The organism is Lysinibacillus fusiformis (assembly GCF_016925635.1).
GTDB classification, from domain to species: Bacteria; Bacillota; Bacilli; order Bacillales_A; family Planococcaceae; genus Lysinibacillus; species Lysinibacillus fusiformis_F.
The window spans coordinates 1845486-1960828 of the sequence record NZ_CP070490.1; the positions used below are offsets into that span (position 1 = coordinate 1845486).

Annotated in this window: 100 protein-coding genes, 15 tRNA genes, 9 rRNA genes and 1 other RNA gene (2 of these 125 cut by a window edge); 103 read left to right on the forward strand and 22 right to left on the reverse strand. The window is 39.7% G+C overall.

The window, feature by feature from the left end; genetic code table 11:
• The 5 genes from JTI58_RS09120 to JTI58_RS09140 all read left to right on the forward strand — a co-directional run.
• On the forward strand, nucleotides 1-332 hold the 3' portion of the coding sequence (locus JTI58_RS09120) for a deoxynucleoside kinase (RefSeq protein ID WP_279381321.1). Its footprint begins 304 nt before the window's first position; the window shows 332 of its 636 coding nt (coding positions 305-636); the start codon falls outside the window, past its left edge; its stop codon occupies nucleotides 330-332.
• The gene (locus tag JTI58_RS09125) at nucleotides 332-1000 is read left to right on the forward strand and encodes a deoxynucleoside kinase (protein ID WP_048391003.1); all 669 of its coding nucleotides are present in this window, start codon (nucleotides 332-334) and stop codon (nucleotides 998-1000) included. Before JTI58_RS09120 ends, JTI58_RS09125 begins: the two co-directional genes overlap by 1 nt.
• 89 nt (nucleotides 1001-1089) lie before the next feature.
• Nucleotides 1090-1617 (forward strand): LOG family protein, encoded by a 528-nt coding sequence (locus JTI58_RS09130; protein WP_243456369.1) that lies wholly within the window; start codon nucleotides 1090-1092, stop codon nucleotides 1615-1617.
• Between the two features lie 138 nt (nucleotides 1618-1755).
• Nucleotides 1756-2664, forward strand: coding sequence for a methyl-accepting chemotaxis protein (locus tag JTI58_RS09135; RefSeq protein ID WP_205446332.1), 909 nt, complete (start codon nucleotides 1756-1758; stop codon nucleotides 2662-2664).
• A 114-nt stretch (nucleotides 2665-2778) separates the two neighbouring features.
• Entirely contained in the window at nucleotides 2779-3399 is a 621-nt protein-coding gene (locus JTI58_RS09140; protein WP_205446333.1) for an RraA family protein, read from the forward strand.
• A gap of 45 nt (nucleotides 3400-3444) precedes the next feature.
• Here the strand turns inward: JTI58_RS09140 and JTI58_RS09145 are convergent, their stop codons facing one another.
• The 4 genes from JTI58_RS09145 to JTI58_RS09160 all read right to left on the reverse strand — a co-directional run bounded on the left by JTI58_RS09145 (nucleotide 3445) and on the right by JTI58_RS09160 (nucleotide 7169).
• Nucleotides 3445-4719, reverse strand: a complete 1275-nt coding sequence (locus tag JTI58_RS09145; protein ID WP_205446334.1) for a cation:dicarboxylate symporter family transporter — start codon at nucleotides 4717-4719, stop codon at nucleotides 3445-3447.
• A 92-nt stretch (nucleotides 4720-4811) separates the two neighbouring features.
• A complete protein-coding gene (locus JTI58_RS09150; protein WP_205446335.1) occupies nucleotides 4812-5690 on the reverse strand; it encodes a response regulator in 879 nt (292 codons plus the stop codon).
• Nucleotides 5691-6950: a sensor histidine kinase gene (locus JTI58_RS09155; RefSeq protein ID WP_205446336.1), complete on the reverse strand. Its 1260-nt coding sequence runs from the start codon at nucleotides 6948-6950 to the stop codon at nucleotides 5691-5693. It abuts the gene before it with no gap.
• 126 nt (nucleotides 6951-7076) lie between these two features.
• Nucleotides 7077-7169: transfer RNA gene (locus tag JTI58_RS09160), tRNA-Ser, on the reverse strand.
• 168 nt (nucleotides 7170-7337) lie between these two features.
• On the opposite strand from JTI58_RS09160, the gene ffs reads away from it, so the two are divergent.
• The 20 genes from ffs (at nucleotide 7338) to rsmI (ending at nucleotide 24700) form a co-directional block, all read left to right on the forward strand.
• Nucleotides 7338-7605, forward strand: an RNA gene (ffs, locus tag JTI58_RS09165) — signal recognition particle sRNA large type.
• A 140-nt stretch (nucleotides 7606-7745) separates the two neighbouring features.
• Nucleotides 7746-9530 carry a DNA polymerase III subunit gamma/tau gene (gene dnaX / locus JTI58_RS09170; RefSeq protein WP_205446337.1) on the forward strand — a complete coding sequence of 595 codons (1785 nt, stop codon included), beginning with the start codon at nucleotides 7746-7748 and terminating at the stop codon, nucleotides 9528-9530.
• 21 nt (nucleotides 9531-9551) lie between these two features.
• The gene (locus JTI58_RS09175) at nucleotides 9552-9866 is read left to right on the forward strand and encodes a YbaB/EbfC family nucleoid-associated protein (protein WP_004233957.1); all 315 of its coding nucleotides are present in this window, start codon (nucleotides 9552-9554) and stop codon (nucleotides 9864-9866) included.
• Nucleotides 9867-9877: 11 nt separating this feature from the next.
• Complete coding sequence (recR, locus tag JTI58_RS09180; RefSeq protein WP_205446338.1) at nucleotides 9878-10474, forward strand: recombination mediator RecR; 597 nt, start codon at nucleotides 9878-9880, stop codon at nucleotides 10472-10474.
• Nucleotides 10475-10487: 13 nt separating this feature from the next.
• Entirely contained in the window at nucleotides 10488-10703 is a 216-nt protein-coding gene (locus tag JTI58_RS09185) for a YaaL family protein (protein WP_004233954.1), read from the forward strand.
• 75 nt (nucleotides 10704-10778) lie between these two features.
• A complete protein-coding gene (locus JTI58_RS09190; RefSeq protein ID WP_205446339.1) occupies nucleotides 10779-11051 on the forward strand; it encodes a pro-sigmaK processing inhibitor BofA family protein in 273 nt (90 codons plus the stop codon).
• 283 nt (nucleotides 11052-11334) lie between these two features.
• A 16S ribosomal RNA gene (locus tag JTI58_RS09195) occupies nucleotides 11335-12886 on the forward strand.
• A gap of 181 nt (nucleotides 12887-13067) precedes the next feature.
• Nucleotides 13068-15995: ribosomal RNA gene (locus JTI58_RS09200) — 23S ribosomal RNA — on the forward strand.
• Nucleotides 15996-16154: 159 nt separating this feature from the next.
• Nucleotides 16155-16270: ribosomal RNA gene (rrf, locus tag JTI58_RS09205) — 5S ribosomal RNA — on the forward strand.
• Together the 16S, 23S and 5S rRNA genes form the textbook arrangement of a ribosomal RNA operon.
• A gap of 105 nt (nucleotides 16271-16375) precedes the next feature.
• Nucleotides 16376-16813, forward strand: a complete 438-nt coding sequence (locus tag JTI58_RS09210) for an SRPBCC family protein (RefSeq protein WP_205446340.1) — start codon at nucleotides 16376-16378, stop codon at nucleotides 16811-16813.
• 317 nt (nucleotides 16814-17130) lie between these two features.
• Nucleotides 17131-18564 carry an aminotransferase class I/II-fold pyridoxal phosphate-dependent enzyme gene (locus JTI58_RS09215; RefSeq protein WP_205446341.1) on the forward strand — a complete coding sequence of 478 codons (1434 nt, stop codon included), beginning with the start codon at nucleotides 17131-17133 and terminating at the stop codon, nucleotides 18562-18564.
• 17 nt (nucleotides 18565-18581) lie between these two features.
• Nucleotides 18582-19211 carry a dTMP kinase gene (gene tmk / locus JTI58_RS09220; RefSeq protein WP_205446342.1) on the forward strand — a complete coding sequence of 210 codons (630 nt, stop codon included), beginning with the start codon at nucleotides 18582-18584 and terminating at the stop codon, nucleotides 19209-19211.
• Between the two features lie 308 nt (nucleotides 19212-19519).
• A complete protein-coding gene (locus JTI58_RS09225; protein ID WP_004229230.1) occupies nucleotides 19520-19849 on the forward strand; it encodes a cyclic di-AMP receptor DarA in 330 nt (109 codons plus the stop codon).
• Nucleotides 19850-19974: 125 nt separating this feature from the next.
• The gene (locus JTI58_RS09230; RefSeq protein WP_004229228.1) at nucleotides 19975-20415 is read left to right on the forward strand and encodes a YaaR family protein; all 441 of its coding nucleotides are present in this window, start codon (nucleotides 19975-19977) and stop codon (nucleotides 20413-20415) included.
• Between the two features lie 156 nt (nucleotides 20416-20571).
• Entirely contained in the window at nucleotides 20572-21576 is a 1005-nt protein-coding gene (holB, locus tag JTI58_RS09235; protein WP_205446343.1) for a DNA polymerase III subunit delta', read from the forward strand.
• Nucleotides 21569-22384: a PSP1 domain-containing protein gene (locus tag JTI58_RS09240; RefSeq protein ID WP_205446344.1), complete on the forward strand. Its 816-nt coding sequence runs from the start codon at nucleotides 21569-21571 to the stop codon at nucleotides 22382-22384. The genes holB and JTI58_RS09240 overlap by 8 nt, the downstream gene beginning before the upstream one ends.
• A 27-nt stretch (nucleotides 22385-22411) precedes the next feature.
• On the forward strand, nucleotides 22412-22768 hold the full coding sequence (gene yabA, locus JTI58_RS09245) for a DNA replication initiation control protein YabA (protein WP_004229222.1): 357 nt from the start codon (nucleotides 22412-22414) through the stop codon (nucleotides 22766-22768).
• A gap of 63 nt (nucleotides 22769-22831) precedes the next feature.
• Entirely contained in the window at nucleotides 22832-23581 is a 750-nt protein-coding gene (locus JTI58_RS09250) for a tRNA1(Val) (adenine(37)-N6)-methyltransferase (RefSeq protein ID WP_205446345.1), read from the forward strand.
• Nucleotides 23565-23828, forward strand: a complete 264-nt coding sequence (locus tag JTI58_RS09255; protein WP_205446346.1) for a GIY-YIG nuclease family protein — start codon at nucleotides 23565-23567, stop codon at nucleotides 23826-23828. Before JTI58_RS09250 ends, JTI58_RS09255 begins: the two co-directional genes overlap by 17 nt.
• Nucleotides 23825-24700, forward strand: coding sequence for a 16S rRNA (cytidine(1402)-2'-O)-methyltransferase (gene rsmI / locus JTI58_RS09260; RefSeq protein ID WP_205446347.1), 876 nt, complete (start codon nucleotides 23825-23827; stop codon nucleotides 24698-24700). The genes JTI58_RS09255 and rsmI overlap by 4 nt, the downstream gene beginning before the upstream one ends.
• A 238-nt stretch (nucleotides 24701-24938) precedes the next feature.
• Here rsmI and JTI58_RS09265 read toward each other — a convergent pair whose 3' ends face one another.
• On the reverse strand, nucleotides 24939-25217 hold the full coding sequence (locus JTI58_RS09265; protein ID WP_004229214.1) for a transition state genes transcriptional regulator AbrB: 279 nt from the start codon (nucleotides 25215-25217) through the stop codon (nucleotides 24939-24941).
• Between the two features lie 334 nt (nucleotides 25218-25551).
• On the opposite strand from JTI58_RS09265, the gene metG reads away from it, so the two are divergent.
• The 26 genes from metG (at nucleotide 25552) to JTI58_RS09395 (ending at nucleotide 52035) form a co-directional block, all read left to right on the forward strand.
• A complete protein-coding gene (gene metG / locus JTI58_RS09270) occupies nucleotides 25552-27543 on the forward strand; it encodes a methionine--tRNA ligase (RefSeq protein WP_393950821.1) in 1992 nt (663 codons plus the stop codon).
• Nucleotides 27544-27796: 253 nt separating this feature from the next.
• Nucleotides 27797-28567 (forward strand): TatD family hydrolase, encoded by a 771-nt coding sequence (locus JTI58_RS09275; protein WP_205446349.1) that lies wholly within the window; start codon nucleotides 27797-27799, stop codon nucleotides 28565-28567.
• 135 nt (nucleotides 28568-28702) lie between these two features.
• Nucleotides 28703-29914, forward strand: coding sequence for a resuscitation-promoting factor (locus JTI58_RS09280; RefSeq protein WP_205446350.1), 1212 nt, complete (start codon nucleotides 28703-28705; stop codon nucleotides 29912-29914).
• Between the two features lie 204 nt (nucleotides 29915-30118).
• Complete coding sequence (rnmV, locus tag JTI58_RS09285) at nucleotides 30119-30685, forward strand: ribonuclease M5 (protein ID WP_205446351.1); 567 nt, start codon at nucleotides 30119-30121, stop codon at nucleotides 30683-30685.
• Nucleotides 30678-31559 carry a 16S rRNA (adenine(1518)-N(6)/adenine(1519)-N(6))-dimethyltransferase RsmA gene (gene rsmA / locus JTI58_RS09290; RefSeq protein WP_205446352.1) on the forward strand — a complete coding sequence of 294 codons (882 nt, stop codon included), beginning with the start codon at nucleotides 30678-30680 and terminating at the stop codon, nucleotides 31557-31559. The genes rnmV and rsmA overlap by 8 nt, the downstream gene beginning before the upstream one ends.
• Before the next feature lie 157 nt (nucleotides 31560-31716).
• Nucleotides 31717-31977, forward strand: coding sequence for a biofilm formation stimulator Veg (gene veg / locus JTI58_RS09295; protein WP_004229199.1), 261 nt, complete (start codon nucleotides 31717-31719; stop codon nucleotides 31975-31977).
• Between the two features lie 113 nt (nucleotides 31978-32090).
• The gene (locus tag JTI58_RS09300; RefSeq protein ID WP_004229193.1) at nucleotides 32091-32270 is read left to right on the forward strand and encodes a small, acid-soluble spore protein, alpha/beta type; all 180 of its coding nucleotides are present in this window, start codon (nucleotides 32091-32093) and stop codon (nucleotides 32268-32270) included.
• A gap of 221 nt (nucleotides 32271-32491) precedes the next feature.
• On the forward strand, nucleotides 32492-33358 hold the full coding sequence (ispE, locus tag JTI58_RS09305) for a 4-(cytidine 5'-diphospho)-2-C-methyl-D-erythritol kinase (RefSeq protein ID WP_205446353.1): 867 nt from the start codon (nucleotides 32492-32494) through the stop codon (nucleotides 33356-33358).
• Between the two features lie 56 nt (nucleotides 33359-33414).
• Nucleotides 33415-34248 (forward strand): pur operon repressor, encoded by an 834-nt coding sequence (gene purR, locus JTI58_RS09310; RefSeq protein WP_205446354.1) that lies wholly within the window; start codon nucleotides 33415-33417, stop codon nucleotides 34246-34248.
• Nucleotides 34245-34619 carry a RidA family protein gene (locus JTI58_RS09315; RefSeq protein ID WP_205446355.1) on the forward strand — a complete coding sequence of 125 codons (375 nt, stop codon included), beginning with the start codon at nucleotides 34245-34247 and terminating at the stop codon, nucleotides 34617-34619. The genes purR and JTI58_RS09315 overlap by 4 nt, the downstream gene beginning before the upstream one ends.
• 220 nt (nucleotides 34620-34839) lie before the next feature.
• Nucleotides 34840-35142 carry a septation regulator SpoVG gene (gene spoVG, locus JTI58_RS09320; protein ID WP_205446356.1) on the forward strand — a complete coding sequence of 101 codons (303 nt, stop codon included), beginning with the start codon at nucleotides 34840-34842 and terminating at the stop codon, nucleotides 35140-35142.
• A 262-nt stretch (nucleotides 35143-35404) separates the two neighbouring features.
• Nucleotides 35405-36775 carry a bifunctional UDP-N-acetylglucosamine diphosphorylase/glucosamine-1-phosphate N-acetyltransferase GlmU gene (gene glmU, locus JTI58_RS09325; protein WP_205446357.1) on the forward strand — a complete coding sequence of 457 codons (1371 nt, stop codon included), beginning with the start codon at nucleotides 35405-35407 and terminating at the stop codon, nucleotides 36773-36775.
• Nucleotides 36776-36799: 24 nt separating this feature from the next.
• The gene (locus JTI58_RS09330; protein WP_004229183.1) at nucleotides 36800-37759 is read left to right on the forward strand and encodes a ribose-phosphate diphosphokinase; all 960 of its coding nucleotides are present in this window, start codon (nucleotides 36800-36802) and stop codon (nucleotides 37757-37759) included.
• Nucleotides 37760-38453: 694 nt separating this feature from the next.
• Nucleotides 38454-40027, forward strand: a protein-coding gene (locus JTI58_RS09335; protein ID WP_205446358.1) for an IS3 family transposase whose coding sequence is annotated in 2 segments (ribosomal slippage) — nucleotides 38454-39096 and nucleotides 39096-40027 — 1575 coding nt in all. Because the reading frame shifts where the segments join, the coding sequence is not laid out codon by codon here.
• 268 nt (nucleotides 40028-40295) lie between these two features.
• Entirely contained in the window at nucleotides 40296-40886 is a 591-nt protein-coding gene (locus JTI58_RS09340; RefSeq protein ID WP_205446359.1) for a 50S ribosomal protein L25/general stress protein Ctc, read from the forward strand.
• A gap of 148 nt (nucleotides 40887-41034) precedes the next feature.
• Nucleotides 41035-41601, forward strand: coding sequence for an aminoacyl-tRNA hydrolase (pth, locus tag JTI58_RS09345; protein WP_205446360.1), 567 nt, complete (start codon nucleotides 41035-41037; stop codon nucleotides 41599-41601).
• A 241-nt stretch (nucleotides 41602-41842) separates the two neighbouring features.
• Nucleotides 41843-42070, forward strand: coding sequence for an anti-sigma-F factor Fin (locus JTI58_RS09350; protein WP_016993788.1), 228 nt, complete (start codon nucleotides 41843-41845; stop codon nucleotides 42068-42070).
• Nucleotides 42071-42212: 142 nt separating this feature from the next.
• On the forward strand, nucleotides 42213-45725 hold the full coding sequence (gene mfd / locus JTI58_RS09355) for a transcription-repair coupling factor (RefSeq protein ID WP_205446361.1): 3513 nt from the start codon (nucleotides 42213-42215) through the stop codon (nucleotides 45723-45725).
• A gap of 307 nt (nucleotides 45726-46032) precedes the next feature.
• On the forward strand, nucleotides 46033-46569 hold the full coding sequence (gene spoVT / locus JTI58_RS09360) for a stage V sporulation protein T (RefSeq protein ID WP_004229174.1): 537 nt from the start codon (nucleotides 46033-46035) through the stop codon (nucleotides 46567-46569).
• Nucleotides 46570-46727: 158 nt separating this feature from the next.
• Nucleotides 46728-48350 carry a putative polysaccharide biosynthesis protein gene (locus JTI58_RS09365; protein ID WP_205446362.1) on the forward strand — a complete coding sequence of 541 codons (1623 nt, stop codon included), beginning with the start codon at nucleotides 46728-46730 and terminating at the stop codon, nucleotides 48348-48350.
• Nucleotides 48351-48359: 9 nt separating this feature from the next.
• Complete coding sequence (gene mazG, locus JTI58_RS09370; RefSeq protein ID WP_205446363.1) at nucleotides 48360-49820, forward strand: bifunctional methyltransferase/pyrophosphohydrolase YabN; 1461 nt, start codon at nucleotides 48360-48362, stop codon at nucleotides 49818-49820.
• 4 nt (nucleotides 49821-49824) lie between these two features.
• The gene (locus tag JTI58_RS09375; protein WP_205446364.1) at nucleotides 49825-50115 is read left to right on the forward strand and encodes an RNA-binding S4 domain-containing protein; all 291 of its coding nucleotides are present in this window, start codon (nucleotides 49825-49827) and stop codon (nucleotides 50113-50115) included.
• Nucleotides 50116-50262: 147 nt separating this feature from the next.
• The gene (gene yabP / locus JTI58_RS09380; protein WP_004229167.1) at nucleotides 50263-50562 is read left to right on the forward strand and encodes a sporulation protein YabP; all 300 of its coding nucleotides are present in this window, start codon (nucleotides 50263-50265) and stop codon (nucleotides 50560-50562) included.
• The gene (yabQ, locus tag JTI58_RS09385; RefSeq protein WP_205446365.1) at nucleotides 50559-51050 is read left to right on the forward strand and encodes a spore cortex biosynthesis protein YabQ; all 492 of its coding nucleotides are present in this window, start codon (nucleotides 50559-50561) and stop codon (nucleotides 51048-51050) included. The genes yabP and yabQ overlap by 4 nt, the downstream gene beginning before the upstream one ends.
• Before the next feature lie 17 nt (nucleotides 51051-51067).
• Nucleotides 51068-51472, forward strand: coding sequence for an FtsB family cell division protein (locus JTI58_RS09390; RefSeq protein ID WP_131522611.1), 405 nt, complete (start codon nucleotides 51068-51070; stop codon nucleotides 51470-51472).
• A 134-nt stretch (nucleotides 51473-51606) separates the two neighbouring features.
• A complete protein-coding gene (locus JTI58_RS09395) occupies nucleotides 51607-52035 on the forward strand; it encodes a S1 domain-containing RNA-binding protein (RefSeq protein ID WP_004229154.1) in 429 nt (142 codons plus the stop codon).
• An 86-nt stretch (nucleotides 52036-52121) separates the two neighbouring features.
• On the opposite strand, the gene JTI58_RS09400 is transcribed toward JTI58_RS09395, so the two are convergent.
• The 4 genes from JTI58_RS09400 to JTI58_RS09415 form a co-directional block, all read right to left on the reverse strand.
• Nucleotides 52122-52373 (reverse strand): hypothetical protein, encoded by a 252-nt coding sequence (locus JTI58_RS09400; protein ID WP_205446366.1) that lies wholly within the window; start codon nucleotides 52371-52373, stop codon nucleotides 52122-52124.
• Nucleotides 52374-52526: 153 nt separating this feature from the next.
• Nucleotides 52527-52598 (reverse strand) — tRNA-Glu (locus JTI58_RS09405).
• A gap of 4 nt (nucleotides 52599-52602) precedes the next feature.
• Nucleotides 52603-52679, reverse strand: a tRNA-Met gene (locus tag JTI58_RS09410).
• An 11-nt stretch (nucleotides 52680-52690) separates the two neighbouring features.
• Nucleotides 52691-52765, reverse strand: a tRNA-Gly gene (locus JTI58_RS09415).
• 419 nt (nucleotides 52766-53184) lie between these two features.
• Between JTI58_RS09415 and JTI58_RS09420 the strand changes: the two genes are divergently transcribed.
• The 35 genes from JTI58_RS09420 (at nucleotide 53185) to rrf (JTI58_RS09590) (ending at nucleotide 84600) form a co-directional block, all read left to right on the forward strand.
• Nucleotides 53185-55578, forward strand: a complete 2394-nt coding sequence (locus JTI58_RS09420) for a SpoIIE family protein phosphatase (protein WP_205446367.1) — start codon at nucleotides 53185-53187, stop codon at nucleotides 55576-55578.
• Between the two features lie 29 nt (nucleotides 55579-55607).
• Nucleotides 55608-57014 carry a tRNA lysidine(34) synthetase TilS gene (gene tilS / locus JTI58_RS09425; protein WP_205446368.1) on the forward strand — a complete coding sequence of 469 codons (1407 nt, stop codon included), beginning with the start codon at nucleotides 55608-55610 and terminating at the stop codon, nucleotides 57012-57014.
• A gap of 67 nt (nucleotides 57015-57081) precedes the next feature.
• Complete coding sequence (gene hpt / locus JTI58_RS09430) at nucleotides 57082-57624, forward strand: hypoxanthine phosphoribosyltransferase (RefSeq protein WP_205446369.1); 543 nt, start codon at nucleotides 57082-57084, stop codon at nucleotides 57622-57624.
• A gap of 277 nt (nucleotides 57625-57901) precedes the next feature.
• The gene (ftsH, locus tag JTI58_RS09435) at nucleotides 57902-59929 is read left to right on the forward strand and encodes an ATP-dependent zinc metalloprotease FtsH (protein ID WP_205446370.1); all 2028 of its coding nucleotides are present in this window, start codon (nucleotides 57902-57904) and stop codon (nucleotides 59927-59929) included.
• Between the two features lie 150 nt (nucleotides 59930-60079).
• Nucleotides 60080-60913 (forward strand): aldo/keto reductase, encoded by an 834-nt coding sequence (locus JTI58_RS09440; RefSeq protein ID WP_205446371.1) that lies wholly within the window; start codon nucleotides 60080-60082, stop codon nucleotides 60911-60913.
• A 225-nt stretch (nucleotides 60914-61138) separates the two neighbouring features.
• Nucleotides 61139-61906 carry a type III pantothenate kinase gene (locus JTI58_RS09445; RefSeq protein WP_205446372.1) on the forward strand — a complete coding sequence of 256 codons (768 nt, stop codon included), beginning with the start codon at nucleotides 61139-61141 and terminating at the stop codon, nucleotides 61904-61906.
• Between the two features lie 21 nt (nucleotides 61907-61927).
• Nucleotides 61928-62809, forward strand: a complete 882-nt coding sequence (hslO, locus tag JTI58_RS09450; protein ID WP_205446373.1) for an Hsp33 family molecular chaperone HslO — start codon at nucleotides 61928-61930, stop codon at nucleotides 62807-62809.
• A complete protein-coding gene (locus tag JTI58_RS09455; RefSeq protein WP_205446374.1) occupies nucleotides 62793-63764 on the forward strand; it encodes a peptidyl-prolyl cis-trans isomerase in 972 nt (323 codons plus the stop codon). The genes hslO and JTI58_RS09455 overlap by 17 nt, the downstream gene beginning before the upstream one ends.
• A gap of 248 nt (nucleotides 63765-64012) precedes the next feature.
• Nucleotides 64013-64942 carry a cysteine synthase A gene (gene cysK, locus JTI58_RS09460; protein ID WP_205446375.1) on the forward strand — a complete coding sequence of 310 codons (930 nt, stop codon included), beginning with the start codon at nucleotides 64013-64015 and terminating at the stop codon, nucleotides 64940-64942.
• 127 nt (nucleotides 64943-65069) lie between these two features.
• The gene (pabB, locus tag JTI58_RS09465; protein ID WP_205446376.1) at nucleotides 65070-66500 is read left to right on the forward strand and encodes an aminodeoxychorismate synthase, component I; all 1431 of its coding nucleotides are present in this window, start codon (nucleotides 65070-65072) and stop codon (nucleotides 66498-66500) included.
• Nucleotides 66497-67078, forward strand: a complete 582-nt coding sequence (gene pabA, locus JTI58_RS09470; RefSeq protein WP_205446377.1) for an aminodeoxychorismate/anthranilate synthase component II — start codon at nucleotides 66497-66499, stop codon at nucleotides 67076-67078. Before pabB ends, pabA begins: the two co-directional genes overlap by 4 nt.
• The gene (pabC, locus tag JTI58_RS09475) at nucleotides 67079-67918 is read left to right on the forward strand and encodes an aminodeoxychorismate lyase (protein WP_205446378.1); all 840 of its coding nucleotides are present in this window, start codon (nucleotides 67079-67081) and stop codon (nucleotides 67916-67918) included.
• A 12-nt stretch (nucleotides 67919-67930) separates the two neighbouring features.
• A complete protein-coding gene (gene folP / locus JTI58_RS09480; protein WP_205446379.1) occupies nucleotides 67931-68785 on the forward strand; it encodes a dihydropteroate synthase in 855 nt (284 codons plus the stop codon).
• Nucleotides 68785-69150 (forward strand): dihydroneopterin aldolase, encoded by a 366-nt coding sequence (gene folB, locus JTI58_RS09485; protein ID WP_205446380.1) that lies wholly within the window; start codon nucleotides 68785-68787, stop codon nucleotides 69148-69150. The genes folP and folB overlap by 1 nt, the downstream gene beginning before the upstream one ends.
• On the forward strand, nucleotides 69150-69662 hold the full coding sequence (gene folK, locus JTI58_RS09490) for a 2-amino-4-hydroxy-6-hydroxymethyldihydropteridine diphosphokinase (protein WP_205446381.1): 513 nt from the start codon (nucleotides 69150-69152) through the stop codon (nucleotides 69660-69662). The genes folB and folK overlap by 1 nt, the downstream gene beginning before the upstream one ends.
• 88 nt (nucleotides 69663-69750) lie before the next feature.
• Nucleotides 69751-70791: a tRNA dihydrouridine synthase DusB gene (dusB, locus tag JTI58_RS09495; RefSeq protein ID WP_205446382.1), complete on the forward strand. Its 1041-nt coding sequence runs from the start codon at nucleotides 69751-69753 to the stop codon at nucleotides 70789-70791.
• Nucleotides 70792-70968: 177 nt separating this feature from the next.
• Entirely contained in the window at nucleotides 70969-72471 is a 1503-nt protein-coding gene (lysS, locus tag JTI58_RS09500; protein WP_205446383.1) for a lysine--tRNA ligase, read from the forward strand.
• A gap of 208 nt (nucleotides 72472-72679) precedes the next feature.
• Nucleotides 72680-72961 (forward strand): hypothetical protein, encoded by a 282-nt coding sequence (locus tag JTI58_RS09505; RefSeq protein ID WP_205446384.1) that lies wholly within the window; start codon nucleotides 72680-72682, stop codon nucleotides 72959-72961.
• A 773-nt stretch (nucleotides 72962-73734) separates the two neighbouring features.
• Nucleotides 73735-75286, forward strand: a 16S ribosomal RNA gene (locus JTI58_RS09510).
• 181 nt (nucleotides 75287-75467) lie between these two features.
• Nucleotides 75468-78395 (forward strand): 23S ribosomal RNA (locus JTI58_RS09515).
• 114 nt (nucleotides 78396-78509) lie between these two features.
• Nucleotides 78510-78625: ribosomal RNA gene (gene rrf / locus JTI58_RS09520) — 5S ribosomal RNA — on the forward strand.
• Nucleotides 78626-78635: 10 nt separating this feature from the next.
• A tRNA-Val gene (locus JTI58_RS09525) sits at nucleotides 78636-78711 on the forward strand.
• Between the two features lie 3 nt (nucleotides 78712-78714).
• Nucleotides 78715-78790, forward strand: a tRNA-Thr gene (locus tag JTI58_RS09530).
• Nucleotides 78791-78797: 7 nt separating this feature from the next.
• Nucleotides 78798-78873 (forward strand) — tRNA-Lys (locus tag JTI58_RS09535).
• An 18-nt stretch (nucleotides 78874-78891) separates the two neighbouring features.
• Nucleotides 78892-78976 (forward strand) — tRNA-Leu (locus JTI58_RS09540).
• Between the two features lie 36 nt (nucleotides 78977-79012).
• Nucleotides 79013-79087, forward strand: a tRNA-Gly gene (locus JTI58_RS09545).
• Nucleotides 79088-79092: 5 nt separating this feature from the next.
• Nucleotides 79093-79181, forward strand: a tRNA-Leu gene (locus JTI58_RS09550).
• A gap of 8 nt (nucleotides 79182-79189) precedes the next feature.
• A tRNA-Arg gene (locus JTI58_RS09555) sits at nucleotides 79190-79266 on the forward strand.
• 9 nt (nucleotides 79267-79275) lie between these two features.
• Nucleotides 79276-79352 (forward strand) — tRNA-Pro (locus JTI58_RS09560).
• Between the two features lie 15 nt (nucleotides 79353-79367).
• Nucleotides 79368-79443 (forward strand) — tRNA-Ala (locus JTI58_RS09565).
• Between the two features lie 143 nt (nucleotides 79444-79586).
• Nucleotides 79587-81138 (forward strand): 16S ribosomal RNA (locus JTI58_RS09570).
• 94 nt (nucleotides 81139-81232) lie between these two features.
• Nucleotides 81233-81309, forward strand: a tRNA-Ile gene (locus tag JTI58_RS09575).
• A gap of 12 nt (nucleotides 81310-81321) precedes the next feature.
• Nucleotides 81322-81397: transfer RNA gene (locus JTI58_RS09580), tRNA-Ala, on the forward strand.
• Between the two features lie 91 nt (nucleotides 81398-81488).
• Nucleotides 81489-84416, forward strand: a 23S ribosomal RNA gene (locus tag JTI58_RS09585).
• Nucleotides 84417-84484: 68 nt separating this feature from the next.
• Nucleotides 84485-84600: ribosomal RNA gene (gene rrf, locus JTI58_RS09590) — 5S ribosomal RNA — on the forward strand.
• A gap of 99 nt (nucleotides 84601-84699) precedes the next feature.
• Here the strand turns inward: rrf (JTI58_RS09590) and JTI58_RS09595 are convergent.
• Nucleotides 84700-85371, reverse strand: a complete 672-nt coding sequence (locus tag JTI58_RS09595) for a LytTR family DNA-binding domain-containing protein (protein WP_205446385.1) — start codon at nucleotides 85369-85371, stop codon at nucleotides 84700-84702.
• 214 nt (nucleotides 85372-85585) lie between these two features.
• Between JTI58_RS09595 and aceA the strand changes: the two genes are divergently transcribed.
• Nucleotides 85586-86869 (forward strand): isocitrate lyase, encoded by a 1284-nt coding sequence (gene aceA, locus JTI58_RS09600; protein WP_205446386.1) that lies wholly within the window; start codon nucleotides 85586-85588, stop codon nucleotides 86867-86869.
• A gap of 112 nt (nucleotides 86870-86981) precedes the next feature.
• On the forward strand, nucleotides 86982-88580 hold the full coding sequence (gene aceB / locus JTI58_RS09605; protein WP_205446387.1) for a malate synthase A: 1599 nt from the start codon (nucleotides 86982-86984) through the stop codon (nucleotides 88578-88580).
• Between the two features lie 271 nt (nucleotides 88581-88851).
• Here the strand turns inward: aceB and JTI58_RS09610 are convergent, their stop codons facing one another.
• A complete protein-coding gene (locus JTI58_RS09610; protein ID WP_205446388.1) occupies nucleotides 88852-89517 on the reverse strand; it encodes an O-methyltransferase in 666 nt (221 codons plus the stop codon).
• A gap of 129 nt (nucleotides 89518-89646) precedes the next feature.
• On the opposite strand from JTI58_RS09610, the gene JTI58_RS09615 reads away from it, so the two are divergent.
• The 6 genes from JTI58_RS09615 to JTI58_RS09640 all read left to right on the forward strand — a co-directional run bounded on the left by JTI58_RS09615 (nucleotide 89647) and on the right by JTI58_RS09640 (nucleotide 94706).
• Nucleotides 89647-90540, forward strand: a complete 894-nt coding sequence (locus JTI58_RS09615; RefSeq protein WP_205446389.1) for a LysR family transcriptional regulator — start codon at nucleotides 89647-89649, stop codon at nucleotides 90538-90540.
• Nucleotides 90541-90612: 72 nt separating this feature from the next.
• Nucleotides 90613-91008, forward strand: a complete 396-nt coding sequence (locus JTI58_RS09620; protein WP_205446390.1) for a GntR family transcriptional regulator — start codon at nucleotides 90613-90615, stop codon at nucleotides 91006-91008.
• A 4-nt stretch (nucleotides 91009-91012) separates the two neighbouring features.
• On the forward strand, nucleotides 91013-92110 hold the full coding sequence (locus tag JTI58_RS09625; RefSeq protein ID WP_205446391.1) for a DUF1648 domain-containing protein: 1098 nt from the start codon (nucleotides 91013-91015) through the stop codon (nucleotides 92108-92110).
• Between the two features lie 73 nt (nucleotides 92111-92183).
• Nucleotides 92184-92855 (forward strand): response regulator transcription factor, encoded by a 672-nt coding sequence (locus JTI58_RS09630; protein ID WP_205446392.1) that lies wholly within the window; start codon nucleotides 92184-92186, stop codon nucleotides 92853-92855.
• Nucleotides 92852-94225, forward strand: coding sequence for a HAMP domain-containing sensor histidine kinase (locus tag JTI58_RS09635; protein ID WP_205446393.1), 1374 nt, complete (start codon nucleotides 92852-92854; stop codon nucleotides 94223-94225). The genes JTI58_RS09630 and JTI58_RS09635 overlap by 4 nt, the downstream gene beginning before the upstream one ends.
• Nucleotides 94226-94298: 73 nt before the next feature.
• The gene (locus JTI58_RS09640; protein WP_205446394.1) at nucleotides 94299-94706 is read left to right on the forward strand and encodes a hypothetical protein; all 408 of its coding nucleotides are present in this window, start codon (nucleotides 94299-94301) and stop codon (nucleotides 94704-94706) included.
• A gap of 44 nt (nucleotides 94707-94750) precedes the next feature.
• Here JTI58_RS09640 and JTI58_RS09645 read toward each other — a convergent pair whose 3' ends face one another.
• Nucleotides 94751-96667 carry an SEL1-like repeat protein gene (locus tag JTI58_RS09645; protein WP_205446395.1) on the reverse strand — a complete coding sequence of 639 codons (1917 nt, stop codon included), beginning with the start codon at nucleotides 96665-96667 and terminating at the stop codon, nucleotides 94751-94753.
• A gap of 264 nt (nucleotides 96668-96931) precedes the next feature.
• Here JTI58_RS09645 and JTI58_RS09650 point away from each other — a divergent pair, with 264 nt between their 5' ends.
• From JTI58_RS09650 to JTI58_RS09660, 3 genes are all read left to right on the forward strand, one after another.
• The gene (locus JTI58_RS09650; RefSeq protein WP_205446396.1) at nucleotides 96932-97645 is read left to right on the forward strand and encodes a glycosyltransferase family 2 protein; all 714 of its coding nucleotides are present in this window, start codon (nucleotides 96932-96934) and stop codon (nucleotides 97643-97645) included.
• Nucleotides 97646-97729: 84 nt separating this feature from the next.
• Nucleotides 97730-97990: a metal-sensitive transcriptional regulator gene (locus JTI58_RS09655; RefSeq protein ID WP_004233098.1), complete on the forward strand. Its 261-nt coding sequence runs from the start codon at nucleotides 97730-97732 to the stop codon at nucleotides 97988-97990.
• Between the two features lie 144 nt (nucleotides 97991-98134).
• Nucleotides 98135-99439: a transglutaminase domain-containing protein gene (locus tag JTI58_RS09660; protein WP_243456371.1), complete on the forward strand. Its 1305-nt coding sequence runs from the start codon at nucleotides 98135-98137 to the stop codon at nucleotides 99437-99439.
• Between the two features lie 548 nt (nucleotides 99440-99987).
• Here the strand turns inward: JTI58_RS09660 and JTI58_RS09665 are convergent.
• The 7 genes from JTI58_RS09665 to JTI58_RS09695 all read right to left on the reverse strand — a co-directional run bounded on the left by JTI58_RS09665 (nucleotide 99988) and on the right by JTI58_RS09695 (nucleotide 108154).
• Complete coding sequence (locus JTI58_RS09665) at nucleotides 99988-100935, reverse strand: N-acetylglucosamine kinase (protein ID WP_205446398.1); 948 nt, start codon at nucleotides 100933-100935, stop codon at nucleotides 99988-99990.
• On the reverse strand, nucleotides 100932-102446 hold the full coding sequence (gene argH / locus JTI58_RS09670) for an argininosuccinate lyase (protein ID WP_205446399.1): 1515 nt from the start codon (nucleotides 102444-102446) through the stop codon (nucleotides 100932-100934). Before argH ends, JTI58_RS09665 begins: the two co-directional genes overlap by 4 nt.
• A 27-nt stretch (nucleotides 102447-102473) precedes the next feature.
• Nucleotides 102474-104180 carry an ABC transporter permease gene (locus JTI58_RS09675; protein WP_205446400.1) on the reverse strand — a complete coding sequence of 569 codons (1707 nt, stop codon included), beginning with the start codon at nucleotides 104178-104180 and terminating at the stop codon, nucleotides 102474-102476.
• A gap of 12 nt (nucleotides 104181-104192) precedes the next feature.
• Nucleotides 104193-105263, reverse strand: a complete 1071-nt coding sequence (locus JTI58_RS09680) for an ABC transporter ATP-binding protein (protein WP_205446401.1) — start codon at nucleotides 105261-105263, stop codon at nucleotides 104193-104195.
• 83 nt (nucleotides 105264-105346) lie between these two features.
• Nucleotides 105347-106453, reverse strand: coding sequence for an extracellular solute-binding protein (locus JTI58_RS09685; protein WP_205446402.1), 1107 nt, complete (start codon nucleotides 106451-106453; stop codon nucleotides 105347-105349).
• Between the two features lie 199 nt (nucleotides 106454-106652).
• Nucleotides 106653-107567 (reverse strand): EamA family transporter, encoded by a 915-nt coding sequence (locus JTI58_RS09690; RefSeq protein WP_205446403.1) that lies wholly within the window; start codon nucleotides 107565-107567, stop codon nucleotides 106653-106655.
• A gap of 23 nt (nucleotides 107568-107590) precedes the next feature.
• Complete coding sequence (locus JTI58_RS09695) at nucleotides 107591-108154, reverse strand: GNAT family N-acetyltransferase (protein ID WP_205446404.1); 564 nt, start codon at nucleotides 108152-108154, stop codon at nucleotides 107591-107593.
• 156 nt (nucleotides 108155-108310) lie between these two features.
• On the opposite strand from JTI58_RS09695, the gene JTI58_RS09700 reads away from it, so the two are divergent.
• From JTI58_RS09700 to JTI58_RS09720, 5 genes are all read left to right on the forward strand, one after another.
• Nucleotides 108311-109258 (forward strand): carbohydrate kinase family protein, encoded by a 948-nt coding sequence (locus JTI58_RS09700; protein ID WP_205446405.1) that lies wholly within the window; start codon nucleotides 108311-108313, stop codon nucleotides 109256-109258.
• A gap of 20 nt (nucleotides 109259-109278) precedes the next feature.
• Nucleotides 109279-109710, forward strand: a complete 432-nt coding sequence (locus JTI58_RS09705) for a protein-tyrosine phosphatase family protein (RefSeq protein ID WP_205446406.1) — start codon at nucleotides 109279-109281, stop codon at nucleotides 109708-109710.
• A 696-nt stretch (nucleotides 109711-110406) separates the two neighbouring features.
• Nucleotides 110407-110610 (forward strand): PLDc N-terminal domain-containing protein, encoded by a 204-nt coding sequence (locus JTI58_RS09710; protein WP_016992404.1) that lies wholly within the window; start codon nucleotides 110407-110409, stop codon nucleotides 110608-110610.
• Nucleotides 110607-111491, forward strand: a complete 885-nt coding sequence (locus JTI58_RS09715) for an ABC transporter ATP-binding protein (RefSeq protein ID WP_205446407.1) — start codon at nucleotides 110607-110609, stop codon at nucleotides 111489-111491. The genes JTI58_RS09710 and JTI58_RS09715 overlap by 4 nt, the downstream gene beginning before the upstream one ends.
• A complete protein-coding gene (locus JTI58_RS09720; RefSeq protein WP_205446408.1) occupies nucleotides 111488-112270 on the forward strand; it encodes an ABC transporter permease in 783 nt (260 codons plus the stop codon). Before JTI58_RS09715 ends, JTI58_RS09720 begins: the two co-directional genes overlap by 4 nt.
• A gap of 53 nt (nucleotides 112271-112323) precedes the next feature.
• On the opposite strand, the gene JTI58_RS09725 is transcribed toward JTI58_RS09720, so the two are convergent.
• Nucleotides 112324-112977 carry a GAP family protein gene (locus tag JTI58_RS09725; protein WP_205446409.1) on the reverse strand — a complete coding sequence of 218 codons (654 nt, stop codon included), beginning with the start codon at nucleotides 112975-112977 and terminating at the stop codon, nucleotides 112324-112326.
• Nucleotides 112974-113735 carry a MerR family transcriptional regulator gene (locus JTI58_RS09730; protein ID WP_205446410.1) on the reverse strand — a complete coding sequence of 254 codons (762 nt, stop codon included), beginning with the start codon at nucleotides 113733-113735 and terminating at the stop codon, nucleotides 112974-112976. Before JTI58_RS09730 ends, JTI58_RS09725 begins: the two co-directional genes overlap by 4 nt.
• Nucleotides 113736-113919: 184 nt before the next feature.
• Between JTI58_RS09730 and JTI58_RS09735 the strand changes: the two genes are divergently transcribed.
• Entirely contained in the window at nucleotides 113920-114624 is a 705-nt protein-coding gene (locus JTI58_RS09735) for a CBS domain-containing protein (RefSeq protein WP_205446411.1), read from the forward strand.
• Between the two features lie 24 nt (nucleotides 114625-114648).
• Here JTI58_RS09735 and JTI58_RS09740 read toward each other — a convergent pair whose 3' ends face one another.
• Nucleotides 114649-115343 carry the 3' portion of a YetF domain-containing protein gene (locus JTI58_RS09740; RefSeq protein WP_205446412.1) on the reverse strand. The gene runs 25 nt beyond the window's last position, so 695 of the gene's 720 nt are visible here — the last part of the coding sequence; its start codon lies off the right edge, out of view; it ends in the stop codon at nucleotides 114649-114651.

A 115343-nucleotide genomic window follows, 5' to 3' on the forward strand; every position in this document is an offset into this window, starting at 1 on the left:
CTGAGTACGAGAAGTATGAGGAAATCTATAGAATTTTAACGAAAGACATGCCTGTTCCAAATGTAGTGGTTTATTTACATGCCAGCGTTGATACATTAATGAAGCGTATCGCCATGCGGGGACGAGAATTTGAAAAGATGATTTCACGAGATTATATGGAGCAGCTTGTGGCCGACTATCATTCTTTTATCGAGCATTTTGAGAGCATGCATCCAGAAATTCCAGTTATTCGATTTAATGGAGATCAGCTTGATTTTGTAAAAAATCCAAACGATTTAAATTATGTTTTAAAAATAATTAAAGAGACGTTACAACAAAGGAGTTTGCAATAATGAATTTAAGAGAGAAGTACGATATTCCACCACAAACTGTTATTACGATTGCTGGTACTGTTGGGGTAGGAAAATCGACGATGACAAAGGCATTAGCAGAAGCGTTGAACTTTCGTACATCGTTCGAGAAAGTAGACACAAATCCATACCTTGATAAATTTTATGAGGACTTTGAAAAATGGAGCTTTCATTTACAGGTCTACTTTTTAGCAGAACGTTTTAAAGAACAAAAGCGTATTTTTGAATATGGTGGAGGATTTGTACAAGATCGTTCTATTTACGAAGATACTGGCATTTTTGCTAAGATGCACTATGATAAAGGAACGATGAGTCCAACAGATTATGAGACTTATACGAATTTGTTTGATGCTATGGTGATGACACCATATTTCCCACATCCAGATTTACTTGTCTATCTTGAAGGACCTATTGATGCAGTTATTGGTCGAATTCAAGAACGTGGACGTACAATGGAGCAACAAACACCGAATGATTATTGGATAGAAATGCATGAACGCTACGAAAATTGGATAAATAATTTTAATTCTTGTCCAGTTCTACGTTTAGATATTAATGATTATGATTTATTAAAAAATCCTGATGCCATTGAAGCAATTGTGAGCCGCATCAGTCATATGCTAAAACAAACAAGCCATTTACGAAAATAAAAGTAAAATAAATGACCAAAAAACGTGAGACAATATATAGCCGATTGTTTCACGTTTTTTGAATAGGAGGGATTATTATAAGAATCGCAGTGTATTGCGGATCTGGTTTAGGTAAAAGTCCTATTTATGCGGAGAAAGCAGCTGAGCTTGGTACAGCACTGGCAAAAAACGGTCACGGAGTTGTCTATGGTGGTTCTAAAACAGGGCTAATGGGGAAGGTAGCCGATGCTGTTTTAGCAGCGGGTGGAGAAGTGATTGGTGTGATGCCAACTCATTTACAAAAGCGTGAATTGGCTCATGCCTCATTAACAGAGATTCATATTGTAGACTCTATGCATATTCGTAAAGCTAAGATGGCCGAGTTAGCCGACGCTTTTATTGCTCTTCCAGGCGGCGCAGGTACTTTAGATGAATATTTTGAGGTATTTACCTGGGCTCAGATTGGACTTCATACAAAGCCTGTCATTTTATATAATGTCCATGGATTCTATGATGCGCTGCTACAGCATTTTAAAATAATGCTAGAGGAGGGCTTTATACGTGCTGAGCAAAAGAAATTCTTACGTGTAGCGGCTACCTCTGAAGGGATTTTACGTTTATTAAAAAAACATGGATGAACATTCTCCATGTTTTTTATCTTGATGCAGCGGGTTCTCTAACATCCGCTGCAATTACAAAGAGGCATAATTGATGTAATATAAAAGTAAAATAATTAAATTTTAAGTAAAAAATTAGTAATGGATGGGGTGTTGTTTATGCATAGTGTAGATGCTCAAGTAACCGATGATTTAGTAGTACAAGCCATTGAACGCAATATAGCCATTATCCGCTTCGATATGGACAGAAGAGTTGCATATGTCAATGAACTATTTGCTCAAACATTAGGCTATACAGTCAAGGAAATGCTAGGAAAAAATCATAAAGACTTTTGCTTGCCTGATTTCGTTAATAGTATGGAGTATGATAAATTTTGGCGCAATCTAACGGCAGGAAACAGCTATCAGGACAAAATAGAAAGAATTGATGCTAGGGGTAATATCATTTGGCTGGAAGCGACATATATGCCTGTCTTCGCAAATAATACAAGAAAAGTAATAGGTGTTTCCAAAATAGCTACCAATATTACTGAACGACAACATGAGATCGTTAGTGTTGCGGACAAGTTGAAGGGCATGTCTAATAAGCTTTACCAGCGTTCAGAAGCGGGTATTCAAAATAGCCAAGATCTACTAGAAACCATTAAAGTGGTTTCTAAGGAATCAAATGAAAATGTAAGTAATCTTGTACAGCTTCAAAAACAAGCAGATTCTATTAAAGGAATTGTAAAGACTATACAGGAGATTGCCTCACAAACTAATTTATTAGCCTTAAATGCAGCTATTGAAGCAGCTAGGGCTGGAGAATATGGTAGAGGTTTTGATGTTGTGGCTAAAGAGGTACGAAAACTTTCTGTAAGAGTTGAACAATCCATTTCGGAAGTGAAGGATAATGTGGAGGGCATTGAGCGAGAAATTGGTCAGGTGACAGACAGTATTACAAAAATAGCTGAAAAAATAGATAAAACAAATGAGCAAATTACTGTCACAGCAAATGACTTTAGTGAAATAGCATCAGCCGCTGAAGCATTAGATGAGCACTCAAAGCAGTTTATTGAAATTATTTAATTCTAAAATGACTATTATTATAATTACCAATAGTTTCCGAGATATATTGAAATAGTATATGTTTTTTATTTACAATAATAGTGTAAGTCATCAATCATAATAGGGGTGTTATGTATGACAAAAGTGGAAGTAAGCTTTCAGCATTTACCAACAACAGCTATTTCAGATGCGACAGGTGGGCATACCAATTTGCGAAGTGATATTAAGCCATTAGCAGACCATTTTAAAATTGCTGGGCGAGCTATAACTGTACGTTTACCAGATGGTGAAAATGGCGCCGTATTGGAAGCGATTAGGGCGGCAACTGAAGGGGATATTTTAGTCATTGATGCAAAGGGAAATACCAACCGAGCTGTGGCTGGAGATTTTGTGATCTCCTTAGCAAAAGGGATAGGTGTACAAGGTTTTGTTGTGGATGGCGTAATCCGCGATATTGCAGCAATTCGTGAATTAAATTTCCCTGTATTCTCGTTAGGCACTACTGTAGCAGCAGGCAATAAAAACGGCGGTGGACAAGTAAATGTGCCGATCGCCATTGGGGGAGTAACGGTTCATCCTGGTGATTATATTATTGGGGATGTGGATGGTGTGATTGTCGTGCCACAGCAAGATGCTGAAAAAATTGTTGCAGCAGCAGAGGCTAAACTTGAAAAAGATGAAAAACGTGCACAAGAAGCACATGCCAATGGGAAAGAATCGATTATCGCTTATTTAGATAAAGTATTAGCAAAATAAAAAAACCCTCACGATGCCATCCAACATCGTGAGGATTTTTTTAAATTACGCTAGATTTTCATTATCATTAAAGTAATTTTTCATCTTTTCTCGATCGAAACGGCCTTCCCATTTAGCCATTACTAATGAAGCTAATGAGTTACCAATTACGTTAACGACTGTACGTCCCATATCAAGGATACGGTCAATACCAGCAATAAAGGCTAGTCCCTCAAGTGGAATACCTACAGTGCCTAAAGTTGCTAGAAGTACTACGAATGATACCCCTGGAACACCTGCAATACCTTTAGATGTAACCATTAATACAAGCATTAACGTAATTTGTTCACCAATACTTAGGTGAATACCGTACATTTGCGCAATAAATAATGCTGCAATGGCTTGATATAGTGTTGACCCATCTAAGTTAAAGGAGTAACCGGTCGGTATAACAAAAGATACAATATCCTTTGGCGCACCTAATTTCTCCATTTTCATCATAATACGTGGTAATACAGCTTCAGAACTTGCTGTTGAGAAGGCTAAAATTAGCTCATCTTTTAACACTTTAATTAAATAGAAGATGCTGATTCCTGCGAATTTTGCCACAAGTCCAAGAACGACAAAGATGAAGAACAGCATTGTTGCATAAACAAGAATAGCCAATTTGGCAAGTGGAACCAGTGAAGCAAACCCATATTTGGAAACGGTTACACCAATTAAACCAAATACCCCTAATGGAGCGAATTTCATTACGAGGTTGGTTACCCAGAACATAGCATCTGCTACCCCTTGGAAGAAGTCTAAGACTGGTTTCCCTCGATCACCTACTGCAGCAACCCCTAAACCGAAAATAACGGAGAAGAAGATAATCGCTAGCATATTGCCTTCAGCCATTGACTGAATAATATTTGTTGGGACGATGCCTACAATGATATCAAATGGCCCTTCATGCTGTACTTCCTCAGTTGTTGATACATACTTCGAAATATCCCCTTGAGATAATTCATTCATGTTAAGTCCTGCACCAGGTTGGAAAATGTTTGCGGAAAGTAATCCAACAACGATTGCAACGGTTGTAATAATCTCAAAGTAAATTATAGATTTACCGCCTAATCGTCCAAGTTGCTTCATATCTCCAGTACCAGCAACACCAACGATTAATGTCGAAATAATAATCGGTACAACAATCATCTTAATAAGATGTAAAAATATATCCCCTAATGGTTGTAAATATGTCTCGATTTTGGGGTTTCCGTAAAAGATACCACCAACAACGATCCCTAAAATCAAACCGATTAAAATTTGAGCGGCTAAACTGATTTTAAATTTCTTTTTCAAATCCTTTGTACCTCCCCTAATATTAAATTTTTAGGACATGCCTTACTTTAATAATACGGAGGACTTATGGAATCCGACAAAATCCGAGAAAATTAATTTATTTTTGTTAAAATGTCTGAATATAACACTTGAATAAACTTCTTAATATTTACCTTTGCTTTACGATTATCGTGATCTTCAATCTGTGTCATGAGCTGACGAATTTCTTTAAAATCAAAGTAGCGAGGGGCATAGTACTCGAATTCTGAGTTTGTGTAATCGACAACCCCTAAATTAGCGAGGTTAATCATGGCAGCTAATATTGTTCGACGCACACGTTGCTCGATGGCTTTACTCTCTTTTAAAATTTCATCTGGTGTAGCCTTGGTCACAGCAGCAATTTCTTCATAAAGCTCTTTTAATGGAGGAAGGGGTGCAATCTTGTGCTGGTGAGCAAGTAATGTTTCTATAATGGCAATGATATCTTCGCTACCAATTTCCCCGACAATCCCCATATCATTCAAAATAGATTGAATATGGTCTCGTGATGTAGCTTTATGAGCCTTTTGTTCACTTAACTCAATGTTTGTAAGAGATTGACGTATCACTAATAGTGAGTTTTTGAGTCGAAATTGTTCAGTTGTTTTTTTCAAAACATTTTCGACTTCAATACGATTGATTGGTTTATGAATGAAGAAATCAATTCCTTGCTCATAAGCTTCGCCAACCATTTCTTTATTCACTACCTGTGAAATCATAATAAATTGTCCCTCGAAACGATTTTGCATAAGTTGTTCTACAGTTGCTATACCATCAAGCTTAGGCATCAGTAAATCAATTAGCACAAACTCTGGCTGCGTCATTAAAATTTGTGGAATGGCATCCTCACCATTGCGAGCCTCACCAATAACTGTACCTAACCCGCTATCTTCAATAATTTGTTTTAACATAACACGACTTGCACGATCATCGTCTACAATAAAATACCTCATTTAAGTCTCTCCCGTTTGAATAGTTTGCGTAGGAATTATGATTTTAAACGTTGTGTATTGATTGTTTGATTCAACGGTTATTGAGCCTTTTAATTTTTCTACTAGTTCAGCAACGTGTGAAAGCCCAATGCCAGTTGCCGCTACACCATCAACATTGAATTTAGTGGTGTACCCAGGTTCAAAAATAACAGAAATATCTGCTTGTGAAATCCCTTGTCCATTATCACATACTGTTATTACAGTATTATCTTCTTGGCGCTCAATAGCAATAGAAATGATCCCTTGTTCTTCAATAGCCTCAACAGCATTGGCTGATAAATTATTTAATAGAGCAAGGAGTGCAATATGATCTTTTGTTTGAAAATCGAAGTCTATACATGTATTAAATTGTATCTCCTTACCGAGTAATTCTGCATATTTCCTATTACCTTCTTCAATATAATGCAATAATTCAGATAATACAAAAGGGCCAAAGCTCTTTTCACCAACAATCTTTGAAATACCGGCATATATACGTTGAGAATCCTTTTTCACTTCATGGATTTCCTGGGCAATATGAAGTGCTTGTAAACTTTCTGCTCGATAACCTAGAGTTTTTAACTGTCGATATAATTCATAACCACTAGCCGTAATTGTTTCAATATGGTTCATTGATTTTTTTAAATAGAGGGTCTCAACATAGAGGTCAGATCCAATATTCAGCATTTCTTGTACCCGTTTTTTTTGTTCAGCTATCAAAATAGAGCTGTAGATCCCTACTACAAAAAAGCTTCGTAATAATGCTACCGCTAATAGGATCAAGAGGTCATGAAGAAATAAAAAAGTATAAGTTTGGACAAAGAAGCGGAAAATTTGTTCAGCTAAATTACTAATGACCTCACTAAAGGCAACGAGTAAACCAAGTTTTAGTGGTTTTTCTCTGTATTGTTGAATATCTAAAATTTGCAGGCATAGTGCAAACAATACATAAAATAAACCGGCTGGTAAATGGTTAAATATACTCTCAGAAATCGGAACATCATGTAATGTGGAATTAAAAACACGAAAAATAGTTGTCACAATACTTGTAGCAACGCCAGCCAAAATAATAGGTGTAGGTTTAATTAATGTACATAAAAAGAAGACAATTGTTCCTAAACCAAAACGGAAAGTTGTATTAGCAAAAGGCATAATTTTAATTTCACTACCAATTGCGGTCATAACAGCAATAATGAAAATCCAAGTAAGGGAAGCACGCGTCATAAGTAATTTCGATTGCAATTCAACAACCTCCCATCATTGATATAATAAAAAATACCACAACCGAGGCGGAAGTGGTATCTAACAAGTCATACATACAATTTAGGCAAAAAAAAACGGCTACATTTGTAGTCGGAAATTTAAAACTGGAGGAGGTAGAGGGATTCGAACCCCCGCGCGGTGTTACCCGCCTGTCGGTTTTCAAGACCGATCCCTTCAGCCAGACTTGGGTATACCTCCATGTTATATTGCTTTGCTGTCTTATCGACAAAAATAAATTTATCATAACTAGAAACAAGCGTCAATATATTTTTTGAAAAAATTTATATTGTTTAAATCATGACTTGGAAATAAATAATTTGTGCATTAAGTTGCAATTTATACAAACAGTCAGTATACTAGTTATTGCCGTGCTAGGTGGGAAGGTAGCGGTGTCCTGTAACTCGCAATCCGCTCTAGCGAGACTGAATTCCTTTTTCGAGGCTGTCCGTATTGTTTGGTCTGCCTTTTGCACGTAGTGTTGACGATTGGGTCCTGCGCAATGGATACCCATGAACCATGTCAGGTCCGGAAGGAAGCAGCATTAAGTGGTCTTATTCATGTGCCGCGGGGTTGCCTAATCTGAGCTAACGACAAGAGTAACGCTTATGTGCGGCTGTCAAGGAAAGGTGCACGGCATTAAATTGCCAATTCAAAGCATCCGTCTATTATAGGCGGATGCTTTTTTATTTTAATTTAGCAACTTCGTTTTCTATATAATGCAGCAAATGCTATAATAAATCTATTCAATTAAATGGAGAAGGAGAGAGGAAAATAGTGACGTATCAAGCATTTTATCGTGTGTATCGACCGCAATCTTTTCGAGAAATGTCTGGCCAAGCACATGTCAAAAGAACGCTACAAAATGCTCTCCTAGCAAATAAAACAACACATGCGTACTTATTTTCTGGACCTCGTGGTACTGGGAAAACAAGTACGGCTAAAATCTTTGCAAAGGCCTTAAATTGTGAACATGCACCATCGAAAGAACCGTGTAATGAATGTGCTACGTGCATAAGTATTACAGATGGTTCACATCCAGATGTCATTGAATTTGATGCAGCCTCGAATTCACGTGTTGAAGAGATTAGGGATATCATAGAAAAGGTACGTTTTGCTCCTGCAAGCAGTAGATACAAAGTGTACATCATTGACGAAGTGCATATGCTTTCTACAAGTGCTTTTAACGCTCTTTTGAAAACATTGGAAGAACCACCTCCCCATGCTGTGTTTATTTTAGCGACAACAGAGCCTCATAAATTGCCTGCAACGATTATTTCTCGTTGTCAGCGCTTTGATTTTAAAAGACTTTCTACTAATGATATTATTGAACGGATGAAGGTTGTTTTAGAAGATATTGATTTACCATATGAAGACCAAGGTTTAAAGGTAATTGCACAATCTGCCGCAGGGGGAATGCGTGATGCTTTGAGCTTATTGGACCAAGTTGTGTCTTTTAGTGGGGAAAAATTAAAACTTGAGGATACGTTGTTAGTTACAGGTTCAATTAGTCAGGATATTTTTTATGAATTGGCTGAGGCACTCAAAGTGAAAGATGTTGCGCGAATGCTTGCACTTTTAGAGCAACTTATAGCTGATGGTAAGGATCCATTGCGTCTCTCAGAGGATTTAATTACATTTTTCCGTGATTTGTTATTACTTCAAACAAGTGATGATTTAGCTGAACTTTTAGAGCTTGTGTCCCCTGAGGAACGCGTATTTACTTTAGCACACGATTTTGCACCAGATATGCTTTATGGCTATATTGATATACTCGCAAAAACACAGCAGGAAATGCGCTTCTCTCACCATACGAAAATTTATTTAGAGACGGCTTTGCTTAAAATGGTACAGTTTTCGGGAGGAGTAATCCATCAATCAGTGGCCACAAACGAAACGGTGCAAAGTCCTGAGCTCACTCAAAAGATTATAGCTCTAGAGCAGATGGTTCAGCAATTATCCTTACAACTGCAAACAGGGGCACCTGTTCAAGCGTCGACAGCACAAAAAGAGCAAAAGCCGAGAGCTAAAAGTCCGAATGGTTATAAAGCGCCGACGGGTCGTATTCAGGAAGTGCTGAAAGACGCTACTAAGCAAGATGTACAACGTATCAAGTCCATTTGGGCACAAGCTTTAAGTCAACTGCAAAAATCTCAATCTGCTCTTTTAGCAGAAGCCGAACCTGTTGCGGCATCTTCAAGTGCTTTTGTGTTAAAATTCAAGTATGATATTCATTGTCAGATGGTTGCCGACAACCAGTCTTTAAAGGCTCACTTTACACAATTAATCGCAGGGCAAACTGGTACAATGTACGAGATGCTATGCATACCTGAAGAATCATGGTTGAAAATGCGTGAAGAGTTTATTCGTGATCATGGTTTACAGCAAAAGAAATCGCAGACTGTATCAGAGCATGGTGAGGAATTATTAGAGCCACCACCGGCAGAAATGCCAGAAGAACCATTTATCGATGATGCCCAACCTCTCGCTTCACAAGATCCACTTGTGACAGAGGCTGAAAAGCTCTTTGGTAAAGATTTTGTTGAAATTATTGAAGATTAAATTTTTAGGAGGAAAACATTTATGCGTGGAATGGGAAATATGCAAGGTATGATGAAAAAGATGCAAAAAATGCAAAAGGAAATGATGGAGGCTCAAGAAGCTTTAAATGCTGAGCAATTTGAAGGTGTTGCAGGCGGCGGTATGGTGAAAGTAACAGTTTCTGGTCAGCGTGAAGTAGTTTCAGTAAATCTTGATGAATCTGTAGTAGACCCTGAAGACATCGAAATGTTACAAGACCTAATTGTTATTGCAACAAATGAAGCGTTGAAAAAGGTAGAAGAAAAAACAAACTCAACTATGGGTAAATTCACTCAAGGCTTAAACCTTCCATTCTAGGAGGTATTCATATGTACTACCCAGAACCAATATCTAAATTGATCGATAGTTTTATGAAATTGCCAGGTATCGGGCCGAAAACTGCGGCTCGTCTGGCGTTTTTTGTGTTATCAATGAAGGAAGACGATGTATTATCTTTCTCTAAAGCACTGATTGATGCTAAACGAAACCTAAGCTACTGTTCTGTTTGTGGCAATATAACGGATGTAGATCCATGTCACATTTGTACAGATAAGCAGCGAGATCATTCTGTTATTTGTGTTGTGCAAGATACAAAAGATGTGATCGCAATGGAAAAAATGCGCGACTACAATGGTATGTACCATGTACTTCAGGGGGCTATTTCGCCAATGGATGGTATCGGTCCAGAAGATATTAATGTTGCTTCTTTGTTAGTGCGCTTGCAAGATGAAAGTGTCCAAGAGCTTATTTTAGCTACGAATTCAACAATTGAGGGTGAGGCAACCGCTATGTACATTTCTCGCCTAGTCAAACCGTCAGGTATTCGTACGACCCGTATTGCGCATGGATTACCAGTAGGTGGAGATCTAGAATACGCAGATGAGGTTACGCTATCTAAGGCAATGGAAGGCCGACGCGAGTTATGAGTGAGGGATTAATATGTTCTTCCGTAGTAAAGGGAAACTAAAAAAAGAATTCGATGATAAGCTTGTGAATCTGATTAAAGAAACAAAAGAGGATTTACAGCAGGCGAAGATAATAGAAGAATTAATGGATGATTATGATCTAGGTGTGATTGCTCAACGCAAAACTGCAGAAAGTATTCATTTCTATTTGTTTAAGGAAGCTAGAATTCGTAAGGTATTAATAAAATAGTTCTTTTTAAAATATTCATAGAAGCAAAACAGGAAACATAAACTTTCATAATTATTTAATTGAGGGGGCAACTATATGTCTTGGTTAGTAATTATGAGTATTTGTATTCCTGTTGGGCTTCTTTTTCTTTATGTAATAATAAGACATGCTAAACTGGGTAAAATCTTAGAAGGATTATCGGTGTTTTGGTTTAGATTTGCATTTGCTTTTCTATTATTATTCGTAATTCATTTAGGTATTGGTTATATAGGATATAATGTGCCAATCAATCTGTTTTCTGTCTTAACAATCGCTGTCTTAGGTATTCCAGGTGTATTAGGAATAACAGCTTTAATATTTTTTTTATAAAAGGCTTGCATTATAAAAAGATTCTGGTATAGTTATAGAAGTCGCTAATACAACTGGTTGAAACGAAAAAATAATTTAAAAATTATTGTTGACACAATGTATAGCACATGGTATTATATAAGAGTTGCTGCTGAAACAGCGGCAAACAAATGAACCTTGAAAACTGAACAAGCAAAACGTAATCAATAAAGTTTTAAGTAGCTAGCTTCGGCGAGTGAACGAAACAAAAAATTTGGACATCAAAATTGATGCCAGCAAAACAATTTGAGCTAATCAAATTTCTTTTATGGAGAGTTTGATCCTGGCTCAGGACGAACGCTGGCGGCGTGCCTAATACATGCAAGTCGAGCGAACAGAGAAGGAGCTTGCTCCTTCGACGTTAGCGGCGGACGGGTGAGTAACACGTGGGCAACCTACCCTATAGTTTGGGATAACTCCGGGAAACCGGGGCTAATACCGAATAACTTGTTTCACCTCATGGTGAAACACTGAAAGACGGTTTCGGCTGTCGCTATAGGATGGGCCCGCGGCGCATTAGCTAGTTGGTGAGGTAACGGCTCACCAAGGCGACGATGCGTAGCCGACCTGAGAGGGTGATCGGCCACACTGGGACTGAGACACGGCCCAGACTCCTACGGGAGGCAGCAGTAGGGAATCTTCCACAATGGGCGAAAGCCTGATGGAGCAACGCCGCGTGAGTGAAGAAGGATTTCGGTTCGTAAAACTCTGTTGTAAGGGAAGAACAAGTACAGTAGTAACTGGCTGTACCTTGACGGTACCTTATTAGAAAGCCACGGCTAACTACGTGCCAGCAGCCGCGGTAATACGTAGGTGGCAAGCGTTGTCCGGAATTATTGGGCGTAAAGCGCGCGCAGGTGGTTTCTTAAGTCTGATGTGAAAGCCCACGGCTCAACCGTGGAGGGTCATTGGAAACTGGGAGACTTGAGTGCAGAAGAGGATAGTGGAATTCCAAGTGTAGCGGTGAAATGCGTAGAGATTTGGAGGAACACCAGTGGCGAAGGCGACTATCTGGTCTGTAACTGACACTGAGGCGCGAAAGCGTGGGGAGCAAACAGGATTAGATACCCTGGTAGTCCACGCCGTAAACGATGAGTGCTAAGTGTTAGGGGGTTTCCGCCCCTTAGTGCTGCAGCTAACGCATTAAGCACTCCGCCTGGGGAGTACGGTCGCAAGACTGAAACTCAAAGGAATTGACGGGGGCCCGCACAAGCGGTGGAGCATGTGGTTTAATTCGAAGCAACGCGAAGAACCTTACCAGGTCTTGACATCCCGTTGACCACTGTAGAGATATGGTTTCCCCTTCGGGGGCAACGGTGACAGGTGGTGCATGGTTGTCGTCAGCTCGTGTCGTGAGATGTTGGGTTAAGTCCCGCAACGAGCGCAACCCTTGATCTTAGTTGCCATCATTTAGTTGGGCACTCTAAGGTGACTGCCGGTGACAAACCGGAGGAAGGTGGGGATGACGTCAAATCATCATGCCCCTTATGACCTGGGCTACACACGTGCTACAATGGACGATACAAACGGTTGCCAACTCGCGAGAGGGAGCTAATCCGATAAAGTCGTTCTCAGTTCGGATTGTAGGCTGCAACTCGCCTACATGAAGCCGGAATCGCTAGTAATCGCGGATCAGCATGCCGCGGTGAATACGTTCCCGGGCCTTGTACACACCGCCCGTCACACCACGAGAGTTTGTAACACCCGAAGTCGGTGAGGTAACCTTTTGGAGCCAGCCGCCGAAGGTGGGATAGATGATTGGGGTGAAGTCGTAACAAGGTAGCCGTATCGGAAGGTGCGGCTGGATCACCTCCTTTCTAAGGATTATTTCGGAATACAAACCTTGGGTTTGTAAGATTACGTTTTGCGTTCAGTTTTGAAGGTTCATTCTTCTGAATGAAACACTTCAAAACTTGTTCTTTGAAAACTGGATAAAACGACATTGAAATTGTAACAAACACATTTATTTTTTAAGTTTTTTTATAGGCTTAATAACTTGGTTAAGTTATTAAGGGCGCACGGCGAATGCCTTGGCACTAGGAGCCGAAGAAGGACGGCACTAACACCGATATGCTTCGGGGAGCTGTAAGTGAGCTTTGATCCGGAGATTTCCGAATGGGGGAACCCACTACGTTTAATCGCGTAGTATCTTGACGTGAATACATAGCGTCTTGAAGGCAGACCCAGGGAACTGAAACATCTAAGTACCTGGAGGAAGAGAAAGAAAAATCGATTCCCTGAGTAGCGGCGAGCGAAACGGGAAGAGCCCAAACCAAGAGGCTTGCCTCTTGGGGTTGTAGGACACTCAATACGGAGTTACAAAAGAGCGAGTTAGATGAAGCGACTTGGAAAGGTCCGCCAGAGCAGGTAAAAGCCCTGTAGTCGAAAGTTCGTTCCCTCCTGAGTGGATCCTGAGTACGGCGGAACACGTGAAATTCCGTCGGAATCCGGGAGGACCATCTCCCAAGGCTAAATACTACCTAGTGACCGATAGTGAACCAGTACCGTGAGGGAAAGGTGAAAAGCACCCCGGAAGGGGAGTGAAAGAGATCCTGAAACCGTGTGCCTACAAGTAGTTAGAGCCCGTTAATGGGTGATAGCGTGCCTTTTGTAGAATGAACCGGCGAGTTACGATTACGTGCAAGGTTAAGCTTTAGAAGGCGGAGCCGCAGCGAAAGCGAGTCTGAATAGGGCGAAATAGTACGTGGTCGTAGACCCGAAACCAGGTGATCTACCCATGTCCAGGGTGAAGGTGAGGTAACACTTACTGGAGGCCCGAACCCACGCACGTTGAAAAGTGCGGGGATGAGGTGTGGGTAGCGGAGAAATTCCAATCGAACTTGGAGATAGCTGGTTCTCTCCGAAATAGCTTTAGGGCTAGCCTCGTGATGAGAATACTGGAGGTAGAGCACTGTTTGGACTAGGGGGCCATCCCGGTTTACCGAATTCAGACAAACTCCGAATGCCAGATATTTATACACGGGAGTCAGACTGCGAGTGATAAGATCCGTAGTCAAAAGGGAAACAGCCCAGACCACCAGCTAAGGTCCCAAAGTAATCGTTAAGTGGAAAAGGATGTGGCGTTGCACAGACAACCAGGATGTTGGCTTAGAAGCAGCCATCATTTAAAGAGTGCGTAATAGCTCACTGGTCGAGTGACGCTGCGCCGAAAATGTATCGGGGCTAAACGATTCACCGAAGCTGTGGATTGACATCTACGATGTCAGTGGTAGGAGAGCGTTCTAAGTGCGTTGAAGTCAGACCGGAAGGACTGGTGGAGCGCTTAGAAGTGAGAATGCCGGTATGAGTAGCGAAAGACGGGTGAGAATCCCGTCCACCGTATGACTAAGGTTTCCTGAGGAAGGCTCGTCCGCTCAGGGTTAGTCGGGACCTAAGCCGAGGCCGATAGGCGTAGGCGATGGACAACAGGTTGATATTCCTGTACCACCTCCTCACCGTTTGAGAAATGGGGGGACGCAGTAGGATAGGGTAAGCGCGCTGTTGGATATGCGCGTCCAAGCAGTAAGGCGTGTGTGTAGGTAAATCCGCACACTGTAACGTTGAGCTGTGATGGCGAGTCCGTATGGACGAAGTTCCTGATTTCACACTGCCAAGAAAAGCCTCTATCGAGGTGAGAGGTGCCCGTACCGCAAACCGACACAGGTAGTCGAGGAGAGAATCCTAAGGTGTGCGAGAGAACTCTCGTTAAGGAACTCGGCAAAATGACCCCGTAACTTCGGGAGAAGGGGTGCTCTTGAGCGTGCAAGCGCATGAGAGCCGCAGTGAATAGGCCCAGGCGACTGTTTAGCAAAAACACAGGTCTCTGCAAAACCGTAAGGTGACGTATAGGGGCTGACGCCTGCCCGGTGCTGGAAGGTTAAGAGGAGTGGTTAGCGCAAGCGAAGCTGCGAATTGAAGCCCCAGTAAACGGCGGCCGTAACTATAACGGTCCTAAGGTAGCGAAATTCCTTGTCGGGTAAGTTCCGACCCGCACGAAAGGCGTAACGATCTGGGCACTGTCTCAACGAGAGACTCGGTGAAATTATAGTACCTGTGAAGATGCAGGTTACCCGCGACAGGACGGAAAGACCCCGTGGAGCTTTACTGTAGCCTGATATTGAATTTTGGTACAACTTGTACAGGATAGGTAGGAGCCAGAGATCTCGGAGCGCCAGCTTCGAAGGAGGCGTCGGTGGGATACTACCCTGGTTGTATTGAAATTCTAACCCATGCCCCTTAGCGGGGCAGGAGACAGTGTCAGGCGGACAGTTTGACTGGGGCGGTCGCCTCCTAAAAGGTAACGGAGGCGCCCAAAGGTTCCCTCAGAATGGTTGGAAATCATTCGTAGAGTGTAAAGGCACAAGGGAGCTTGACTGCGAGACCTACAAGTCGAGCAGGGTCGAAAGACGGGCTTAGTGATCCGGTGGTTCCGCATGGAAGGGCCATCGCTCAACGGATAAAAGCTACCCCGGGGATAACAGGCTTATCTCCCCCAAGAGTCCACATCGACGGGGAGGTTTGGCACCTCGATGTCGGCTCATCGCATCCTGGGGCTGTAGTCGGTCCCAAGGGTTGGGCTGTTCGCCCATTAAAGCGGTACGCGAGCTGGGTTCAGAACGTCGTGAGACAGTTCGGTCCCTATCCGTCGTGGGCGTAGGAAATTTGAGAGGAGCTGTCCTTAGTACGAGAGGACCGGGATGGACACACCGCTGGTGTACCAGTTGTCTTGCCAAAGGCATCGCTGGGTAGCTATGTGTGGACGGGATAAGTGCTGAAAGCATCTAAGCATGAAGCCCCCCTCAAGATGAGATTTCCCATTACGCAAGTAAGTAAGATCCCTCAAAGACGATGAGGTAGATAGGTTCGAGGTGGAAGTGTGGTGACACATGGAGCTGACGAATACTAATCGATCGAGGACTTAACCAAAACGTTTGAACCATTCAATGCACGTTTATCCAGTTTTGAAAGAACAACACTTTCAACAAGGTTTTAAGATACTATGTATTTTGAAGCTTTTAAAAGGAACTTCTGCTAAGAACGCAACATCCGTGTTGCAACGCAGAAGCCAGCACATCCATGTGCAAGTCTAGTGATGATGGCAAAGAGGTCACACCCGTTCCCATACCGAACACGGAAGTTAAGCTCTTTAGCGCCGATGGTAGTTGGGGGCTTCCCCCTGTGAGAGTAGGACGTCGCTAGGCAAAAAAGTAACCACTGAGAAATCAGTGGTTTTTTTGTTTATTTAGAATCCTATAAAATGTTAAAGTTTAATAGAGTGATTAAAATAAACAAAGGGGTGCACTGGAGTGGCAACAGGACAATGTAGTAAGGAAATCAATATACAGAAAGAAAAATTAGAGAATTTTATTCAAAATAGAGAACAATGGGCTGTTTTAATACCAGGTTATTTACATCACGAAATACTAAATGAAAATGATATGATTTGGGTCTTCCAAGGTGATTTTGGCATTATTCAAAAAGCAGTTAAAGTAGAACTTAAAATTAAAAAATCAGATGCTCATCAAGTACTATTTGATTTAGAGGGTTTATCTGATCCGATAAATGGTGATGGTTCTTTTGAAATAAAACAAAATCAAGGTGAATCACCTCAACTGACTGGTAATTTAACAATGAAAGCAAGTGGATTTTTAGCGGGATTGATGAATCCAGTATTAGATAATTTTGTACCTCGCCTAGTCGAGCAATTAGTGGAAGCAATGGCTCTTCAAGTGGCAAAAGAATAGTGATATGAAAAGAGTTGGAGAACCGATTATTACTGTTATCTGTAATAATCGGTTTTATTTTGATTCAGCAAATATTACTTGTACAGAAAGAGATGGCTCAGGCATAGAAGACTTTCTCCTTATAAGAAAGAGTGAATATACTTGTTTTATTTTTGAGCGCAGTGTCAGCGGTAATGACACCGATATGTCCTGGTTGATAATAAGATAATTTGTTGAAAAAATTTGTTTATTAAATAAAAATGGATGACCTTGTCGAGGGATAGCTTTTTTATCTCCTTATAATTTCGTATAATTAAAGGAGAATCTAACGAAAATGGGTGTTTGTTTTGCAAAAGAAAAAGCCAATTATTGAAGGGTTAGAACGTTTTCGACAACAACAAAATATTTCTTTTCATGTCCCAGGTCATAAGCATGGCGAACTGTCCCACCTTCCACAAGCATTTAAAGATGTAATGCGTTATGATGTAACTGAATTATCAGGTTTAGATGATCTACATTACCCTGAGGAAATGATATTAGAAGCAGAAAATTTATTGGCAGATACATATGGAGCAACGAAGAGTTTCTTTCTAGTAGGAGGTTCTACTGTTGGAAATTTAGCAATGATATATGGTACTTGTAACAAGGGCGATACGATTATTGTTCAGCGTAATGCACATAAATCAATTTTCCATGCCATTGAACTTGTTGGGGCTAAGCCAATATTTGTGTCACCGCTATGGGATGAACGAACATTATCGGCGACACATGTAACGTATAGAGATTTAAAAGAAGCAGTAGAAAATTATTCAGAGGCGAAAGCAGTTGTTCTGACATATCCTACTTATTATGGGATGACTTCTAATGAAATACAGCAGCAAATTGCTTATTGTCATGAAAAAGGAATACCTGTATTGGTGGATGAAGCACATGGCGCTCATTTTAATGCATGTACTTTATTTCAGCCATCCGCATTGTCATTTGGAGCAGATATTGTTGTACAATCAGCGCATAAGACTCTACCAGCTATGACGATGGCTTCTTTTATGCATGTTAAGTCGGAATTGATAGCGGCTGACAAAATACATCATTATTTACGCATGTTACAATCTAGTAGCCCATCTTATTTATTATTAGCTTCATTAGATGATGCTCGCTATTATGTACAGACATATATGGAGAGTGATGGGGCATATATAATAGAAAAAAAGAATCAATGGATTGATGCATTACGTTCGATTGGTTCATTGGAAGTAATTGAAGTAGATGATCCACTTAAAGTATTGTTACGTGTTAATGGTTATAGTGGTTTTCAATTACAAGAGGCATTAGAGGAGAAGCATGTTTATGGGGAGCTGGCAGATGCGAATCAGGTCTTATTTGTGTTACCTTTGCTGAAGCAAGGACATACCTACCCATTTGCTGAAATCAGAATTCGTATAAAAGAGGCTATAACTATGCTATTAAACACAGCTAAAACCGATAGCATAAAGGCTTCTCAAACAGCCTATCATTTTGCACCGATTACTGAGCCTATCTATACCTTTAATGAGGTTGCATCATTAAATAAAGAATGGTTACCATATATGCGTACAATGGGCCGGATTTCAGCAAATATGATTATACCTTATCCACCTGGTATACCATTGTTAGTGCCAGGAGAAAGAATAACAGTAGCTAAATTAAGTCAATTGGAAGAGCTATTAGCAGCAGGTGCGACATTCCAAGGGAATCATCGTTTAGCAGAAAAAATGATTCAGGTCATTAAATAGTTGGAGGCAATAACAGCATGAATAGCAATTTATTTATTACATTCGAAGGTCCCGAGGGAGCAGGAAAAACAACGGTCATTCAAATGATAGCAAAGCGATTAACAGAAAAAAATATTGAAGTTCTGGCAACAAGAGAACCCGGTGGAATTGAGATTGCAGAAAAAATAAGAACCATCATCTTGAATCCTGCACATACAGCTATGGACGAACGAACAGAAGCATTATTATATGCTGCAGCAAGAAGTCAGCATTATTTTGAAAAAGTACGACCTGCTTTAGATGCCGGGAAGTTGGTTATATGTGACCGTTTTATCGATTCATCTTTAGCCTATCAAGGATATGCAAGAGGAATCGGTGTCGATGAAGTGCTTTCTATTAATGAGTTCGCTATTGGGAAAAAATTGCCTGACGTGACTATATTATTTGATCTTGCACCAGAGGTAGGCTTAGCACGTATTCATGCAACTGGCAATCGGGAAGTAAACCGCTTAGACGTTGAAAGCTTGTCGTTTCATCAGAAGGTGCGTGAAGGATATTTACAACTAGTAGAGCAGTACCCAGAACGAATACGTGTGGTCAACGCAGACCAAGATATTGAGAATGTTGTGGAAGATGTATGGTTATTATTATTGGAAGCAATGCAGTAAAAGCATGAAGTTGTCTACAACAATGTGATATAATGATACTATCCATTAATTTATCTTCACTAGGATAACATCATTTGTGGGAGTATCCCATTACGTCGGAGCGCAATTGCCGCTGACGCTTCGCTTTCACGCAGATCTAGTTTTTAGATTAACTAACCTGCATTGTGTAGGCAGGCAACATGATGGTGTTCCCCTATATTCAACGGGTGTTTAAACATCTACTGAATCAAGATAAATGTTTATAAGCTAATGCTTAGGAATAGTATTGAAATCTATCTAGGTGAATTTTATAAAAGGGGTGAGTGCGAATGAAGTTAGTCGTAGCTGTAGTGCAAGATCAGGATAGCAGCCGCTTATCAAATGCTTTAACGAAAAATCAGTTTCGCGCAACTAAATTAGCGAGCACAGGAGGATTTTTACGTTCAGGAAATACGACGTTTCTTATAGGAACTGAAGACTCTCTCATACCCAAACTTTTAGATATTATTCGGGATAATTGTCGAGCAAGAGAGCAAATGGTTGCACCAGTTTCTCCGTTAGGAGGAAATGCTGATTCCTATATACCTTACCCTGTGGAGGTTGAGGTAGGAGGAGCTACTGTATTTGTTTTACCGATTGAACAATTCCATCATTTTTAAAAAGTAGCCTCCGAAGCTGAATTATTGATTATTAGCTACTATTAGACATTTTAAAAAAACTAATAGTTATTTAAAAGCGATTATGCCTAGGAGAAATAGATAAAAATTGTGGGGGCGAAACCAGCTTGAAGATTAATCAAGATATACGTGTCGGGTTAAATACAAATCGCAAAGAGCCACTACAAAATAATAATCAAAATAACCGATTTGGAGATATGGTCGTCAAGCAAGGTAATAAGCTGCAAACAGAACAACTAACACGTTTGTTAGGGGATATATCTACTGCAGGTGACCGAGTTGCTAGATCACGTAATTTACGAGAACTTGCTAGGTTTAAAATGCTTGTTAAACGATTTCTACAAGAGACAGTAGAACATGGTATGGAGTTAAAACAATCACATACCTGGAATCGTTTTGGTGAAGGAAGACGTTTAAAAATCATTGAAACCATTGATACACGTCTTGTCGAACTTGCACAGGATCTCTTAGATGAAGAAAAAGAAGCAATAGATCTCCTTGATAAAATCGGTGAGATTAAAGGCTTACTAATTAATTTATATATGTAAAACCCGTGTCTCGTTCTCATATAGGCGCGGGCTTTTTTCAAATGTTAAGTTGGCAACTTGCCACTAAAGTAGAACCACTGTAATGTTTCTTTACAAAAAGTAAGAGTGCAAGAAAGTCGCACTTTTTGTTATAGACACAGGAAGGAATTTAAATGTATGGCCAAGAATGTTGAAGAGCTACTCACACTACAACCAGTCGTAATGAAGCAACTTCAAACGATTTTTGACAAGAATAGATTAGCACATGCATATATTTTTGATGGCGAAAAAGGGACAGGCAAGGTAGATATTATGTACTTTTTTGTCAAATTAATGTTATGTGAGCAACCAAGTGGAAATGTTCCATGTGAAACATGTCGAAATTGCAAACGTGTAGATTCGGGAAATCATCCAAATATTCATCAAATTTATCCTGATGGTCAATTCATAAAAATTGATCAAATGCGAGAACTCATTGGAGAAATGAAAATGATGGGTGTAGAAGAGGGACGTAAGATTTATGTGCTTCATCATGCAGACCGTCTTAATACAGCCTCTGCCAATATGATACTTAAATTTTTAGAGGAACCAGATGGAGAGGTAACTGCCATATTACTAACAGAGCAAATGCAGTCAATACTTCCAACTATCCGTTCTCGTTGCCAACATATCAAATTTCAAAAAATGCCACGTCATGTTTTGTTGAAGCATTTACAGGAAAATAATATTTCACATTCAATGGCTTCAACAGTAAGCATGATGACAAATGAGCTCGAAACGGCTATATTTTTAGCGAATGATGAGCAGTTTGCACTCGCTCGAAAAACAGTGTTAAAATTAGTAGAGGCCATTCGGCAAAATGTACACGAAGCAATGCTTATTGTGCATGAAGAGTGGTTGCCTCACTTTAAAGAAAAAAGCGAGATGGAGCAAGCATTGGATTTACTACTATTTGCTTACCGTGATATAGTGTCAATAAAAGCTAATCCCGAGGCAGCTTGTACTTATCCAGACATGTTACCACTATTTAAAGAAGTTGCGCTATATTCCACTTATGAAAGATTATCAAATCAGATGGAATCTATTTTACAAGCGCGCTCCTCTTTACAGCGTAACATGAATAGGACGTTATTGATGGAGCAGTTAATGCTAAATCTGCAGGAGGGATATACATTTGTATAATGTAGTAGGAGTCCGCTTTAAAAAGGCGGGTAAAATATATTATTTTGATCCGGCATCATTTCTACTAGAAGATAGTCAATATGTCATTGTAGAGACAGCCCGCGGTGTAGAGTATGGAAAGGTAGTTGTCCCTCAAAAAGTAGTGGGTGATAATGATGTTGTATTACCACTTAAACAAGTACTTAGACCAGCGGATGATCGTGATCGTATACAAGTAGAGGAAAATGCAGCCGAATCGAAACGTGCATTTGAACTCGCTAGTACTAAAATTATAGAGCATAATTTAGAAATGAAACTTGTAGATGTTGAATATACATTTGATCGTAATAAAATTATTTTTTACTTTACAGCTGAAGGACGAGTTGACTTCAGGGATCTAGTAAAAGATTTAGCCTCAGTTTTTAGAACGCGTATTGAGCTTCGCCAAATCGGTGTGCGTGATGAAGCAAAGCTATTAGGTGGCATTGGTCCATGCGGAAGAATGCTTTGTTGCTCCACATTTTTAGGTGATTTTGAGCCAGTTTCTATCAAGATGGCTAAAGATCAAAACTTATCATTAAATCCCTCAAAAATATCTGGTCTTTGTGGACGGTTAATGTGTTGCTTAAAGTATGAAAATGATGAATATGAAGAAGCAAAAGAGGGCATGCCAGATGTTGGTGAGATAACAATGACACCAGATGGCCGTGGAAAAGTAGTAGGGCTAAATGTGCTGGAAAGAATTATTCAAGTATATTTACACGAGCAGGAACGCACAGTTGAGTATACACTAGAAGAACTGCTAGCAGGCGAAAAAAATCTTATTTAAGATAGAGAATTTAACGAGGTGGCTTGGGTGAAGGACCGTAATTTCTTGGATACCGTTATGGAGTTCGAACAACAGCTCGAAGCAATGCAGGAGCAATTTGGTGCATTGAAACAATTTGTAGCGTTAATGATGGAAGAGCATAAGGCGCTTGAGACAGAAAATCATCACCTACGAACACGTCTAGAAGAACTACTTTCTAATACAAACTCCGTACAAGCTGCTGAAGTAAAGAAAGAGAGTCCGCTAGATATTGGTGAGGGATATGATAACTTAGCTCGCCTCTACCAGGAGGGCTTCCATGTTTGTCATGTTCATTTTGGAAGTTCCCGTAAAGGTGAGGATTGTCTGTTTTGTCTTTCATTTTTAAATAAACAAAATGTGTAATAGAAGGCTGATTCCCGCTACGGTGGTGTCAGTCTTTTGTTTTGTAGCGTAGGAGGAAGAAGCATGGAAAAATGGCTAAAAGGTGACGAACGACTAGATTATTTGTTGGCTGAAAATTTACGTATTATTCAAAGCCCCTCTGTCTTTTCATTCTCATTGGATGCAGTGTTGCTTTCAAAGTTTGTTAATATTCCTTATCATAAGGGAAAAATTGTTGATTTATGCTCAGGGAATGGTGTAATTCCTCTCTTTTTAAGTGCACGTACAAAGGGACAAATAACGGGAGTAGAGATTCAGTCACGTTTATTTGATATGGCAGAGAGAAGTATACGTTACAATCAACTAGAACAGCAAATTCAAATGATTCTTGGAGATGTAAAAGAAATACCGAAACAATTAGGCATTGAAAAGTATGATGCGGTTACCTGCAATCCACCCTATTTTTTAGCACATGAAGCGAGTGATAAAAATCTTAGTGAGCATCATGCCATTGCAAGACATGAACTATATTTAACATTAGAAGAAGCGATTCAATCAGCAAGTAAATTATTAAAGCAGGGTGGCAAGGCGGCATTTGTCCATCGTCCAGGGCGATTATTAGATATTGTTACAGCTATGCGAGCAAATCGCTTAGAGCCTAAACGGATGCAGCTTATTTATCCGAAGGAAGGGAAAGAGGCCAATACATTATTAATAGAAGGAATCAAAGATGGAAAGCCAGATTTAAAAATCTTGCCGCCGTTGTATGTCTATGATGCCAATAATGAATACACGGCAGAAGTGAGAGACATTCTGTATGGAAAAGAGCAATAGTCACTACTTTTATGTGTTAGAGTGTGCTGATCAAACGCTTTATGCAGGGTATACAAATAATATAGAAAAACGTGTTGCTGTACATAACGCTGGTAAAGGAGCAAAATATACAAGAGCTAGAGGTCCAGTGAAATGTATTTATAAAGAAATATTTGAGACAAAGCAAGAAGCAATGCGTGCGGAATATGCTTTTAAGCAATTAACAAGATCACAGAAAATTAATTATATAAGGAGGGGTGAATCGTGAAATCACAAAAAAGTACAATACACGATCAGACAGGTTGTTTATATCTGGTAGGAACACCTATTGGTAATCTAGAGGATATGAGCGTGCGTGCACTTCGCATTTTAAAAGAAGTGGATATTATCGCTGCAGAAGATACTAGAAACACAAAAAAGCTGTGTAACTATTTCGAGATTGAAACACCACTAATAAGCTACCATGAGCATAATTTAGCCGTAGGTGGAGAAAAATTATTAACATTGCTACAAGAAGGAAAAACAATCGCATTAGTAAGTGATGCAGGTTTACCTTGTATTTCTGATCCAGGCGCGGATATAGTCGAAAAAGCAATTGCTCAAAACTTTTCTGTCGTACCAGTGCCAGGTCCTAATGCAGCGATTTCAGCGTTAATTGCATCTGGGTTGTCGCCACAGCCATTTTTCTTTTATGGATTTTTGAACCGCGGGAAAAAGGAACGTCGCCAGCAATTAGAGCAATTAAAAAAACGCCAAGAAACAATTTTATTATATGAGGCACCACATCGCTTAAAGGATACATTAAAAGATATGGAAGCTATACTCGGGGACCGTCGCATTGTTTTAGCTCGAGAGCTAACAAAGAAATTTGAAGAATTTTTACGAGGTACATTGGCCGAAGCTGTAGAATGGTCACAAACAGAGGAAATACGAGGAGAGTTTTGTATTGTCCTTGAAGGCAATAGCTCTGTAGAAGAGGAAGAACATGAAGAAGCCTATTGGCAAAATATGTCTATAGTTGAACATGTTGATTTTATTATCAGTCAATCCAATATCACTTCAAAAGAAGCCATTAAGGAAGTAGCTAAGCTAAGAAAAGTGGCAAAACGAGATGTTTATAATGAATATCATAGTGAATAATAGTAAAGAGTTACCTTAGTAGGGTAGCTCTTTATTTTTAGTTAGTCATCATAACTTAAAAAGTTGAAATGTAATGATTTTGAGACATAATTTTAAATTGATAATAATTGTAAATAATAGTAACCTTAAGAGGAAAGGTCTGACATGGACATTATAAGGGTTCTAGATTTTGGGTATATTAAATTGTATATAAACAAAAACACCTAAATCACTGTTTTTGATTTAGGTGAGTAATCACTTATTTTTTTAAGTTAGATTGAATTTCTTTAACTAACATTTCAGCGCCTTCTGGACTTAAAATTAATTTGCCTCCAACTAGACGGAAGTTATCATCTGAAACTTCACCAGTAACAGCACATGTCATATTAGGCATATATTTTTTTAAGATGATTTTATCGTCATCCACATAGATTTCTAAAGCGTCCTTTTCAGCAATACCTAGCGTACGGCGTAACTCGATAGGAATTACTACACGACCTAACTCATCGACTTTACGAACAATCCCTGTTGATTTCATAATAGATTTCCTCCTAATTTATAAAAGTTATATTGGTATTTCGTCAAATTTCGACATTATTTCTTTGTCTGATAGTTATCATACCAAGTAATGCCATAAACGTCAATTAATTAATGCACTAATATTATGGTTTTTAAAAAAAATTTTTGAGAAGAATGCAGGTATTTTAATTTTTTTAAAAGGTTTTTAATAAATATTTTTGTTTATAGTAAAAAAGGTTCTTATTTAAGTCATTTAATGGATTAGATATATTATTCGACAATTTTCGCGTTTAATAAACTTTCATTGAAACGAATTTCGTACTTCGTTAGAATAGAAAGTATATTGTAAAACAATGGAGGCAGTTCTTGTGAGTGAACAACAAAAAACATTCTATATAACAACACCCATTTACTATCCAAGTGGGAAATTTCATATTGGTACGGCATATACAACAGTAGCATCTGATACTATTGCGCGCTATAAGCGTTTACAAGGGTATGATGTACGCTTTTTAACAGGAATGGACGAACACGGTCAAAAAATTCAAGAAAAAGCAGCAGAAGCGGGCAAACATCCTCAAGATTATGTAAATGAAATCGCAGATGCTGCGAAAAAACTTTGGGGTTTAATGGATATTTCTTATGATGACTTTATTCAAACAACGCAGGAGCGACATACGAAAGCTGTCGAAAAGATTTTCCAAAAGTTTTTAGATAATGGTGATATTTATAAAGGTGAATATGAAGGCTGGTACTGTACACCATGTGAATCATTCTTTACAGAGACTCAATTAGTTGACGGGAACTGTCCAGATTGTGGTCGCCCAGTGCACAAAGTAAAAGAAGAATCGTACTTCTTTAATATGAAGAAATATGCGGATCGCTTATTAGCTTATTATGAAGAGAACCTTGAATTCATTGAGCCAGAGTCGCGAAAAAATGAAATGATTAACAACTTCATTAAACCGGGGCTAGAAGATTTATCTGTATCAAGAACATCCTTCGACTGGGGTATTAAAGTACCAGGAGATCCAAAGCATGTCATTTATGTATGGGTTGATGCATTAACGAATTATATTACAGCCTTAGGATATCTATCAGAGGATGAATCACTATTCAATAAATATTGGCCAGCAGATGTACATGTAGTTGGGAAGGATATTGTTCGTTTCCACACGATTTATTGGCCAATCTTCTTAATGGCATTAGATTTACCATTACCAAAAAAAGTATTTGCTCATGGTTTTATTATGATGAAAGACGGTAAAATGTCTAAATCAAAAGGCAATGTTATTTATCCAGAAATGTTAATCGAGCGTTATGGCCTAGATGCGACACGTTATTTCCTATTACGTGAATTACCATTTGGCTCTGATGGTGTATTTTCACCAGAATCATTTATAGAACGCACAAACTTTGATTTGGCGAATGACTTAGGAAATTTATTAAATCGTACTATTTCAATGATTAATAAATATTTTGATGGTGTTATTCCGACAGAAAATCTTCAACCGACAGAATTTGATGCTGCGTTAAAAGAGCAAGCTGAGTCGGTACGTATTAAATATGAAGAAAGTATGGAAAAAATGCAATTTAGTGTCGTTCTTGCTGACTTATGGACATTGGTGTCACGTACTAATAAATATATCGATGAGACACAACCTTGGGTGTTGGCAAAAGAAGAGTCCGATAAGCCAAAATTAGGTGCTGTTATGCGAAATTTGGCAGAGAGCTTACACCAAATTGCTGTCATGTTACAACCATTTATGACAACAACCCCGAAACGTATGATCGATCAGTTAGGTTTAGATGACAAATTTTTAGCATGGGATACAATTGAAACATTCGGCAATACTATTCCAGCAAACATTAAAGTGGTAGAAAAAGGGATACCTATTTTCCCGCGCTTGGAAAATGAAGTTGAAATTGCTTATATTCGAGAGGAAATGCGTGGTTCTGTGAAAACACCACAGGAGGAAGAAAGTAAAAAGGCTACAAAGACTGACGAAAACCCAGAAATTCCTGAAATTGCTATTGATGATTTTATGAAAATTGATTTGCGTGTAGCGACTGTGACTGCATGTGAAACAGTTCCGAAAGCGGATAAATTATTAAAGCTCCAAGTTGATCTAGGATATGAGCAACGTCAAGTAGTTTCAGGTATTGCGAAATTCTATACACCAGATGATTTAATCGGTCAAAAAGTGATTGTCGTAGCAAATTTAAAACCAGTAAAATTACGTGGTGAATTATCACAAGGAATGATTTTGGCTGGTGAAAAAGATGGAATTTTAAAATTAGCATCTGTTGATCCTAAACTTGAAAATGGTGCAAAAGTAAAGTAATGATCTTAAGAAAGGCCTGCTGAATATGAATTATTCAGCAGGCTTTTCAAATCCGTTAGGGAAATTGGAATTAAATTATTTTGAAATAATTTATATCGCGTGAAAGATGTTGATTTATAGGTTTAAAGAACTATTTTAGGTATTGTCGATTAAGTGGAATGTCACAATACCAAATAGTTTGTAACGAAAATGTAATGCTTACGAAAAATATGAAATAATAAATTTTAATAAAATCTATGTTAGGAGAATGAAAATGTATATAGATACGCACGTACATTTAAACGCAGACCAGTATGAGGAAGATCTTCAAGAGGTGATTGATAGAGCCCTTGAAGCGAAAGTAGAGAGAATGGTGGTCATTGGTTTCGACCGTAAAACCATTGAGAGAACAATGCAACTAATAGAGCAATATGACTTTGTTTATGGTGTCATTGGTTGGCATCCAGTGGACGCTATTGATTGTACTCAACAAGATTTAGAGTGGATTGAGGAATTAGCATCACATCCAAAAATAGTTGGCATTGGTGAAATTGGATTGGACTACTATTGGGATAAGTCACCAAAAGATGTTCAACAAGCACTTTTTCGCAAGCAAATTCAATTAGCTCAAAAGATCAATTTGCCAATCATTATTCATAATAGGGATGCAACAGGTGATGTTGTACAAATTTTGCGTGAAGAAAATGCGGCTTCTGTAGGGGGTGTCATGCACTGCTTTAGTGGGAGTGTAGAAACAGCACGTGAATGTATAGCTATGAATTTTATGATTAGTCTTGGAGGGCCAGTAACATTTAAAAATGCAAGACTACCAAAGGAAGTGGCTACAGAAATACCTCTAGAGCACCTGATGATTGAAACAGACGCTCCTTATTTAGCTCCACATCCACATCGAGGTAAGCGTAATGAACCCGCTTTCGTGCCTTTAGTTGCTGAGGAAATCGCACGTTTGAAAGGGTTGACAATTGAGGAAATTGCACAAGCAACTACAGCCAATGCGAAAAAATTTTTTGGGATTGACAATTAACTAGCTTAGATGCCTCCAGTACAGGGTTTGTGGTTGGCAAAAAACAAGAAGTCAATTTTCAGAGAAATACTTTCGGGTTGACAGTGCCAAAACTAGTCCGTATAATCCAACCTTGTATTAAGGAGGCGTTTTTTCATGTCAAATAATTCCATGAAAAACTTGTTCTTAGGATCATTGAGGAGTAAGCAAACAGTGATAAGAATTATTTCACTTGTCCTGTTTGTATCTGTAATCTCTTTCGTGCTTTATCAAGGTACGAAAAAAGCCGTTAAGCTTGAAGCAAATGGAGAAACAATCGAAGTATCCACACATGCCAAAACTGTAGAACAATTATTACAAAGTCAAAATATAGATATAGCAGAGCATGACAAAATATCACCCTCTCTGAACACCAAAATTGTGAATGGATTAGCAATTACATGGGAACAGGCAAAAGAAGTAACTATTTCAGTTGATGGAAATCAGTCAAAAGTTTGGACAACTGAAACACTTGTGAAGGACATTTTGAAGGAAGCAAATATTAAAGTATCTGAGCACGACTCTTTAGCGCAAGGTCTAGATACTGAACTAGGAGCAGAAAACAAAATCGATATTCAAAAAGCGTTTCAAGTAGCGCTTGTCGATGGCGTAAATAAAAGACAAGTATGGTCCACTTCGACTACGGTCGCTAACTTTTTAAAACAACAAGGAATTCAGCTAAATGAATTCGATCGTGTCGAAAATAACCTGGAGAACGTTATTACTCCGGAGAGTAAAATCACAGTAGTTCGCGTAGAAAAGGTTATCGATGTAGTGGAAGACTCTTTAGATTTCGCAGTTGAAAAGAAGCAGGATGCTTCATTGCAAAAGGGGAAACAAAAAGTAGTAGCAACAGGCGAGAAGGGATCGATTTCTCGTACGTATGAAGTTATCAAAGAAAATGGTAATGTTGTAGCAAAAAATCTACAATCTGAGAAAGTTTTAAAAGAGCCGAAGAAACAAGTCGTTGCAGTTGGCACAAAAACAATTGTTGCAAGCGCAGCAACTGTATCACGTGGTTCTGCAGAGCCTACTAGCGGTAAAGAATTTTATGTAACAGCAACAGCTTATACACCATATTGCAACGGTTGTACTGGTACATCAGCAACTGGTATAAACTTACGTTCAAATTCAGGCTTGAAGGTGATAGCAGTTGACCCTTCTGTTATTAAGTTAGGATCAAAGGTTTGGGTTGAAGGCTATGGTACAGCTATTGCTGGGGATACTGGTGGGTCAATTAAGGGTAATAAGATTGACATACTTGTACAAACAGATGCCCAAGCACGTAACTGGGGACGTAAGAAAGTGCGCATTAAAGTATTAAATTAGAAAAATTGTAAAATTAATCAAAATGTTTTTTCACAAATGGAGCTTTCCTGTTTTGACTGGCGGGAAAGCTTCTTTATTATTTTTAGCAAATGATTTTGTAAGATAAGCTTATTAAGCTCGTCCGTACCTTGTATTCCTGTACAAATCATATAGAGCAGTTGTAAAATGGTCAGAAGATAAGGTAGATAGAAAAGAGGGGCCTTTTTGCAAATTAAAGAAATTATTGTTGTTGAAGGAAAAGACGATACGACGGCTATTAAACGTGCTGTGCAAGCAGATACTATAGAAACAAATGGATCTGCGATTTCTGAAGAAACGTTGAAACGAATTCAGCATGCCCAAGAAAAGCGTGGTGTTATTGTATTTACAGATCCTGACTACCCAGGACGTCGAATACGCGCCATTATTGAGGAGCATGTACAAGGGGTGAAGCATGCCTTTTTACCAAAAGCCAAAACGATTGCCAAAAACGGTAAAGGGTTAGGTATCGAACATGCTGCTGACGATGATATACGTGAGGCACTACAACATGTCTATACCCCTATTCATGATGTACTAAACGAAGAGGTTATTACACTGGAAGATTTAATGACAGCGCGTTTAATTGGACACCCACAATCAAAGCAGCGTCGTGATCGTCTAGGAGAAATCTTAAATATAGGTGCTACAAACGGTAAACAACTTCATAAAAGGTTGAAGATGTTTCAGATTACAGAGGAGCAATTTGGTGCGGCTATCGCACAGGTAGATCAGGAGGAAAATGATGCATAAGGATATTGCTACACCAATTCGAACACAAGAAATTCTAAAAAAATATGGTTTTTCATTTAAAAAAAGCTTGGGGCAAAACTTTTTAATTGATCCTAACATTTTACGAAATATAGTAAGCCACGCAAATTTAACAGAGAATAGTGGTGCAATTGAAGTTGGCCCTGGTATTGGGGCATTAACAGAGCATTTGGCAAGAAGCGCTAAAAAGGTTGTTTCCTTTGAAATCGACCAACGTTTATTACCTGTACTAGAAGATACACTTAGTCCATATAATAATGTGTCTATCATCCACTCTGACATACTTAAGGCAGATGTTGCGAAGGTAATTGCAGATGAGATGCCAGGTATTGATGATATTATGGTTGTTGCCAATTTACCATATTACGTCACTACGCCGATTTTATTGAAATTACTCAATGACCGACTACCAATCCGTGGTTTTGTTGTTATGATGCAAAAAGAGGTGGCAGATCGTATAACGGCTAAGCCGGGAACGAAGGAATATGGTTCGTTATCTATTGCGATTCAGTATTACGTGAAGGCAGATATTGCTATGACAGTGCCAAAAACAGTTTTCATGCCACAACCTAATGTCGACTCCGCTGTAATTCGCCTTATCAAGCATGATGAACCACCAGTAAAAGTAATAGATGAGGATTTTCTATTTGTTGTAACGCGTGCCTCTTTCGTACAGCGAAGAAAAACGATCTATAATAACCTGCAAGCTGGTTTACCAAATGGAAAGGCACAAAAGGATCAAATTTTACAGGCATTAGAGCTAGCTCATATTGAGCCAACTCGTCGTGGAGAAACACTTTCTATTCAAGAGTTTGGAAAATTAGCTGATGCACTGCATCCTGTTTTTGCAAAGTAAAAATTTTTGTTAACATTTTTTCGGAGATGTAAAAAAATATATATTTTTTTATAAAAAATAAGTTGACAAGATTTATAAGAGGCTGATAAAATATTATATTTTGTTGACATTTTTGGGCCATTAGCTTATACTTGTAATTAGTGAGGTGTAAGCGAAAATGCCAAAAACTTTAGCGGACATTAAAAAGTCGTTGGATTGTCATTTGGGTAAACGTTTGCAATTAAAAGCAAACGGTGGTCGCAAGAAAACGGTTGAGTGTGCAGGGATACTACGTGAGACATATCGCGCCATCTTTGTAGTAGAACTCGATCAAGAAGACAATACGTGCAAGCGCGTATCGTATAGCTACACAGATATTTTAACTGAAGCAGTAGAGATTACATTTTTAGACGAAGCAAAGGCTGCTGTCGCAAAATAGTTTCTAGTACTTATTTCTATATTTAGAAACACTCATGTATGTTAAAAAATACATGAGTGTTTTGCGTTTTCACGGGCATACTAAATTCGTCAGTTGTTAAAGGAGGAGTTTATATGCCTAGAAAAGGTATCATGTCACCTCGTTTAAAAGAAGAGATCGCAAAAGAGCTTGGATTTTATGATGTTGTGCAAAAGGAAGGCTGGGGCGGCATAAAAGCTCGTGATGCTGGTAATATGGTCAAACGTGCCATAGAAATGGCTGAACGGGCAAGTAGTGAGCAAGAGCGTAAGTAGACTGTTTTTGCTAAAATAGTCATCTTATAACGTTTCATTCAGCAGGGATGAAAATCCTTACTGACACAACAAATACAACTGACGAGAGAGAGCCGTTACTCCAAACAGGGTAAACGGTTCTTTTTTTCCATTTTCGTATTCTCAATATGGTAAAATAAAATGAATAATCTTGCGCGAAAAAAAGAACTGTTTATACGTGTAGCTATAAGGGAGGAAGAAAGATGCTTTATGTAAAGGCGCCTGCAAAAATCAATTTAACATTAGATGTACTTTATAAAAGACCAGATAATTTTCACGAAGTGGAGATGGTTATGACAACAGTCGATTTAGCTGATCGTATCAGTCTTGAATCTCGAGAAGATGGTGTTATTCAAATAATTTCAACAGATAATTTTGTACCAAATGACCATCGCAATTTTGCTTATCAGGCAGCGCGTCTCATAAAAGATACATACGGCATTAGACAAGGTGTATCCATTACGATTGAAAAGGAAATACCCATCGCAGCAGGGCTTGCAGGTGGCAGTAGTGATGCAGCTGCAACATTAAAAGGGTTAAATGAACTGTGGGATTTAGGTTTATCAATAGATGAAATAGCGGAGCTTGGCGCTAAAATTGGTTCGGATGTTTCGTTTTGTGTTTATGGAGGTACAGCACTCGCTACAGGACGAGGCGAAAAAATAAAGGAATTATCAGCCCCACCTAATTGTTGGGTTGTACTAGCTAAGCCTAAAATTGGTGTATCAACAGCAGAAGTATATGGGGGTCTTAAGGTTGAAGGATTGGAACATCCAAATACACAGCAGATGATACAAGCTATAGAGACAAAAGATTATGAGCTACTATGTTCTTCATTAGGAAATGTTTTGGAAACTGTAACATTTAAGTTACATCCAGAAGTTGTGATGTTAAAGGAACAAATGAAGCGCTTTGGGGCAGATGCTACGTTAATGAGTGGAAGCGGTCCGACTGTGTTTGGGCTGGTGGATAGTGAAGCTCGTGTAAGTCGCATTTATAATGGTTTACGTGGTTTTTGTGAGGAAGTTTATGCAGTACGAATTTTAGGTGAGCGAAATACGCTTGCTTAGAAACGCAAATTTGTGTTAATTTTACCTATAAATATTCGTGTTTAGGAGAGGGTCGCATGAAATGGAAACGTAGTGAACGACTAGTTGATATGACGTACTACTTACTAGAACATCCACATCAGCTGATCCCGCTAACTTATTTTTCAGAACTATATCAATCTGCTAAGTCATCCATTAGTGAGGATTTAACGATTGTAAAAGAAACTTTCGAAGAAAAAGGAATCGGGTTATTGATAACAGTGCCAGGTGCTGCAGGAGGAGTAAAGTATATTCCGAAAATGTCCGAGGCAGAAGTACGTTTAGTGATTCAAGATTTAAAGGCAGAGCTAGAACATTCAGATCGATTGTTACCAGGCGGTTACTTATTTATGACAGACTTGCTTGGAAACCCAGATTTAATTAATCGCGTAGGGAAGGTCTTTGCTTCTGCCTTTGCAGATCAACAAATCGATGTCATAATGACAGTAGCAACCAAAGGGATATCCATTGCCCATGCCATTGCAAGGCATTTAAATGTACCAGTGGTTGTTGTGAGAAGAGATAGTAAAGTAACAGAAGGCTCTACAGTTAGCATTAACTATGTATCGGGTTCTTCCAGAAGAATTCAGACAATGGTATTATCAAAAAGAAGCATGAAGAGTGGACAACGTGTATTAATTACAGACGACTTTATGAAGGTCGGCGGTACTATGAATGGCATGAAAAATCTATTAGAAGAGTTTGACTGTCAGCTAGCAGGTATTGCGGTGCTTGTGGAGGCTGAGCATGCAGACGAAACATTAGTAGATGATTATTATTCACTTGTAAAGCTTCATGAAGTTAATGAAAAAGATCGAACAATTGCATTAAGTGAAGGTAACTATTTTTCTAAAAGGGGACATGACAAATGAAAGTAGTAGCAACAACAAATGCACCAGCAGCAATCGGACCATATTCACAAGGTATTATTGTTAACGGGATTTTTTATAGCTCTGGTCAAATTCCATTAACAGCTACAGGTGATTTAGTGGAAGGCGATATAACTGTACAAACAAATCAAGTCTTTGCTAATTTAAAAGCAGTTTTAGCGGAAGCTGGAACTTCTTTAGATAATGTTGTGAAAACAACGGTCTTTATGAAGGATATGAACGACTTTGTAGCGATGAATGAAGTTTATGCAAGTCATTTTGGTGATCATAAACCAGCTCGTTCAGCTGTAGAGGTAGCCCGTCTTCCGAAAGATGTAAAAGTTGAAATCGAAGTAATCGCAATCGTAAAATAAATGAAGCTTGCTAAGCTCACTAAAGAGAATTTCTATTCTATTTAGTGAGTTTTTTTATGCCGACAAACAATTGTCAAAAATTACGTATATAAGAAAAAATATTATTCTAATAAGTATTCAAATTTTTTAGAAAATTTGATAGACTATGAAAAGGAAAATATTCGGTAATCGAGAATATGATATTTTCATTTAGGCATCCAAGAAGAGAGGTGGTGAGAAAATGGAAGTTACTGATGTGAGATTACGTCGGGTACAGACGGATGGTCGCATGCGTGCGATTGCTTCCATTACACTTGACAATGAGTTTGTTGTTCACGATATTCGTGTAATTGATGGAAATACTGGTTTATTTGTAGCTATGCCAAGTAAACGAACACCAGATGGGGAATTTAGAGATATTGCCCATCCAATTAATTCTGATACTCGAAATAAAATTCAGGAAATCATTTTAAACGAGTATCATAACTCTAGTGAAGTAGAGGAAACCGGTAAAGAGGAAGAATTAGAGGGAATCGGTGTGTAATAGAAAGGTAATAACTTACTTTTAAAGGATATGTTACAAACTGATGGTAAAAAAAGATAGGAAGAACTCTTCTAGCTAGAAGGGTTCTTTTTATTTTGATAAAAAGATAATATGAGCAATTTTAGGATATACTTCATGACATTCGAGCATAAGGTGCATTGGATTTAGGAATTCATGTTTTTGTCAACTCTACATGCCTTGAAAATAGATGAATTTTGCTATATAGTCATAAGAGAAAATGAGCGTATTGGAGGACTTACAGATGAGCAATGTTTTTGCTGTCATTTTGGCTGCAGGTCAAGGTACACGTATGAAGTCCAAATTATATAAAGTGCTCCATCCAGTATGTGGGAAACCTATGGTACAACATGTGGTGGATCATATTCAAACGTTAGATGTGAATCGCATTGTAACGGTAGTCGGACATGGTGCTGAAAAAGTGCAACAACAGCTTGGAGATAAGAGTGAATATGTACTGCAGGCTGAACAATTAGGTACAGCGCACGCTGTGCAACAAGCTGAGGCAATTTTAGGTAATGAAGAAGGTACAACATTAGTTGTATGTGGAGATACACCACTAATTCGTCCTGAAACGATGCAAGCACTATTCGAACATCATCAAGCGAAGAATGCTAAAGCAACTATTTTAACAGCAATTGCTGAAAATCCAACTGGCTATGGCCGTATTTTACGTGGCGATAACGGGCAGGTCGAGCAAATTGTTGAGCAAAAGGATGCTTCAGCAGAGCAACAATTAGTAAAAGAAATAAATACAGGCACATACTGCTTTGATAACAAATTATTATTTGAAACATTGAAGCTTGTGAAAAATGATAATGCTCAAGGTGAATATTATTTACCAGATGTCATTGAAATTTTACAAAAGCAAGGTGATATTGTTGAAGCATATGTCACTGATGATTTTGAGGAAACGTTAGGTGTTAACGATCGTGTGGCTTTGTCACAAGCTGAGACATTAATGCGTACAAGAATCAACGAGAAGCATATGCGTAATGGTGTAACAATTATTCATCCTGAAACAACGCATATTAGTGTAGATGCAGTTATTGGGCGTGACACTGTGATTCAACCAGGCTCAATGATTGAAGGTGCTACTGTGATCGGTGAAGATTGCATTATCGGGCCAAATACTCAAATTATCGATAGTCGTATTGGTGATCGCACAACTGTACACTCTTCTGTTGTCCGTGAAAGCGCTATTGCAGAGGATACTTCTATTGGGCCATTTGCTCATATTCGACCACTTTCAGACATCGGTAGTCATGTTAAAATTGGTAACTTTGTAGAAGTGAAGAAAAGCAAGCTGGGTAATGACACGAAAGTTTCGCATTTAAGTTATATTGGCGATGCCGAGATCGGCAGTAACGTCAATATTGGTTGTGGTTCCATTACAGTAAACTATGATGGAAAAAACAAGTTCAAAACGATTATTGAAGATGATGTATTTGTAGGATGTAATACTAACTTAGTAGCACCAGTGAAAGTTGGAAAAGGTTCATTTATTGCAGCAGGTTCTACAATTACAAAAGAAGTTCCTGAAGATGCACTTGCAATAGCTCGTGCAAGACAAGAAAACAAACCGAATTATGTAAGCAAATTAAATTCAAAATAATTATCAACTAAACAGGAGGCCATCATGCCGTATCATTATGCAAACTCACAATTAAAAATATTTTCACTTAATTCTAATAATCCATTAGCTCAAGAAATTGCGCAGGAAATGGGCGTTGAATTAGGTAAATCTTCTGTTAAGCACTTCAGTGATGGAGAGATTCAAATTAGCATTGAAGAAAGTATTCGAGGTTGTGATGTGTTTATCGTGCAGTCTACTTCTGCACCTGTAAACGAACATTTAATGGAGCTTTTAATTATGGTAGATGCAGTTAAACGTGCATCTGCTCGTACAGTAAACGTTGTAATGCCTTATTATGGTTATGCACGTCAAGATCGTAAAGCAAAAGCGCGCGAGCCAATTACAGCTAAATTAGTGGCAAATCTACTTGAGACTGCTGGTGCAACACGTGTTATCGTATTAGATTTACACGCACCTCAAATCCAAGGTTTCTTCGATATCCTAATCGACCACTTAATGGCAGTACCATTACTATCTGATTACTTCAAATCTAAAGGTATTCCAGGAGATGAAATCGTTATTGTTTCACCAGATCATGGTGGGGTAACACGTGCTCGTAAAATGGCTGAACGATTAAAAGCACCGATTGCAATTATTGACAAACGTCGTCCGAAACCAAACGTTGCGGAAGTGATGAACATTGTTGGTAATGTTGATGGTAAAGTGGCAATCTTAATTGATGATATTATTGATACAGCAGGCACAATTACAATTGGGGCAGATGCATTACGTGCCGCTGGTGCAAAAGAAGTTTACGCTTGCTGTTCACACCCTGTATTATCTGGTCCAGCAATTGAACGTATTGAAAACTCTGCTATTAAAGAATTAGTGGTGACAAATACAATTCAGCTTTCAGACGAGAAAAAATCTCCAAAAATTACGGAGCTTTCTGTAGCTAAGCTAATGGCTGATGCTATCTCTCGCGTTTATGAAAATAAATCTGTAAGTACTCTATTTGATTAATAAATATCGTAAGTATAAGACCAATCTATTCATTGAGTAGATTGGTCTCATGTTGTTGAAAAAAGATCGTGTCACTAACAGAAAAAGACCTTTTAGCAAGGTGGGAGGTTGATTTCCGTTCCGCCAGCATTCTTTCCAGGGGGCGTCCGATGAGCCGCTTCACTCACTTACGTTCGCTCCAGGGTCTCATCTGTTACGCTAATCCCCTAGGAGTGAAGCTGGCTCCTCTCCAATCAACCATTTTGCAAAAGTGTTTTTTCCTCTTTCATACTAATAGTAGTGAACAAAATAGCCCATTATCTGTGGTATTAGAGAGAGGATAGGCTCTTATTTTCAAGGTAGAGAAGTGATGCGTGACAACACCTCTTCATAAAGAGTAGTGAATAACTTCACTTTATTTGAAAACCTTTGCTAAAAAGGTAACACTTTTGTGGATTGGAGTGGAAGGCTACTTGACTCCCGTGGGATAGCGAGACAGGCGAAACCCTGCACGGAGCGGTAGCGGAGGAAGCGATTCGGCGCTCGCCCACAGGAAAGCAAGTAGCCTGCAACGGAAACCATTTTCACCTTTCACAAAAATTCTATTGATGGTTTTGTTTTTCAACACTATAAGACCAATCTATTCTTTTGATATGCTCCCTATTAGGTAGACAGATTAAAAAATAAAATCTGTTTATTTAAGGGGAGTATTTTTATGGGGCGAAGCAAACATTCACTCGAGTTGAAACTACATATCCTTCAATTGTTCGAAGAAGGTCACTATTCTATAAATGAATTGTGTGAAAGATTTTCATTAGATCATCAAACTTTTCATAGATGGAAAATGAAATTTGAGGCAGGTGGACGTGAAGGATTACAAGAAGCGACTTCATGTAAGTTCTATTCAAAAGAGTTAAAATTAGCGGCTGTGGAGGACTACATTCAACGAAATTATTCACAGATGGAGGTGTTGGCGAAATACGAGATTAGCAGTACCTCCGTTTTAAAAAGCTGGGTAAAAAAGTATACTAGTCATAGTGAAATAAAAGATTCAGGTAAAGGAATGAGTCAAGCTATGACCGAAGGAAGAAAGACAACTTTTGAAGAACGTATTGAGATTGTCGAGTACTGTTTGAAGCACGAGAAAAATTATCAGTTGGCAGCGCACACCTATAGTGTTTCGTATCAACAGGTATATCAATGGACGAAGAAATTTGAAACGAACGGTGAAGAGGGATTACGTGATCGTCGTGGTCGCACAAAAGATGAAGTCGAATTAACCGTTGAGGAGAAATTGAAATTAGAGATTCAACGTATTGAACGTGAAAATGAACGTTTACGTGCAGAAAATTTATTTTTAAAAAAGTTAGAGGAAATCGAAAGGAGGCATCGTTAAGCCAAATACGTCTACAGCGACGCTATTTAGCGATTCAAGAATTACATCGAGAGGAAGAACTTTCGATTCTTTTACTATGTGAAATAGCTGGTGTTTCGCGTGCAGCTTACTATAAGTGGCTAAGTCGCAAGCCTTCTAACAGAGAAGTTGAAAATGAAGCCATTTTAAAGGACATTCATCTCCTTTACCAACAAGTAGATGGTATTTACGGCTATCGTCGTATAACATTGACGATCAATTGTCAGCGAAAAGAAGATAATCAAGCGATGGTTAACGAAAAGCGTATTTATCGTTTAATGCAGATTAGTGGATTGAAGTCTGTTATTCGTAGAAAGCGCAAGCCTTATCGTAAATCCCCAGCACATCATGTGGCGGAGAACGTATTAAATCGAGCATTTTCATCGAAAAAGCCCAATGAAAAATGGTGTACAGATGTCACAGAGTTTAAGTATGGAAACGGGAAAAAAGCTTATTTAAGTGCAATTATCGATTTATATGATGGTTCAATTGTGAGTTATGTGTTAGGTCATTCGAATAATAATTCCCTTGTTTTCAAAACAATCAAATCAGCTATTCAATCATTACAATCAGGCGAGCAGCCATTAATACATAGTGATCGAGGTTTTCAATATACATCGAAGGAATTTAAGCGAATTGTGGATACAGCCAATATGACACAGAGTATGTCCCGTGTTGGTCGATGTATTGATAACGGACCAATTGAATCATTTTGGGGCACATTGAAGTGTGAGAAGTATTATTTACATAAGTACGATTCATATGAAGAGTTAAAACTAGCGATTGATGAGTATATTCATTTTTATAATTACTATCGTTATCAGAAACGATTAAACGGCTTGAGTCCGTTAGAATTCAGGACTCAAGCCGCTTAATACATTTTTTATTATTTCCACTGTCTACTTGACGGGGTGCAGTTCATTTGAGTAGATTGGTCTTTTCTATATAAATTGGACACTATTTCATCAAGGGAAAGAAATAGATGAGTGTTTTTTGTGTGAATCTTCTCACAAAGGGGTATAATAAAAATGTGTCTTAATAATATTTACTCTACCTTAAAAAAATAGAGCTAAATATTATCATAGCCTACAACGAATTATTGTTGAGGCGTAAATAATTTTCTTGGAAGGGGAATAAAGAAGTATGAGTACAGTATTAAGTGTTACAAAGCGCGAAACTGGGCATCGTTCAACAATAACCCAACTTAGAAAAGGGGGAGCCATTCCTGCAGTTATTTACGGCTACAAAGTAGATTCAACCCCAATTTCTATTGCTGCAAAGGATTTTAAAAAATCCATTCAAAAAAATGGGCAAAACAGTGTGTTTTCACTAGAGTTAGAGGGGAAAAAAGTGAATGCTGTTGTGTCAGAGATACAGCAATGTTCATTGAAAGATGAAGTAAATCATATTGATTTTTTAGCCATTAATATGGCCGAGGAGCTAGAAGCGGATGTCCCAATAAAATTACTTGGACAGTCAGTTGGTGTGAGTGAGGGCGGTATTTTAATGCAGCCTAACTTAGAAGTAAAAGTAAAAGTAAAACCAGCAGAGTTACCCGAATCAATGGATGTGGATATCTCATCATTGAAAATTGGGGAATCGCTAACAGTAGCAGATATTCGAGATGCTACATCTGTTGAAATTATTAGTGAAGATGATTATATGTTAGTAACTATTGTGGCGCCTGTTTCTGTAGAGGAAGAGACGACAGATAGTGAAGAAGAGCCAGTATAAAAGTAAATAACAGTTAAGGCTAATAAGGAGGCTATAGCTTTCTTATTAGCCTTATTTTTTTATGCCCTTTAACAATTGTACAAAATGCTTTCTAGGTGTGCTATATGGTAAAATAATGACTATTAGATTTGAAAGAAGCGAGGTACTTATGAAAATTATCGTTGGTTTAGGAAACCCAGGTAAACCGTATGAACATACAAGACATAATATTGGCTTTGATGTAATTGATGCTTTAGCAGAAAAATGGGGGGCGCCTTTAACAAATTCAAAATTTAACGGAATGTACACTACTGTACATCGACCAGAAGGAAAGGTTCTACTTGTTAAACCTTTAACATATATGAATTTATCAGGGGAATGTGTTGGACCCCTAATGGATTATTTTGATATTGAGGTAGAAGATTTAATTGTTATTTATGATGACTTGGATTTAGAAACAGGTAAATTACGTCTGCGACAAAAAGGAAGTGCAGGTGGCCATAACGGCATTAAATCGTTAATTCAACATTTAGGTACTCAGGAATTTAATCGTATTCGAGTTGGAATTAATCGTCCGCCAGCGGGCATGAAGGTAGCAGACTATGTATTAGCGAAATTTTCGAAGGAAGACCAAGTTCTTATGCAAGACGCTATTGTAAAGTCAGTAAATGCTGTTGAAGCATCTCTTTCAAAGCCGTTTCTTGATGTGATGAATCACTTTAACGCAAGCAAATAGATGGAAGTAATGAAATTTCTGTTAAAGTTTTTGGATAATTGGCATGGTGTAAGGTGAGCGATCAAATGCCTTACACTATCATTACAGCTAATGCTTGTAGTGAATAGTCTTCGCTACAAGTAAAAATTAATTCTCTAATTTTCAAGTTATTGCAATGATGATGACAGTGAAAAGTGCATAATCCTTTTTATAAATGTCTATACTTTAAGTAGAAAGTTGCTTAAAGGAGGATGATTTGGAGATGTCAGTTCGCTATCGATGTCGGCATTGTGAAGTAGAAATAGGGACACTACCATTTGATGCAGATGATACAATTCGAAAGTTGCATATTTTCGAATTGGGAGAAGCGGATGATTATGTTGAGAAAGATCAACATGGTCAAACGACTGTGCACTGCATTTGTGAGCAATGTGAGGATTCGCTGAGACAATATCCAGATTATCACGCACTCAATAAATGGATTCAATAATTGGAAGGATGCTTTGACACACTATATGTGTGTTCAAGGCTTTTTCCATTTTATAAATTAGCCATTAATAGAAATATGTAAAATAGCACTAGAATGATAGAAATAAAAATATAGAATTTTATGCTGAAAGGAGCTTTTGACTGTGGAGGTTTTACGACAGCTTGTGTCGCAGGATAAACATATTACATCATTTTTAAAGGAAGTTCAGAGCGGTCAAACTGCGTCACAGCTTATTACAGGTTTAACAGGAAGCGCACGCCCCGTAATGGTCGATGTGTTATTTGAATATGTAAAGAAGCCAATCTACATTGTCTCTCCTAATCTACTGCAGGCACAAAAAATGGTCGATGAGCTTGCTGGATTGTTAGGGGAAGAACATGTTCATTATTACCCAGCTGATGAATTTATTGCAGCCGATCTTTCTGTAGCTTCACCAGAACTTCGCGCGGAGCGAATCGCGACGCTTGATTGCTTAGCTAGAGGTGAGAAAGCTGTCTATGTAATACCTGTGGCTGGTTTACGTAAAATAATGCAGCCTAAGGAACACTGGCTACACTATTTTTTACAAACAGCCGTAGGCGATGATATTGAAATTGATATGTGGTTACAAACATTAGTTGAGATGGGCTATGTACGAAATTCGATGGTGACGTCACCTGGAGAGTTTGCGTTGCGTGGGGGTATTTTAGATATTTATCCACCTTATTTGGAAGCACCTATTCGTATAGAATTATTTGATACAGAGGTTGATTCCATTCGAACATTCTCAGCAGATGACCAACGTTCTATTGATAAATTACAAAAAATTCGTATTCTTCCTGCTTCTGAGGTTATTCTTACTAAATCAGAAAGACAGGCATTAGCAGGCCGTCTAGAAGTGGCGTTAGCAGCAAGTCTAAAGAAGGTAAAAAAGCAGGAGACAAAGGAACTCCTGTATCAGCATATTCAATATGATATTGAATTGTTACAGCAAGGCAATCTACCTGATTACGTAAACAAATATGGCTCATTATTATATGATAAAACAGCCTATTTGGGAGATTATTTTGAACATGATGGTATTGTCCTTTTTGACGAACTTGGACGTATTCAAGAGGTAATGGATGCGTGGGAACGCGAAGAAGATGAATGGTTTTTATCTTTAATTGAAGAAGGAAAAATGGTTCATGATGTCAAACCTGCCTTCTCATTAAAAGAAATACAGGCGATGTTGTCACAACAAAAGCTTTCATTTTCATTATTTTCGCGAACATTTGCGGGGATTACGTTTAATAAAACGACGAATTTTTCCTGCAAGCCTATGCAGCAATTTCATGGTCAAATGTCCTTGCTTCAAAGTGAGGTTGAACGCTGGTTACTTGGTAAATTTACCGTTCTAATCGTGGCAAGAGATAAAGAACGAGTGAAAAAAGTGCAGCAAATGCTTGAAGAATACGATATTCATACGTCATTAGGTGAACCAACAGAACCTGGTATTTATATTATAGATGGTGGCTTGTCGAGTGGCTTTGAATTACCTCTACAGCGTTTAGCAATTGTGACAGAAGATGAGCTCTTTAAACAGCAGGTAAAGAAAAAAGCACGTACACAAAAAATGACCAATGCTGAACGTATTAAAAGTTATACGGAAATTAAGCCAGGTGATTATGTTGTACATGTTCATCATGGGATTGGTAAATATATTGGTGTAGAAACATTAGAGGTCAATGGTACACATAAGGATTACTTGCATATACGATATCGTGCAGACGATAAATTATATGTACCTGTAGAGCAAATAGATTTAATCCAAAAATATGTGGCGTCAGAGGATCGTGAACCAAAGCTACATAAATTAGGTGGAGCTGAGTGGAAAAAGGCTAAAGCGAAGGTATCTTCTGCTGTACAGGATATTGCAGATGATTTAATAAAGCTGTATGCAAAGCGTGAAGCAGAGAAAGGGCATGCTTTTACACCTGATAATGATGATCAACGTAATTTTGAGGCGATGTTCCCCTATGAGGAAACAGAGGATCAGCTACGTTCAATTGTTGAAGTAAAACGAGATATGGAACGTGAACGCCCTATGGACCGTTTAGTATGTGGTGATGTAGGCTATGGTAAAACAGAGGTAGCCATTCGTGCCGCATTTAAGGCTATTCAAGATGGTAAACAAGTGGCATTCCTTGTCCCTACAACCATCTTAGCCCAGCAACATTATGAGACTATTCGTGAGCGCTTTCAGGATTTTGCTATTAATGTTGGAGTGTTATCTCGCTTCCGTACGAAAAAGGAGCAAACAGCCACATTAAAAGGATTAAAAGAAGGCCGAGTCGATATAGTTATTGGAACACACCGCATTTTATCCAAAGATTTAATTTTCCAAGACCTTGGTCTGTTAATTGTGGATGAAGAGCAACGTTTTGGTGTGACACATAAGGAAAAAATTAAGCAGTTAAAGACAAATGTCGATGTCTTAACTTTAACGGCTACACCAATCCCGAGGACACTTCATATGTCAATGGTAGGGGTCCGAGATTTATCTGTTATTGAAACGCCTCCTGCTAATCGTTTCCCGGTTCAAACATATGTGATGGAACACAGTGGTGCATTAGTGCGAGAAGCTATTGAGAGAGAAATGGCACGTGGCGGACAAGTGTTTTATTTATATAACCGTGTTGAAGATATGGCTCGAAGGGTTGAGGAGATTCAAGTGCTCGTCCCAGAAGCACGTATAGGCTTTGCTCATGGAAAAATGACAGAATCAGAGCTAGAATCAGTGATTTTAGCCTTTTTAGAGGGTGACTATGATGTGCTTGTCACAACAACGATTATCGAGACAGGTGTCGATATACCAAATGTAAATACATTAATTGTCCATGATGCTGATCGCATGGGCTTAGCCCAGCTCTACCAATTACGTGGGCGCGTTGGACGTTCTAACAGAGTAGCCTATGCGTATTTTATGTACCAACGCGACAAAGTTTTGACAGATGTAGCGGAGCAACGTTTGCAGGCAATTAAAGAATTTACAGAGCTTGGCTCAGGCTTTAAAATTGCGATGCGAGATTTATCTATTCGAGGAGCAGGAAACTTACTTGGAGCCCAGCAACATGGCTTTATTGATTCAGTCGGCTTTGATTTATATTCTCAAATGCTTCAGGATGCCATTGCTGAACGTCAAACAGGCGTGAAAAAAGAAGAAAAGCCAGATATTGAAATTTTGCTGAGTATTGATGCGTATATTCCAGACGTCTATATTCCAGATGGATATCAAAAAATCCAAATGTATAAACGAATTAAGGCCATGGATCAGGTGGAGGAGTATGACGAAATCATGGAGGAATTAGAGGATCGATTTGGCGATCTTCCAATTGAAACAGAGCGTTTACTTCGAATAGCAAGAATGAAAGTTTGGGGCTTAGATGCGGGAGTAGTATCTGTAAAGGAGAAGCAAAAACTTATTACAATACTATTGTCGGAACAAGGGACAACAAATGTCGATGGCAGTAAGATTATTGAAGAGTCGATGAAGTTTGAGCGTGCTGTTGGTTTTGGTATGGATGGCATGCAATTAAAATTAACAATAGATGAACGCAAGAGTGGGAAATATCAACCCTTTGATATGTTGGAAGAACTAATGCAAATTATTGATAAAGCAAAAAAGCAGCAATAGTCAAAAGGCTAATCTTATCTTTTACTGTAAAAGATAAGATGGCCTTTTTTTATGTTGATTCAGTAAACAACATCTGGAACACATTGAGCGGAGGAATAATTGATTTTTTCCAATATTTTTTATGAATTAATTATAGAAACTTATTCCTTGGGTAATCTAATAAGGAGTTGATTGATGTAATACTGCTTTTTTGAAAAAAATTGTTGGTTGTGAAATCCTTTTTCTTCAGTTTTTGCATAGATTGCTTAAATAAAAACCATACTATAGTTGAATAAAAATTTCATTGTAGCGAAAGCGAGGCATTAGAATGAAGGCAACAGGAATTGTTCGTCGTATTGATGATTTAGGGCGTGTAGTTATTCCAAAAGAAATTCGTAGGACGCTACGTATTCGTGAAGGCGACCCGCTTGAAATTTATACGGACCGAGAAGGCGAAGTCATTTTAAAAAAATATTCTCCCATCAATGATTTGGGGGAATTTGCAAGAGAATATGTTGAAACACTTTATGAAACAATGGGCACACCGGCGTTTGTCACTGACCGTGATGAAGTAATCGCTGTTGCAGGGATTGGGAAAAAGGAATATATTAATCGTCGCATTACGTCCTTTGCGGAAAGTTTTATGGACGAGCGCTCTACAAAAATTGAAAAAATGGAGACAACGATTGAAATTGTTCCTGGGCAATATGAGCAAGTAAAGTCATATTGTGCGACACCTATAATGGTGAATGGTGATCCGATCGGCTGTATTATCGTATTGTCTAAAGTACATTTTGTGGGTGAGGTAGAAGTCAAAGTAGTGGAAACCGCTGCAAACTTCTTAGCTAAACAAATGAATAGTTGATGCATGGAAAAGTTATTGCGAAGACCTTTAAGGCTGAACAATAACTTTTTTGCGTACATAAAGATTGATCATTATAGGAACAGTAGTGCTACTTGAAGCGTCAAACTTTTGAGATATGCTATACTATTGGCATTGTTAAGAAGGAAAGAGGGCAATTTATGTCGCAACGTTTTGGTATGAAAAGCTACATGAAGGGTGCTGCCTTATTGACGATAGCGGCCCTTATTGTAAAAGTTCTTAGTGCCATTTATCGTGTGCCTTTTCAAAATCTAGTTGGTGATGAAGGCTTTTATATCTATCAACAGGTATATCCAGTTATATCAATCTTCGTTGTTTGGACTTCTAGTGGCTTTGCTGTAGCCATTTCTAAAATGCTTGCAGACAATGATTGCATTGTTGATACAATAGAACGTGATGAAAGACGTAGCACTATTATGCGGGTTGTTTTCAGGTATTTGACGGTACTATCACTACTGTTTTTTGCTGTTTTATTTGGAGGTGCTGAAAAGATCGCCCAGTTGATGGGAGACATTCAATTGGCACCATTGATTCGCACAGGCTCCCTTGTAGTATTGGTTATGCCGGCGCTGGCTATTTTGAAAGGTAGCTTTCAATCAAGAGGAATTATGGAGCCCATTGCTTATGCTCAAGTACTTGAACAAGCAGTGAGAGTAACTGTTATTTTGACGGGGACCTTTATTATTATGACAACTACAAAATCACTTTATGGTGCGGGAAGAATGGCTGTTATCGGTACAGTAATTGGAGAAATTACGGCCTTGTTATTACTTGTTTATATCTCGTATAAACGTTTTGGTTTACTGCAAGTTAAACAATATCTACATCGTAATCCAAGTTTGCCTATCATTAAAGAGGTCACATGGCTGAGTTTGAGTGTCAGTATGAGCGGTCTACTACTACTCGGTTATCAGTTAGTCGATTCATTTACGATCTATTCATCATTAGTTGATCATGGCATGACTCCTACAATAGCGAAGGAAACGAAGGGGATTTATGATCGAGGACAACCGTTAGTTCAATTAGGTGTTGTCATTGCATCCTCATTGTCGCTGGCCATTGTGCCACTTGTTGCCCATTTGTCGAAAAAACAAGAGGGACGAAGTGCAGTTCCATTTATACAATTAACATACAAAGCATCCGTACTGTTCGGCTGGTCTGCTGCACTAGGCTTAATGCTAGTTATGCCTTATTTAAATGAAATGCTTTTTAAAACCAATTCCTTATCCGAGGTATTGATTGTCTATGTATTCCAAATCGTCCCATTGTCGATTATTCTTACATTTACAGCAATCTTACAAGGCTATGGAAAATTAAAAAAACCAGCTTTATTTTTAATATTAGGTTTTCTATTAAAAATGATTTTAAATGTACGATTAATCGGTTGGTTAGGTGTACTAGGCGCTGCCATCGCTAATGATATAGGATTATTATTAACAGCAATCTTGCTGATTATTTATTTAAAAACATTGACTGGCATCCAATTAGCCACAGGCGCTTTTTATAAAAAAGTAGGGATGGCATCTTTCAGTATGGCAATCGTCGTGCTTGTATGGTTACAGCTAGTGTCGGTCTTTTTAAACCATCTGATGTCTTCACGAATGATAGCTATGGTGGCGGGCTTGACGGCAGTATCTATTGGGGCGTTTGTTATGCTTACAATCATTGCCAAGAAACGAGTATTAGTAGAAAAAGAGTGGTATTTATTGCCGTTTGGACGTAGAATGGCTGTTTACCAACTTTGGCTAAATTCAAAGAAGTAGGTGTGGATATTGAATACATTAACAATTATTGGCTTAGGTGCAGGGGACTTTAATCAGCTGCAAATGGGTGTTTATAAAAAATTAAAGACTGCAAACAAATTATATGTACGTACAGTGGATCATCCGGTTTTAGAGGAATTAGCAGCAGAGGGTGTAGAATTCGAAAGCTTTGACAATGTATACGAAAAACACGATACATTCCAACCTGTTTATGAGGAAATAGCTGATTCCCTTATGGAGGCTACAGCTGTTGAGGATATTATGTATGCTGTGCCTGGCCACCCATTAGTTGCAGAGCAAACAGTGCAATTGCTTATTGCAGCAGCAAATGAAGGGAAAATTGAGCTAGTCATTGAGGGTGGTCAGAGTTTCTTAGATCCAATTTTTGGCGCATTAAAAATTGATCCAATTGAAGGCTTTCAATTACTTGATGGTACCAGCTTTTCAATGCATGACATTAACATGCGTCAGCATATCTTAATTGCTCAAGTATACGATACATTCAGTGCATCAGAAGTGAAGCTGACGTTGATGGAGAAATACGATGATGAATATCCTGTGACGGTTGTGACAGCTGCAGGATCTTCACAAGAACAGATTGTCACAGTGCCACTCTATGAACTCGATCAGAGTGTAGAAGTAAATAATTTAACAACGGTCTATGTACCACCTGTGAAATCACAGGAGGAGTCATTAAGAGATTGGACAACATTCCGCCAAATCATTGCAACGCTGAGAGGTCCGAATGGTTGTCCTTGGGATCAAAAGCAAACACATGATTCGTTAAAAAAATACTTACTTGAAGAAGCACATGAATACTTGGCTGCGGTAGATGCTGAAGATGATTTTGCAATGATTGAGGAACTAGGAGATGTGTTGTTACAAGTATTTTTACATGCACAAATAGGAGAAGATCAAGGCTACTTTACACTTGAAGATGTGTTAGCTTCAATCAGTGAAAAAATGATTCGTCGCCATCCTCACGTTTTTGGGGATGTTACAGTAGAAGATGCAGATAGTGTTGTGGCTAATTGGGAGGCCATCAAGGCTGAAGAAAAGGGAACTAGCGATAAAGCGTTATTAGATGAAGAGTATAGAGCATCATCTGCGTTACAAACAGCCTATAACTATCAAAAAAGAGCTGCAAAAGTGGGCTTTGACTGGCCAGATGTGGAGGGAGCATGGGATAAATTTGCCGAGGAGTGGCAGGAATTTCGCCATGAGGTGACGAAAGGCTCTAATGCATCTCGTCTTGATGAATTTGGTGATGTGCTGTTCACGCTAGTAAACTTAGCGCGTTTCTATAAATTGTCACCAGAAGAAGCTATGCTACATGCAAATGAGAAATTTGCAAGGCGTTTCGGCTATGTTGAGCAACAGGTAAAGGCAAGTGGAAAACCATTTTCCGATTTTACATTAGAACAATTAGATGCATTTTGGAATGAAGCAAAGCAACTAGAAAAGGAGTAAGAATATGAGATTAGATAAGTTTTTAAAAGTATCCCGTTTAATAAAGCGCCGCACTTTAGCCAAAGAAGTGGCAGATCAGGGCCGTATCACAATCAATGAAAAGATTGCAAAAGCAAGCAGTTCAGTAAAAGCAGGTGATGAGCTTGCAATCCGTTTCGGTCAAAAAATAGTAACAGCACGTGTAGAAGAATTACGTGATACTGTGAAAAAAGAAGATGCAGCAAAAATGTTTACCATTTTGAAAGAAGAACGACTGGATAAGATTGAGCCTGAATTTATTGATGATGAGGAATAAAGCTAAATTTAAATTCTAGCCCTCCTAATGTTGTCCCACCTTTCTTTTTGTGGGTGAAAGTATTATACAACTTAAATAAAGTTGTCATGCTTTGAAGGTTGTCCGCATAAAGTGAACAGAAGCTAGGACGACTAAAGGAGGAAAAAAATGACGCTACATCAAGAAAGTAATCGTTACACAATTCCATCTGGAGAGCATATTTTAACGATTCGTAATCGTAAAAGAATGGACATGACTTCTGTAAAATCAATTGAACGCTTTGATCAGGAAGAGTTTTTCATTAAGACGTCCCAAGGGCACTTGTTAATCCGTGGAGAGGAACTGCATATCGTTCATTTAGATGTTGACAAAGGATTATTGACGCTTGAAGGAACTGTAAAAACCTTACAGTATGACGAGGAGGAAAGTGGCTTCTCGAAAGGTTTCCTTCATAAGTTATTTGGATGATTGTCAGTGAACAATTTTACCAATTAATTGTCATGGTTTTGAGCGGTATAGCAGTTGGTTTCATAATTGATAGTATAAGGCTCATTGTTTTTTCAACTCCAAAAAGGTCAAGCCTTCGAAAGTGGATGATGGTTGTTGAGTTAATAGCATGGATTCTACTTGGAGGATTGACATACTATTTATTATTTTGGCTAAAAGATGGCGCTTGGCGGGCTTATGACCCGCTAGCGCAAATAGCCGGAATTTTTTTGTATCAAACGTTTTTTCAAACCTTTTTACGTTTCGTTGCTAGAATTTTGGTGAATATAACATGGAGACCCTTCTGGTTCATTGTACGCTTCATAGTTACTGTTATTCGACAAATTTTGCAATTATTCATAAATATTGTTATGTTTGTTATAAGACCTTTTGTCAAAATTTATTCGTATTTGTCCTACACTTTTTTAAAAAAATTACGATATTTGAAGTATAATAAAAAGCAACAATAATTTTCGGAGGTGCGGGCATGACTAGACGTCATTCATCAAATGATGAATCACAAAACTTCACGAAGCTTGATAATGACTATGTCCGTAACACGGATAGAGCTATAAATCGCAAACAACAGGCTCGAAAACGTAAAATGCGTCGTATTGTCTTTTTTGCGATTGTACCAGTCATTATTATTGCTCTTCTCTTAAATGTGCTGTCACATCAAAATGAAACATTAGCAGCAAAAGAGAAATCCAAGGAAGAAGCGAATCAGCATCTCACTGAATTGAAAGAAGAACAAGATACATTAAATCTTAAAATCAAACAATTACAGGATGATGAATATATCGCAAAGCTATTAAGAAAAGAGTACTACTTATCGGAAAAAGGTGAGATTATTTTCATAATTCCAGATAAGGAAGATAAAAAAGACGACTGAAAAGCTATGTATTGTTGACACTCTTTTATTGTTATATATAATGAAAAGAGAAGCTTATTGCAGTAAAAAGTTTGATTAAATTGATTACATGGCTCAAAAGAGTCGCTTAATTTTTAAGGAGGAGCATTTTTTTTATGTCAATTGAAGTAGGCAGCAAGGTACAAGGTAAAGTAACAGGAATCACAAATTTTGGAGCATTCGTTGAGCTGCCAGATGGCAAAACAGGCTTAGTTCACATTAGTGAAGTTGCTGACAATTATGTAAAAGATATCAATGAGCATCTAAAAGTTGGAGATGAAGTTGAAGTAAAAGTGATGAATGTTGAAGCGGACGGAAAGATTGGTCTTTCAATCCGTAAAGCAAAGCCTCAAGCTGAGAGACCAGAGCGTCCAGCACGCCCACGTCGTGATAATCGTTCTAATGATCGCAACGAACGCCACCAGCCAAAAGAAAATTTTGAGCAAAAAATGGCACGCTTCTTAAAAGATAGTGATGAACGTCTAGCAACACTTAAACGTGCTACAGAATCAAAACGCGGAGGTCGCGGAGCTAGAAGAGGGTAGTTTGCTGACTGTTTTAATCGTAGAAAAAGTGTATGAAATAGAGTTGGGAGTAGCTTTTTAAAAAGCTACTCCCTTTTTTAATGTACCTACAAAGTAGAAGAAGGTCTCTTTTTCTTTTTTGTGGGTGTTATCATTTTCTCATCTGAAGGGCCTATGGATTCTTTCTTCACTGGATGGATTACCATTTTGACAAGTAAAGAAACACCATATACACTCACAGCTAGCCCACAAAGCAATAGGATTATTTGAACAAAAAACGGTAAGTTTATTAGAATTGAAATAAGAATAATCATTGAGCCACTTCCGCAAATTAAAGCAGCCTTTGTTAATGCACTCAAGGGAATTAAACCTCCTAAAAACACTCTTTTTACTAGTATGCCATATTTTTATACTCCGTCACATAGCTTTAGTTGAGCTGACGGATAGAATTATCTGATGGGTAAAATAAAAATAGGCATCTCAGAACTAGATTCTGAGATGCCTATTTGAGATGACCCGTACGGGATTCGAACCCGTGTTACCGCCGTGAAAGGGCGGTGTCTTAACCACTTGACCAACGGGCCTATATGGTGGCGGCCGAGGGGATCGAACCCCCGACCTTACGGGTATGAACCGTACGCTCTAGCCAGCTGAGCTAGGCCGCCAAATTTATAAATGGAGCGGAAGACGAGGTTCGAACTCGCGACCCCCACCTTGGCAAGGTGGTGTTCTACCACTGAACTACTTCCGCATGTCGTTTAAGCAACAAGTTAAATAATACAAGCCAATCGTGCTAGTGTCAAGTAGGTTTATTAAAAAATATTTAAAGATATTTCAGGAGAATGAACATAGCAGGATATTTTAGCGGATTTTTAGTTCTTACGTAGAAATGTATCGTGGGGAATAGCTGAATAAAGGCACTAATAGTACGCAAAATCCCTTCAAATTAGGGTTTAAGACCAATAGTAAGTGATTATTATTTTGCTTCAATAAATAGATTTTTCAATATTTCTTTTGATTAACAGCCCTTTACTAAAGAAATTGTTGCCAATTCTCGTATTTATGAATAGCTATTAGTCGAAATATTTATATTTTTTTATGTCAACGTCAGACAATCTTTCCACACATAATTTTTTATAATAACCAAAAGTGCGGAAAGGGGATAGTTAAATGACAAGTATTGAATGGTATAATACAACGAATGTAGATGACCAAAAAATAGGTTTGAAAAAGAAGCAGATCCTAATAGGCTCTCTCTTTTTTTTAACAGCCTTTTTCTTGGCTCAATCTGTTGTATTTGAAGCGGCTGTACCGTTCTCAGTTCCTTTTTGGGCCATTATCCGAACGAAATATAGGGAGTATGCCAAATTTGTTTTATTTGGGAGTTTAGCGGGTTGCTTTTTCCTGGGCTTTGGACAAGTCCTTATTCTCGCTTTACAAATCATCCTGTATGAATGTATTATGCGTTTCCGTTACTGGCAACTGCCCCAAAGTATTGCGGTGTCTTTAGCTGTATTACTGGTACAAATAATGTGGCAAGGAGTGATGTATCAAGGCTTACCACCAGTGCTTGTACAATTTTATGTGGGCTGTGAAGCAGCTTTAGCTCTTATTATGACATTGTTTATGCAGGTACTATTTGTTAACTCGTATGAATGGTTTACGACGCATTGGACATATGAAAAGCTAGGTTCAGGATTAGTCGTCTTTGCAGCCATGCTTACCGGGATGCAAGCAGTTGTAATTAGCTATTTTTCACTCCCTATTTTTTTACTGCAGCTCTTTATCTGTTTTGGTGCATTGGTTGGAAGTGTTCCGTTAGCAACTGTTATTGGAGCAGTACTAGGGACTCTTATCGGTGTGGCCAAGCTTTCGTTTACGGGTATGCTCTCGGTTGCTACCTTAACAGGATTGTGTGCGGGTATGGGCGCGAAGGGTGGTAGATTTGGCGTTGCTATCGGTAGTATTTTACCGAGTGTATTTTTTCTATTTTATGACGCCACATTGCCTTTAGATAGTGTTTATTTCACCTCAATTGCCATTGGGAGTATTCTATTTCTAACAATTCCAAAGAAATATTCAGATAAGGTAAGGGACAAGCTCTTTCCACAACGAGAGGAGATTTTACTAGCCCGACAGAATTGGTTAACGGAACATGTAACGTATAAATTAGAGCACTTTCAGCATTTTGTGCAATTCATGAAGGAGCTTGTGTTTGATCGCTTTATGACGGCACCAGTAGAAGCTGCAAAGGAAGTAGCGCCAATGAATACTTGCTTAAGTTGTTTCCGTTACGATCATTGCTGGGGAGCGCAAAATAATGGTATGGACAAGCTGATGACAGATTGGTTTCATATGAAAGGAGTAGGAAAGGAATCAGCTATTCATCGTGTAGAAGAACAAATACGCTATAAATGCGTGAAATCCACGAAAATTTTTGAGGAATTAGATACAGAGCTCTATAGAGAACGCATTAACGGGCAATATTTCCATGGTAAAAAAATGATTGCCTTACAACTTCGAGATATGAGTAATCATTTGAATCAGTTAATTGCTGAGATGAAGGAGGATACAATTTCTTTTGTAAGTGTTGAAAAGGACATTGTTGAACGCTTAAAGGAGGCCAATATTGAATGTTTTCAACTTGATGTCCTAAGCAATAAGCCAGGAGCAAGAAAGATTGTTTGTGCCTTAGCACCAGCACGTGTCAATTGGGAGAAAGATACGACATTAGCTGAACGTATGATTCTGCCGATTCTTTATGAAATTTTTGATGAACCTTTTGAAATTGAAAAAGTAGTAGCCTGTGAAATACCGTTTCGTCATGTTCAAATATGCTTTAGATCAGCTATTAGCTTTGAAGTAGAGTATGATATATATAGCATGTCTAAAGATGCAACATTATACTCGGGTGATTCTCATGCCCTTTTCCAATTGCATCCTGGATTATTTGCAATTTTGCTGTCTGATGGTATGGGGCAAAGTAAAGAAGCACAACATGAAAGTAGAAAATTGATCCATTTGATGCGAGAGTGTCTAAATTACAATATGAATCCAGAAACTGCGATGCATACGCTCCATTATGTCATGGCATTAAAGCAACAAGATGATATGTATGCAACTCTTGATTTTGCACTTGTCGATTTACAGCACGGCGATTTGTGGTCGTGGAAGGCTGGTGGAATGTCAACCTACATTTTGCGTGGTAAAGAGGTACTGAAAGTTGAAAGTAATGCAGCACCTGTAGGATTCCTATCTATTTCAACAGTTGAAGCTGAAAAAAGAAAGCTAAAGGCAGGAGACGTTATTTTAATGCATTCAGACGGCCTGTTCTCAAGTGTAGCTGATTGGGATGAACAAGAGGAGACATTTTTAGCTTTCGCACAGCAGGTAGCAAGTACAAATAAAACCATTCAAGAAAAGCTAACAACCATTATGCAATCATTCCAAGGTCATTTTGAAATAGAAGATGACTGTACAGTATTAATGTTAGAAGTGACGCATGTTGTACCGACATGGGCTGTTTTTAGGCCAGCTCAGTATTCTATGAGTAAATCATCATAAAATAACAACGAAAAGGGGAGGAGAAGCGTTTGTCATTTGAATTAAAGGTCAAAACATTTATTGAAGAAGAGCAATTATTACAGCAAGGCGACCATCTTCTCATCGCCGTTTCGGGTGGGGTAGACTCTATGGCTTTACTTCATTACTTTGTTCAAACACAGGAGCAGTGGAACATTCAGGTGGAGGCTGTACATGTTGATCATATGTTGAGAGGAGAAGCCTCTGCTGAGGATAGAGCTTTTGTTCAAAAATATTGTGACGATAATGGTGTTTACTTACATGCTACGGAAATTCCAATACCAGCAATTATGGCACAGGAAAACGGTAATACACAGTTAATTTGTCGTAGGGAAAGGTATCGATATTTCAAAGAAGTTTTGCAAAAAACAAATGCTAATAAGCTTGTAACTGCACATCATGCGGATGACCAACTGGAATCAGTATTAATGGCCCTTACAAAAAATGCAACAATGAATAGTATGCAAGGCATACGTCCACAAAGACTTTTTGAAGGAAAATCATTAATTCGTCCGTTTTTAACGGTTACAAAGTCTGAAATAGGGGAATATTTACTTAGAAAAGGTTTGGATTATCGAGAAGATGCAAGCAATTCCAAAGATACCTATGTACGCAATCGTTTTAGACATCATGTGGTACCATTACTGGAGGCAGAAAATCCGCGAGTGACTGAACAGGTGACCCATTTCACAAAGCAATTGCAAGAAGACGATACCTTTTTAATGGCATTGGCCCAAGATGTATTTTCCCAAATTATCATAAGAAGTAACGAAAATACATATAGCATGGAAATTGAGGCTTTTCAATTGGTACCACTTGCTTTACAAAGGAGGCTCATTTTAATACTATTAAACTATCTTTACAAAGATTCAAATACGATACAAAGTTATGCCTTATTGACTTCAATTTTAAAGCTTTGTGATACAACAGCAGGGTATGCTGAAATTCACTTACCTGAAGATTTTCTAGCAGTTCGCCGTTATGGGAAATTAACGATTCAGAAAAATGAGCCGTTAGAAGGCCGAGCTTCTCCTGAAAACCAGGTTATTTCGACTGCTAATGGCTGGACAACACTGACAAATGGTGAGCGCTTACGCGTAGTCAATTTGCATGATTTATCGTCTGAATTGCTGACGGATACTGCACAACTTTTTTATTTTAACGCTAGCAAACTCCACCTACCGCTCTATGTTCGGGCACGCAGGGATGGAGATAGAATGCTGTTAAAAGGAATGGATCAGCCAAAACGCTTATCTCGCCTTTTTATAGATGAAAAGATTCCTTTAAATGAGCGAAATAGCTGGCCGTTACTGATTTCTCAATCTGATGAGGTGGTAGCGGTAATTGGTGTGCGTATGGGAATATTTTTTTCAACCACTCCGCAACCAAACGATGATACAGTGCTCATCGTAGACTAAGGTCTTTGTAAAATATTTCAACGTAATAGGTTGAAGATTTTTTGATACATCACGAGGAGGAATCGATATGTTACAAAACGACATCGAAAAAATTATGATTACAGAAGAACAATTGCAAGAAAGAATTGCAGACTTAGGCGCGCAATTAACAGAGGAATACAAAGATGCATTTCCATTAGCTGTTGGCGTTCTTAAAGGGGCAATGCCATTTATGACGGACCTAATGAAACGTTTCGATTCTTTCATCGAACTGGATTTCATGGATGTCTCTAGCTATGGTAATGCTACCGTGTCATCAGGTGAAGTAAAGATTTTAAAGGATTTGAATACAAGCGTTGAGGGACGTGACGTATTAATTATCGAGGACATTATTGATAGTGGTTTAACTTTAAGCTATCTAGTAGATTTATTTAAATACCGTAAAGCAAAGTCCATTAAAATTGTTACATTACTTGATAAACCATCAGGTCGAAAAGTGAATTTATCTGCTGACTATGTTGGTTTTAAAGTGCCAGATGGCTTTGTTGTAGGATATGGCTTAGATTACGCTGAGAAATATCGTAACTTACCTTATATCGGTATTTTGAAGCCTGAGGTATATTCTTTCTAAGATACAAAAGCTATAACAAGTAAAGGTCTCCAGCGCAAGTCATGTATTTTTTGTTATGTTTAACATAATTCAAAATCTTGACACAATGTTCAGCTATATCGAGCCCGAGGAACAGGTACAATTACGCTGGGACATATAAAGATGGCCTAAAAACTGTTGTGATAACGGCAATAAGTGAACGAAACATTTTTTAAGTAGGGCTTTTCGTTGTATGATGAAATCATGATATGTTAAGATTTTACTTATAATTTTTCTGTTTGTAATGAGGAGGCTGGAGATGAATCGAATATTTCGATATACCATATTCTATCTACTGATTTTCCTAGTGATTATCGGTATTTTTGGTACTTTCAATGGTGGGAATTCACCAACGAAAGAATTAACTTATCATGAGTTTCAAGAAGCTCTAGATAAGAAAGAAATAACAAGTGCTACAATTCAACCTGATAAATCAGTTTACGTCGTTGAAGGAACACTGAAGGGGTATGAAAAAGGGGAAAGCTTTACTACAAACATCCCTCGTGAAAACCAATCTTTAATGGACCGCATCGATGAGGCTGCTAAGGATAAAAATAGTAATATTAGTTTTTTAGCAGCACCAGAAACTAGTGGATGGATTCAATTCTTTACAGGAATTATTCCTTTCATTATCATCATTTTCTTATTCTTCTTCCTAATGAGCCAATCTCAAGGTGGCGGTAATAAAGTGATGAGCTTTGGTAAAAGTAAGGCTAAACTGTATGATGATCAAAAGAAAAAAGTACGTTTTACAGATGTAGCAGGTGCTGATGAAGAGAAAGCAGAGCTTGTTGAGGTGGTAGAATTCTTAAAAGACCACCGCAAATTCACTGAAATCGGTGCCCGTATTCCAAAGGGTATCTTACTTGTAGGTCCTCCAGGTACAGGTAAAACATTACTTGCACGAGCAGTAGCAGGTGAAGCAGGCGTTCCATTCTTCTCTATCTCAGGTTCTGACTTCGTAGAAATGTTTGTCGGTGTTGGGGCTTCACGTGTTCGAGATCTATTTGAAAATGCTAAGAAAAATGCTCCATGTATCATCTTTATCGATGAGATTGATGCAGTAGGTCGTCAACGTGGTGCTGGTCTCGGTGGAGGCCATGATGAGCGCGAACAAACATTAAACCAATTATTAGTTGAAATGGATGGTTTCGGTGCCAATGAAGGGATTATTATCATTGCCGCAACAAACCGCCCAGATATTTTAGATAAAGCATTATTACGTCCAGGTCGTTTTGACCGTCAAATTACAGTAGGGCATCCTGATGTAAAAGGACGTGAGGCAATTCTTAAAGTACATGCACGCAATAAGCCTTTAGCAGATACAGTTGATTTAGCAGCAGTTGCTCAACGTACGCCAGGTTTCTCAGGTGCGGACTTAGAAAACTTACTAAACGAAGCGGCGCTTGTAGCAGCTCGAAAAAGTAAACGCACTATTAATATGACAGATATCGATGAGGCATCAGACCGAGTAATCGCTGGTCCTGCAAAAGCTAGTCGCGTATATTCAGCCAAAGAGAAGAAACTGGTATCCTTCCATGAAGCTGGCCACGTAGTTGTTGGTCTTGAACTAGATGAGGCTGATACAGTACACAAAGTAACAATTGTTCCTCGTGGGCAAGCGGGTGGATATGCGATTATGTTACCGAAGGAAGAGCGCTTCTTTACTACAAAGCAAGAGCTTTTAGATCGTATTGCAGGTCTTCTTGGTGGTCGTGTAGCTGAAGAAATTGTTCTTGGTGAAGTTTCTACAGGAGCTCATAACGATTTCCAAAAGGTTACGAGCATTGCCCGTGCTATGGTTACTGAATACGGAATGAGTGAGAATCTTGGAGCAATGCAATTTGGCTCAAGTCAAGGCGGTAATGTATTCCTTGGCCGTGACTTTAATTCTGACCAAAACTATTCTGATTCAGTAGCCTATGAAATTGATAAAGAAATGCAAAAAATTATTGATACACAGTATGAGCGTACTAAACGTATCCTAACGGAAAAACGCCATCTGCTTGATTTAATTGCCAATACGCTAATGAAAAAAGAAACATTAAATGCACAAGAAATTGAGCATTTACGTGATCATGGTGTATTACCAGAACCAGAGGCTGTAGAACAAATTGAGGACAATACTCCAAAGATTGAAGCAAAGCCAACATTAGATACAATTGGTGAACCTGTTGTTGAAAAAGAGCTACTAAGTAAAGAGCCAAAGCCAACAACTTTGGATCTAGCAAAAGAACGTAAAGAACCAAATGATGCACCTAAGGGTATCGATGAAAAACGTGATTAAAAATAGGGAAGGCTGTTTACTAGTTCAGTAAGCAGTCTTTTTCTTTGCCTTTTCTTGCTAATAAGCATTAGGATATAGTAGTAAAAAAGACAAGCTGCATTTAGGATAGATGTGGTATTTGTGAGCTAAAACAGATAGGAGTGTTTAAACATGGGAAATGTTGCATTGAATAATGGTCTTAAAATGCCTTTGGTTGGTTATGGTGTTTTTCGAGTACCTGAAGGAGATGACCTAGCTGAAGCAGTAAAAACAGCGATTGCAAAAGGTTATCGTAGTATTGATACAGCACAAGTATATCGTAACGAAGAAAGTGTTGGGCGAGGAATACGAGCAGCCATTGAAGAAGGCTTAGTAACTCGTGAAGAACTATTTATCACATCAAAAGTTTGGAACGATGGACTTTCCTATGAAGAAACACTTGCCGCATATGATAGCAGTTTGGAGAAAATAGGATTAGACTATTTGGATTTATATTTAGTACATTGGCCAGGCATAGACCAAAATTATCTTGAGGTTTACAAAGCGCTAGAAAAGATTTATCAAGATGGTCGAGTACGCTCAATTGGTGTTAGTAATTTCCATGTACACCATTTGGAAAGCCTTTTGAAGGAAACGACTGTTGTCCCTGTTATTAATCAAATTGAATTCCATCCACATTTAACACAGGAGGAAGTTCGTGCTTATTGCCAGGATAAGGGCATACAGGTGGAGGCATGGTCTCCATTGATGAATGGATCTCTACTGGAAGAAGCGTTGATTCAAGAGCTAGCCTCTAAATACGGTAAAACGCCTGCACAGATTGTGTTACGCTATGATGTGCAACATAATGTTGTCACGATTCCAAAAACGATGACACCTGCACGTATGACTGAAAACCTAGATGTTTTTGACTTTGTGTTAACTGAGCAGGAAATGACACAGTTGGATGCAATGAACGATGGCTTGCGTTGTGGTCCAGATCCAGAAAAATTTAATTTCAAATGATTTCAAGAGAGGCTGCCAATTTTAGGGGCCTCTTTTTAAAGAAAGCATGAAAAATCTTCTCCAGCCTGTAGCTGACACTTCGCCTACGGTACAAACAACATCTGCTGAATGAAGATAAAAAGTATGGTATCATTTTCTAAAGTGTTTTAACTTCATTTCAGTTAGATAGAATGTTGTAACATGAGGATTGCGAAAGTTACAATGACGATATGGGAGGTGTCAGCCTTGATTTTAGTTTTAGATGCAGGGAATTCGAATATTGTATTAGGTGTCTATGATGACAACGATCAATTAGCCTTCCATTGGCGTATGGTGACGGACCTTCATAAAACAGAAGATGAATATGCCATGCAAGTTCTTTCATTTTTTAATCATGCAGGCATTTCATTTGAACAAATAACAGGCATTATTATATCCTCAGTTGTGCCACCAATTATGTTTTCGTTAGAGGCGATGTGTCAGAAGTATTTTCGAAAAAAGCCTTTAGTAGTCGGACCAGGTGTGAAAACGGGTTTAAATATTAAATACGAAAATCCTCGCGAGGTTGGGTCTGACCGCATTGTGAATGCCATAGCAGCTCTAGATTTATATAAGGCCCCTTGTATCATAGTTGATTTTGGTACAGCAACAACCTATTGTTATTTGAACGAAAAGGGCGATTATATGGGTGGTGCTATTGCGCCAGGCATCACTATCTCTACAGAGGCTCTTTATACTCAGGCTGCAAGATTGCCGCGTATTGAAATCGTTCGACCTACACATATAGTGGGAAAAACGACCGTTTCTGCTATGCAGGCAGGAATTTTTTATGGCTTTGTTGGACAAGTAGAGGGCATTGTTAATCGTATGAAAGCACAAAGTAAAGAGGAGCCATTAGTAATTGCTACAGGTGGTTTAGCAAATCTAATCGCAGGGGAGACACAAATTATAGAAGTTGTAGATCCATTTTTAACGTTAAAGGGTTTATATAAGCTCTATAAACGTAACCAATAGGAAATGAGGGACATTCCATTTATGAATGATTATTTAGTAAGAGGTTTAGGATTTAATGGGCAAGTTCGTGTGTTTGCAGCTCGTACAACAGCCACAGTAGGAGAAGTGCAACGCCGTCACGATACATGGCCAGTTGTATCAGCAGCTTTAGGTCGTTCAATGACAGCGGCTGTTATGATGGGAGCCATGTTAAAAGGTGAAGAGAAAATCACGATTAAAATTGAGGGCAACGGCCCAATTGGCCCAATGGTAATTGATAGTAATGCGCATGGAGAAGTGCGTGGATTTGTGACAAACCCTCATGTACACTTTGATTTAAACGAGCAAGGTAAGTTAGATGTTCGAGCAGGCGTTGGAACAGAAGGAGCTCTTACAATCGTTAAAGACCTTGGTTTGAGAGATATGTTTTCAGGACAAACACCAATTGTTTCTGGCGAAATTGCTGAAGATTTTACTTATTATTTTGCTACATCTGAGCAAGTACCATCATCCGTAGGTTTAGGCGTATTAGTTAACCCAGACAACACTATTCTTGCAGCAGGCGGATTTATACTTCAATTAATGCCAGGCTGTGAGGAAGAAACAATTACTGAAATTGAACAACATCTTGCTACAATAGAGCCTGTTTCAAAAATGATTGAAAAAGGTTTTACACCAGAGCAAATTTTAGAAGCTGTATTAGGCAATGGACATCTACAAATTTTAGATTCCATGCCAGTTGAATTTAAATGTCAATGTTCAAAAGAGCGGTTTGGTGCGGCAATTTTAGGTCTAGGAACAGCAGAAATTAGAGAAATGATTGATGAGGATGGCGGTGCAGAAGCACAATGTCACTTCTGCTTAGAGACATACAGTTTTTCTAAAGATGAGCTAGAAGGGTTTATTGATGAGCTCAACGCGTAATCGGCGACCTTCAACCAATGTAACACCAAACCAAACGCCTTTATTGCAACGTCGTTTAAAGACAAAACCTGCTTTAGCTGTCATAGCCGTTTTGTTATTAGGAAATATTTTATGGTTCATTAGTTGGTTGATCCCAAACAAAGGTCAAGAAATTGGTAGCGACGAACAAGTCGCTGCCATTGACGGGGATGTTATCACACGCCAAGAGTGGATGATTGCCATGGAAGAACGATATGGTAAAGAAACACTGCAAAATTTAGTGAATGAAACAGTAATGGAAAAGGCAGCAAAAACATATAAAATTAAAGTTACTGATCAGGAAATTGATCTTGAACTAGCGTTAATGCGATCTGCTCAAGATAAGTTTGATACAGCCATGCAAAATCTTTCGGCAGAGCAACTACGCCAAAAGATTCGTTCACAGCTTATATTGGATAAGGTACTCACGAAAGACGTAGTGATAGAGGAAGAAAGCGTTGAAAAGTATTATGAGGAAAATCAAGGATTATATAATACAAAAACAAGCTATCGTACGAATTTTATTGAGGTCGATTCAAAAAAAGCTGCTGATGAGGCATTGGGTGAATTAAAAAATGGCTCTGACTTTACAGTGCTGGCACGAGAAATCTCTGTTGATAGTGCTTCAGCAAGTTTAGGAGGAGATATTGGTTTTCTTACAGAGAATCAGGAAAATCTAGACCCTGCAATTATTAATGCTGTGAAATCGATAAAGGCAAATGAGGTAAGTAAAGCCTTTAAGTTAGATAATGGTCATTATGGCATTGTTCAAGTGCAAGAGGTATTAGAAGGACAATCCTTTACATATGACGATGTGAAAGAACATATTGAGCGTGAATTAGCTTTAGAGCAATTGCCGCAATCTGTTACGCCAGAAGCATTTTGGTCTGAATTTAATGCTACTTGGTATTATGGAGAGTCTAAAAAAGAAAAATAATACATGAAAGAGTCTGCAGGTTTTGCTGGGTAAAATGAGTCTGATCAAACTTACAGGCATTCGTAGTGATTTACCCAATAGATGCAGATTCTTTTTCTTTAGCCGATGATAAAGTTTTTCCTTTTCAACGCAATGATAAATATTCTGAAAATATATGCTTTATTTATTGACAATCGAATGGAAAAATTGATAAAATACAAAATAAGTAAAACCTATAAAAATAGTAGGGATTGGGAGTGGATTAGTAAATGAGTAGATTAGCAAATTCGGTAGCTGAATTAGTTGGTAAAACACCAATTGTAAAATTAAATCATGCAACAAGTGAAAATGAAGGTACTGTGTATGTAAAATTAGAATATTTTAATCCAGGAAGCTCAGTAAAAGACCGCTTAGCTTTAGCGATGATCGAAGCTGCGGAAAAAGACGGGACATTAAAACCTGGTGGCACAATTATTGAGCCGACATCTGGTAATACAGGTATTGGTCTTGCAATGATTGCTGCTGCTAAAGGTTATAAAGCCATTTTAGTTATGCCAGAAACGATGAGCTTAGAGCGTCGTAATTTATTACGTGCTTATGGTGCAGAGCTTGTGTTAACGCCTGGTCCAGCAGGTATGAAGGGGGCAATTGCTAAAGCAGAAGAACTATCTGCAGAGCATGGCTACTTCCTGCCACAACAGTTTACGAATCCAGCGAACGCAGTAATTCACCGTCTAACAACAGGTCCTGAAATTGTAGAAGCATTTGATGGCCTAACACTTGATGCATTTGTAGCTGGTGTTGGTACAGGTGGTACAATCACTGGTGCGGGTGCTGTCTTAAAAGAAAAGTATCCAAGCATTGAAATCATTGCTGTTGAGCCAAAAGATTCACCAGTTCTTTCTGGTGGTCAACCAGGGCCACATAAAATTCAAGGAATTGGCGCTGGATTTGTACCAGCCGTTTTAGATACGGAAGTCTATTCTTCAGTATTCCCTGTTGAAAATGAGGTTGCTTTTGAAGTAGCACGTAAAGTAGCACGTGAAGAAGGAATCCTATGTGGTATTTCATCTGGTGCTGCAATCTATGCTGCAATTGAAGCGGCAAAACGTTTAGGTAAGGGTTCGAATGTTCTTGCTATTGTGCCTTCTAACGGTGAGCGTTACCTATCAACACCTTTATATCAATTTGAAGACTAATTAAAGTTTTTTATGTAAGGGCTCCTTTATAAAAGGAGTCCTTTTTAATGCAAAAAAATGGACACTATGAAAATTATAAAAATATTCGCTTCTATGTAATAATCAAGTTAAGATGGAATCACATCATATGTTTAAAGGGGAAAATAACTTGAAGACAATACTTACGAAAACATTAACGATGGATGCAGATTCATTTTTTTATAGCTATAAAAATCAGACAGAGACTCAGCAAGCACATGTGTTTTTAGAAAGTGGACGTGGTGGACATTTTTCAATAGCTGCGTGGAATCCATTAGCTACCGCACAATCAGTAGAGGGTGGGCTTTTAGTAAATTGGAGAAATGGTAGACAAGAAGTTTTACAAGGTGAGTCCCTCGACTTATTGGAAGAGCTTGTGGCGGAATATCGGGTTACTTATAATGCAGAGCTTCCTGTTTTTCAGGGAGGGGCTATTGGATTCGTTGCGTATGATTATGCCCGTAAAATTGAGGAGCTTCCTAATACGGCAATAGATGACCTACAAGTACCAGATATCTATTATTATATTTTTGATTGTTGGGCAGTACATGATGTGAAAACAAATACAGTGACACTTATGAAGCTAGAAGATAATGAGGTCAACTTGGAAGAATGGGCTAACAACTGGCATGTTGCAGCACAGGCTGGATTAGGCGCGCGCAAATTTGAAAAAACAAATGCTACAGAAGTTATGAATGATGAGAACGAATTACTTGTTTCATTTGCAGGAGCTGATTTCGAGGCAGCGGTTAAAAAAATACAAACGTATATCGCGCAAGGTGATGTCTTTCAGGTGAATTTATCTGTTCGTCAGTCTAAGAACCTAAATGCAACTGCAATGGATGTCTATGAGGCACTTCGAGCGTTTAATCCTTCACCATATATGGCTTATATTGAAGCACCTGATTTTGCTGTTGTTTCTGGATCACCAGAATTATTAGTCAAGCGTCAAGGCAATGAGTTGTCGACGAGACCAATTGCGGGTACTCGACCAAGAGGAAAATCCGAAGTGGAAGATTTAGCGTTGGCTCAGGAGTTAATTGAAAATGACAAAGAGCGTGCTGAGCATGTAATGTTAGTGGATTTAGAGCGTAATGATTTAGGCCGAGTATCGGCCTATGGAACAGTGGAAGTGGATGAATTTATGGTCATTGAGCGCTATTCACATGTCATGCATATCGTTTCAAATGTGCGTGGAGAAATAGCAGAAGGCAAAACGAATGCAGATGTTATTCGCGCAATGTTCCCAGGTGGGACAATTACAGGAGCGCCAAAGATCCGCACTATGGAAATTATTGAAGAATTGGAGCCTGTACGACGTGGTTTATATACAGGCTCAATCGGCTGGCTAGGCTTTACCGGTGATATGGAGTTTAATATTGTGATCCGTACAGCATTTATAAAAGATGGGGTTGCGCATATTCAGGCTGGCGCAGGCATTGTCATTGACTCTGTTCCCGAAAGAGAGTATCAGGAATCTTTAAACAAAGCGAAGGCAATGTGGCAGGCGAAGGCAATGGCAGAGGAGCGAGCAAAATGATTTTAATGATCGACAATTATGATTCATTTATTTATAACATCGTCCAATATTTGGGTGAATTTGGTCATGAGATAGTTGTGAAACGTAATGATGTTATGACAGTAGAGGAAATAGAACAACTTGCACCTGATATGATTGTTATTTCTCCAGGACCTTGTAGTCCGAATGAGGCGGGTGAAAGCCTGAACATTATTAAATATTTCGCGGGAAATATTCCGATTTTAGGGGTTTGCCTTGGACATCAGGCACTTGCACAGGTATTTGGTGGCAATGTCATACGAGCGGAACGTCTAATGCATGGTAAGACATCACCCGTGCTGCATGCAGAAGTAGGTTTGCATAAAGGTATGCCAAATCCATTCCAAGCAACTCGCTATCACTCTCTTATTGTAGAAAAGGAGACATTACCAGCGTGTCTAGAAGTAACAGCTTGGACAGAAGAGGGAGAAATTATGGGTCTTCGTCATAAAGAATATCCAATTGAGGGTGTACAATATCATCCAGAATCCATTATGACGGAGCAAGGGAAAAAACTTCTTCGCCAATTTATAGAGATGTATGTAGAAGGAGTGAAATAGATGCAGTGCTGGATGAATGGAAACTATATGGCGGCCCAGGATTTGAGAATTTCGCCATTTGATCATGGGTTTTTATACGGTTTGGGATTTTTTGAAACGTTCCGAACATATAGGGGTCAGGTATTCTGCTGGGAAGAACATATGGAAAGATTACAGCATGCTTTATCACAATATCACATTCATTTAACCTATTCTGAAAATGTATTACTTGAGGTTGTACAACAACTAAATCAACTGGCAGGCGGTCAGGATGGCTACTTCCGTTTAAATGTATCCGCTGGAGAGCATAATATTGGATTACAGCCAACAGAATATAGGCAACCCAATGTCATCGTTTTTCGCAAGGAACTTCAGGACACACCGCGTGGTACTGAAAAGATTGCACAATGGCTTACTACAACACGCAATACACCTGAACAAGGGGTACGAGTTAAATCGCATCATTATGGCAACAACGTACTTGGTCGCTTTGAAATGCCATCACTGGCCAAACAAGAAGGTTTCTTTTTAACGGAACAAGGCTATGTGGCTGAAGGTGTGACATCAAATGTTTTTTGGGTAAAAAATGATATACTATATACGCCTTCCTTGGAGACAGGTATTTTACCAGGGATTATTCGTGCATGGATTATAGAGAAGGCCAATGCGCTAGATATCGAAGTACAGCAAGGCTTTTATACAAAAGAAGACTTACTACAGAGTACGGAATGCTTCATTACCAATTCAGTACAAGAGCTTGTGCCTATTAGTAGCTTGGATAACCAGCGATTTTTAGGCAATAAAGGACCTATTTATTCGCTTTTGCATGGGGCATTTATTCAAGAAGTGGAGCAAGGATAAAGGAGCGTTTACATGCTAGAAAAATATACGAAACCATTAACGATTAATGGTATTACATTAGACTATACACAAGAAACATTTGTTATGGGGATTCTAAATGTTACACCAGACTCCTTCTCTGATGGAGGAAAGTATAACAATGTGGTGGCTGCTGTTGCTCAAGCGAAAAAAATGGTAGCTGAAGGAGCAAAAATCATTGATGTAGGTGGGGAATCTACACGTCCAGGGTATGAACGAATTTCAGATGAAGAAGAAATTGCACGCATTGTGCCTGTTATTCAAGCATTAGCAAAAGAAGTAAAGGCCGTTATTTCTGTTGATACGTATAAAGCAAGTGTAGCGCGTGCTGCAATTGAAGCGGGCGCACATATCATCAATGATATTTGGGGAGCGAAAGCAGAACCAGAAATTGCTCAGGTGGCTGCAGATTTACATGTTCCTATCATTTTAATGCATAATCGCGAAAATATGGATTATGGCGTTGATTTTTGGACGACTGCGAAGGCAGATATAGAAAAAAGTATTGCCATCGCACAGCAAGCTGGAGTCCCTGAGCATCATATCATCTTAGATCCAGGTATTGGCTTTGCTAAAAATACTGCACAAAATATAGCTATGATGCAACACTTAACGGAATTAGTGGCTATGGGTTATCCGGTATTATTAGCAACATCACGTAAATCAATGATTGGTAATGTTTTAAAGCTACCTATTGAGGAGCGTCTTGAAGGGACAAGTGCAACAGTCGCTTATGGAATTGAAAAGGGCTGTCATATGATCAGAGTTCACGATGTAAAGGAAATGGCGCGTACAACACATATGGCGGATGTATTAGTGGGTAAACGTTTGTTTAAGGAGGAAGCTTGATGGATTATATTCATTTAAAGGACATGCAGTTTTATGGCTATCATGGTGTGTTAGCCGCGGAAACGACTCTAGGTCAACGCTTCCGAGCAAATGTTTCGCTTGCAGTAGATATGACAAAAGCTGGGGAAACGGATGATCTTTCTTATACAGTTAATTATGCAGAGGTATATGCGTTATGTCGCGATATTGTAGAAGGCGAACCGTTTAAGCTTATTGAGGCTCTTGTTGTGAAAATAGCGAATGCAATTTTAGCAACCTATCCGGATAAAGTAGAGGGCGTTCGTGTAGAGCTCATTAAACCAGACCCACCCATTCATGGCTATTACAAAGAGGTATCTGTTGAGGTAACGAGAGGTGATTTCTAATGAAGGATGTCTATTTATCTATCGGAACAAATATGGGAGAGAGATATGAGAATCTTCAGCACGCAGTAGCCCTTTTAAAGGAAAAGAAGGAAATTGAGCTAATTCGTGTTTCATCTGTTTATGAAACAGCAGCTGTCGGTTATACGGATCAGGCAGATTTTTTAAATATAGCTGTTCATCTAAAAACAGATATATCGTCTGCTGAGATGTTGAAGATTTGCCAAGCAATCGAACAGGAATTAGGGCGTGTAAAAGAATTTCGCTGGGGCCCACGGGTTATTGACCTTGACATTTTACTTTACAATCAAGAGAATATTGAAACGGAGAGCTTAATTGTTCCTCATCCAAGAATGTATGAGCGAGCATTCGTCCTAGTACCACTTATAGAGATTACACCTTCACCACTGGATGAACAGCTACAACAAGCGCATGATCTGTTACAGCAAATGGATTGTGAAAAGGAAGGCGTGATCTTCTGGAAACTTTTTAATGAGCCTTCAACGGTGAATTAAGTAATGGTGTAGGAATGAATTATCAGCGTATAGCATTAACGATAGCTAGAGAAAAATAGGTAAAGCCTATAGAGGAGGAAGAAAAACGTTGGGTCAGTCAACAGAGAAGCCATTTCAAATTGGCGATATTGTCATGGACAATCGAGTAGTATTAGCGCCAATGGCTGGGATTTGTAACTCTGCTTTCCGATTAACGGTTAAGGAGTTTGGTGCAGGTCTCGTATACGCTGAAATGATTAGTGATAAGGGCATTGTTCAAAAAAATGAAAAAACATTAGGTATGCTTTATATCGATGAACGTGAAAATCCTCTGTCATTGCAAATCTTTGGTGGGGATAAAGCAACCTTAGTGGAAGCAGCAAAATATGTGGATGAAAATACAACTGCTGATATTATTGATATCAACATGGGATGCCCTGTTAATAAAATCATAAAATGTGAAGCGGGTGCACGCTTGCTACTTAATCCAGATAAAGTATATGAAATGGTAGCGGCTGTTGTGGATGCCGTCAAAAAACCAGTTAGCGTAAAAATGCGTATTGGCTGGGACGAAGAGCATATTTTTGCAATTGAAAATGCCCAAGCTGTTGAGCGGGCAGGTGCATCTGCAGTAGCAGTTCATGGTCGTACACGTGTACAAATGTATGAAGGTAAAGCGAATTGGGATTACATTCGTCAAGTGAAGGAAAATGTCAGCATTCCTGTGCTTGGTAATGGGGACGTGGAAACACCACAAGACGCGAAACGCATGCTTGAAACTACAGGTGTAGATGCAGTAATGATTGGACGTGCTGCTTTAGGTAATCCATGGATGATCTACCGTACGGTTCAATACCTAGAAACAGGTGAATTAAAAGAAGAACCAGGTGTACGTGAAAAAATGGATGTATGTCTATTACACTTTGAACGACTTCTTCAATTAAAAGGAGAAGGAATTGCAGTTCGGGAAATGCGTAAACATGCATCATGGTATTTAAAAGGGATTCGCGGCAATGGTAAAGCACGCAATGCCATTAACCAAACTGAAACTGCGGCAGAGCTTCGCGCATTGTTAAATGGTCTTGTACAGGAGTATGAAGAGAGCGAATCTAAATTGATTGTTCCAGAAGCCAAAGAATTAATTATATAGATACATGATGGGCGTCTCTACAATTTGGTAGAGGCGCCTTTTAGCTGCAACTTTAATTTTTAGAATTATTAATTATTTTGTATTAGGTTGAAAATAAACTGAAACAGATGATTACAGCACTAAAATTGTGTACAATAGAAATATTATGGACGTAAACGCGGACAATTTACTTAAGGAGTGAAACAAGTGTCAAATATAGAAGAATTAAATGATCAACTATTGGTGAGACGCCAAAAGATGACAACTATACTAGAAAACGGACAAGATCCATTTGGAAGCCGTTTTGAGCGTACACATTTATCCACAGAAGTACGTGAGCAATTTGCAGATCAAACAAAAGAGCAGCTTGAGGAAAACCTTCAAGAGGTTATTATTGCGGGCCGTATTATGACGAAACGTGGTAAAGGAAAAGCTGGATTTGCGCATATTCAGGATTTAAGTGGTCAAATTCAAATTTATGTTCGCCAAGATCATGTAGGCGAAGAAGCGTATGAATTATTTAAACAAGCTGATTTAGGAGACATCGTAGGTGTGCGCGGTAACGTATTCCGTACACAAGTGGGAGAACTTTCTATAAAGGCTGAGGAATTCACGTTCCTGACAAAAGCGCTACGTCCTATGCCAGAGAAATTCCATGGCTTACAGGATGTTGAGCAACGTTATCGCCAACGTTACCTAGATTTAATGACAAACGAAGATAGCAAAAAAACATTTATCACTCGTTCTAAAATTATCCGTGCAATCCGTAATTATTTAGATAATGCTGGATACTTAGAAGTAGAAACTCCAATGCTTCACACAATTGCTGGTGGCGCAGCTGCTCGTCCATTTATTACGCATCACAATGCACTTGATATGGAATTATATATGCGAATTGCCATCGAATTGCACTTAAAACGTTTAATCGTTGGTGGTTTAGAGAAAGTTTACGAAATCGGACGTGTGTTCCGTAATGAAGGAATTTCTACACGCCACAACCCTGAATTTACAATGATTGAACTATACGAAGCATATGCTGATTATCAAGATATCATGTCTCTAACTGAAAACCTTATTGCACATGTTGCCCAAGAAGTTCTAGGTACAACAACAGTTCAATATGGAGAAGATCAAATTAATCTTGCGGTAGGTTGGAAACGAGTTCACATGGTAGATGCTGTAAAAGAGGCAACGGGTGTAGATTTCTGGCAGCCAATGACAAAAGAACAAGCACAAGCGCTTGCTAAAGAGCATGGAGTAGAAGTGAAGGATGTTCATGAAGTAGGTCATATTATCAATGAATTCTTTGAACAGAAAGTAGAAGAGACACTTGTACAGCCTACATTCGTATTTGGTCATCCAGTAGAAATCTCACCTCTTGCGAAGAAAAATCCAGAGGACGAGCGTTTTACAGATCGCTTTGAGTTATTCATCGTTCGTCGTGAACATGCAAATGCCTTCACGGAGTTAAATGACCCAATCGACCAACGCCAACGCTTTGAAGCGCAATTAGCAGAAAAAGAAGCAGGTAATGATGAGGCACATGAAATGGACAATGATTTCATTGAAGCATTAGAATACGGTATGCCTCCAACAGGTGGTCTAGGTATCGGTATTGACCGCTTAATCATGCTACTAACAAATTCACCATCAATTCGTGATGTATTATTGTTCCCAACAATGCGTCATATTACAAAATAGTAAATTGTAGTGTAGGTTTTTCATAGAGCTATAAAAGAGCAGTAATGTATGAAGAGGAGAATTCACAAGATAAGTGAATTCTCTTCTTTTTGTTCAATGAAAAAAATTAAGTTGTTTAAACGTTGATTAAATTTAGGTTATACTTTTATAGTTCTATGTTTTTCAATACAATAAGTATAAAAAAGAAGTATTTTATTGGGGGCTTATAATGAATTACAAAATTATTAACAAACAAGTATTTGAACAGGCACAATTACGTTCTGTTTCCGATGTTCCATTTACGGAGGAAGAGCTCGAGCATGGTATGAAATTAGTCGTTGCTAAAAAAGACGAGACGCTTACCTTATATTTAGTGGAAATAGATGGCCACAAGAAATTTGAAGTTCGTTGGGATGATTCTTCTGAAATCTTCAGTGGCTGGTATTCCGCATGGGATAATTTCTTATGGTGCTTAAACATAGTCGATCCTCAAAGTAATGACATAAAATAGGGGCATCTTAGAAATAAGCAGGCGCTAAAGTACAGAAGACGTACTTTAGCGCCTGCTTATTTTAGGTTGGGATTGAAGTAACATAGATTGTAGTTACAGTTACAGTTATTATGAAGGAATAAACGATTTTGTATGATTTGTAGTTTTTATCAAGGAAGAAGGACATCTGTAAAAGAATGATCTCTTATATAAAGTAATGAATTTTGTTAGCTACAACTACCAACTTTAAGAGCTATAAAATTATTAGTATTTTAATTTAAAATGTTGAGATTTAATAGAAAGAGATGTATAGTAAAACAAATAATTAAGTAAGAAACGAGAATACGATAATTAAAACTCTCGTAAATGCACAAAATAGCTTATAAAATCAATTTTATTAAAATAAAATTGATTTTATGTAAAAAACACTTGCGAAGTTTTTTATAACGTGATAAATTATTACTTGTCGTTAAGACAACGCAATTAACAACATCGAGCTTCAAAAATGAATTTAAAAAAAGATGTTGACAGAAATAAATGATTATAATATAATTTAAAAGTTGTCTCTGATAATTTTTGAAAAACCTTTTTAAAAAAGTGTTGACAACAAAATGAAGAAATGTTATAATGTAAAAGTTGCTGTCGAAAGATGGTTACGAAATGAACCTTGAAAACTGAACAAGCAAAACGTAATCAATAAAGTTTTAAGTAGCTAGCTTCTGCTAGTGAACGAAACAAAAATTTTGGACATCAAAATTGATGCCAGCAAAACAATTTGAGCTAATCAAATTTCTTTTATGGAGAGTTTGATCCTGGCTCAGGACGAACGCTGGCGGCGTGCCTAATACATGCAAGTCGAGCGAACAGAGAAGGAGCTTGCTCCTTCGACGTTAGCGGCGGACGGGTGAGTAACACGTGGGCAACCTACCCTATAGTTTGGGATAACTCCGGGAAACCGGGGCTAATACCGAATAATTTATTTCACCTCATGGTGAAACACTGAAAGACGGTTTCGGCTGTCGCTATAGGATGGGCCCGCGGCGCATTAGCTAGTTGGTGAGGTAACGGCTCACCAAGGCGACGATGCGTAGCCGACCTGAGAGGGTGATCGGCCACACTGGGACTGAGACACGGCCCAGACTCCTACGGGAGGCAGCAGTAGGGAATCTTCCACAATGGGCGAAAGCCTGATGGAGCAACGCCGCGTGAGTGAAGAAGGATTTCGGTTCGTAAAACTCTGTTGTAAGGGAAGAACAAGTACAGTAGTAACTGGCTGTACCTTGACGGTACCTTATTAGAAAGCCACGGCTAACTACGTGCCAGCAGCCGCGGTAATACGTAGGTGGCAAGCGTTGTCCGGAATTATTGGGCGTAAAGCGCGCGCAGGTGGTTTCTTAAGTCTGATGTGAAAGCCCACGGCTCAACCGTGGAGGGTCATTGGAAACTGGGAGACTTGAGTGCAGAAGAGGATAGTGGAATTCCAAGTGTAGCGGTGAAATGCGTAGAGATTTGGAGGAACACCAGTGGCGAAGGCGACTATCTGGTCTGTAACTGACACTGAGGCGCGAAAGCGTGGGGAGCAAACAGGATTAGATACCCTGGTAGTCCACGCCGTAAACGATGAGTGCTAAGTGTTAGGGGGTTTCCGCCCCTTAGTGCTGCAGCTAACGCATTAAGCACTCCGCCTGGGGAGTACGGTCGCAAGACTGAAACTCAAAGGAATTGACGGGGGCCCGCACAAGCGGTGGAGCATGTGGTTTAATTCGAAGCAACGCGAAGAACCTTACCAGGTCTTGACATCCCGTTGACCACTGTAGAGATATGGTTTCCCCTTCGGGGGCAACGGTGACAGGTGGTGCATGGTTGTCGTCAGCTCGTGTCGTGAGATGTTGGGTTAAGTCCCGCAACGAGCGCAACCCTTGATCTTAGTTGCCATCATTTAGTTGGGCACTCTAAGGTGACTGCCGGTGACAAACCGGAGGAAGGTGGGGATGACGTCAAATCATCATGCCCCTTATGACCTGGGCTACACACGTGCTACAATGGACGATACAAACGGTTGCCAACTCGCGAGAGGGAGCTAATCCGATAAAGTCGTTCTCAGTTCGGATTGTAGGCTGCAACTCGCCTACATGAAGCCGGAATCGCTAGTAATCGCGGATCAGCATGCCGCGGTGAATACGTTCCCGGGCCTTGTACACACCGCCCGTCACACCACGAGAGTTTGTAACACCCGAAGTCGGTGAGGTAACCTTTTGGAGCCAGCCGCCGAAGGTGGGATAGATGATTGGGGTGAAGTCGTAACAAGGTAGCCGTATCGGAAGGTGCGGCTGGATCACCTCCTTTCTAAGGATTATTTCGGAATACAAACCTTGGGTTTGTAAGATTACGTTTTGCGTTCAGTTTTGAAGGTTCATTCTTCTGAATGAATTGCTTCAAAACTTGTTCTTTGAAAACTGGATAAAACGACATTGAAATTGTAACAAACACATTTATTTTTTTAAGTTTTTTATAGGCTTAATAACTTGGTTAAGTTATTAAGGGCGCACGGCGAATGCCTTGGCACTAGGAGCCGAAGAAGGACGGCACTAACACCGATATGCTTCGGGGAGCTGTAAGTGAGCTTTGATCCGGAGATTTCCGAATGGGGGAACCCACTACGTTTAATCGCGTAGTATCTTGACGTGAATACATAGCGTCTTGAAGGCAGACCCAGGGAACTGAAACATCTAAGTACCTGGAGGAAGAGAAAGAAAAATCGATTCCCTGAGTAGCGGCGAGCGAAACGGGAAGAGCCCAAACCAAGAGGCTTGCCTCTTGGGGTTGTAGGACACTCAATACGGAGTTACAAAAGAGCGAGTTAGATGAAGCGACTTGGAAAGGTCCGCCAGAGCAGGTAAAAGCCCTGTAGTCGAAAGTTCGTTCCCTCCTGAGTGGATCCTGAGTACGGCGGAACACGTGAAATTCCGTCGGAATCCGGGAGGACCATCTCCCAAGGCTAAATACTACCTAGTGACCGATAGTGAACCAGTACCGTGAGGGAAAGGTGAAAAGCACCCCGGAAGGGGAGTGAAAGAGATCCTGAAACCGTGTGCCTACAAGTAGTTAGAGCCCGTTAATGGGTGATAGCGTGCCTTTTGTAGAATGAACCGGCGAGTTACGATTACGTGCGAGGTTAAGCTTTAGAAGGCGGAGCCGCAGCGAAAGCGAGTCTGAATAGGGCGAATTAGTACGTGGTCGTAGACCCGAAACCAGGTGATCTACCCATGTCCAGGGTGAAGGTGAGGTAACACTTACTGGAGGCCCGAACCCACGCACGTTGAAAAGTGCGGGGATGAGGTGTGGGTAGCGGAGAAATTCCAATCGAACTTGGAGATAGCTGGTTCTCTCCGAAATAGCTTTAGGGCTAGCCTCGTGATGAGAATACTGGAGGTAGAGCACTGTTTGGACTAGGGGGCCATCCCGGTTTACCGAATTCAGACAAACTCCGAATGCCAGATATTTATACACGGGAGTCAGACTGCGAGTGATAAGATCCGTAGTCAAAAGGGAAACAGCCCAGACCACCAGCTAAGGTCCCAAAGTAATCGTTAAGTGGAAAAGGATGTGGCGTTGCACAGACAACCAGGATGTTGGCTTAGAAGCAGCCATCATTTAAAGAGTGCGTAATAGCTCACTGGTCGAGTGACGCTGCGCCGAAAATGTATCGGGGCTAAACGATTCACCGAAGCTGTGGATTGACATCTACGATGTCAGTGGTAGGAGAGCGTTCTAAGTGCGTTGAAGTCAGATCGGAAGGACTGGTGGAGCGCTTAGAAGTGAGAATGCCGGTATGAGTAGCGAAAGACGGGTGAGAATCCCGTCCACCGTATGACTAAGGTTTCCTGAGGAAGGCTCGTCCGCTCAGGGTTAGTCGGGACCTAAGCCGAGGCCGATAGGCGTAGGCGATGGACAACAGGTTGATATTCCTGTACCACCTCCTCACCGTTTGAGAAATGGGGGGACGCAGTAGGATAGGGTAAGCGCGCTGTTGGATATGCGCGTCCAAGCAGTAAGGCGTGTGTGTAGGCAAATCCGCACACTGTAACGTTGAGCTGTGATGGCGAGTCCGTATGGACGAAGTTCCTGATTTCACACTGCCAAGAAAAGCCTCTATCGAGGTGAGAGGTGCCCGTACCGCAAACCGACACAGGTAGTCGAGGAGAGAATCCTAAGGTGTGCGAGAGAACTCTCGTTAAGGAACTCGGCAAAATGACCCCGTAACTTCGGGAGAAGGGGTGCTCTTGAGCGTGCAAGCGCATGAGAGCCGCAGTGAATAGGCCCAGGCGACTGTTTAGCAAAAACACAGGTCTCTGCAAAACCGTAAGGTGACGTATAGGGGCTGACGCCTGCCCGGTGCTGGAAGGTTAAGAGGAGTGGTTAGCGCAAGCGAAGCTGCGAATTGAAGCCCCAGTAAACGGCGGCCGTAACTATAACGGTCCTAAGGTAGCGAAATTCCTTGTCGGGTAAGTTCCGACCCGCACGAAAGGCGTAACGATCTGGGCACTGTCTCAACGAGAGACTCGGTGAAATTATAGTACCTGTGAAGATGCAGGTTACCCGCGACAGGACGGAAAGACCCCGTGGAGCTTTACTGTAGCCTGATATTGAATTTTGGTACAACTTGTACAGGATAGGTAGGAGCCAGAGATCTCGGAGCGCCAGCTTCGAAGGAGGCGTCGGTGGGATACTACCCTGGTTGTATTGAAATTCTAACCCATGCCCCTTAGCGGGGCAGGAGACAGTGTCAGGCGGACAGTTTGACTGGGGCGGTCGCCTCCTAAAAGGTAACGGAGGCGCCCAAAGGTTCCCTCAGAATGGTTGGAAATCATTCGTAGAGTGTAAAGGCACAAGGGAGCTTGACTGCGAGACCTACAAGTCGAGCAGGGTCGAAAGACGGGCTTAGTGATCCGGTGGTTCCGCATGGAAGGGCCATCGCTCAACGGATAAAAGCTACCCCGGGGATAACAGGCTTATCTCCCCCAAGAGTCCACATCGACGGGGAGGTTTGGCACCTCGATGTCGGCTCATCGCATCCTGGGGCTGTAGTCGGTCCCAAGGGTTGGGCTGTTCGCCCATTAAAGCGGTACGCGAGCTGGGTTCAGAACGTCGTGAGACAGTTCGGTCCCTATCCGTCGTGGGCGTAGGAAATTTGAGAGGAGCTGTCCTTAGTACGAGAGGACCGGGATGGACACACCGCTGGTGTACCAGTTGTCTTGCCAAAGGCATCGCTGGGTAGCTATGTGTGGACGGGATAAGTGCTGAAAGCATCTAAGCATGAAGCCCCCCTCAAGATGAGATTTCCCATTACGCAAGTAAGTAAGATCCCTCAAAGACGATGAGGTAGATAGGTTCGAGGTGGAAGTGTGGTGACACATGGAGCTGACGAATACTAATCGATCGAGGACTTAACCAAAACGTTTGAACCATTCAATGTACCGTTTATCCAGTTTTGAAAGAACAAGAAAGTTTTGAAAAAAGCTTGCATTTATACTAAAATATGTTATAATAAATCTTGTCTTTTGAAAAGTCTAGTGATGATGGCAAAGAGGCCACACCCGTTCCCATACCGAACACGGAAGTTAAGCTCTTTAGCGCCGATGGTAGTTGGGGGCTTCCCCCTGTGAGAGTAGGACGTCGCTAGGCATATTACCCAGGAGGATTAGCTCAGCTGGGAGAGCATCTGCCTTACAAGCAGAGGGTCGGCGGTTCGAGCCCGTCATCCTCCACCATATGCCGGTTTAGCTCAGCAGGTAGAGCAACTGACTTGTAATCAGTAGGTCGTGGGTTCGATTCCTATAGCCGGCACCATTTTTTCGAGCCATTAGCTCAGTTGGTAGAGCATCTGACTTTTAATCAGAGGGTCGAAGGTTCGAGTCCTTCATGGCTCACCATTTTTAAAATAATAATAAGCGGGTGTGGCGGAATTGGCAGACGCACTAGACTTAGGATCTAGCGCCGCAAGGCGTGGGGGTTCGACTCCCTTCACCCGCACCATTATTTTCATTGCCAGATAAAAAAACTTATGCACATGCGGAAGTAGTTCAGTGGTAGAACACCACCTTGCCAAGGTGGGGGTCGCGAGTTCGAACCTCGTCTTCCGCTCCAAATGTGCCGGGGTGGCGGAACTGGCAGACGCACAGGACTTAAAATCCTGCGGTAGGTGACTACCGTACCGGTTCGATTCCGGTCCTCGGCACCATTTTAAATGCGCCCGTAGCTCAATTGGATAGAGCGTCTGACTACGGATCAGAAGGTTATGGGTTCGACTCCTGTCGGGCGCGCCAAAAGAACAACGGGAAGTAGCTCAGCTTGGTAGAGCACTTGGTTTGGGACCAAGGGGTCGCAGGTTCGAATCCTGTCTTCCCGACCATTTCCTATAAATTATGGGGCCTTAGCTCAGCTGGGAGAGCGCCTGCCTTGCACGCAGGAGGTCAGCGGTTCGATCCCGCTAGGCTCCACCAAGTCAACTTATGAACCTTGAAAACTGAACAAGCAAAACGTAATCAATAAAGTTTTAAGTAGCTAGCTTCTGCTAGTGAACGAAACAAAAATTTTGGACATCAAAATTGATGCCAGCAAAACAATTTGAGCTAATCAAATTTCTTTTATGGAGAGTTTGATCCTGGCTCAGGACGAACGCTGGCGGCGTGCCTAATACATGCAAGTCGAGCGAACAGAGAAGGAGCTTGCTCCTTCGACGTTAGCGGCGGACGGGTGAGTAACACGTGGGCAACCTACCCTATAGTTTGGGATAACTCCGGGAAACCGGGGCTAATACCGAATAATTTATTTCACCTCATGGTGAAACACTGAAAGACGGTTTCGGCTGTCGCTATAGGATGGGCCCGCGGCGCATTAGCTAGTTGGTGAGGTAACGGCTCACCAAGGCGACGATGCGTAGCCGACCTGAGAGGGTGATCGGCCACACTGGGACTGAGACACGGCCCAGACTCCTACGGGAGGCAGCAGTAGGGAATCTTCCACAATGGGCGAAAGCCTGATGGAGCAACGCCGCGTGAGTGAAGAAGGATTTCGGTTCGTAAAACTCTGTTGTAAGGGAAGAACAAGTACAGTAGTAACTGGCTGTACCTTGACGGTACCTTATTAGAAAGCCACGGCTAACTACGTGCCAGCAGCCGCGGTAATACGTAGGTGGCAAGCGTTGTCCGGAATTATTGGGCGTAAAGCGCGCGCAGGTGGTTTCTTAAGTCTGATGTGAAAGCCCACGGCTCAACCGTGGAGGGTCATTGGAAACTGGGAGACTTGAGTGCAGAAGAGGATAGTGGAATTCCAAGTGTAGCGGTGAAATGCGTAGAGATTTGGAGGAACACCAGTGGCGAAGGCGACTATCTGGTCTGTAACTGACACTGAGGCGCGAAAGCGTGGGGAGCAAACAGGATTAGATACCCTGGTAGTCCACGCCGTAAACGATGAGTGCTAAGTGTTAGGGGGTTTCCGCCCCTTAGTGCTGCAGCTAACGCATTAAGCACTCCGCCTGGGGAGTACGGTCGCAAGACTGAAACTCAAAGGAATTGACGGGGGCCCGCACAAGCGGTGGAGCATGTGGTTTAATTCGAAGCAACGCGAAGAACCTTACCAGGTCTTGACATCCCGTTGACCACTGTAGAGATATGGTTTCCCCTTCGGGGGCAACGGTGACAGGTGGTGCATGGTTGTCGTCAGCTCGTGTCGTGAGATGTTGGGTTAAGTCCCGCAACGAGCGCAACCCTTGATCTTAGTTGCCATCATTTAGTTGGGCACTCTAAGGTGACTGCCGGTGACAAACCGGAGGAAGGTGGGGATGACGTCAAATCATCATGCCCCTTATGACCTGGGCTACACACGTGCTACAATGGACGATACAAACGGTTGCCAACTCGCGAGAGGGAGCTAATCCGATAAAGTCGTTCTCAGTTCGGATTGTAGGCTGCAACTCGCCTACATGAAGCCGGAATCGCTAGTAATCGCGGATCAGCATGCCGCGGTGAATACGTTCCCGGGCCTTGTACACACCGCCCGTCACACCACGAGAGTTTGTAACACCCGAAGTCGGTGAGGTAACCTTTTGGAGCCAGCCGCCGAAGGTGGGATAGATGATTGGGGTGAAGTCGTAACAAGGTAGCCGTATCGGAAGGTGCGGCTGGATCACCTCCTTTCTAAGGATTATTTCGGAATACAAACCTTGGGTTTGTAAGATTACGTTTTGCGTTCAGTTTTGAAGGTTTATAAAATATAATAAAACTTCTAAGAGGGCCTATAGCTCAGCTGGTTAGAGCGCACGCCTGATAAGCGTGAGGTCGATGGTTCGAGTCCATTTAGGCCCACCATATATACCTCTTGGGGCCTTAGCTCAGCTGGGAGAGCGCCTGCCTTGCACGCAGGAGGTCAGCGGTTCGATCCCGCTAGGCTCCACCATTTTTTTGTTCTTTGAAAACTGGATAAAACGACATTGAAATTGTAACAAACACATTTATTTTTTTAAGTTTTTTTATAGGCTTAATAACTTGGTTAAGTTATTAAGGGCGCACGGCGAATGCCTTGGCACTAGGAGCCGAAGAAGGACGGCACTAACACCGATATGCTTCGGGGAGCTGTAAGTGAGCTTTGATCCGGAGATTTCCGAATGGGGGAACCCACTACGTTTAATCGCGTAGTATCTTGACGTGAATACATAGCGTCTTGAAGGCAGACCCAGGGAACTGAAACATCTAAGTACCTGGAGGAAGAGAAAGAAAAATCGATTCCCTGAGTAGCGGCGAGCGAAACGGGAAGAGCCCAAACCAAGAGGCTTGCCTCTTGGGGTTGTAGGACACTCAATACGGAGTTACAAAAGAGCGAGTTAGATGAAGCGACTTGGAAAGGTCCGCCAGAGCAGGTAAAAGCCCTGTAGTCGAAAGTTCGTTCCCTCCTGAGTGGATCCTGAGTACGGCGGAACACGTGAAATTCCGTCGGAATCCGGGAGGACCATCTCCCAAGGCTAAATACTACCTAGTGACCGATAGTGAACCAGTACCGTGAGGGAAAGGTGAAAAGCACCCCGGAAGGGGAGTGAAAGAGATCCTGAAACCGTGTGCCTACAAGTAGTTAGAGCCCGTTAATGGGTGATAGCGTGCCTTTTGTAGAATGAACCGGCGAGTTACGATTACGTGCGAGGTTAAGCTTTAGAAGGCGGAGCCGCAGCGAAAGCGAGTCTGAATAGGGCGAATTAGTACGTGGTCGTAGACCCGAAACCAGGTGATCTACCCATGTCCAGGGTGAAGGTGAGGTAACACTTACTGGAGGCCCGAACCCACGCACGTTGAAAAGTGCGGGGATGAGGTGTGGGTAGCGGAGAAATTCCAATCGAACTTGGAGATAGCTGGTTCTCTCCGAAATAGCTTTAGGGCTAGCCTCGTGATGAGAATACTGGAGGTAGAGCACTGTTTGGACTAGGGGGCCATCCCGGTTTACCGAATTCAGACAAACTCCGAATGCCAGATATTTATACACGGGAGTCAGACTGCGAGTGATAAGATCCGTAGTCAAAAGGGAAACAGCCCAGACCACCAGCTAAGGTCCCAAAGTAATCGTTAAGTGGAAAAGGATGTGGCGTTGCACAGACAACCAGGATGTTGGCTTAGAAGCAGCCATCATTTAAAGAGTGCGTAATAGCTCACTGGTCGAGTGACGCTGCGCCGAAAATGTATCGGGGCTAAACGATTCACCGAAGCTGTGGATTGACATCTACGATGTCAGTGGTAGGAGAGCGTTCTAAGTGCGTTGAAGTCAGACCGGAAGGACTGGTGGAGCGCTTAGAAGTGAGAATGCCGGTATGAGTAGCGAAAGACGGGTGAGAATCCCGTCCACCGTATGACTAAGGTTTCCTGAGGAAGGCTCGTCCGCTCAGGGTTAGTCGGGACCTAAGCCGAGGCCGATAGGCGTAGGCGATGGACAACAGGTTGATATTCCTGTACCACCTCCTCACCGTTTGAGAAATGGGGGGACGCAGTAGGATAGGGTAAGCGCGCTGTTGGATATGCGCGTCCAAGCAGTAAGGCGTGTGTGTAGGCAAATCCGCACACTGTAACGTTGAGCTGTGATGGCGAGTCCGTATGGACGAAGTTCCTGATTTCACACTGCCAAGAAAAGCCTCTATCGAGGTGAGAGGTGCCCGTACCGCAAACCGACACAGGTAGTCGAGGAGAGAATCCTAAGGTGTGCGAGAGAACTCTCGTTAAGGAACTCGGCAAAATGACCCCGTAACTTCGGGAGAAGGGGTGCTCTTGAGCGTGCAAGCGCATGAGAGCCGCAGTGAATAGGCCCAGGCGACTGTTTAGCAAAAACACAGGTCTCTGCAAAACCGTAAGGTGACGTATAGGGGCTGACGCCTGCCCGGTGCTGGAAGGTTAAGAGGAGTGGTTAGCGCAAGCGAAGCTGCGAATTGAAGCCCCAGTAAACGGCGGCCGTAACTATAACGGTCCTAAGGTAGCGAAATTCCTTGTCGGGTAAGTTCCGACCCGCACGAAAGGCGTAACGATCTGGGCACTGTCTCAACGAGAGACTCGGTGAAATTATAGTACCTGTGAAGATGCAGGTTACCCGCGACAGGACGGAAAGACCCCGTGGAGCTTTACTGTAGCCTGATATTGAATTTTGGTACAACTTGTACAGGATAGGTAGGAGCCAGAGATCTCGGAGCGCCAGCTTCGAAGGAGGCGTCGGTGGGATACTACCCTGGTTGTATTGAAATTCTAACCCATGCCCCTTAGCGGGGCAGGAGACAGTGTCAGGCGGACAGTTTGACTGGGGCGGTCGCCTCCTAAAAGGTAACGGAGGCGCCCAAAGGTTCCCTCAGAATGGTTGGAAATCATTCGTAGAGTGTAAAGGCACAAGGGAGCTTGACTGCGAGACCTACAAGTCGAGCAGGGTCGAAAGACGGGCTTAGTGATCCGGTGGTTCCGCATGGAAGGGCCATCGCTCAACGGATAAAAGCTACCCCGGGGATAACAGGCTTATCTCCCCCAAGAGTCCACATCGACGGGGAGGTTTGGCACCTCGATGTCGGCTCATCGCATCCTGGGGCTGTAGTCGGTCCCAAGGGTTGGGCTGTTCGCCCATTAAAGCGGTACGCGAGCTGGGTTCAGAACGTCGTGAGACAGTTCGGTCCCTATCCGTCGTGGGCGTAGGAAATTTGAGAGGAGCTGTCCTTAGTACGAGAGGACCGGGATGGACACACCGCTGGTGTACCAGTTGTCTTGCCAAAGGCATCGCTGGGTAGCTATGTGTGGACGGGATAAGTGCTGAAAGCATCTAAGCATGAAGCCCCCCTCAAGATGAGATTTCCCATTACGCAAGTAAGTAAGATCCCTCAAAGACGATGAGGTAGATAGGTTCGAGGTGGAAGTGTGGTGACACATGGAGCTGACGAATACTAATCGATCGAGGACTTAACCAAAACGTTTGAACCATTCAATGTACCGTTTATCCAGTTTTGAAAGAACAACACTTTCAATTAAATACATGTCTAGTGATGATGGCAAAGAGGTCACACCCGTTCCCATACCGAACACGGAAGTTAAGCTCTTTAGCGCCGATGGTAGTTGGGGGCTTCCCCCTGTGAGAGTAGGACGTCGCTAGGCAAATGAAAGACCAGAGAATTTTTTCTCTGGTCTTTTTGCTGTATTCAAATTGAAGAAAGTTTAAAGTAGGCTGTCTCTCTAAAAAGACAGCCTATATGCTTAAAACTCAAGAGCATGTCGAAGATCATTTATATAGGATTGACTCACTGGTAACTCACTTCCATCAATTAATGTAACAATAAAATTTGACGTTAAATCACGGGCCATTTTTTTGATGAAATGTATATTTACTATGTAAGATCTATGGATACGAATAAAACATGACGGTAATCTTAATTGAAGTTCTTTAAGCGTAATGCTCGTTTTAAACTGCTCACCATCTACATAAAACCATGTCTTTTTCTGTAGGCTTTCTATATGAGAAATTTTATTGATTGCCACAGGACTCCATTCCTCCTCTTGCTTTCCAGTTAAAAATTGAAACGGTTCTGCTTTTTTTGTTGTAAAAGATGACGGTAAGACAATGACTAGTGCAGCAGGCTTATTTTGAATGTATATGGGGTAACCAATGCCGTAATATGGCGTTTCGAATAGGGAATTATCTAATACGGCATCTGTTTTTTTGTGAGTCTGTAACACTTGGTAAGCAATACTCCCAGGTAATACTTGTTGACCTACCTCTAATTGAATACTTGTATGGCCAGAGTGAAAATAAATATAAGAATTTTCAACAGCAATTGCAATGGATGAATCAGCAGGAATCCAGTCTTTCAACATAAAAATATATTGTTGTGAAATATCTTTTACGAAAGAATTTAACTCATTGTTCATTGTGAATATCCCCCTTGTTTGTAAACAGTCTTCCAAATTTCATCGTCAAAAAAGGTAGTTTTATCCTTAAAATTTGATCTTTTATCGAAAAATAATGAAAATTCAAATAGTCTGTTATATATTAATTTACAACAAATAAACCTGTTATGGAACAGATAATTAAAAGTTTTTTAACAGAGTATATTGTACACAAAGGGGAAGGTGGAATTTCAATATGTCAACTCGTCAAGAAAGAATCGAAGCTTTAGAAAAACAATGGGCTGAAAACCCACGCTGGGCTGGTATTGAACGCACATATTCAGCTGAAGAGGTTGTTAAATTACAGGGTACTGTAGTAATTGAACAAACATTAGCACAAAAAGGTGCTACTCGACTTTGGAATTCATTACATGAGGAACCGTTTATTAATGCATTGGGGGCATTAACGGGGAATCAGGCAGTACAACAAGTAAAAGCTGGATTAAAGGCTATCTATCTATCAGGCTGGCAAGTAGCTGCAGATGCAAACCTGTCTGGACAAATGTATCCTGACCAATCATTATATCCTGCTAACTCTGTACCAGCAGTAGTAAAACGAATTAATCAAGCACTTCAACGTGCAGATCAAATTGATCATGCTGAAGGACGTGTCGATCAATTTGATTGGTTCGCACCAATCGTAGCAGATGCAGAAGCAGGTTTTGGTGGACCTCTGAACGTATTTGAGCTTGTAAAGGGTATGATTGAAGCTGGAGCAGCTGGTGTTCACTTAGAAGATCAATTAGCTTCCGAAAAGAAATGTGGACATCTTGGAGGTAAAGTATTACTTCCAACGCAAAATGCTGTTCGTAACTTAGTTGCTGCGCGTTTAGCAACAGATGTTATGGGTGTAGATACAATTCTAATCGCGCGTACCGATGCTGATGCTGCTGATATGGTTACTTCAGATATTGATCCACGTGATGCAGAGTTCATCACTGGTGAACGTACACCTGAAGGCTTCTTCCGTACAAAACCAGGTATCAAACAAGCAATTGCTCGTGGTTTAGCTTACGCACCATATGCAGATTTAATTTGGTGTGAAACTTCTAAACCATCACTTGAGGAAGCACGTGAATTTGCTGAAGCTATTCATGCAGAATTCCCAGGTAAAATGCTTGCATACAACTGCTCACCTTCATTCAACTGGAAAGCAAATCTTTCAGAAGAAGAAATTGCAGAGTATCAACGTGAACTTGGTAAGTTAGGTTATAAATTCCAATTTGTTACTTTAGCAGGTTTCCATGCACTTAACCACTCTATGTTTGAGCTTGCTCATGACTATAAAGATAATGGTATGGCTGCATATTCTAAGCTACAGCAAGCAGAGTTTGCTTCTGAGTCTAAAGGTTATACAGCTACACGTCACCAACGCGAAGTAGGTACTGGATACTTTGATGAAATCTCTCAAGTTATTTCAGGTGGTACTTCTTCTACAACAGCGATGGCAGGTTCTACTGAAACAGAACAGTTTGTATAAGTCGCCGTTTAAATACGTGTTTTCCTAAATTCATAATCATAGAATAGTCTCCTCCGCTCCTCCTAAAGCGGAGGATGACGAAACTAAAATGGCAAAGGTGGGTAAACAACTAATGGAACAAGCAACGACAGGTAAGCTTAAAATTGTTGGAGAACAAAACGAGCAAACTAATGAAATTTTAACACCTGAAGCTCTTGAGTTTGTTCTTGCCCTGCACGAAAAATTTGATGCTCGCCGTAAGGAGCTGTTGGAGGCTCGACAAGAACGCCAAAAACGCCTTGATGCGGGAGAGAAACTGGACTTCCTACCAGAGACAAAGCATATTCGTGAAGGTGATTGGGTAATTGCACCACTTCCAAATGACTTGCAAGATCGCCGTGTTGAAATTACAGGGCCAGTTGATCGGAAGATGGTTATTAATGCGTTAAATTCTGGAGCAAAAATGTTTATGGCATGCTTTGAGGATGCATCTTCTCCGACATGGGAAAATATGATTGGTGGTCAAATTAATATGCGTGATGCTATTAATAAGACGATTGAATTTACACAAGCATCCAATGGTAAAACATATAAATTAAATGATGAAACAGCAGTGCTGTTAGTTCGTCCACGAGGTCTACACTTGCTTGAGAAGCATGTACTAGTCGATGGAGAGCCGATTTCAGGCAGTTTCTTTGACTTCGGTTTATATTTATTCCACAATGCCAAAAACGCGCTGGCACAAGGTACAGGACCATATTTCTATCTACCTAAGCTTGAAAGCCATTTAGAGGCGCGACTATGGAATGATGTCTTTGTGTTTGCCCAAGATTATATTGGTATTCCACAGGGGACAATAAAAGCTACTGTATTAATCGAAACGATTTTAGCCGCGTTTGAGATGGATGAAATTTTATTTGAGTTACGTGAACATTCAGCTGGTTTGAATTGTGGTCGCTGGGATTATATTTTCAGCTACATTAAACGTCTACGCAATCAAGCTGAAGTTATTTTGCCAGACCGTGGGCAAGTAACGATGACGGTACCTTTCATGAAAGCCTATACATCTTTATGTATTCAAACATGTCACAAGCGGAATGCACCAGCAATGGGCGGAATGGCAGCACAAATTCCTGTTAAAAATGATGATGAGGCGAATGCGGTAGCATTTGCAAAGGTTGCAGAAGATAAACGTCGTGAGGCAACAGATGGACATGACGGTACTTGGGTAGCACATCCTGGTATGGTTGCAACAGCGATGGAGCAATTTGATGCTATTATGACAACGCCTAACCAAATTCATAAAAAACGTGAAGATGTACACGTATCTGCCGAAGATTTAGTAGCGGTACCAGAAGGAACAATTACAATTGAAGGTCTTCGTATTAACTGTAGTGTTGGTGTACAATATATTGCTTCATGGCTTCGAGGTAACGGAGCTGCACCAATCAATAACTTGATGGAGGATGCTGCAACAGCAGAGATCTCTCGTACACAAGTATGGCAATGGATCCGTCATCCGAAAGGTATCTTAGATGATGGACGTGGTATTACATTAGCGTTTGTTTTAGAAATATTGGAAGAAGAACTTGTGAAAATTAAAGAGGCTGTTGGGGAACAAGCCTATAACAGTGGTCGCTATGAGGAAGCTGCTGAACTGTTTAAATCCTTAATTGAACAAGATGAATTTGCGGAATTCTTGACACTTCCAGGGTATGAAAAATTAGCGTAAGATACAAGTCTACTATCCAACATATCAAACTTTCCTAATAACTATGGATTGCACTCGGGTACAATCCAGCCTATTCCACTAACATAACGTGACGGGGTCTGTTCCCCCGTTTAAAGAGATGAGCACGATTGAATTAAAAGGGGTCTATTAATAAAAGTTAAGAGATTTTAAGGGGTGAAAGATGTCTTGCTAGCTTAGATGGGGAGCAGTAAGGCATCTTTTTATAGTACATCCGCGTAACGGTTATTTAAGTTACGCGGATTTTTCTATTCTAGTTTACTATGGCTAGCACAAAACCGTCATACCCTTTCACACCAACTGTTTGTATGGCTGTTGCTTCGGTTCTAGGGCATTCTTTTAGTAAATCCATAAATTTCTGTACGCCTCTAACACGTTCATCCTCACTGTTTTCATCAGTTACCGCACCATTGCGCACTACATTATCTGCGATGATGATAGCGCCAGGGTGAGCTAATTTTAACGCCCACTGCAAGTAAGCAGGGTTACAGGGTTTATCGGCATCAATAAAGATAAAATCGAATAATAGTTCAGCTTTTTTTAAGTTTGGTAATGTATCTAGGGCATTTCCTACAATGACCTCAACCTGTTGTTCATAGCCTGCATTCTCTATATTTTGCTTAGCGACTGAAGCATACTCTTCATTAATTTCTAAAGTCACTATTTTACCTTCTGGAGGAAGAGCTTGGGCTAAGCAAATACTGCTATAGCCACCAAGTGTGCCAATTTCTAAAATATTTGCTGCGCCTTTCATTTTAGCGAGTAAATATAATAGTTTGCCTTGAGTAGGGGATACGTCAATCTCTGGAATACCTGCAGCTTTATTAGCCTGTAGTACAGCATTAAGATGTTCGTTTTCTGGTAGGAGCTTATTCATAAAATAATCATCTACATGTTGCCAAACATTTAACTCTGTCATTATACAGTCCTCATTTCACTATGTTTTAAAGTGCAAGCTTGCCAATAAAGTGTATGATAGAATGAATCATAATAAAAATATATTATTATTATTTATACATAACTATAGATTATGAATTGAGGTTATATCATGAATAGTCATGGCTTAAAATTATTTTATCAAGTTGCTGTTACAGGCAGTTTTACAAAAGCTGCAGATATTCTATGTATAAGCCAGCCTGCCGTTTCAAGTCAAATCAAACGTTTTGAACATGAAATTGGCGTCCAGCTATTTCAGCAACAGGGACGTGGTGTAGTACTTACTGAATTCGGTGTGGCACTAGCAGAAAAAGCGCAAAATCTGATCGCACTTGAACAACACATTGAAACATTTATAGAAGATTACCGACTTGCAAGAGCAGGGAATTTACACATTGTGGCTACCTATTTACCTGCCAATTTTTTAATTCCTAAATGGGCAGCTACTTTCAAGGCTGCAAATGAACAGGCGAATTTAATGATTACAACGACCAATACAAAGGATGCCTTTGAACAGTTAATAAACTATAAAGCGGATATGGCCATTTATGGTGGAGGAATGTCTGAAAGACCTAAAGAAATAGAGTGGGAGGAATTATATGAGGATGAATTATGGTTTGTAGTGTCACCAAATAATCGTTATGCACATCAATCTATTACATTAGTTGAAATGTTTCAGGAGCCTTTTATTATGAGAGAAGTAGGGAGTTCGATGAGAGAGCATCTTTTCTCATTATGTCAAACATACCAAGTGAAACCACCAAAAATCGCCCTGCAATTTAATGGCATCAATGAAACAATTCGCTCTGTTATGGCAGGCTATGGTGCAAATTTTATTTCTTCTCTTGCAGTTAGAGAGTACGTAGAGAGTGGGCATTTGGCAAGGGTTTATGTGAAGGATATACATGCTGTCAAACATAAAATTGCGATTTGCACAAGGAATAATGAGAAGCAGAATTTACTTGTACAAAAATTTATTGAAACAATTAAAAATTCCCCCATTTAAAGATTTGTATCTCATGCAAGATGGAAGGAAATTTGTTATATTAGTTATATAACAAATATGGAGCTGATAAACATGTTTATTCAAATAGAACTTCAATCAGATGTACCTATTTATGAGCAGGTGACACGTCAAATTATCGAAGGAATTGCAAGAGGAGAAATGAAACCAGGCGATACTTTACCATCTGTGCGGAGTTTAGCTGCTGATTTAGGTGTCAATATGCATACGGTTAATAAGAGCTATCATGAATTAGAGGCGAAAGGGATTATTACCATTCGACCAAAATCTGGAGCTATTATAAGTTCAACAGAGGAGAGAGCTTTAACACCTGAGCAATTACGACAAATCGAAAAGAATTTGAAACCTGTTGTGGCAGAAGGAATGGTGCTCGGCGCAACAGCTGAACAAATTGAGCACATGATGAAAAAAGTATTCGCTGATTTGCAAATTCCAGCAGAGGGAGTGTAGCAAAATGCTACTTGGTGTTTTTACTACCATTTACATCATGACATTAGCTTTGCAAATAGTGGTTCCTTATATTGTACGAGAGACAATAGTTTTTGGAGTCACTGTGCCTGATCAAAAGATTAAGCATCCCATCTTGGCTCAGTTGAAAAAACAGTATGTTCAATTCGTAGGGGGTACAGGAATAGTATTTCTAATCATCATGATTATTAGTTACAATCAATTAGCTCCTTCTGAATCCATTCAAAGTATTGTTTTATTAAGTTGTTTGTTTAGTATGCTGACAGTGAGTATGGCGGTGTATTGGATAAATCATCAGAAGGTATCAACGTTGAAAAAACAAGAGCAGTGGGGTGTAAATATTAAACAAGTACGGGCAGTGGATTTAACTGCACGAAGCCGTGATGAAATGCTTCCTTGGTCTTTTTTTGCTGTACCGTTAGGAATATCAGTGTTTTTGATCGTTTACACAATACTTCATTACGATCAAATGCCAAATGATATAGCGGTACATTGGGGGCCGAGTGGAGAAGCGGATGCCTGGAGAAACAAGACTTATTTTACGGCTATTTCACTGCCGTTGGTAATGCTAATGATGCAATGTATGATGTGGGGAATTACCGACTCCATTAAACGTTCTGCAATTAAATTAGCTGTAAATCGTAAAGAGGAATCGCTGGAGGATCAGCTAAAAACGCGAAAATACATGAGTTGGCAAATATTACTGATAAGTTATGCATTAACGGCTTTATTAACAATTTTACAATTAAGCAACATCTATCCTTCTATGACGGTAGGCTATAAGCTATTACCAGTATTTATTTTATTATTAGTTGTTTTGCTTGGTTCATTACTTATATATGTTGTGAAAAAGCATAAACACAAAGTACGCTATGAAGCAAATATAGATTCACAGGTAATGGACGTGGATGAGGATCGTTATTGGAAGGGTGGTTTAATTTATATGAATCGACAAGACCCTTCCGTTTTTGTGGAGAAACGCTTTGGGGTAGGATGGACCATGAACCTTGCCAATCCTAGAGGTTATATTGTCATTGGTTTACCTTTTCTCTTATTGCTGTTGATTTCTATATTTTCGTTATAAAATAATAGTAATTTGTGAGGAAAAAATTCGTTCCGTGTGATCGGATTTTTTCTTATTAACTGGAGGTGGGCAGATGAAGATCCTTGTTGTGGATGACGATGTTCATATTTTACAGCTAGTAAATATTTATCTGACAAGGGAAGGTTATCAAGTGTTACTTGCAGAAAATGCACAGCAGGCACTAGCCTTACTTGAAGGGAATCTGCCTGATTTAGCTGTTGTCGATGTCATGATGCCAGGAATGGATGGCTTTACATTAACAGAGTCTTTAACACAGGATTATGACATTCCTGTTTTATTATTAACAGCAAAAGGCGAGCTAGAGGATAAAGAGCGTGGCTTTTTAGCAGGATCTGACGATTATGTTGTTAAGCCCTTCGAACCAAAGGAATTATTATTTCGTATAGCAGCCATTTTGAGGAGATTAGATAAGAAAAATCAAGTAACCATGCAAGTAGGACAATTAATAATTGACCGTCGAAGCTTTGAGGTTGTAATAGGGGAAGATACGCTTGTATTACCTTTAAAGGAATTTGAATTACTGGCTTTGTTAGCGTCACGCCCCCATCAAGTGTTTACGCGTAGCTATATTATGGAGCAAGTATGGGGCTATGACTATGACGGAGATGAGCAAACGTTAAATACACATGTGAAGCGGATTCGCGAAAGATTAAATCGATATGACACGGCTGTTGAAATTACAACAGTACGAGGTGTTGGCTATAAGCTAGAGGAAACAACATGAAAACGTTATATAGTAAATTTGTTATAACAACAATGCTAGTAATGATCGGTAGCTTATGTATTGGCTTTTTGGCAACGAATACCTATTATCATCAAGTCGTAAAAGAAAAAAATGATACGAAAAACGTAAACATAGCACAGGATATTGTGCATTATATTGAGACAGACAAACCAGAAGATTTAAATAGCTATCTGACAACATTGGGCGAAATCGGCTATCAAATTTATGTGACAACAGGTGAAGAGGGGCATTTTTTTGGCGGACAATATCGTGATCAAACATTGTCAGCATCTGTAGTTGAGCATGTTTTAAATGGAGAAACCTATCATGGTATGCGGGATTTCCCTAAAGAAACCTTTGTAACAGGCTTCTTTGCTAACGAATTGATTAATACAATTGGTGTGCCATTTACCTATGAAAACAAGCCCTATGCATTATTCATAAGACCTGATATTCGTTTATTGTTTTCTGAGGTGCATACGATACTTGCTGGATTAATGTTGGTTATGACAGTACTGAGCTTACTTGCCATGCTACTATTTGCTAAAGCATTAATTCGACCCATTACAAAGCTCACGGCAGCAACTCAACAGCTTGCACATGAAAAATTTGATACGGTTTTAGACATTGATCGTGCAGATGAAATTGGTCAATTAGCGGCAAGCTTTAATAGGATGACCGAGAGATTACAGGAAAATGATCGTACACGGAAGGAATTTATTAGTAATGTATCACATGATTTTCAGTCGCCTTTATTAAATATTCAAGGGTATGTCGATTTACTTAAAAATCCTTCCCTTACGGAGCAGGAAAGAAAGGAATACGCAGCAATAATTGAACTAGAAACAAAACGCCTATCTACATTAACCAAGCAATTATTATTATTAACTTCCCTTGATCAATCGACAAGAATCGCAAAACGTGAGCCGTACCGGTTAGATGAACAACTAAAGGAAACAGTGCGAAAATATCGTTGGCAAATGGAAGAGTCACAGCTTCAAATATCATACAAGCTAGAGCAAATTATTTATGATGGCGATGCAGGGCTTTTACAAAATGTGTGGGATAATTTACTGACAAATGCCATTAAATATAATGTAGAGGGTGGGCAAATACATCTGTATTTACAGAAAAAATCCACCTCACTTGAAATCCTAGTTCAGGACAGCGGGATAGGAATGACTGAGGATCAATTAGCAAAAGTATATGACCGTTTTTATCGCGCCGATGCTTCTAGAACCAAGCAAGGGACGGGACTAGGCTTAGCGATTGTCAAACAAATTATTGAGCTACATGGAGGGACTATACAGATGGAAAGTACGATGCATGCGGGTACAAAGGTTTATATCCATCTACCAATTTTGTCATAAGGAGTTCATGTAAAGTTCATATTCACACGATAAACTGCTACTTAGTTGAAACACACATAGGGGGAGTTATCGTATGGAACAAAAGTGGAGCATACGCCTTATTCGATTAGCGGCCATCTTTGCTTTAATCGGCACATATTTAGGTTCACATATGTCGGGATCAGGCAGCTATGAAAATAGACCGATACATGCACATATTTTACTGGTCGGGTGGCTTAGTATGTTTGCCTGGGGTATTTTTTATAGAGCCTTCAAAGTGAAATCACAAAAATTAGTAACTATTCACGGTTGGACAGCCATTATCGGTGTTTTGGGTTTAACGTTAGGCATGTGGTTTTACAATATCAATCCATTTAATTTTGGTAGTACTTTTACATTAGTCTTCTTTATTGTAGGAGGAACTACGCTATTAATTAGCTTCGCTTTATTTATTGTTGTAACATTCATGATTCATCAACAAAAGGATAATATCATCCATTAATAAAACCTACCGTGTCATTCGTGATGCGGTAGGTTTTAAAATGTTTATTTAATATCTTCAAGTGACTTTTTCAGCCATCTTGTAGCCTCTTGATAGTCTTGTGCAACACCATGCCCTTTTTTGTAGAGCATACCAAGCTGGAATTGAGCTTTTTGATGCCCTTGATTAGCAGCTAGTCGATAAAGCTGGGCAGCCTTTGCAAAGTCCTTTGGTACGCCCTGTCCATGAATGTGCATTTGAGCTAATTGGTATTGTGCCTTCACATGTCCTTGTGATGCAGCCTGTTCAATCCATTTAGCTGCCTCTGTGTAATCCTGCTCTACACCTTTACCTTTATCAAATAAATTACCAAGTTGATACTGCGCACCTGCATGGCCTTGAATGGCAGCTAGGCGATAACACCTACGTGCCTCCTCAAGATTCAAGCTAACCCCTAATCCCTGTTCATATAGTAGGCCTAATTGATATTCAGCTTGAATATGTGATTGATCTGTTGCTGCTCGCCACCATTTCACGGCCTCCCTATAATTTATAGGAACGCCTGTGCCTGATGTCAGTAATAGGCCAAGCTCATACTGTGCATCTGCATAGCCTTTTTCAGCCGCAGCCATAAAATACGACATTGCTTTGGCTGGTTCTTGAAGCTGATATACATATAGACGTCCTAGCTCGAAGCCAGCGCTGATATGGCCATTGTCAGCGGCTAGCAGTAGCCACTTTTCTGCTGACACAAGATCCTGTTCTTTTTCATACAGTAGGCCAAGACAGTACTGAGCATTTAAATGTCCTTTATGTGCCGCTAGCTTGAACCATTTTAAAGCTTCTAGATGATCTTTCGTCATTCCTTGCCCAGTGTTGTAGAGCATTGCCAGTTGAAACTCTGCGTTCACATGGTCCTGTAAAGCAGCCATATGAAACCATTTTGCTGCTTCTTCTAGGTTTTGGGGAATACCACGCCCTTTAAGGTGCATATAGCCGAGATTATATTGAGCACTCGCATCTCCTGCTAAGGCAGCCATTTCGAAATAAGTGATGGCCTCTTCATAGTTTTGTTCTACACCTGTGCCATTGTGATAAAGGAAGCCTAGATTGTTTTGCGCGCTTGTATTACCTTGATTGGCTGCTAAGGTATACCACTTGGCTGCTTCGTGAAAGTTCTGAGACATGCCTAACCCTTGATTATAGAGTACCCCTAAATTGTATTGAGCGTCAGCATTCCCTAAATCAGCCGCTATTTGGTAATGACGCACAGCCTCCATATAATCCTGTGTAACACCTTGACCTAGATGAAAAAGTACCCCGAGGCTATAGTGAGCATTTGCGTCATTCTGTGCGGCAGCTCGTTCATACCACATTTTTGCAAGCCTATAGTCTCTTTCCACCCCTCGTCCATGATTGTAAAGAGCACCTAAATTATATTGAGCACTTGCATCTCCGTTATGTGCCGCTACTTCAAACCATTTGGCTGCATGTGTGTAAGCCTCTGGCGATTGATCATGTTGGAGTATGTTTTGATCAAATATTGAAGGAAGCTCTGCAGCGTGAGAGGGAAGGCGTGCTGATCTGAAACTACGATCATAGCGCTTCATAAACCATTCAACAATATCGCTAAGATAATCCAAAACAATTTTAGCTGCTTTGGCTTCCACAATGTCATTACTAGTATGGCTTGTCATTTTATGAATTAAATTCATCAATAAATAAATCCGACGAGGATGAATTTGCGCTACAAAACTTCGATTATTTAATAGCATTCGAACATTTTTGATTTTAGGTTCGGTATGCATTTCCAATCGATAAATCTCATATAAAATTTCCTCTAATACAAGAAGTGACTTTTGTAAAGATTCTGCTGGGGTTGAAATGGCGAGCAAACTAGCATCCTGTAAATTTTTAGCTAACTTTGTGAAGGACAGCTGCCTTAATTTTTGACATTGTTCTTCAAGATTTTCGTAATGCATGACGATAGTACTCACCTCTTTCATTAATTACCTCGGCGTTATTGCAGCTGAACCTTCGCCTTTGCACAGATAAACATTCCGTCCTACGAGCCTTTTTGCAAAGCGCCTCTTTATCTCTTTGTTCATATATCGGAGAAAAATCGATATTATTGATATGTTTTAATGGGATTCATCAGTTGAATTGTTGCTGTGACATGATACTATTTGATATAAGGGAGATTCGTAGCTACGGAGAACCTGTCAGCCTTTAGGTGGGGGATCGAAATGAAAAATATTGCAGCCATTATACCAGCATATAATCCACAACAATCACTCATTACCTATGTACATCAATTATTAGCAACGACCATTACACAAATCATCATTGTCAATGATGGGAGTGATCAAAAATATAAGGATATTTTTGAAAATCTAAATAAAATTGAACGCTGCCAAGTACTACAGCATGACTGCAATATTGGTAAGGGTGGCGCACTTAAGACCGCCTTTGCATATATACGACAACAACAAGCAAGGTGCCATGGTATCCTTACAGTTGGAGCACATGGGCAACATACTTTACAAGATGTAAAGCTTGTCTTAACGATGACAAAGGTGTTTTCAGAAGGGATAGTGCTAGGTGTACGTAACTTTCGTTCAGCTGATAGTACATTCCTTTCTTATTGGGGAAATCGTGCAACAAGCTTATTTTTTGAGTTATTGTATCACAAGAAATTAATGGATACACAAACAGGTTTGCGCTATATTTCGATAAATGAGTTGCCTTGGCTAATGAAGGTAAAAGGTGAACGCTATGATTATGATACAAATATGTTAATTGCTGCACTTAAAAGAAAGTGTCCAATTTTCGAGGTAGAAATTGGGCAATTACGTATAAAGAAGAATTCAATAATCCAGTACGATGAAATAACAAACGCTGGTACCATTATTACGAGAATGCTCATGAATTATTTAAAGCCAAGGAATAGTAATGGCTAGGTTTAAATTTAAAATAATGAGCTAGGATAAAGAATAACCATTACTCATGAGAGCGTAGCGAGTATAAGAGAAGGAGCAATGTTTATGGAATATTCAGATCAAGTAAAAAATCGTGTAAAACGGATGGAAGGACAGCTACGTGGCATTTTGAAAATGATGGAGGAGGAAAAGGACTGTAAGGCAGTCATTACACAATTATCAGCAGTACGCTCTGCTGTAGACCGTACAGTTGGGGTTATTGTCAGTACAAATCTATTGGAATGTGTACAAAATGCTGAAGGGGATGGCGAAAAAATGAATGAGGCCATTCAGGAAGCAGTTAATTTAGTTGTGAAAAGTAGATAGAAGTTATGAATTTGTAATAAGAATACAAAAGACAGTAACTTAGAATTTTATTAAATCAACAAACAAATATTAACAAGCACAATTGGACCCTTAAGTGAGTTCTTTGTGCTTTTTTTGTATATAATGTAAAGAAGACGGTTGGAGGTGAGGAGTTTGTGGAAGAAATTAGCTATAATTGCCATTATTATTATTTTTATTGATCCCATTTATACGGCTGGTAAGGCGGTTGTTCAGCAGGTGGTTGATTGGACAAATAATGATGAAATAGAAACTATGCTTCTTTCAACAAAGGAGAAAATCGTAGATGTTACTGCAAGACTTTCAGATAATGCCTCAATTGAAACAGCCCTACCGATAGAAGATGTACATGAAGCGGAGGTAGCCCCTACAGCTCCACCAATTCAGAAACCTGAAACAAAGTTAGTCGTGACAAATGCCAAGGAAATGGCTGATGCGATGTATGCGTATTATAATAGCTTTTCACCGAAGTTTGAAATTCAATATAAAGGGAATACACAGCGAATTGAACAAATTGTAGAAGAGGCCTATAACAATGCTATTAAACGAGATGACTATGTTTATGGCCATGTAAGTAAACATTCAATTCGATATGAATATGGACGAAATAAAGCAACTATTTTTGGAGAGCAGAGCTATTTAATGACGCCAGAGCAGGCTGCTTATGTAGAGATGAATGTTCAAGAAATCATCGCCAAAATTAGTAAAAAATCTATGACGAATGTAGAAAAGGTAAAGGCTGTCAATGACTTTATTGTTGCCAATACTTCTTATACGGATCAAACGAATTCTAGTCCACATAGTGCTTATACCGTTCTTGCCGAGCATGGGGGAGTATGTCAGGGCTATGCTTTACTTGCTCACTCTATGCTTCAAAAACTGGGTATAGAAACAAAATATATCGTGGGCTATGTAGGTCAAGAGGGACATGCGTGGAATCTTGTGAAGCTGGATGGACAGTGGTATCATCTCGATACGACATGGAATGATCCAGTACCAGATCGTAAGGGTGCAATACGTTACCAATACTTTTTAGTAGATGATCGTACAATGGCGAAGGATCACACGTGGATTGCTGAAGACTACCCGAAGGCAACAAGCACAATGTATAGTTATTACCATGATATTGACTTCCCAGCACAGGCTGGAGACCAATTGTTTTTTAGTAATATTTCAGATGACAATAAGTTATATGTACTTGATATGAAAACTGGTAAGACAAAGCGTGTCACAAATTCTCGTGCACAATATATCGTTTATTCGGATGGCTGGCTCTACTTTAGTAATTATTCCCGAGGGGCGTATTTAACAAAGATTCGTCCAGATGGCAGTGGAGAAGAGGTACTAAATAGGGAGGATACGAAGGATTTATTTATAAAGGATGGCTATCTCTATTTTACGACCAATGAATTGAAGAGAATGGCACTCTAAAACAAGAAAAAAGATGAAGTCAACGGCAGAAAAAGCAACTTGGCAAGGTGAGAGGTTGATTTCCGTTCCGCCAGCGTCCTTTCCAGGGGCGTCCGATGAGCCGCTTCACTCACTAACGTTCGCTCCAGGGTCTCCTCTGTGACGCTAAATCCCCTAGGAGTGACGCTGGCTCCACTCCAATCAACCATGCTGCAAAAGTGTCTTTGCTTTATCTTTCATACTAGCCGTAGTGATCAAAATAGCCCATGATTTGTATAATTAGATAGGCTCTTATTTTCATTGTGTAGTGACAACACCCCTTCATAAAGAGTAGTGAATAACTTCACTTTATTTGAAAACCTTTGCTAAAAAGGTAACACTTTTGTGGGTTGGAGTGGAAGGCTACGTGACTCCCGTGGGATAGCGAGACAGGCAAACTCTAAACGGAGCGGTAGCGGAGGAAGCGATTCGGCGCTCGCCCACAGGAAAGCAAGTAGCCTGCAACGGAATTTCATTTCTACCTTTCAATTGACTGTTTTGTTTTTCAACACTAAGAAAAGGGCAATGACTTATAAACAGTCATATGCCCTTTTTGTACGTTCAATCAGATAAGTAATAGGCTGGTGCTGACAAAATGTAATGTTCACTTGAGGATACATGGAGGTAATTTGCTCTGTGAAAATTTTTAAAATGAGCGGATTATGCTTCATGGCACCACCATTACAATAAAAAGAGAATGGTTCATTCTGATAGTTAATTTTTTTCAATACAGCCCTTGCTAGAAGGACTAGTTCGTGGGCAGCTTGTTGAGATATTTCGATGGCGCAAGGATCTTCTTGCTCGACTGCCTTTGCCACAAAGGAGCCCATCTTGGCCAGTTGTGCATTTGTATAGGAAGGGTGGAATAACCATTCAGCAAGCTCTGTAACATCCTGTATACCTAAAGACTGATAGACAGCTTCCTTTAAGATCGTTGGCCTACCACGACCATCCTCCATTTTAAATATAGCTCTTACGACTTCTTGCCCTAACCAATACCCACTTCCTTCATCGCCAGCCCGATGTCCCCAGCCCCCAGCACGTACAATTCGTTGTCCATTATAGGCATAGGCAATAGCTCCTGTTCCAGCAATGAGTAGTGCACCTGCCTGTCCAGCAGTCACACCTAGTAGTGTGGCCTCTGCATCATTTTCAATAATCAGTGTATCGATTTGTAGCTCTGTGGTCTGAAGAGCGTTTTGAACAATGGCCACTACTGCTGCATGATCCTTAGGAGAATCAATGCCAGCTAATGCAAAGGTAGCTACAGCAATTTGAGAATGAGGGTGCTTTAGCAAAAAAGTTTCAACATTTGCTAAAAGCTCTTGTAAGATTGCTGTAGCTGATTCAACACCAATGGCTTGATAATTAGAGCCCTTAGTGGATGTAGAATATTCAACGTTACCAGATTCAGCATGAACAACTGCACATGCTGTTTTTGTCGCCCCACCATCAATAATCAATAACCATTGTTTCATTGATTCCATTCCTCTAGAAAGGCTGTTAGTTCTTTTTCTGCTTCAATAATAGAGCTTTCCTTTAAGCGAATCCATTCATAAAAATCATGGGCATTCAATCTGGAGCGCTCAAGAGCATCCTTCATAGTAGCTGGAGCGGGACCACCCAGTAATGTTCGCACACCAACAAAAGATTCTGGTTTTAATGTCTTATAGAAATCCTCTTCCGAAATAGTTAATTCGTTGCCCGTAATCAATTTCGATTGTGTGTTTGCAAGACCCCATGTAAGGCTAGCCAATGATTCCTCTCCATGAGCAAGTAGAACTTTAATACATTTACTAACAATACTATGCGCTTGACGGAACGAAATCCCCTCTGAACGTACTAACGTATCAGCGAGCTCAGTGACATTCGCAAAGCTATTCTCCGCGCGATTTTTTAATTTCTTTTTATTAACATCCATTGTAACAACAAGCGAACCAAACAACTCGTAAATGCCAATTAATCGGTCAATGGCGCGCCATAAATAAGGCTGCATATCATCCTCCGTGTCTACGATATCTCCAAACGGTGTATTATGTACCATCTGTAATACAGTGCTTGCATCTCCTACAACCGCAGATAGTAATGAGCGTGTATGTTCTATAGAAACAGGATTACGTTTTTGAGGCATAATAGAGCTTATTTGCACATATGGACTTGCGAGTGTAAACGCATTAAACTCCTGAGTAGCCCATAATAAAAAGTCTTGAGAAGTACGACCTAGATTGAGTGCGGCAAGCTGTACAATACTTGCAGCTTCTGCTATATAATCTGCTCCTGCAACAGCATCCCATGCATTTTCGATAATATCATCGAAGGCAAGTAAATCACGCATACGTTCTCTACTAATATTAAAGCCTGTTGTTGTTAAGGCAGCGGCCCCCATACTACTGCGATTGACCGTTTTATAAACATGCTGCATTCGTTCAAAATCCCGCTCTAGCTGGTCGATGACAGCCTTTAAATAATGAGCGAAGGTTGTAGGCTGGGCCTGCTGTGTATGTGTGTAGCCAATCATAATGGTATCAATATGTTCCTCAGCAGCAGCGATTAAATCATCACGTAATGTTAGTAACTCGCGCATTAATAATAATAATTTTTTCCTTAATGTCATTCGATAGATGGCGATTCCCATATCATTTCGGCTTCTGCCAATGTGAAGATTTCCAGCAACATCACCAGCAAGCTCTATTAATTTATTTTCAATGCGGAAAAATAAATCCTCATATTGGGGACTGTAATCCTCTAAACGATAATAATTTAAGTCTATTTTTTTCAGAGCTATCCCAATTTGTTTTGCTTCATCTTTTTTTACAAGTCCTTGTTCTTCTAACATTTTTAAATGAGCAATATTGATTTGTAGCATGATTGTTAAAAAATTTTTCTTCGCCTCATCATAAGCTGGCTGTAAAACGATTTTTCGATAGATGTTAGAAGGGAATATCATCCCATCTTCCTGCTGTGTTTTGTTGCGAAAATCTTCAAACATTGTCATGGCCCCCTAATAGATTGGCAGTTAGATGGCTGTACCAGCACTGCCTTTTGATAGTTTTTCAGAAATAATAAGGACAACTAAAATTAAACAAATTTGTAAGACACCATAAGCACAGGCGGTCCCAAATTTAAATGCATATAATTTTTGGAATATCGCTACAGACAATGGAATAGTGGATGTACTGTAAATTAGAATGGATGCAACAAATTCACCAAAGCTTTGCACGAGGGCTAAGAGTGTCCCTGCTAAAATCCCGGTGAATGTTAAAGGCACGACAATACGTCTAAATGTATACCACCAGTTGGCCCCTAAGCCACGTGATGCCTCTTCAATCGATTGATCTAGCTGTACAAGAGAGGCGGATGTTGATCGAAAAACAAGTGGTAAATGTCGAATAAAGTAGGCTAATGGCAAAATCCAAAATGTACCGATCAATACTTGATTAAAACTAAAGATGCTTTCTGTACTAAAGGCAGCAATTAAATTAACAGCTACAACTGTTCCTGGCAAAGCCCAAGGTACCATTATCAAAATATCGAGCAAGGTTTTCCCTTTAAAATTTAAGCGCACCATAGCATAAGCGGCCGCGACACCAAAGATGATATTGCCCAGTGTTGCAATGACACCCATTTGAATGGAGTTCCAAATGGGTCGCCAGGTGCGCTCATCGGTAAAAAGGGCAATATAATGATCGATTGTATAGTCGGTCGGGAGAATTTGGGTTTTCCAAGCTCCATCCACAGAAAAGGATATCAATATCAGCACTAAAATAGGCAATATCAATATTAATGTGCCAACAAAAGAGGCAATTGTTGCTATAATTTTCACCTTTTTTGAGGATACCTCTGAACGGTGAACACTAATTCCCTTACTGAGATTTTGATAATTTCGGCGATTTTGATACCAACGCATGATGATTAAAAAAGTGATAGACACAAAGGATAATATCATCGACTGTGTTGCAGCCATCTCAAGATTCCCATTTGTACGTGATAAATAAATTTGCATTGTCATAGTGCGCTCCACACCAAACATTAAAGGTGCAGTATAAGAAGCCATAGAAATCATAAACACCAATAAGGATGAGGCAACAATAGAAGGTGTGAGCATTGGTAAAATAACCTTTGTCCATACGCGAATACGTCCTGCACCCAGACTAGTAGCAGCCTCTTCAAGAGCTGGATCAAGCCCCTTAATAGCAGCAGAGGCTGTTAAATAGAAGTACGTATACATTGTGAATGTATGGACGACGATGACTCCCCATATTCCCTTCAAGGCAAAAGGCACATGATCTAACCCAAATAGATGCTGCAAAATTCGTGGGAAAATCCCGCTATCCCCATATAAAAATGAAAAGGAAAGCACACCCACTAAAGGAGGAAGTGCCATTGGAACCAAAACTAAAACGGACAATATCCGTCTCCCAGGGAAATTATAGCGTTCTAGTAAAAAGGCCATCGTTACCCCAACAAGAGCACAGCAAATAACACTGACAAATGAAATATAAATACTGGTCCACAAACCCTCTAAATTTGCTGGACTAGCTATATCAAAAAATTTCTTATAGTGAAAGAATGCTTCATCCCCTGCAAAGCTTTGGATGAAAGTTTGATAGAAGGGGTAAATCACATAGGCGAACAACACTAAAAATAATGGCGATATTAAAACATAGACAAACCAATTGGCTTGAAATATTCGCGTCCACACACTTTCAGACTGTTTCCCCATATTGGCTTCCTCCTATTCCCCTAAAAAGTACAGTGAATCTTGTGCCATATGGATGGTAATATCTTCACCGATCTTTTTGATTTGGTCATAAGAATTAATAAGCATTACTTTAAGTGAGAACGCCGTAAAATCTACAATGTAATTAACGCTAATACCTGTAAATTCTACGAATGTAATTTTTCCTGTTAATGTGTTATCACCAGTACCAAGTTGAATCGATTCTGGACGAATAGAAATAAATACTTTGTCTCCAATCATATGCGTTAAAGAGGGAGAGCTTTGTTGTTTTCGCCCAGTTAAAATATGTCCATTTACTGTTCGTACTTGTACATCATCATTCTCAATAGTCTGGATAGAACCTTCAATTAAATTAGTTTCACCAATAAAATTAGCCACGAAACGATCTTCGGGCTGGTGATAAATTTCTTGAGGGGTCCCAATTTGCTTGATATAGCCATCTTCCATAACCATGATTCGATCCGACATGGACATGGCCTCCATTTGATCATGTGTAACGTAAATGGTTGTGACTCCCAGCTCAGATTGGATTCGTTTGATTTCAATACGTGTTTCCTCACGTAATTTTGCATCTAGATTGGATAGAGGTTCATCTAGCAATAAAATATCTGGCTCTATCACGAGTGCTCTAGCTAAAGCAACACGCTGCTGCTGCCCACCAGATAGCTCATTTATTTTTCTGTTGCCGTAAGCTGCAAGATGTACTTGTCCTCTAATTCGATCAACCTTGTGTTGAATCTCAGCCTTTGAAAATTTTCGAACTTGTAAACCAAATGCAATATTCTCATCAACCGTCATATGGGGAAAAAGGGCATAATTTTGAAATACCATGCCGATATTGCGTTTATTGGGCTGAAGTCGAGTGACATCTCGATCATCAAAAAGAATTTTGCCTTTAGTAGGGTAATAAAAGCCTGCGAGCATCCTTAAAGTGGTTGTTTTGCCGCAGCCGCTAGGGCCGAGAAAAGTAAAAAATTCACCTGCTTTTATTTCAAGATTTAAATCTTTCACACCAGATACTTGACCAAAATACTTCGAGACATTTTCGATTCTGACACTTTTCAATCATAAACTCCTCTCTAACAAAGAATCTAGATGATGCAGGAAGGTAAAAATTCGCTGCATAAGCCGAATTTTTACCCATTCTACTATTTACTGCGCCCTTTAATATTGTTATCCCAGTATTCCATCCATTCAGCTTCTTTGTCAGACATTAGCTGCCAATCAATATCGAATGTTTTTAAATCTAATTCCTGGTACCATTCTGGCATGGAGGCTTTGTCGATATCAGAACGTGTAGGAATTTGATAATAATCATTAGCTAATTGTGTTACCATCTCTTTTTCAAATAAAAACTCGACAAATAGTTTCGCATTTTCCAGGTTTTTCGCATTGTTTACAACTGCTACACCATCTACTAAAATAGGTGCTCCGCTTTTTGGATAAATATAATCAAAAGGATAATCTGTCGTATATTTTTTTAATAAAATATCTTGCAGATTCCATAAGGAGACACTGCCTTCTTGACGTGTTAGCTTTAAATACAAAGCATTAGGGTCTTGCGTGTACTCCTTTGTATTGGCATCTAATTGTAATAACCATTCATAGCCTTTATCAGGTGAATCGGCACCTTGTCGTACAATCATTGAGGAATAAATTGTGCGCATTGTACCTGACGCAAGTACACCTCTGATTAAAATTTGATCCTTCCATTTAGGATCTAATAAGTCATCCCAGTCCTGTGGACCAGTTTCTTTTGTTAGTAAATCACTATTAATCATAATGACTTCTGGTAACAACATTTCGCCGAACCATCGTCCATCCACATCTTTGTGCGTGGCATCAATAGCGTCAATAAAGCTCGGCTGCCAAGCATGTAGTAAGTCTTCATTTGCACCAACAATGAGAGCGGATTGTGTTCCACCCCACCAAAAATCTGCTTGAGGATTTGCCTTTTCACCACGTAGACGTTCTAAAATTTGTTGAGCACCCATCGTTAAAAATTCTACTTCAATGTCTGGATATTTTTCATTAAACTGATCGATCACATTTTGCACCATTTCTTCATCCCGTCCAGTGTAAATCACAAGCTTGCCTGAAGGTGACGTTGCTGCTACTTCTGTTTTGTCGCCATCAGAAGCTTTGTCGTTATTTGCTGCATCATTTGTAGAATCTTGCTGATCATTGCCGTTACAAGCAGCTAAAACGAAAAGCATTACCATAAGGAAAAAACCAAGAATACGTTTTTTTTTCATCAACTTCCCCTTTCTTAAAGTAAGTTACTTGCATAATGCAGTATAATACCGAAAGGGAACATTAATGTTAGAATTATTAAAAAATTACATTTGCATTCATCATAGCGAAGTGCATGCTAGTAAGCAACGGCATTTCAATAAAGTTCAAAAAAACTCCTTAAAAAGGAATCATTCCATTTTTAAGGAGTTTTTTGTAAGTTTATGAATGTGCTTCTAAGAAGCTATCTTTTTGTTGACGTTGTGCAACAATGGTTGGCAGCATCATGCCAGCAATAACGAGAACAATCCCAATAATTTGTACAGTAGTTAGAGGTTCATGTAAAACAATAACGGAAACAGTAACCGCCACTGGTAATTCGATGGCACTTAAAATAGAAGCAAGCGCACCACCGATTTTTGGAATAGCAATCGAAAATAAATAAATCGGCAATATAATACCGAAAAGACCAAGTGCTAGTCCATATTTCCAGAGGCCTTGCATGAATAATTTGCCGTTCCAAATAACCTCAGGGTTAAGGAAAATACTAATCATAATAAGGGCCACAAAGGAAACGATTAATACCCTTGTTGTGGTAGTAACACCCTCGACAGGTCGGGAATTAAATTGAATGAAACATGCAAAAGTAACCGCTGCTGCAAAACCGAATAGCCACCCTTGAATAGGGATGTCACTTAAATCTACATTTAATACACCAGCAGCTAAAATGGTTCCTATAAATAAGATGACGATTGAAATCACTTCAGGTCTACTTGGTAATCTTTTATGAAGAGCACAATCAATCAGCAGACCAATCCATGTAAATTGGAATAACATGACTACTGCAAGAGAAGCAGGAAGATACTTTAAAGATTCTCCATATACAATCCCTGTTGCCCCCGTAAAAATCCCAGTACATATTAAAATAAGTAAGCCCTTTTTGGACGGACTTGGTAATGTTCTGTCTGTAAAAATAAAGATAGCTATTACGAGTATAAAGCCAATAATATACTGGCTTGAAACAGCCTCTGCTGATGTAAAGCCATGCTGCATAGCTACTTTGATAATAGTCGACAAAATCCCGTAACTACTAGAAGCAATGACAATCAAAAGAGGGTAAATAAAATTATTTTTCATCTATTCGTATTTCACTTCACTTCCTAAAACTGTTTAACCATATGGTGAAAAGGCTCATCAATTATTGACCATGGCTCCGTAATAACAAAGCCTAAGCGTTCATAAAGACGGCGAGCATCTTCTTTTTCGGTTTCAACATTTAATGATAATTTTGTATAGCCACGCTGCTTTGTCAGTTCTTCGGCAAATTGTAATAGCAATGTTCCGATTCCTTTACCACGTGCAGCTGGTGCAACACAAACTGTATCAATGTAAGCCTCATCTTCATGGGCTTCCTGGTCAATAACAATGGATGGCGCATTTTTTGCTTCAAGCCATTTAACAAGGTTAGCATCCATATGAACGGCTTGTTCGCCGTAATAATAAACGAGAATCCCCAAAATCTGTTCATTTTCAGTAGCGACAAAAGTATTTAAATAAGAATGTCGATTGTCTTCTTGTTGAAAAAGAACGGTCAGCTCTTGTATCACAGCCTCCGTTGATTGCTCACCAGTTAACCGATTAGCAATATCGCCAATGGCGTCGATAATTAAAGGCACAACAGCATGGGCATCTTGTGGTTGCGCTTGTCGAATTGTAATACTCATTTTGATAATCCCTACCTTTCTATAGGCAAGTATAACAAAGATAGGGGATGACTCAAGTTATCCATCCTCTCGTAAAGAAATGCCAAAAGTAAAAACCTTTATAGAATGACAATTTTCGTGTTAATCTATAATGACTAGACTTTCAGGAGGACTATCATGACAAAGCAAGAGAAGGATTTTATATTAGTCTATGGAGATGCTTTTATTGACTATATTGCTGATGATGTAACAAACACATCATTTACTAAATATATGGGTGGCGCAACGGTCAATGTTGCAGCGGGTATTAGCCGCATTGGTGCGCCTTCCGCATTAATTACAATTACGGGTGATGACGAGGGCTCGCAATTTGTGAGAGATGGGCTTGCCCAAGAGGGTGTGAAACTGGATTATGCCGTATTTGATCCAGCAAAACGAGTAAGTGGTGTTTATGTGCATCTAACAGAAGCATGTGAGCGAATTTTTAAGGATTATGTTGATGAGACACCCGATTTACAAGTTGAACCATCACAGCTAAATGTAGCAGCTTTTAAGCATGCCTCTGCTTTAACGGTGTGTTCAGGCACAATGTTCCATCCAACAGCCCTTGCTACAACACGAGCAGCAGTAGAAATGGCTAAGGACAAGGGTGCAATTATTGCAATGGATGCAAATATCCGTCCTTTACGTTGGAGCAGTGAAGAAATTTGTCGAGATACGATTACATCATTTTTCGAGGATGTCGATATTTTAAAGGTGACGGATGATGAGCTATTCTTCCTGACAGAGACAAGTAGCTTAGAAGAAGGTATCGAGCAATTAAATAGCTATTTAGTGCCTATTATTTTAATTACCGTAGGAGAGAACGGGACTTATGCAGTCCTTAATGGTGAGGTTATCCATGTACCGACTGAGAAAGTAGTGCCTGTGGATACTACAGGTGCGGGAGATGCATTTATGGCAGGTGTCCTACGTGATGTCCATTATAATGGTTTACCTACAACAAAAGCAGAACTAGTGCGTTGTACAAGCTTTGGCAACAAATTAGGAGCTTTTGCCGCAACAAAAGCAGGTGCTTTAACGGCTCTACCATATTATGAGGATATTAAGCATTTACTAAAATAAACATGTGAGGCGTGGAGAATATGGAGAAAAACTACGATGTTTTAGTAAAGGATCAACTGTTCTTTGGCGGTGCAAAAGATGCAGAGGCTGCATTTACACAAGAATCCGTTGATGTTGTGATAGATGTTCGTGTTCAAGGGCTATCCCTTCAAGAGCAGGAAACAGTTCCTTATTCTTATAAACATATGCCTATAGCAGATGAAGATAGTGAGGTAGCATCATCCATCCAACAAGTAGCGAAGGAAGTTGCTTTAGCCTATGAGACAGGGCAGAAAGTATATGTTCACTGTGGAAGTGGTGGCGGTCGTGCAGGTGTTGCAGCTACCGCTGTACTAATGGAGTTGGGAATGGCCAATTCTTTAGAGGAAGCAGAGGCAGCAGTTAAAACAGCTCGTCCACAAGTAACCATTCGCCCAAAAATGGAAGATGCTCTGCAAAAACTTTATAAATAATAGAGAAGATGTACTAATTAAGGTACATCTCATATTTTTGAAAAACAAAACCATCAATAGAATTTTTGTGAAAGGTGAAAATGGTTTCCGTTGCAGGCTACTTGCTTTCCTGTGGGCGAGCGCCGAATCGCTTCCTCCGCTATCGCTCCGTGCAGGGCTTCGCCTATCTCGCTATCCCACGGGAGTCAAGTAGCCTTCCACTCCAACCTACTAAAGTGTTATCTTTTTAGCAAAGGTTTTCAGCTAAAGTGAAGATGTTCACTATTCTTTATGAAGAGGTGTTGTCACGCATCACTTCTCCACATTAAAAATAAGTGCCTCTCCTCTCTCTAATAAGACAAATAGTGGGCTATTTTGTTCACTACTACTAGTATGAAAGACATTTTCAGAATGGTTGATTGGAGTGGAGCCAGCGTCACTCCAAGGGGATTTAGCGTCACAGAGGAGACCCTGGAGCGAACGGAAGTGAGTAAAGCGGCTCATCGGACGCCCCCTGGAAAGGACGCTGGCGGAACGGAAATCAATCCCTCACCTTGCAAAGTTGTTTTTTCTGCTGTTGACACCATCTTTTTTCAACAACATGAGATGTACTAATTAAGGTACATCTTTTTTTTATGGTGTAAGAGATATTTTGTTCTATACATATTAGAACAAAGTTGTTATAGTTAGTATATAACAAATAATGAGGTGATCTGTATGATGGAGGAATTAGCAAAAGTTCCATGGGCAGTTATAGCACCGCTCATCATCGTTCAAATTATTTTGATGATCGTAGCACTTATTGATTTACGTAAAATTCATGCAACAAACGGGCCTAAAATTCTTTGGGTATTTATCATTATCTTTGCTAATCTATTAGGGTCAATTGCGTACTTTATAGTGGGGAGAAAGCAGTCATGACAACTTTACTTCAAGTTACAGGTTTGACCAAGCAATTTGCAGAGCACAAAGTTGTAGATAATATTCATTTCAACTTAGAGGAAAAAACTTCTACGGCTTTAATTGGTCCAAATGGAGCTGGCAAGACAACGACTTTATCTATGTTAACGGGGCTTTTAAGACCGACTGCTGGAAGTGTAAAGATGCTAGGTAATGATTTACGTGCGAATATAGGTTTTTTACCACAATATCCACAGTTTCATCCTTGGCTAACTGCGTTAGAGTTTACAGAAATGGCTGCAAGGTTGAATGGTGTAGCAGCCAAAAAGGCTAAATTAGAAGCACAAAAAACCTTAGAATTTGTAGGGTTAGGAGATGCCCAACATAAAAAGATAGCCACTTTTTCTGGTGGGATGAAGCAGCGACTTGGTATTTCCCAAGCAATAGTGCATAAGCCTAAATTACTGCTATTAGACGAACCTGTTTCAGCATTAGATCCCGTTGGACGTAGAGAAGTGCTCGATTTATTAAAAGGATTACAACAAGAGACGACTATTTTATACTCAACGCATATTTTAAATGATGCTGAAGAAATGACAGACCAACTATTATTCTTGCAAAATGGCAAGCTCGTAGAACAGGGAACATTACGTGAGGTACGGCAACGTTTTGATGAGCAAAATTATGTTATTGAATTTGGCAGTGAAGAAGAGGCTAAGCTTTTTGCAAATCCATCTAATCATGTAATCGGTTGTTATGTCTATATTGAGATAGTGAATGAGGAGCCAACGATGAAGAAGTTGCTTCAACGTTTAAGTGAATGTCCTTATACAATTAGAAAGGTAGAGCGACAGACAGCATCTCTGGAAGAAATTTTCATGAAGGTGGCGAAAAAAGCATGAGAGGATTCAATGTACTTCTGCAAAAGGAATTTAGAGAAGCATGGCGGAGTTGGAAGTTTCTATGGATTCCTCTTGTGTTTGCTCTGCTTGGAATGAATGATCCACTAACAAACTACTATATGATGGATATTTTAAATGCTGTTGGGAATGTACCAGAGGGCTTTGAAATGCTGATGCCAGAATTAATGCCACTTGATTTAATTCAAGCTGCTATCGGGCAGTTTCAAACGATCGGCTTATTGGTGATGATGGCTTCGTTTGTAGGGGCTATTAGTAAGGAACGAGCTAATGGTATGGCAACATTATTATATGCTCGGCCCATTTCATTTGGCGCATATTTTTTAAGTAAATTTGTTGTCATGAGCACCATTTGTTTTGTTAGTGTTTTAGCTGGGTTTGCTGCTAATGTCTATTATACAAGTATTCTATACGGAACGTTGGACATTGGTGCACTGTTAATAAGCTTTTCGACGTACTATATATGGTTGCTATTTGTGATAGCTGTTACGTTAATGATGAGTGCCAGTTTTAAAACAGTTATTGCTACTACATGTGCATTTACAGTGATTTTTGTTGGGCAAATCGTCGATATGATTGTAGGAATCTTTTGGACAATATCACCGTGGAAACTAGCAAGTTACGGAATTGCGAAATTTCGAGGAACAATAGAGGTGTCAGATTACTGGTGGAGCTTAATAATTACGCTAGCATTGACAATCATCTGTATCAGCATTGGCATCGTGATGATGAAAAGAAATGCGTCTATGACAAAAATCTAAAGAATATAAAACGGTAAAAACCAACTTATAATGGGTTTTTACCGTTTTTCGTTTTAAAACATCCCACCATTTATAAGTAAAATTAGTCCCAAAAAGAACATAATCCAAGAAAGGGTAGAACTTGTTCTTTGATCAAAAAGTGTTTGAATTTTTCTTAAAGGTTTATTCATAAATCGGCGGAATAATAGATGTAAGCACAGTAGGATAATCCCTGGTGCTATCATTACCAAATTGTAACCTGCCAATAAAGGTAACCATTCATAAAACGTTAATTGATTACTCGTTAAAATACCTATTGCAGCGAAATAGGGAAGGGCGGTTGCAACTTCTAAAATAGAAGTTGTGAAACCTAAGGCTACCATAGAGGTCACATGTAAAGACTTTGGTTTAGGTGCTCCATTTGCCTTTCTCTTTGGTACTAACCAACTGCCGATAAATAAAATTGCTCCCACAATGGTCATGATAAATCGAGCTGAGTAGCTAGTTAGCAAATTAGAAATCGGGTCAAAGATGACGCCTAGACCTAACATTAAAAAAATCCCAGTACTAAAGTAAAACAAGGCAACAGTCATTAAATAGGTTAATAAAAGGCGGATTTGCTGCTTTTTAGCTACAAGCAATACATAGACAGACACACCAATAATAGAAGGACTAAACATGTCTAATAAAGCTAAGGTACCTATCAGTAGCAACATTTCTATGTTCATGGTTGTGACTTTCCTGACGCCTGTTTTTTTGATTCATAAATATGAAAAGCCTGCTCAATAAAATGTAGAAATTCTTCCTCTAAAGGATATAATCCTATTTGCTCAGATTTGTGAGGTGACCTTCGTATAGTCCACATCTTCTCTAAAAACGCATCATTTCCTTTGTATTCTACTTCGGTCTTTTCCATCATTCGTTTGATAATAAACTGAACGGAATCTGCTTCAGGGCTTTCCTTACGAAGCTGCTTTAATTGACCCAATAAGCCAATCCACTCTAAAGAACTAGGATCATTTCGGTTTAAATTAGGCAATTTTTGAAAAAGGTCCATTTCGGCAGCTGCAAAAATCTGCTGGCGGAAAGCTTGCTTTTTATCTCGTTCTTGACTCGAAAGCTTAATGTACTTTTGGATAAGGGACTCTGTTAATCCACCTTCGATAGACGAAGCATTCTTTAATCCAAGGATGGCGTTCTTCATCTGCTGTAGTTTCTTTTGTTCCTCTGCTACAAAAGCTAGCTGATGGTCTAAACTTGCTTCCCACTCCCACGAATTATTGATAAGTGTCTGAATTTCTTTCAACTTGAAACCTAATGTTTTTAAAAATACAATTTGTTGTAATGTTTTTAGCTCATTCTCGTCATAAATCCTGTGTCCCCCCTCGGTCTTTGCTATAGGAAGTAACAAGCCAATCTCCTCATAGTAACGTAATGTGCGAACAGAAATACCAGTTTGTTTTGATACATGATGAATCGTAAGCAAAATAACGAATCCTCCTCCCTGTTAATGACATTATATAAAATGACGTAACGTCACTTTCAAGAGGGAATGTAAAACTACATTCTTGGAATCTCCATAACTTAGGAATATAATGGGGGTGTAACTCGAAATTTGTCAAATAACTCGGAAAATATATAGACTACTATAGAAAGAAGGGACATGAAAAGTGGGAACTGAAAATTCCGATCGTTTCCTGACAGCGTTTAATCGGATAGATCATAGATTACGAGATATTGTAGGTGCTAAAGATTTTATGCCTTTTTATCGACTTATTGATCAAGCAAAGAAAAAGGATGTCTTGGTGAAGAAATATGAAGATGATCTACGCTCCTATGCCGACTTACGAAATGCGATTGTGCATCATCGTACCTCTTTACATTATGTGATTGCAGAGCCACATACCGATGTTGTAGAACGAATTGAATACATAGATGCTACTCTCGCTAAGCCAACGCTTGTGGGGCAAATGTTCCGTAAAAGAGTACTGATTTTTCAAGAAAATGATTCTTTAAAACATGTTTTAAAAGTGATACGTCTGCGCAAATATACACAATTTCCCGTTTATTATAATAAGCAATTTAAGGGGCTAATCACGACAGTAGGAATCACCAATTGGCTTGCTTCAAAGATGGGTGGCGATCATTTACCAAAAAGAATTCCAACATTGCATGATATTTTAATGCATGAGAAAAATAGAGTGAATTATAAATTTGTCAGTAGATCTATATCCATCTATGAGGCTGAGGAGATATTTAAACAGGGGGTCGAAAGAGGGAGGCGATTTGAGGCATTATTAATAACGGAGCATGGTCAACCACATCAAAAATTACTCGGTATTATTACACCATTAGATATTGTCAAAATTGATTAACAAAAAACGAGACTAGACAAGCAATTAAGGGCTTGAATGTCTCGCTTTATCTTTTAAGCTAATGTACAGGGAACCATTTGTTTGGACTTGAGCAAAATAAACTTCTTCTACGGAATGCACATTTTGCTTTTTCAATTTCTTCATGACCCAATCTTCTGTCAGCTCTATTTCAACAATATTTTCTATAATAAGTTGACCATCAGAAATGACTTCTGTAGGAAGATAAGTAGGCGGTGATACATCTGCTTTAACATCCTGCTTTGTAGCCACCTGTTCAGAGGTTTTTTGTAGCACACTGAGTTTCCCGTTCGTTTCTAGTAAGGCATATTCAACGTCCTGTACAGAGAAAATGGCTTGTTCACGTAGCATCATTGTCAGCTCATCTAGATGAAGACGATTTTTTTGTAGTGCTGATTCTAATATAAGACCTTTTTGAATAACAATCGTTGGCTTATCATCAATGAGAACGCGAGCCTTTTTAGATTTAATCGTAATAACGGTCATCAAATACGTTAAGGCACTCCACCAAACAAGGGAAATCATACCATCTAAAAATGGTGTTTCTTCCTGAGAGGCAATTTCTGAAGCGATCGAACCAAATGTAATGCCGGTAATATAATGGAAGAATGTTAACTGGCCCAATTGTTTTTTTCCAAGTATACGTGCCAGAATAAGTAATGCAAAAAATGAAAGTGTTGTTCGAAGAATCATTTCCCAAA

Excerpts from the sequence above, each read along its gene's own strand:
- pabC (WP_205446378.1), top strand. The coding sequence starts at position 67,079 with ATGCAGTGCTGGATGAATGGAAACTATATGGCGGCCCAGGATTTGAGA.
- JTI58_RS09250 (WP_205446345.1), top strand. The coding sequence starts at position 22,832 with ATGGAAAAATGGCTAAAAGGTGACGAACGACTAGATTATTTGTTGGCT.
- JTI58_RS09265 (WP_004229214.1), bottom strand. The coding sequence starts at position 25,217 with ATGAAATCAACAGGGATTGTTCGTAAAGTCGATGAGTTAGGTCGTGTA.
- JTI58_RS09420 (WP_205446367.1), top strand. The coding sequence starts at position 53,185 with ATGACAAGTATTGAATGGTATAATACAACGAATGTAGATGACCAAAAA.
- JTI58_RS09275 (WP_205446349.1), top strand. The coding sequence starts at position 27,797 with ATGTATATAGATACGCACGTACATTTAAACGCAGACCAGTATGAGGAA.
- aceA (WP_205446386.1), top strand. The coding sequence starts at position 85,586 with ATGTCAACTCGTCAAGAAAGAATCGAAGCTTTAGAAAAACAATGGGCT.
- JTI58_RS09715 (WP_205446407.1), top strand. The coding sequence starts at position 110,607 with ATGACAACTTTACTTCAAGTTACAGGTTTGACCAAGCAATTTGCAGAG.
- aceB (WP_205446387.1), top strand. The coding sequence starts at position 86,982 with ATGGAACAAGCAACGACAGGTAAGCTTAAAATTGTTGGAGAACAAAAC.
- JTI58_RS09255 (WP_205446346.1), top strand. The coding sequence starts at position 23,565 with ATGGAAAAGAGCAATAGTCACTACTTTTATGTGTTAGAGTGTGCTGAT.
- recR (WP_205446338.1), top strand. The coding sequence starts at position 9,878 with ATGTACTACCCAGAACCAATATCTAAATTGATCGATAGTTTTATGAAA.
- JTI58_RS09390 (WP_131522611.1), top strand. The coding sequence starts at position 51,068 with ATGACTAGACGTCATTCATCAAATGATGAATCACAAAACTTCACGAAG.
- JTI58_RS09375 (WP_205446364.1), top strand. The coding sequence starts at position 49,825 with ATGAGATTAGATAAGTTTTTAAAAGTATCCCGTTTAATAAAGCGCCGC.
- JTI58_RS09365 (WP_205446362.1), top strand. The coding sequence starts at position 46,728 with ATGTCGCAACGTTTTGGTATGAAAAGCTACATGAAGGGTGCTGCCTTA.
- JTI58_RS09280 (WP_205446350.1), top strand. The coding sequence starts at position 28,703 with ATGTCAAATAATTCCATGAAAAACTTGTTCTTAGGATCATTGAGGAGT.
- JTI58_RS09695 (WP_205446404.1), bottom strand. The coding sequence starts at position 108,154 with ATGAGTATTACAATTCGACAAGCGCAACCACAAGATGCCCATGCTGTT.
- JTI58_RS09350 (WP_016993788.1), top strand. The coding sequence starts at position 41,843 with ATGTCAGTTCGCTATCGATGTCGGCATTGTGAAGTAGAAATAGGGACA.
- pth (WP_205446360.1), top strand. The coding sequence starts at position 41,035 with ATGAAAATTATCGTTGGTTTAGGAAACCCAGGTAAACCGTATGAACAT.
- JTI58_RS09665 (WP_205446398.1), bottom strand. The coding sequence starts at position 100,935 with ATGAAACAATGGTTATTGATTATTGATGGTGGGGCGACAAAAACAGCA.
- JTI58_RS09620 (WP_205446390.1), top strand. The coding sequence starts at position 90,613 with ATGTTTATTCAAATAGAACTTCAATCAGATGTACCTATTTATGAGCAG.
- hslO (WP_205446373.1), top strand. The coding sequence starts at position 61,928 with ATGAATGATTATTTAGTAAGAGGTTTAGGATTTAATGGGCAAGTTCGT.
- metG (WP_393950821.1), top strand. The coding sequence starts at position 25,552 with ATGGAGGCAGTTCTTGTGAGTGAACAACAAAAAACATTCTATATAACA.
- JTI58_RS09300 (WP_004229193.1), top strand. The coding sequence starts at position 32,091 with ATGCCTAGAAAAGGTATCATGTCACCTCGTTTAAAAGAAGAGATCGCA.
- JTI58_RS09225 (WP_004229230.1), top strand. The coding sequence starts at position 19,520 with ATGAAGTTAGTCGTAGCTGTAGTGCAAGATCAGGATAGCAGCCGCTTA.
- JTI58_RS09140 (WP_205446333.1), top strand. The coding sequence starts at position 2,779 with ATGACAAAAGTGGAAGTAAGCTTTCAGCATTTACCAACAACAGCTATT.
- glmU (WP_205446357.1), top strand. The coding sequence starts at position 35,405 with ATGAGCAATGTTTTTGCTGTCATTTTGGCTGCAGGTCAAGGTACACGT.
- JTI58_RS09635 (WP_205446393.1), top strand. The coding sequence starts at position 92,852 with ATGAAAACGTTATATAGTAAATTTGTTATAACAACAATGCTAGTAATG.
- holB (WP_205446343.1), top strand. The coding sequence starts at position 20,572 with ATGGCCAAGAATGTTGAAGAGCTACTCACACTACAACCAGTCGTAATG.
- ftsH (WP_205446370.1), top strand. The coding sequence starts at position 57,902 with ATGAATCGAATATTTCGATATACCATATTCTATCTACTGATTTTCCTA.
- JTI58_RS09705 (WP_205446406.1), top strand. The coding sequence starts at position 109,279 with ATGGAGAAAAACTACGATGTTTTAGTAAAGGATCAACTGTTCTTTGGC.
- JTI58_RS09135 (WP_205446332.1), top strand. The coding sequence starts at position 1,756 with ATGCATAGTGTAGATGCTCAAGTAACCGATGATTTAGTAGTACAAGCC.
- yabQ (WP_205446365.1), top strand. The coding sequence starts at position 50,559 with ATGATTGTCAGTGAACAATTTTACCAATTAATTGTCATGGTTTTGAGC.
- JTI58_RS09340 (WP_205446359.1), top strand. The coding sequence starts at position 40,296 with ATGAGTACAGTATTAAGTGTTACAAAGCGCGAAACTGGGCATCGTTCA.
- JTI58_RS09455 (WP_205446374.1), top strand. The coding sequence starts at position 62,793 with ATGAGCTCAACGCGTAATCGGCGACCTTCAACCAATGTAACACCAAAC.
- JTI58_RS09690 (WP_205446403.1), bottom strand. The coding sequence starts at position 107,567 with ATGAAAAATAATTTTATTTACCCTCTTTTGATTGTCATTGCTTCTAGT.
- JTI58_RS09615 (WP_205446389.1), top strand. The coding sequence starts at position 89,647 with ATGAATAGTCATGGCTTAAAATTATTTTATCAAGTTGCTGTTACAGGC.
- JTI58_RS09630 (WP_205446392.1), top strand. The coding sequence starts at position 92,184 with ATGAAGATCCTTGTTGTGGATGACGATGTTCATATTTTACAGCTAGTA.
- hpt (WP_205446369.1), top strand. The coding sequence starts at position 57,082 with ATGTTACAAAACGACATCGAAAAAATTATGATTACAGAAGAACAATTG.
- purR (WP_205446354.1), top strand. The coding sequence starts at position 33,415 with ATGAAATGGAAACGTAGTGAACGACTAGTTGATATGACGTACTACTTA.
- JTI58_RS09150 (WP_205446335.1), bottom strand. The coding sequence starts at position 5,690 with ATGAGGTATTTTATTGTAGACGATGATCGTGCAAGTCGTGTTATGTTA.
- pabA (WP_205446377.1), top strand. The coding sequence starts at position 66,497 with ATGATTTTAATGATCGACAATTATGATTCATTTATTTATAACATCGTC.
- JTI58_RS09185 (WP_004233954.1), top strand. The coding sequence starts at position 10,488 with ATGTTCTTCCGTAGTAAAGGGAAACTAAAAAAAGAATTCGATGATAAG.
- JTI58_RS09655 (WP_004233098.1), top strand. The coding sequence starts at position 97,730 with ATGGAATATTCAGATCAAGTAAAAAATCGTGTAAAACGGATGGAAGGA.
- folK (WP_205446381.1), top strand. The coding sequence starts at position 69,150 with ATGAAGGATGTCTATTTATCTATCGGAACAAATATGGGAGAGAGATAT.
- JTI58_RS09505 (WP_205446384.1), top strand. The coding sequence starts at position 72,680 with ATGAATTACAAAATTATTAACAAACAAGTATTTGAACAGGCACAATTA.
- JTI58_RS09710 (WP_016992404.1), top strand. The coding sequence starts at position 110,407 with ATGATGGAGGAATTAGCAAAAGTTCCATGGGCAGTTATAGCACCGCTC.
- ispE (WP_205446353.1), top strand. The coding sequence starts at position 32,492 with ATGCTTTATGTAAAGGCGCCTGCAAAAATCAATTTAACATTAGATGTA.
- pabB (WP_205446376.1), top strand. The coding sequence starts at position 65,070 with ATGTTTAAAGGGGAAAATAACTTGAAGACAATACTTACGAAAACATTA.
- JTI58_RS09645 (WP_205446395.1), bottom strand. The coding sequence starts at position 96,667 with ATGCATTACGAAAATCTTGAAGAACAATGTCAAAAATTAAGGCAGCTG.
- tmk (WP_205446342.1), top strand. The coding sequence starts at position 18,582 with ATGAATAGCAATTTATTTATTACATTCGAAGGTCCCGAGGGAGCAGGA.
- JTI58_RS09675 (WP_205446400.1), bottom strand. The coding sequence starts at position 104,180 with ATGGGGAAACAGTCTGAAAGTGTGTGGACGCGAATATTTCAAGCCAAT.
- JTI58_RS09440 (WP_205446371.1), top strand. The coding sequence starts at position 60,080 with ATGGGAAATGTTGCATTGAATAATGGTCTTAAAATGCCTTTGGTTGGT.
- folB (WP_205446380.1), top strand. The coding sequence starts at position 68,785 with ATGGATTATATTCATTTAAAGGACATGCAGTTTTATGGCTATCATGGT.
- JTI58_RS09625 (WP_205446391.1), top strand. The coding sequence starts at position 91,013 with ATGCTACTTGGTGTTTTTACTACCATTTACATCATGACATTAGCTTTG.
- rsmA (WP_205446352.1), top strand. The coding sequence starts at position 30,678 with ATGCATAAGGATATTGCTACACCAATTCGAACACAAGAAATTCTAAAA.
- JTI58_RS09395 (WP_004229154.1), top strand. The coding sequence starts at position 51,607 with ATGTCAATTGAAGTAGGCAGCAAGGTACAAGGTAAAGTAACAGGAATC.
- yabP (WP_004229167.1), top strand. The coding sequence starts at position 50,263 with ATGACGCTACATCAAGAAAGTAATCGTTACACAATTCCATCTGGAGAG.
- spoVG (WP_205446356.1), top strand. The coding sequence starts at position 34,840 with ATGGAAGTTACTGATGTGAGATTACGTCGGGTACAGACGGATGGTCGC.
- JTI58_RS09125 (WP_048391003.1), top strand. The coding sequence starts at position 332 with ATGAATTTAAGAGAGAAGTACGATATTCCACCACAAACTGTTATTACG.
- JTI58_RS09595 (WP_205446385.1), bottom strand. The coding sequence starts at position 85,371 with ATGAACAATGAGTTAAATTCTTTCGTAAAAGATATTTCACAACAATAT.
- spoVT (WP_004229174.1), top strand. The coding sequence starts at position 46,033 with ATGAAGGCAACAGGAATTGTTCGTCGTATTGATGATTTAGGGCGTGTA.
- JTI58_RS09685 (WP_205446402.1), bottom strand. The coding sequence starts at position 106,453 with ATGAAAAAAAAACGTATTCTTGGTTTTTTCCTTATGGTAATGCTTTTC.
- veg (WP_004229199.1), top strand. The coding sequence starts at position 31,717 with ATGCCAAAAACTTTAGCGGACATTAAAAAGTCGTTGGATTGTCATTTG.
- JTI58_RS09330 (WP_004229183.1), top strand. The coding sequence starts at position 36,800 with ATGCCGTATCATTATGCAAACTCACAATTAAAAATATTTTCACTTAAT.
- JTI58_RS09315 (WP_205446355.1), top strand. The coding sequence starts at position 34,245 with ATGAAAGTAGTAGCAACAACAAATGCACCAGCAGCAATCGGACCATAT.
- argH (WP_205446399.1), bottom strand. The coding sequence starts at position 102,446 with ATGTTTGAAGATTTTCGCAACAAAACACAGCAGGAAGATGGGATGATA.
- JTI58_RS09640 (WP_205446394.1), top strand. The coding sequence starts at position 94,299 with ATGGAACAAAAGTGGAGCATACGCCTTATTCGATTAGCGGCCATCTTT.
- JTI58_RS09720 (WP_205446408.1), top strand. The coding sequence starts at position 111,488 with ATGAGAGGATTCAATGTACTTCTGCAAAAGGAATTTAGAGAAGCATGG.
- JTI58_RS09610 (WP_205446388.1), bottom strand. The coding sequence starts at position 89,517 with ATGACAGAGTTAAATGTTTGGCAACATGTAGATGATTATTTTATGAAT.
- JTI58_RS09700 (WP_205446405.1), top strand. The coding sequence starts at position 108,311 with ATGACAAAGCAAGAGAAGGATTTTATATTAGTCTATGGAGATGCTTTT.
- JTI58_RS09190 (WP_205446339.1), top strand. The coding sequence starts at position 10,779 with ATGTCTTGGTTAGTAATTATGAGTATTTGTATTCCTGTTGGGCTTCTT.
- cysK (WP_205446375.1), top strand. The coding sequence starts at position 64,013 with ATGAGTAGATTAGCAAATTCGGTAGCTGAATTAGTTGGTAAAACACCA.
- JTI58_RS09650 (WP_205446396.1), top strand. The coding sequence starts at position 96,932 with ATGAAAAATATTGCAGCCATTATACCAGCATATAATCCACAACAATCA.
- JTI58_RS09725 (WP_205446409.1), bottom strand. The coding sequence starts at position 112,977 with ATGAACATAGAAATGTTGCTACTGATAGGTACCTTAGCTTTATTAGAC.
- folP (WP_205446379.1), top strand. The coding sequence starts at position 67,931 with ATGCTAGAAAAATATACGAAACCATTAACGATTAATGGTATTACATTA.
- JTI58_RS09175 (WP_004233957.1), top strand. The coding sequence starts at position 9,552 with ATGCGTGGAATGGGAAATATGCAAGGTATGATGAAAAAGATGCAAAAA.